Annotated in this window: 104 protein-coding genes, 1 tRNA gene, 1 pseudogene and 1 riboswitch; of the genes and pseudogenes, 70 read left to right on the top strand and 36 right to left on the bottom strand. The window is 65.7% G+C overall.

All coding sequences use genetic code 11. From position 1 onward, the window contains the following. The coding region (locus ACFWB0_RS09235) for an acyl-CoA thioesterase (RefSeq protein WP_378490144.1) at positions 1–824 on the top strand (824 nt) is incomplete at its 5' end. A gap of 6 nt (positions 825–830) precedes the next feature. Here ACFWB0_RS09235 and ACFWB0_RS09240 read toward each other — a convergent pair. After that, the gene (locus ACFWB0_RS09240; protein WP_378490145.1) at positions 831–1,286 is read right to left on the bottom strand and encodes a MarR family winged helix-turn-helix transcriptional regulator; all 456 of its coding nucleotides are present in this window, start codon (positions 1,284–1,286) and stop codon (positions 831–833) included. A 2-nt stretch (positions 1,287–1,288) separates the two neighbouring features. Next, entirely contained in the window at positions 1,289–1,900 is a 612-nt protein-coding gene (locus ACFWB0_RS09245; RefSeq protein WP_378490146.1) for a DJ-1/PfpI family protein, read from the bottom strand. A gap of 339 nt (positions 1,901–2,239) precedes the next feature. On the opposite strand from ACFWB0_RS09245, the gene ACFWB0_RS09250 reads away from it, so the two are divergent. Next, positions 2,240–2,425, top strand: coding sequence for a hypothetical protein (locus tag ACFWB0_RS09250; protein ID WP_378490147.1), 186 nt, complete (start codon positions 2,240–2,242; stop codon positions 2,423–2,425). Between the two features lie 71 nt (positions 2,426–2,496). Here ACFWB0_RS09250 and ACFWB0_RS09255 read toward each other — a convergent pair whose 3' ends face one another. Further along, on the bottom strand, positions 2,497–3,300 hold the full coding sequence (locus tag ACFWB0_RS09255; protein WP_378490148.1) for an SDR family oxidoreductase: 804 nt from the start codon (positions 3,298–3,300) through the stop codon (positions 2,497–2,499). A 95-nt stretch (positions 3,301–3,395) separates the two neighbouring features. Here ACFWB0_RS09255 and ACFWB0_RS09260 point away from each other — a divergent pair, with 95 nt between their 5' ends. From ACFWB0_RS09260 to ACFWB0_RS09275, 4 genes are all read left to right on the top strand, one after another. Continuing rightward, positions 3,396–3,653, top strand: a complete 258-nt coding sequence (locus ACFWB0_RS09260) for a helix-turn-helix domain-containing protein (protein ID WP_378490149.1) — start codon at positions 3,396–3,398, stop codon at positions 3,651–3,653. Positions 3,654–3,994: 341 nt separating this feature from the next. Beyond that, a complete protein-coding gene (locus ACFWB0_RS09265; RefSeq protein WP_378490150.1) occupies positions 3,995–4,507 on the top strand; it encodes a nitroreductase/quinone reductase family protein in 513 nt (170 codons plus the stop codon). A 331-nt stretch (positions 4,508–4,838) separates the two neighbouring features. Then, positions 4,839–5,276, top strand: coding sequence for an antitoxin Xre/MbcA/ParS toxin-binding domain-containing protein (locus ACFWB0_RS09270; RefSeq protein ID WP_378490151.1), 438 nt, complete (start codon positions 4,839–4,841; stop codon positions 5,274–5,276). Beyond that, positions 5,248–5,835, top strand: a complete 588-nt coding sequence (locus ACFWB0_RS09275; RefSeq protein ID WP_378490152.1) for an RES domain-containing protein — start codon at positions 5,248–5,250, stop codon at positions 5,833–5,835. The genes ACFWB0_RS09270 and ACFWB0_RS09275 overlap by 29 nt, the downstream gene beginning before the upstream one ends. Before the next feature lie 62 nt (positions 5,836–5,897). Here ACFWB0_RS09275 and ACFWB0_RS09280 read toward each other — a convergent pair whose 3' ends face one another. Next, positions 5,898–6,539: a class I SAM-dependent methyltransferase gene (locus ACFWB0_RS09280; RefSeq protein ID WP_378490153.1), complete on the bottom strand. Its 642-nt coding sequence runs from the start codon at positions 6,537–6,539 to the stop codon at positions 5,898–5,900. A 129-nt stretch (positions 6,540–6,668) separates the two neighbouring features. Then, entirely contained in the window at positions 6,669–7,421 is a 753-nt protein-coding gene (locus tag ACFWB0_RS09285; protein WP_378490154.1) for a class I SAM-dependent methyltransferase, read from the bottom strand. 165 nt (positions 7,422–7,586) lie between these two features. On the opposite strand from ACFWB0_RS09285, the gene ACFWB0_RS09290 reads away from it, so the two are divergent. From ACFWB0_RS09290 to ACFWB0_RS09315, 6 genes are all read left to right on the top strand, one after another. Beyond that, the gene (locus ACFWB0_RS09290) at positions 7,587–8,093 is read left to right on the top strand and encodes an NUDIX hydrolase (protein WP_378490155.1); all 507 of its coding nucleotides are present in this window, start codon (positions 7,587–7,589) and stop codon (positions 8,091–8,093) included. A 681-nt stretch (positions 8,094–8,774) separates the two neighbouring features. Then, positions 8,775–9,797, top strand: coding sequence for an isopenicillin N synthase family dioxygenase (locus tag ACFWB0_RS09295; protein WP_378490156.1), 1,023 nt, complete (start codon positions 8,775–8,777; stop codon positions 9,795–9,797). Positions 9,798–9,861: 64 nt separating this feature from the next. Next, entirely contained in the window at positions 9,862–10,698 is an 837-nt protein-coding gene (locus ACFWB0_RS09300) for a MetQ/NlpA family ABC transporter substrate-binding protein (RefSeq protein WP_378490157.1), read from the top strand. Continuing rightward, entirely contained in the window at positions 10,644–11,717 is a 1,074-nt protein-coding gene (locus ACFWB0_RS09305) for a methionine ABC transporter ATP-binding protein (protein WP_378490158.1), read from the top strand. The genes ACFWB0_RS09300 and ACFWB0_RS09305 overlap by 55 nt, the downstream gene beginning before the upstream one ends. After that, positions 11,714–12,382, top strand: coding sequence for a methionine ABC transporter permease (locus ACFWB0_RS09310; protein ID WP_378490159.1), 669 nt, complete (start codon positions 11,714–11,716; stop codon positions 12,380–12,382). The genes ACFWB0_RS09305 and ACFWB0_RS09310 overlap by 4 nt, the downstream gene beginning before the upstream one ends. A 22-nt stretch (positions 12,383–12,404) precedes the next feature. Continuing rightward, the gene (locus ACFWB0_RS09315) at positions 12,405–13,277 is read left to right on the top strand and encodes a 2-phosphosulfolactate phosphatase (protein ID WP_378490237.1); all 873 of its coding nucleotides are present in this window, start codon (positions 12,405–12,407) and stop codon (positions 13,275–13,277) included. Between the two features lie 406 nt (positions 13,278–13,683). On the opposite strand, the gene ACFWB0_RS09320 is transcribed toward ACFWB0_RS09315, so the two are convergent. Beyond that, complete coding sequence (locus ACFWB0_RS09320; RefSeq protein ID WP_378490160.1) at positions 13,684–13,902, bottom strand: hypothetical protein; 219 nt, start codon at positions 13,900–13,902, stop codon at positions 13,684–13,686. Between the two features lie 180 nt (positions 13,903–14,082). Further along, positions 14,083–14,928, bottom strand: coding sequence for a bifunctional 5,10-methylenetetrahydrofolate dehydrogenase/5,10-methenyltetrahydrofolate cyclohydrolase (locus tag ACFWB0_RS09325; protein WP_378490161.1), 846 nt, complete (start codon positions 14,926–14,928; stop codon positions 14,083–14,085). A gap of 22 nt (positions 14,929–14,950) precedes the next feature. Continuing rightward, positions 14,951–15,030: riboswitch (ZMP/ZTP riboswitch) on the bottom strand. A gap of 167 nt (positions 15,031–15,197) precedes the next feature. Here ACFWB0_RS09325 and ACFWB0_RS09330 point away from each other — a divergent pair. Continuing rightward, the gene (locus ACFWB0_RS09330; RefSeq protein WP_378490162.1) at positions 15,198–15,608 is read left to right on the top strand and encodes a GNAT family N-acetyltransferase; all 411 of its coding nucleotides are present in this window, start codon (positions 15,198–15,200) and stop codon (positions 15,606–15,608) included. A gap of 39 nt (positions 15,609–15,647) precedes the next feature. Here the strand turns inward: ACFWB0_RS09330 and ACFWB0_RS09335 are convergent, their stop codons facing one another. Beyond that, on the bottom strand, positions 15,648–16,499 hold the full coding sequence (locus tag ACFWB0_RS09335) for a PHP domain-containing protein (RefSeq protein ID WP_378490163.1): 852 nt from the start codon (positions 16,497–16,499) through the stop codon (positions 15,648–15,650). Positions 16,500–16,650: 151 nt separating this feature from the next. On the opposite strand from ACFWB0_RS09335, the gene ACFWB0_RS09340 reads away from it, so the two are divergent. Further along, complete coding sequence (locus tag ACFWB0_RS09340) at positions 16,651–17,145, top strand: GbsR/MarR family transcriptional regulator (RefSeq protein WP_378490164.1); 495 nt, start codon at positions 16,651–16,653, stop codon at positions 17,143–17,145. 44 nt (positions 17,146–17,189) lie between these two features. On the opposite strand, the gene ACFWB0_RS09345 is transcribed toward ACFWB0_RS09340, so the two are convergent. Further along, a complete protein-coding gene (locus tag ACFWB0_RS09345; protein WP_378490165.1) occupies positions 17,190–18,224 on the bottom strand; it encodes an iron-siderophore ABC transporter substrate-binding protein in 1,035 nt (344 codons plus the stop codon). Between the two features lie 202 nt (positions 18,225–18,426). On the opposite strand from ACFWB0_RS09345, the gene ACFWB0_RS09350 reads away from it, so the two are divergent. From ACFWB0_RS09350 to nuoN, 18 genes are all read left to right on the top strand, one after another. Next, the gene (locus tag ACFWB0_RS09350; protein WP_378490238.1) at positions 18,427–20,145 is read left to right on the top strand and encodes an ABC transporter ATP-binding protein; all 1,719 of its coding nucleotides are present in this window, start codon (positions 18,427–18,429) and stop codon (positions 20,143–20,145) included. Next, complete coding sequence (locus ACFWB0_RS09355) at positions 20,142–21,947, top strand: ABC transporter ATP-binding protein (protein ID WP_378490166.1); 1,806 nt, start codon at positions 20,142–20,144, stop codon at positions 21,945–21,947. The genes ACFWB0_RS09350 and ACFWB0_RS09355 overlap by 4 nt, the downstream gene beginning before the upstream one ends. A 667-nt stretch (positions 21,948–22,614) precedes the next feature. After that, entirely contained in the window at positions 22,615–24,978 is a 2,364-nt protein-coding gene (locus tag ACFWB0_RS09360) for an Hsp70 family protein (protein WP_378490167.1), read from the top strand. 165 nt (positions 24,979–25,143) lie between these two features. Then, on the top strand, positions 25,144–26,919 hold the full coding sequence (locus ACFWB0_RS09365) for an Hsp70 family protein (RefSeq protein WP_378490168.1): 1,776 nt from the start codon (positions 25,144–25,146) through the stop codon (positions 26,917–26,919). An 85-nt stretch (positions 26,920–27,004) separates the two neighbouring features. After that, entirely contained in the window at positions 27,005–27,430 is a 426-nt protein-coding gene (locus ACFWB0_RS09370) for a hypothetical protein (RefSeq protein WP_378490169.1), read from the top strand. A 198-nt stretch (positions 27,431–27,628) separates the two neighbouring features. Then, a complete protein-coding gene (locus ACFWB0_RS09375; protein WP_378490170.1) occupies positions 27,629–27,988 on the top strand; it encodes an NADH-quinone oxidoreductase subunit A in 360 nt (119 codons plus the stop codon). 85 nt (positions 27,989–28,073) lie between these two features. After that, positions 28,074–28,628 (top strand): NuoB/complex I 20 kDa subunit family protein, encoded by a 555-nt coding sequence (locus tag ACFWB0_RS09380; RefSeq protein WP_378490171.1) that lies wholly within the window; start codon positions 28,074–28,076, stop codon positions 28,626–28,628. Next, complete coding sequence (locus ACFWB0_RS09385; RefSeq protein ID WP_378490172.1) at positions 28,625–29,323, top strand: NADH-quinone oxidoreductase subunit C; 699 nt, start codon at positions 28,625–28,627, stop codon at positions 29,321–29,323. Before ACFWB0_RS09380 ends, ACFWB0_RS09385 begins: the two co-directional genes overlap by 4 nt. Continuing rightward, positions 29,320–30,639 (top strand): NADH dehydrogenase (quinone) subunit D, encoded by a 1,320-nt coding sequence (nuoD, locus tag ACFWB0_RS09390; RefSeq protein WP_378490173.1) that lies wholly within the window; start codon positions 29,320–29,322, stop codon positions 30,637–30,639. Before ACFWB0_RS09385 ends, nuoD begins: the two co-directional genes overlap by 4 nt. Continuing rightward, positions 30,636–32,762, top strand: a complete 2,127-nt coding sequence (nuoF, locus tag ACFWB0_RS09395) for an NADH-quinone oxidoreductase subunit NuoF (RefSeq protein WP_378490174.1) — start codon at positions 30,636–30,638, stop codon at positions 32,760–32,762. The genes nuoD and nuoF overlap by 4 nt, the downstream gene beginning before the upstream one ends. Next, entirely contained in the window at positions 32,759–35,218 is a 2,460-nt protein-coding gene (locus ACFWB0_RS09400) for an NADH-quinone oxidoreductase subunit G (protein ID WP_378490175.1), read from the top strand. Before nuoF ends, ACFWB0_RS09400 begins: the two co-directional genes overlap by 4 nt. A gap of 26 nt (positions 35,219–35,244) precedes the next feature. Continuing rightward, positions 35,245–36,489, top strand: coding sequence for an NADH-quinone oxidoreductase subunit NuoH (gene nuoH, locus ACFWB0_RS09405; RefSeq protein WP_378490239.1), 1,245 nt, complete (start codon positions 35,245–35,247; stop codon positions 36,487–36,489). Beyond that, a complete protein-coding gene (gene nuoI / locus ACFWB0_RS09410; protein WP_378490176.1) occupies positions 36,482–37,036 on the top strand; it encodes an NADH-quinone oxidoreductase subunit NuoI in 555 nt (184 codons plus the stop codon). The genes nuoH and nuoI overlap by 8 nt, the downstream gene beginning before the upstream one ends. Then, positions 37,033–37,857: an NADH-quinone oxidoreductase subunit J gene (locus tag ACFWB0_RS09415; protein WP_378490177.1), complete on the top strand. Its 825-nt coding sequence runs from the start codon at positions 37,033–37,035 to the stop codon at positions 37,855–37,857. The genes nuoI and ACFWB0_RS09415 overlap by 4 nt, the downstream gene beginning before the upstream one ends. Beyond that, entirely contained in the window at positions 37,854–38,153 is a 300-nt protein-coding gene (gene nuoK, locus ACFWB0_RS09420) for an NADH-quinone oxidoreductase subunit NuoK (protein ID WP_054719375.1), read from the top strand. The genes ACFWB0_RS09415 and nuoK overlap by 4 nt, the downstream gene beginning before the upstream one ends. A 52-nt stretch (positions 38,154–38,205) precedes the next feature. Next, complete coding sequence (gene nuoL / locus ACFWB0_RS09425; RefSeq protein WP_378490178.1) at positions 38,206–40,098, top strand: NADH-quinone oxidoreductase subunit L; 1,893 nt, start codon at positions 38,206–38,208, stop codon at positions 40,096–40,098. A 15-nt stretch (positions 40,099–40,113) separates the two neighbouring features. Beyond that, positions 40,114–41,793, top strand: coding sequence for an NADH-quinone oxidoreductase subunit M (locus ACFWB0_RS09430; RefSeq protein ID WP_378490179.1), 1,680 nt, complete (start codon positions 40,114–40,116; stop codon positions 41,791–41,793). After that, the gene (gene nuoN, locus ACFWB0_RS09435) at positions 41,790–43,421 is read left to right on the top strand and encodes an NADH-quinone oxidoreductase subunit NuoN (protein WP_378490180.1); all 1,632 of its coding nucleotides are present in this window, start codon (positions 41,790–41,792) and stop codon (positions 43,419–43,421) included. Before ACFWB0_RS09430 ends, nuoN begins: the two co-directional genes overlap by 4 nt. Positions 43,422–43,439: 18 nt before the next feature. On the opposite strand, the gene ACFWB0_RS09440 is transcribed toward nuoN, so the two are convergent. Genes ACFWB0_RS09440 through ACFWB0_RS09455 form a run of 4 tightly spaced genes read right to left on the bottom strand, consistent with a single transcriptional unit; the run spans position 43,440 to position 47,529 of the window. Beyond that, the gene (locus tag ACFWB0_RS09440) at positions 43,440–44,231 is read right to left on the bottom strand and encodes a glycerophosphodiester phosphodiesterase (RefSeq protein ID WP_378490181.1); all 792 of its coding nucleotides are present in this window, start codon (positions 44,229–44,231) and stop codon (positions 43,440–43,442) included. Next, entirely contained in the window at positions 44,228–45,616 is a 1,389-nt protein-coding gene (locus tag ACFWB0_RS09445) for an ABC transporter substrate-binding protein (protein WP_378490182.1), read from the bottom strand. Before ACFWB0_RS09445 ends, ACFWB0_RS09440 begins: the two co-directional genes overlap by 4 nt. Before the next feature lie 54 nt (positions 45,617–45,670). Continuing rightward, positions 45,671–46,570 (bottom strand): carbohydrate ABC transporter permease, encoded by a 900-nt coding sequence (locus ACFWB0_RS09450; RefSeq protein ID WP_378490183.1) that lies wholly within the window; start codon positions 46,568–46,570, stop codon positions 45,671–45,673. Further along, positions 46,567–47,529: a carbohydrate ABC transporter permease gene (locus tag ACFWB0_RS09455; protein ID WP_378490240.1), complete on the bottom strand. Its 963-nt coding sequence runs from the start codon at positions 47,527–47,529 to the stop codon at positions 46,567–46,569. Before ACFWB0_RS09455 ends, ACFWB0_RS09450 begins: the two co-directional genes overlap by 4 nt. 315 nt (positions 47,530–47,844) lie before the next feature. Here ACFWB0_RS09455 and ACFWB0_RS09460 point away from each other — a divergent pair, with 315 nt between their 5' ends. Both ACFWB0_RS09460 and ACFWB0_RS09465 read left to right on the top strand, forming a co-directional pair. Beyond that, positions 47,845–48,693, top strand: a complete 849-nt coding sequence (locus ACFWB0_RS09460; RefSeq protein WP_378490184.1) for a DeoR/GlpR family DNA-binding transcription regulator — start codon at positions 47,845–47,847, stop codon at positions 48,691–48,693. Then, a complete protein-coding gene (locus tag ACFWB0_RS09465) occupies positions 48,693–49,373 on the top strand; it encodes an HAD family hydrolase (protein WP_378490185.1) in 681 nt (226 codons plus the stop codon). The genes ACFWB0_RS09460 and ACFWB0_RS09465 overlap by 1 nt, the downstream gene beginning before the upstream one ends. A gap of 78 nt (positions 49,374–49,451) precedes the next feature. Here the strand turns inward: ACFWB0_RS09465 and ACFWB0_RS09470 are convergent, their stop codons facing one another. The 3 genes from ACFWB0_RS09470 to ACFWB0_RS09480 form a co-directional block, all read right to left on the bottom strand. Continuing rightward, on the bottom strand, positions 49,452–50,534 hold the full coding sequence (locus ACFWB0_RS09470) for an ABC transporter ATP-binding protein (RefSeq protein WP_378490186.1): 1,083 nt from the start codon (positions 50,532–50,534) through the stop codon (positions 49,452–49,454). A gap of 511 nt (positions 50,535–51,045) precedes the next feature. Continuing rightward, complete coding sequence (gene tnpB, locus ACFWB0_RS09475; RefSeq protein WP_378490187.1) at positions 51,046–52,527, bottom strand: IS607 family element RNA-guided endonuclease TnpB; 1,482 nt, start codon at positions 52,525–52,527, stop codon at positions 51,046–51,048. Next, positions 52,527–52,775, bottom strand: coding sequence for a hypothetical protein (locus ACFWB0_RS09480; protein WP_378490188.1), 249 nt, complete (start codon positions 52,773–52,775; stop codon positions 52,527–52,529). The genes tnpB and ACFWB0_RS09480 overlap by 1 nt, the downstream gene beginning before the upstream one ends. Positions 52,776–53,047: 272 nt before the next feature. Between ACFWB0_RS09480 and ACFWB0_RS09485 the strand changes: the two genes are divergently transcribed. After that, complete coding sequence (locus ACFWB0_RS09485; RefSeq protein WP_378490189.1) at positions 53,048–53,215, top strand: hypothetical protein; 168 nt, start codon at positions 53,048–53,050, stop codon at positions 53,213–53,215. A 36-nt stretch (positions 53,216–53,251) separates the two neighbouring features. On the opposite strand, the gene ACFWB0_RS09490 is transcribed toward ACFWB0_RS09485, so the two are convergent. Next, positions 53,252–53,464, bottom strand: coding sequence for a transposase (locus ACFWB0_RS09490; RefSeq protein WP_378490190.1), 213 nt, complete (start codon positions 53,462–53,464; stop codon positions 53,252–53,254). Positions 53,465–53,475: 11 nt separating this feature from the next. Here ACFWB0_RS09490 and ACFWB0_RS09495 point away from each other — a divergent pair, with 11 nt between their 5' ends. Continuing rightward, on the top strand, positions 53,476–54,780 hold the full coding sequence (locus ACFWB0_RS09495; RefSeq protein ID WP_378490191.1) for an RNA-guided endonuclease InsQ/TnpB family protein: 1,305 nt from the start codon (positions 53,476–53,478) through the stop codon (positions 54,778–54,780). Positions 54,781–54,826: 46 nt separating this feature from the next. Here ACFWB0_RS09495 and ACFWB0_RS09500 read toward each other — a convergent pair. From ACFWB0_RS09500 to ACFWB0_RS09515, 4 genes and pseudogenes are all read right to left on the bottom strand, one after another. Beyond that, positions 54,827–54,991: pseudogene (locus ACFWB0_RS09500) on the bottom strand (SDR family NAD(P)-dependent oxidoreductase); the annotation flags it as partial. Beyond that, positions 54,988–55,212: an Atu4866 domain-containing protein gene (locus ACFWB0_RS09505; RefSeq protein WP_378490192.1), complete on the bottom strand. Its 225-nt coding sequence runs from the start codon at positions 55,210–55,212 to the stop codon at positions 54,988–54,990. The pseudogene ACFWB0_RS09500 and the gene ACFWB0_RS09505, both read right to left, overlap by 4 nt. A gap of 144 nt (positions 55,213–55,356) precedes the next feature. Beyond that, positions 55,357–55,860 carry a hypothetical protein gene (locus tag ACFWB0_RS09510; protein ID WP_378490193.1) on the bottom strand — a complete coding sequence of 168 codons (504 nt, stop codon included), beginning with the start codon at positions 55,858–55,860 and terminating at the stop codon, positions 55,357–55,359. A 414-nt stretch (positions 55,861–56,274) separates the two neighbouring features. Continuing rightward, positions 56,275–56,351, bottom strand: a tRNA-Leu gene (locus ACFWB0_RS09515). Between the two features lie 111 nt (positions 56,352–56,462). Between ACFWB0_RS09515 and ACFWB0_RS09520 the strand changes: the two genes are divergently transcribed. Both ACFWB0_RS09520 and polA read left to right on the top strand, forming a co-directional pair. Then, entirely contained in the window at positions 56,463–57,074 is a 612-nt protein-coding gene (locus tag ACFWB0_RS09520; protein ID WP_378490194.1) for an ANTAR domain-containing response regulator, read from the top strand. A gap of 75 nt (positions 57,075–57,149) precedes the next feature. Next, a complete protein-coding gene (gene polA, locus ACFWB0_RS09525) occupies positions 57,150–59,873 on the top strand; it encodes a DNA polymerase I (protein WP_378490195.1) in 2,724 nt (907 codons plus the stop codon). A gap of 86 nt (positions 59,874–59,959) precedes the next feature. Here polA and trxA read toward each other — a convergent pair whose 3' ends face one another. The 3 genes from trxA to ACFWB0_RS09540 form a co-directional block, all read right to left on the bottom strand. Continuing rightward, positions 59,960–60,331 (bottom strand): thioredoxin, encoded by a 372-nt coding sequence (gene trxA, locus ACFWB0_RS09530; protein ID WP_378490196.1) that lies wholly within the window; start codon positions 60,329–60,331, stop codon positions 59,960–59,962. Positions 60,332–60,443: 112 nt separating this feature from the next. Further along, entirely contained in the window at positions 60,444–61,457 is a 1,014-nt protein-coding gene (locus ACFWB0_RS09535; protein ID WP_378490197.1) for a GlxA family transcriptional regulator, read from the bottom strand. 75 nt (positions 61,458–61,532) lie between these two features. Beyond that, positions 61,533–62,051, bottom strand: coding sequence for a 2'-5' RNA ligase family protein (locus ACFWB0_RS09540; RefSeq protein ID WP_378490241.1), 519 nt, complete (start codon positions 62,049–62,051; stop codon positions 61,533–61,535). A gap of 217 nt (positions 62,052–62,268) precedes the next feature. On the opposite strand from ACFWB0_RS09540, the gene ACFWB0_RS09545 reads away from it, so the two are divergent. Genes ACFWB0_RS09545 through ACFWB0_RS09555 form a run of 3 tightly spaced genes read left to right on the top strand, consistent with a single transcriptional unit; the run spans position 62,269 to position 64,940 of the window. Further along, a complete protein-coding gene (locus ACFWB0_RS09545) occupies positions 62,269–63,156 on the top strand; it encodes an ABC transporter substrate-binding protein (protein ID WP_378490242.1) in 888 nt (295 codons plus the stop codon). 12 nt (positions 63,157–63,168) lie between these two features. Next, complete coding sequence (locus ACFWB0_RS09550; RefSeq protein ID WP_378490198.1) at positions 63,169–64,146, top strand: amino acid ABC transporter permease; 978 nt, start codon at positions 63,169–63,171, stop codon at positions 64,144–64,146. A gap of 38 nt (positions 64,147–64,184) precedes the next feature. Next, on the top strand, positions 64,185–64,940 hold the full coding sequence (locus tag ACFWB0_RS09555) for an amino acid ABC transporter ATP-binding protein (RefSeq protein WP_378490243.1): 756 nt from the start codon (positions 64,185–64,187) through the stop codon (positions 64,938–64,940). Here the strand turns inward: ACFWB0_RS09555 and ACFWB0_RS09560 are convergent. Further along, positions 64,885–65,796 (bottom strand): class I SAM-dependent methyltransferase, encoded by a 912-nt coding sequence (locus tag ACFWB0_RS09560; RefSeq protein WP_378490199.1) that lies wholly within the window; start codon positions 65,794–65,796, stop codon positions 64,885–64,887. The genes ACFWB0_RS09555 and ACFWB0_RS09560 overlap by 56 nt on opposite strands. A 139-nt stretch (positions 65,797–65,935) precedes the next feature. On the opposite strand from ACFWB0_RS09560, the gene ACFWB0_RS09565 reads away from it, so the two are divergent. The 3 genes from ACFWB0_RS09565 (at position 65,936) to rpsA (ending at position 69,851) form a co-directional block, all read left to right on the top strand. After that, positions 65,936–67,504 (top strand): LVIVD repeat-containing protein, encoded by a 1,569-nt coding sequence (locus ACFWB0_RS09565; protein WP_378490200.1) that lies wholly within the window; start codon positions 65,936–65,938, stop codon positions 67,502–67,504. Next, the gene (locus tag ACFWB0_RS09570) at positions 67,501–68,190 is read left to right on the top strand and encodes a DUF305 domain-containing protein (RefSeq protein WP_378490201.1); all 690 of its coding nucleotides are present in this window, start codon (positions 67,501–67,503) and stop codon (positions 68,188–68,190) included. The genes ACFWB0_RS09565 and ACFWB0_RS09570 overlap by 4 nt, the downstream gene beginning before the upstream one ends. A gap of 182 nt (positions 68,191–68,372) precedes the next feature. Continuing rightward, positions 68,373–69,851, top strand: a complete 1,479-nt coding sequence (gene rpsA / locus ACFWB0_RS09575; RefSeq protein WP_378490202.1) for a 30S ribosomal protein S1 — start codon at positions 68,373–68,375, stop codon at positions 69,849–69,851. A gap of 187 nt (positions 69,852–70,038) precedes the next feature. Here rpsA and ACFWB0_RS09580 read toward each other — a convergent pair whose 3' ends face one another. Continuing rightward, complete coding sequence (locus ACFWB0_RS09580) at positions 70,039–70,251, bottom strand: hypothetical protein (RefSeq protein WP_378490203.1); 213 nt, start codon at positions 70,249–70,251, stop codon at positions 70,039–70,041. A gap of 214 nt (positions 70,252–70,465) precedes the next feature. Between ACFWB0_RS09580 and coaE the strand changes: the two genes are divergently transcribed. The 3 genes from coaE to ACFWB0_RS09595 all read left to right on the top strand — a co-directional run bounded on the left by coaE (position 70,466) and on the right by ACFWB0_RS09595 (position 73,606). Next, positions 70,466–71,683 (top strand): dephospho-CoA kinase, encoded by a 1,218-nt coding sequence (gene coaE / locus ACFWB0_RS09585; protein WP_378490204.1) that lies wholly within the window; start codon positions 70,466–70,468, stop codon positions 71,681–71,683. Positions 71,684–71,789: 106 nt separating this feature from the next. Beyond that, positions 71,790–72,929, top strand: a complete 1,140-nt coding sequence (locus ACFWB0_RS09590; protein WP_378490205.1) for an LLM class flavin-dependent oxidoreductase — start codon at positions 71,790–71,792, stop codon at positions 72,927–72,929. Beyond that, on the top strand, positions 72,926–73,606 hold the full coding sequence (locus ACFWB0_RS09595) for an FMN reductase (protein WP_378490206.1): 681 nt from the start codon (positions 72,926–72,928) through the stop codon (positions 73,604–73,606). The genes ACFWB0_RS09590 and ACFWB0_RS09595 overlap by 4 nt, the downstream gene beginning before the upstream one ends. Positions 73,607–73,691: 85 nt before the next feature. On the opposite strand, the gene ACFWB0_RS09600 is transcribed toward ACFWB0_RS09595, so the two are convergent. The 3 genes from ACFWB0_RS09600 to ACFWB0_RS09610 all read right to left on the bottom strand — a co-directional run bounded on the left by ACFWB0_RS09600 (position 73,692) and on the right by ACFWB0_RS09610 (position 76,504). Beyond that, the gene (locus tag ACFWB0_RS09600; RefSeq protein WP_378490207.1) at positions 73,692–73,823 is read right to left on the bottom strand and encodes a putative transporter small subunit; all 132 of its coding nucleotides are present in this window, start codon (positions 73,821–73,823) and stop codon (positions 73,692–73,694) included. Next, the gene (locus ACFWB0_RS09605) at positions 73,820–75,505 is read right to left on the bottom strand and encodes a sodium:solute symporter family protein (RefSeq protein ID WP_378490208.1); all 1,686 of its coding nucleotides are present in this window, start codon (positions 75,503–75,505) and stop codon (positions 73,820–73,822) included. The genes ACFWB0_RS09600 and ACFWB0_RS09605 overlap by 4 nt, the downstream gene beginning before the upstream one ends. Positions 75,506–75,994: 489 nt before the next feature. After that, on the bottom strand, positions 75,995–76,504 hold the full coding sequence (locus ACFWB0_RS09610) for a DUF402 domain-containing protein (RefSeq protein ID WP_378490209.1): 510 nt from the start codon (positions 76,502–76,504) through the stop codon (positions 75,995–75,997). Positions 76,505–76,577: 73 nt separating this feature from the next. On the opposite strand from ACFWB0_RS09610, the gene uvrB reads away from it, so the two are divergent. From uvrB to ACFWB0_RS09625, 3 genes are all read left to right on the top strand, one after another. Then, positions 76,578–78,737 carry an excinuclease ABC subunit UvrB gene (gene uvrB / locus ACFWB0_RS09615; RefSeq protein ID WP_378490210.1) on the top strand — a complete coding sequence of 720 codons (2,160 nt, stop codon included), beginning with the start codon at positions 76,578–76,580 and terminating at the stop codon, positions 78,735–78,737. 88 nt (positions 78,738–78,825) lie between these two features. Then, on the top strand, positions 78,826–79,698 hold the full coding sequence (locus ACFWB0_RS09620; RefSeq protein WP_378490211.1) for a hypothetical protein: 873 nt from the start codon (positions 78,826–78,828) through the stop codon (positions 79,696–79,698). A 160-nt stretch (positions 79,699–79,858) separates the two neighbouring features. Next, positions 79,859–80,311, top strand: coding sequence for a universal stress protein (locus ACFWB0_RS09625; protein WP_378490212.1), 453 nt, complete (start codon positions 79,859–79,861; stop codon positions 80,309–80,311). A gap of 1 nt (position 80,312) precedes the next feature. On the opposite strand, the gene ACFWB0_RS09630 is transcribed toward ACFWB0_RS09625, so the two are convergent. The 6 genes from ACFWB0_RS09630 to ACFWB0_RS09655 form a co-directional block, all read right to left on the bottom strand. Then, positions 80,313–80,726 carry a DUF732 domain-containing protein gene (locus ACFWB0_RS09630; RefSeq protein WP_378490213.1) on the bottom strand — a complete coding sequence of 138 codons (414 nt, stop codon included), beginning with the start codon at positions 80,724–80,726 and terminating at the stop codon, positions 80,313–80,315. A gap of 11 nt (positions 80,727–80,737) precedes the next feature. Then, entirely contained in the window at positions 80,738–83,086 is a 2,349-nt protein-coding gene (locus ACFWB0_RS09635; RefSeq protein ID WP_378490214.1) for a HelD family protein, read from the bottom strand. Positions 83,087–83,219: 133 nt separating this feature from the next. Further along, on the bottom strand, positions 83,220–84,245 hold the full coding sequence (locus tag ACFWB0_RS09640) for a DoxX family membrane protein (protein ID WP_378490215.1): 1,026 nt from the start codon (positions 84,243–84,245) through the stop codon (positions 83,220–83,222). A 410-nt stretch (positions 84,246–84,655) separates the two neighbouring features. Next, positions 84,656–85,807, bottom strand: coding sequence for a N(5)-(carboxyethyl)ornithine synthase (locus ACFWB0_RS09645; protein ID WP_378490216.1), 1,152 nt, complete (start codon positions 85,805–85,807; stop codon positions 84,656–84,658). 43 nt (positions 85,808–85,850) lie between these two features. Further along, on the bottom strand, positions 85,851–85,985 hold the full coding sequence (locus ACFWB0_RS09650) for a hypothetical protein (protein WP_378490217.1): 135 nt from the start codon (positions 85,983–85,985) through the stop codon (positions 85,851–85,853). 102 nt (positions 85,986–86,087) lie between these two features. Continuing rightward, on the bottom strand, positions 86,088–86,777 hold the full coding sequence (locus ACFWB0_RS09655) for an MBL fold metallo-hydrolase (RefSeq protein ID WP_378490218.1): 690 nt from the start codon (positions 86,775–86,777) through the stop codon (positions 86,088–86,090). Positions 86,778–86,904: 127 nt separating this feature from the next. Between ACFWB0_RS09655 and uvrA the strand changes: the two genes are divergently transcribed. Then, positions 86,905–89,838 (top strand): excinuclease ABC subunit UvrA, encoded by a 2,934-nt coding sequence (gene uvrA / locus ACFWB0_RS09660; RefSeq protein ID WP_378490219.1) that lies wholly within the window; start codon positions 86,905–86,907, stop codon positions 89,836–89,838. Positions 89,839–89,865: 27 nt separating this feature from the next. On the opposite strand, the gene ACFWB0_RS09665 is transcribed toward uvrA, so the two are convergent. Further along, on the bottom strand, positions 89,866–90,228 hold the full coding sequence (locus tag ACFWB0_RS09665; RefSeq protein WP_378490220.1) for a DUF1844 domain-containing protein: 363 nt from the start codon (positions 90,226–90,228) through the stop codon (positions 89,866–89,868). A gap of 393 nt (positions 90,229–90,621) precedes the next feature. Here ACFWB0_RS09665 and infC point away from each other — a divergent pair, with 393 nt between their 5' ends. From infC to tyrS, 19 genes are all read left to right on the top strand, one after another. Next, a complete protein-coding gene (infC, locus tag ACFWB0_RS09670) occupies positions 90,622–91,302 on the top strand; it encodes a translation initiation factor IF-3 (protein WP_378490244.1) in 681 nt (226 codons plus the stop codon). A gap of 68 nt (positions 91,303–91,370) precedes the next feature. After that, positions 91,371–91,565 carry a 50S ribosomal protein L35 gene (gene rpmI, locus ACFWB0_RS09675; protein ID WP_378490221.1) on the top strand — a complete coding sequence of 65 codons (195 nt, stop codon included), beginning with the start codon at positions 91,371–91,373 and terminating at the stop codon, positions 91,563–91,565. 62 nt (positions 91,566–91,627) lie between these two features. After that, on the top strand, positions 91,628–92,008 hold the full coding sequence (gene rplT / locus ACFWB0_RS09680) for a 50S ribosomal protein L20 (RefSeq protein WP_378490222.1): 381 nt from the start codon (positions 91,628–91,630) through the stop codon (positions 92,006–92,008). Positions 92,009–92,046: 38 nt separating this feature from the next. Beyond that, positions 92,047–92,859, top strand: a complete 813-nt coding sequence (locus tag ACFWB0_RS09685) for a TrmH family RNA methyltransferase (protein ID WP_378490223.1) — start codon at positions 92,047–92,049, stop codon at positions 92,857–92,859. 81 nt (positions 92,860–92,940) lie between these two features. Next, positions 92,941–94,011 carry a phenylalanine--tRNA ligase subunit alpha gene (pheS, locus tag ACFWB0_RS09690; RefSeq protein ID WP_378490224.1) on the top strand — a complete coding sequence of 357 codons (1,071 nt, stop codon included), beginning with the start codon at positions 92,941–92,943 and terminating at the stop codon, positions 94,009–94,011. Positions 94,012–94,126: 115 nt separating this feature from the next. Next, positions 94,127–96,613, top strand: a complete 2,487-nt coding sequence (gene pheT, locus ACFWB0_RS09695) for a phenylalanine--tRNA ligase subunit beta (RefSeq protein ID WP_378490225.1) — start codon at positions 94,127–94,129, stop codon at positions 96,611–96,613. Positions 96,614–96,652: 39 nt separating this feature from the next. Next, entirely contained in the window at positions 96,653–97,069 is a 417-nt protein-coding gene (locus tag ACFWB0_RS09700) for a hypothetical protein (RefSeq protein ID WP_378490226.1), read from the top strand. A gap of 54 nt (positions 97,070–97,123) precedes the next feature. Continuing rightward, positions 97,124–98,197 carry an N-acetyl-gamma-glutamyl-phosphate reductase gene (gene argC / locus ACFWB0_RS09705; protein ID WP_378490227.1) on the top strand — a complete coding sequence of 358 codons (1,074 nt, stop codon included), beginning with the start codon at positions 97,124–97,126 and terminating at the stop codon, positions 98,195–98,197. Continuing rightward, on the top strand, positions 98,194–99,450 hold the full coding sequence (argJ, locus tag ACFWB0_RS09710) for a bifunctional glutamate N-acetyltransferase/amino-acid acetyltransferase ArgJ (protein WP_378490228.1): 1,257 nt from the start codon (positions 98,194–98,196) through the stop codon (positions 99,448–99,450). The genes argC and argJ overlap by 4 nt, the downstream gene beginning before the upstream one ends. Before the next feature lie 40 nt (positions 99,451–99,490). Further along, a complete protein-coding gene (gene argB / locus ACFWB0_RS09715; RefSeq protein WP_378490229.1) occupies positions 99,491–100,402 on the top strand; it encodes an acetylglutamate kinase in 912 nt (303 codons plus the stop codon). Beyond that, a complete protein-coding gene (locus ACFWB0_RS09720) occupies positions 100,399–101,589 on the top strand; it encodes an acetylornithine transaminase (RefSeq protein ID WP_378490230.1) in 1,191 nt (396 codons plus the stop codon). The genes argB and ACFWB0_RS09720 overlap by 4 nt, the downstream gene beginning before the upstream one ends. 2 nt (positions 101,590–101,591) lie before the next feature. Further along, complete coding sequence (argF, locus tag ACFWB0_RS09725) at positions 101,592–102,521, top strand: ornithine carbamoyltransferase (RefSeq protein ID WP_378490245.1); 930 nt, start codon at positions 101,592–101,594, stop codon at positions 102,519–102,521. Between the two features lie 2 nt (positions 102,522–102,523). Beyond that, on the top strand, positions 102,524–103,033 hold the full coding sequence (locus ACFWB0_RS09730) for an arginine repressor (RefSeq protein WP_378490231.1): 510 nt from the start codon (positions 102,524–102,526) through the stop codon (positions 103,031–103,033). A 48-nt stretch (positions 103,034–103,081) separates the two neighbouring features. Next, entirely contained in the window at positions 103,082–104,281 is a 1,200-nt protein-coding gene (locus tag ACFWB0_RS09735; protein WP_378490232.1) for an argininosuccinate synthase, read from the top strand. 2 nt (positions 104,282–104,283) lie between these two features. Then, the gene (gene argH / locus ACFWB0_RS09740) at positions 104,284–105,708 is read left to right on the top strand and encodes an argininosuccinate lyase (RefSeq protein ID WP_378490233.1); all 1,425 of its coding nucleotides are present in this window, start codon (positions 104,284–104,286) and stop codon (positions 105,706–105,708) included. A gap of 131 nt (positions 105,709–105,839) precedes the next feature. Further along, positions 105,840–108,827, top strand: coding sequence for an alpha/beta fold hydrolase (locus ACFWB0_RS09745; protein ID WP_378490234.1), 2,988 nt, complete (start codon positions 105,840–105,842; stop codon positions 108,825–108,827). 39 nt (positions 108,828–108,866) lie between these two features. Continuing rightward, on the top strand, positions 108,867–109,088 hold the full coding sequence (locus ACFWB0_RS09750; RefSeq protein WP_378490235.1) for a Trm112 family protein: 222 nt from the start codon (positions 108,867–108,869) through the stop codon (positions 109,086–109,088). After that, a complete protein-coding gene (locus ACFWB0_RS09755; RefSeq protein ID WP_378490246.1) occupies positions 109,085–109,690 on the top strand; it encodes a DNA-3-methyladenine glycosylase in 606 nt (201 codons plus the stop codon). Before ACFWB0_RS09750 ends, ACFWB0_RS09755 begins: the two co-directional genes overlap by 4 nt. 22 nt (positions 109,691–109,712) lie before the next feature. Next, on the top strand, positions 109,713–110,568 hold an 856-nt coding region (gene tyrS / locus ACFWB0_RS09760), incomplete at its 3' end, for a tyrosine--tRNA ligase (protein ID WP_378490236.1).

Below are 110,568 nucleotides of genomic sequence, written 5' to 3' on the forward strand. Positions count from 1 at the left end.
ATCTCGAGCAGACCGAGGAGCACGTCTTCGTGGGGCAGCACCCGGCGCAGACCGGATCCCGGACCTTCGGGGGCCAGCTCGTTTCCCAGGGGTTGATCGCGGCCGGCCGCACAGTGGGGGACCGTCCGGTGCATGCCCTCAACGCCCATTTCATTCGAGGCGGCGACGTCAGCGCGCCGATCGAGTACCACGTCACGTCGCATCGTGACGGCCGTGATTTCGCCAACCGCATGGTCACCGCCGTGCAGGATGGTCGCGAGCTGTGCGTCATGCTCGTGGCATTCCAACGGTGGGGCAAAGGCCTCGAGCATTCGGTCGAGGTTCCCGAAGTGCCGATGCCGGAAGCACTTCCACCGATAGGTGACCGCCTGCGCGGGTTCGAAGAGCAGCTACCGCACTTCGTCGGCGCGCTCAAGCCCATCGACATGCGCTACGCGAACGATCCGGCGTGGGTGCTCAAAGGCACCGGGGAGCGCTTGAACCACAACCGGGTGTGGATGCGCTCCGACGGCGGCCTCCCCGACGAGCCGTTGTTGCATGTCGCGACACTCGCCTACGGCTCCGACACGACGGTGCTCGATTCGATCCTGACGACGCACGGTCTGTCGTGGGGTCTGGACCGCATCGTCGCTGCCACCGTCAACCATTCGATCTGGTTCCACCGTCCACTGCGATTCGACGAATGGCACTTGTATGCCACGGAATCCCCGGTCGCCGCGGGATCGCGGGGAATGGCGACAGGCCGCTACTTCACCCTCGAAGGTGAACTGGTGGCGACGGTTGTGCAGGAAGGGCTCGTGCGGCATTTTCCTCCTCGCCGATGACGAGGATCAGTCCTCGGTGAGTGTGTCGAGGGCGGCCGTGAGTCTGTGCATGGAGTCGAGCGCCGCGTCGAGTTCCGCTCGGCCCATCACTTCGACGAGACGCGCGGCAGCTGCAGCATGTGCGGGAGCCAGCGCGCTCACGGCGTCGTGTCCGGTCTGGGTCGGTGCCACGAGTTTGGCGCGTCGGTGCGCAGGGTTCGGCCGGTATTCGGCCATGCCGCGTTCAACGAGCAGATCCGCGATGCGCTGCACACTCTGTCTGGTGATCCCCATTTCGCGGGCTATCGCGGAGACGGGGAGCGGCTCGCGTAGCACGGCTCCGAGCACCTGCCACCACGCGGCGGTCAGGCCGACGGGTCGTGTCAGGGTTTCGGCCAGTGCGAGGAACTGGCCGTTGAGGCGGAACGAGGTGATCGCGACGCCGCTGAGTAGTTCCTGATCGGTTCGGAGGCGGTCGGCCATGGCTATGACTCCATGAGTCGGAAGAAGCCCGAGGGGTCACGGTCTGCATACAGTGCGAACCACGCGTCGAGGACCTCCGGCTCGTAGACGTCGAGCTGGTCGAAGATAGCGCGCGCGAAGTGGACGGGCGCGATACCTGAGGCGGTGATCAGGCCTCGGTCGGCCACTGCGGGCTCGTCGCAGTACAGGGCGCTGCCTGCGTAGCCGACTTCGTCGAGGAACTCGGCAGCGTTACTCGTGTGGGCGCGATCGTCGAGGAGGCCGGCGGAGGCAAGGGCGCCGGTGGCGCCACAGATTGCCGCGACCGGGACGGCTGCATCGAGGAACTCGCGGGCCTTGTCGGTGAACGGGGTGTACGCGTCGGTGCTCCAGATGTCGTTGCCCGGGAGGATCAACAGGGCGCTGTCGTGTGGCCGGAGTTCGTCGAGGATCAGGTCCGGAACGATCCGCACCCCGCCTCTCGTCGTGATCGGATCGAGGGTCGCGCCGACCGTGGCGACCGCGAAGCTTCCGGGGTTCTTGTGGAATTCGGGATTGTTGATTCCTGCGACGGCGTATCCGTATTCCCAGTCGGCGAGTGTGTCGTACAGGGCAAGGTGAACTGTCCGAGTCATGACAGTAGACTGTCATCAAGACAGCATGTTGTCAATAGTGGTGGTGGCTCGAACGGGGCGTGTGCTCAGCCGTAGTGGCAGCGGTGGGAAGTCCAGTCCTCGCTGTCGGCGAGCCGGATTCGACAGGTGCCGCTGTGCAGTTCCATGATTTCGGGAGTCTGACGCACCGAAACGGCATGATGCTCCGGCACCGCTGGATGTGGCCGCCGCCCGAACCGGTGCACCCGTCGGTGTGCACCGGCTCGAGCAAGCTCGTGTTGCCGATACGGCCGATCGACGAGCCCGATGCGATGCCGTTGCGGCCGTTCGTCGAACCGGAGGGAGCCGACCCGATGTCGGGTGACCTCCCTGGCTGCCGGCGAAGAACTGTGGATCGTCTCGCGGGATCTGATCCGCTACGCCAGTGCCGTCGAGGTCGTCAAAGACCTGGGAGCGATCCGTTTCGACGACAACGGACTCGCAGTAGCGCGCTGCTCCGTCGCGATCCACAGCTGCGATCGTCCGGTGCCCCGTACGCTCGCCTGATGCCGCCCGCTACGACACGGCCGTGACGACATCGAGGAGGGCATCGAACCCGGCTCCACCGTGAGTGGGAACTAGATGGCCTGTTCGGTGGGGAGAATGTGGATTTCGGTGAGGTTCACATGCTTGGGTACGGAGGCGATGAATGCAACGGCTTCGGCGATGTCCTCGGACTGCAGCACGTCGATCTGTTCGATGAGGTCAGCCATGAGCTTGCTCGCGGAGGGATCGGTCACGTGGTCGGGGAGCTCAGTGTCGACCATGCCCGGTTCGATGGCGCACACGCGAATCTTCTTTCGGCCGAGTTCCATACGGAGCAGTCGGGTGAGCTGGGTCAGGTACGCCTTGGTAGCCGAGTACACCTGGAACCCTTCGAGATACCGGACGGCGGCGGTTGAGGATGTGACGATGAGGTCTGCCGGTGCTCCGGACGCGGCGGCTGCTTCCAATGGGCCGACGAACGCCGCAATGGTGTTCATCGTGCCTTTGATGTTGAGATCGATTTGAGCGTCCCAGTCTGCCACGGCGAGGTCGCCTATCCCGGAGATGAGCTGCACGCCTGCGTTGGCGAAGAGCAGATCGACTGTGCCGAGTTCGTTGGCGATCCGTTTCGCGGTCGCAAGGACGGCGTGGCGGTCGGTGATGTCGGTCGGTAATGCGAGTGCAGTACCGCCGTTGGCACGGATGAGATCTTCGAGTGCGTCGATACGGTCGCCGCGTCGGGCGATGAGAGCGACCGAAGCGCCGAGTTCGGCAAAGCGCTGCGCAGTGGCGGCACCGATCCCGCTGGAGGCTCCGGTGACGACGGCGATTCTGCCGGCGAGGGGGGTTCCGGCGATGATCTGGGCAGTAGCGGTGGTCTTCTGTGTTGTGTCCACATCACCAGCCTGCGTGGCCGACGGTCGGGGAGGGAGGCCGTCACAGGGCCACCCTCACAGGGGGTCGAATCGTCGTCCGGCCGTAGGATTCGACCATGCCGCATGCAGAGTTGGGACAATTCCTCCAGACCCGACGCGCAAGGGTTCGGCCCGAATCGCTCGGCCTTCCCGTTGTCAGGCGTCGACGTGTTCCCGGTCTTCGGCGCGACGAGGTGGCGATCGACGCCGACATCAGCGTGGACTATTACCGACGCATGGAGCAGGGGCGGGAGCGACACCCTTCCGAACAGGTCCTCGCGGCCCTGGCACGCACCTTGCGACTCACGCTCGATGAACAACGGCACCTCGACTGACAATCGACTTCCATGCCTTCGGTGTCTCGAGCGCTCCCGGGCACCAACTTCTCGTGTATCGGGAACGGCTGGAGGTCGGATCGTGACAGCATAGGGACGCATCTGGGCGGTGTCGCGAGCAGGGGGAGAATGCTCGGATCCGGTTCGGGCTCTCCGGTTCTCGGCGCAGCACCGCATTGTGTTGGATGCCGGCCGTCGACGACTCGACCCCGGACTGCGAGACGATCATCCCGCTATGCGCAAGCACGTGAACGAACTCGTCGACGCAAACTTGCATTCCGCGTCGGTCAGGCACCGCGTTTAGGACGGTAACTGTCCTATATCCACGACACACTCGGATCATGAGCGAAACCTACTCGACTGCGGGACAGCCGGATAAGACCGACATCACCGATTACAACGATCCTGATGCGCCGTGGAACCAGGCATGGGACGAACAGGGCAGCATCGCCAACTGGAACGATGATGTGATCAAAGAGTTCCGGGAGAACTCGGGCAAGGTGGGCGGTGCCTACGCGGACGGGGACCTCATCCTGCTCACCACCACGGGAGCCAAGAGCGGCAAGCGGCACACGACTCCGCTGGGGCCTCTGTACCGGGACGACACCATGTATGTGAGCTCGTTCATCGAGGACAAGTACCCGGCCTGGTGGTACAACATCAAAGCGAACCAACAGGTCACTATCGAGCTCCGGGACAAGACCTATCGGGCGACCGGCAAGGTGCTCGAGGGTGCGGACTACGACGAGTTCGCGAGGTGGGTCCTGGCCAACAATCCTCTGCTGGCGGATTTCCAGTCCAAGATAGATCGGCCTATGCCGTTGGTCGTGCTGACCCTCAACGGCGAGGTCTGAGCGCTCCCGAGGCCCTCCCGGCTGCGAGGCCGTCGAATGGTGTGCACCGGGCTGCGCAGCAGAATCAGGATCCCGCGGGCGGTCGAACTCTGGGGTGCGTCGCCGCTCGCCCGTTCGTCGCACGATCACCGATGTTGTCCTTCTTCGGTACTGTGCGACGGACCCAGCAGAGAGCGGGTGAAAAGCGGTGGTGAGGTTGGAGCGCACGCAGTCGTTCGGGGACGCGACGGCTGCCTGCATGTAGGGCTTTCCCGTGAACGTTTTCTTCTGTTGGCGCTCGGATGGACATGCCCCTATTCTGCCCAACGTGGGAGTTGGGTAGGATCGGAGCATGTCCACTACGAAGAAGAAGTCGTCTGCCACTGGACGAGGTCATGTGCCTCTTTCTTCTGGGGGCCGCGCGGTTCGTCGTGCGGGGTCGGGGCGTGTGGCGGCGGATGATCCGTTGTCTGCCGAGCGGGTGCGGTATCTCGCCGAGGAGTTCGGTGGGGCTGGTTTGGCGGCGATCGTGGGGGTCAACCGTTCGCAGACCTCTCGCTGGGTCAAAGGGGAGGAGCGACCCGGTCCAGGTGCGGCGCCGTTGCTGATCGACCTCGAGCATGTGCTGGCGCGGGCGCGTCTGGTGTGGGGGGAGGAGGCGGCGCGGATCTGGCTCGAGAGCGCGAACGTCTATCTCGATGGTGGTCGCCCGATCGACGTGCTGCAGTTGTCGGGGCCGGCGCCGGTGTTGGAGGTGTTGGATGCGGAGACGTGGGGCGGGGCCGCTTGACGTGCTGGTCTACCGTGTCTTCCCGTATCTTCCTTCTGCCGCGGCCGGTCAGCCCGGACACCCGTTGTACGAGCATCGCCCGCAACGCGGCGGCCGTATCGATCACCCCGATTATCACGTCTGGTACGTTTCCCGCTTCGCTGAGGCAGCGTGCGGGGAGACCTTCGGCAATCTGGTTCGCTGGGATGTGTCGATGTTCGAGTTTCCCCAGGTGCCGGGTGCACGCCGCGCGTTGGGGGTCTTCGAGTTACCGGACGATCTGAGGGTTCTCGACCTCGATGATCCGGCGCAGTTGGTGCGACTGGGATTGCGCCCGACGCAGGTGGTGACCCGGAACCTTTCGGTCACTCAGGGGTGGGGGCATCGGATCTGGTCGGAGACGGATCAGCATACGCATGATCGTGCGTGGCAGGCGGTGTCGTGGTGGTCTTATCATCGTCCGGTGTGGACGGTGCTGGCGTCGTGGCAGCGTCCGGATGTGGTTCGTGTGGAGGAGTTGGATCTCGATCATCCGGGGATTGTCGATGCTGCGAAAGCGCTTCACCGAGTAAGGGTGTGATCGCTTTCGCGATTCTCGGTGGTCCTCCCCATAAGTTCGTCGGGGGGCATGCAGCCAACCGATCAACCATGGCTCCCGAGATCGGTAGAGGTGAAGTGCACCTGTTCTTCGTGTATCTCGACGATGCGGAGGCCGGCACGTTCGATATGTTCGCGGCACGCACCGGGTGTGCCGAGTGGTGCGCTGGGATCGTCGATCATGATGTCGTTATCGGCGGTGAGGCGGCGGAAGAGTTCGGCAGCGGGTGGGTTTCCGGTCGCCATCGACGAGAACGCAATCCGGCCACCTGCGTTCAGGACCGAGGACCAGTTCGACAGTGCTTCTGTGATCGGTAAATACAGCAGGCCTGCCGAACACACGATCAGGTCCACATCGTCTTCTGTGATGACATCGGAGAGAGATGTGGCGTCGCCATGGACGAATCGAATATTCGTCAGGGATTGTTCGGCGGTCTCGTGGCGTGCACGGTCGAGCATCTTCTGGGAGATATCGATTCCGACTACGCGGATCGTCGGGTCGAGGCGGGCGATCGCGCGGGCGGCCATGCCTGTACCGGTGCAGGCATCGATCACCGTCGTATACGCGGTGACGTCGGCGATCTGCACGAGCCGTTCTGCGTAGGTCTGATGCCAGTTGCTGTGGTGATAGGCGTCTGCGCGGTCGTTGAATGCCTGTTCGACGGGCCCCGGTTGGTGGGCTGACACGGTGGGACTCCAGTTCCTTTGGTCGTAGCGGTTCGGCTCAGTCCGACCACGACATCTGCCGGGCTGTGCATCTATGCAGGACGCGAATACCTTTCCGGCGCAAACGGTGTCGGCAACGAGGTTGGGCCGTCAGATGGGGTGTGTCCCTGCAACGGTGGTTTTCCGGGTACGGCTGCATCGGGTGATGTAAGGCAAGGCGATCTCGTCGCGGCCGGCGAGGGCCGGATGCCTGTCGACGAGCGCCTCGATACGGGCGAGCACCTTCGCGCGTGACACCGAGCCCATCGTGATGATGTAGCTGCGCGAGGCGACCAGATCGAGCAATCCCGAGCGGGTGAGGCGGAACGTCCATTCGAATTCCGCGCGTTCGAGTTCGGCGAACGGCGGGCCAACGATCGGGTTATCGGTGCGCATGTCGATCTCGTCGCCGGTGCGCATGATCTCGCCCAGCTCGGCGACCCAGTCCACGCGCTCATCACGGATATTCCAGACCAGGCCGAGTTGCCCACCGCTACGCAGGACCCGGGCCACTTCCGGTACCGCGAGAACGGGGTCGACCCAATGCCATGCTTGGCCGACCAGCACGGCATCGAAGGACTCGTCGTCGAGTGGGATGTGTTCTGCAGATCCGGCATGCATCGGAGTATCTGGAAGGGCGAGTGTGAACTCCTCGCGCATGCCGGCGGATGGCTCTACGGCGACGACGTCCGGGATGTGCTCGATGAGGCTTCGGGTGAGCTGACCGGATCCGGCACCGAGATCGAGCACCCGGTCCGCCCTCGTCGGCAGTATCCATTGCACCGCGTCCGACGGATACGACGGTCGCCCGGTTCGGTACGCGGATGCCGCCCCACCGAAGGAGTGTGCCTGCGTCGAGTCCACTCGGTCTCCATTCACTCCATGTCGACTACCGGCCATCTACTGGCGGCCCAGATTAAACGCTCCTGCGCCGCAGCGCTTCTGGATGCCCCGAGTCGGTGGCGTCCGACGTGAGTCGAAGGACAGTCCCTGTGACGATGCTGGCCGCACTGAATATGGTTGGCCACCGTGGCACCGCAGAAGCGTTCGACCTCCCGTGTTCTTCTCGTCGACGACTGCGATCGACTGCTGTTGTTGTGCGGCCGCGACCCACGTACACCGGGCGCGCGATGGTGGTTCACGGTCGGTGGCGGCGTCGAAGCAGGTGAAGATCATGTACAGGCCGCCATTCGGGAGGTCCGGGAGGAAACCCGGCTGACAATTCCGGAATCGCGTTTGGGGCCGGTCGTATGGACTCGGCAGAGTCTCTATAGCGTCGATGGTCACCACTTCGACCAGTACGAGGAGTACCGCCTCGGTCGCGTCACGGGCACAGAGGTAGCACGGATGCAGATCGACAGCGTGGAAGCGCGTTACGGTCACCGTTGGTGGACGGTGGACGAACTGGCTGGCACCGGTGAGACAGTGCGGCCGAAGGGGATGGCGGACTTGCTGCCCGGCGTTCTCGCCGACGACGGCGGACACGGTGTGGCCGTGCATCTGGGTGACTTCGACGAGGACGCTGACCCCGACTAGCAGCGCGCCGGTAGGTTCTCGCCGACCTCGGAGCCCGGCCCCCTGGGCAGGGGTGTGGTGTCGCCGTCGCCCGCTACCGTGTGCGGTGAACGATCGCTTTCAGCTGGTACCGGCTGTCTATGCGCTGTTCCGTCGTGAGTGTGGCGGTCGTGAACACGTCCTGCTCCAGTTGGGGGAGGGGACCGGCTACTTGGACGGGCATTGGGCTCACGCTGCTGCGGGCCACGTCGAGCGGGGGTGAGTCGGTCTTCGATGCTGCTGTTCGCGAGTGCGCTGAGGAGCTCGGAATCGCTCTTGTCGCGGCGGTGGCCACGATCCGTCTCGGATTCGCATGGATCCGCGACGGAGTCCGACGGGCAGCGTTCCTATTCTCGATAGTGCAGTGCCGTCCCGACGAATGGGGCAATTTGCCCTCCGGAGGCTCTCGCGGCTAGCGTTGAGCACCATGTCCGGGAAAGATCGCGCGCAGGTCGAGAGCACACGCATGGTGGGCGTCGTCGCTCCCGCGTGTTGTTGTCGTCGCTGTCTCTGACAGGCCCTGCACTTCCGACAGGCCCTGCACGAGCAATTTTCCGTAAGTTCTGCCTGTTCCGGCTCCGGGTTCGATATGAGTGTCGGAATAAACCCGTGGTCGCACCCGTTCTGTTCGCGACGGTGCGACTCGGTTCGAAAGGATCCACCATGTCCGATACGGCAACACTGCCCATCATCGACCTCGCCGACCTCGACCGGGACAAGGACACGCGCGCGGCGCTCCTCGATCGGCTGCGCGTCGTCACCCACGAGATCGGGTTCTTCCACCTCGCCGGACACGGCATCGACGAGACGCTGGCGCAGCGCCTCATCGCTGCATCACGCCGGTTCTTCGCACTCCCCGATGCCGACAAACTCGAGATCGAGAACTCGCACTCACCCCACTTCCGGGGATACACCCGCGTCGGCGGCGAGCGCACCCAGGGCTATATCGACTGGCGCGAGCAACTCGACATCGGGCCCGAGCGCGCTGCGGTAGCGAACATCGACCCGGAACGATCCTGGGAGGTGCTGCACGGGCCGAACCTGTGGCCGTCGCACGTGCCGCAGCTCCGCGACCTGGCGCTGGAATGGATCGCACGCTCCAGCGACGTCGGTCTGACCCTGCTTCGTGCATGGGCCGAATCACTCGGCGCCCCAGCCGAATTCTTCGACGACGCGTTCGCCGATCCCGACCCGCTCCTCAAGATCGCCCGGTACCCGGGTCACGACAGGACTGTCACAGGGCAGGGCGTCGGCAGCCACAAGGACGTCGGTGCGCTCACCCTGCTGTACCCCGAACCCGGCAGCGGCGGATTCCAGGTCGAACGTGACGGCGAGTGGCTCGACATCGACCCGCTTCCGGGACACTTCATCGTCAACATCGGCGAGCTCCTCGAAGTGGCGACCGGCGGCTACCTCAAGGCCACTGTGCACCGCGTGCTGCCGCCGCCCGCAGGCTCGGACCGCGTGTCGTTGCCGTTCTTCCTCAACCCCGGACTCGACAAGGCCTTGCCCACCGTCCCGCTGTCCGCAAACCTGGCCGCTGCAGCAAAAGGCGTGGGCACCGACGTCCACGGCGGTACCTTGCATTCTGTGTACGGACTCAACGCCTTGAAGTCGCGACTGCGGGCACATCCCAACGTCACCGAGCGCTACCACGCAGAGTTGGCTCGTTCTTTCGACAGATGATTCATTTCCGGCTCGACCCGGTACCGCGCCGCGGACCGGTCTCCACCCATGGAAGGTAGAAACGATGTTCCTGCGCCGCACCGCCGCCGCATCGGCAGCTGTTGTCCTCGGTCTGGGCCTGGCGGCCTGTGGCTCATCGGGTGGTGACGAGAACACCCTGGTCGTCTCCGCATCCTCCACGCCGCACGTCGAAATCCTCGAGCAGGTCGTGAGCACCGGTGCGCTGGGCGACTACACGCTCGACATCCGTGAGGTCACCGGCGAGATCGACCCCAACGAGCTGCTCTCCGCCGGCGACGTCGACGCGAACTTCTTCCAGCACGAGCCGTATCTCGTGGACTGGCAGAAACAGAACGGAGTCGACAACCTCGTTGCCGTCGCCGACGTGCACCTCGAGCCGATCAGCCTCTACTCGAACAAGGTCGCCTCGCTCGACGAGCTCGCCGACGGCGACTCGGTGGCAATCCCGCGCGACACCACGAACTACGCCCGTGCGCTGTACCTTCTCGAATCCGCAGGGCTGATCACGATGGATGTGCCGTTCGCCGAGGCCGACCTCTCGGTGGTCACCGAGGCGAACATCACCCAGAACCCTAAGAACCTGACGTTCATCCCGATCGAACGCCCGCAGCTCGCGCGTCAGCTCGACGACCCGCAGGTCACCGCGGCCGTGATCAACTCCAACTACGCGCTCGAAGCCGGCCTCACCCCGGCCGACGATTCGATCTACACCGAAGAGGTCGCGGACAATCCGTTCTCCAACCTCTTCGTGGTCCGCGCGGAGAACGAGAACGACCCGATCGTGGTCGCGCTTGCCGAGGCACTCGAATCTCCTGAGACCGCGGCTTGGATCGAGGAGACCTACGCGGGCTCCGTGGTTCCGGTGCACCCGGCCGGCTGATGATCGTCGTCGACAGTCTCGTCAAGACCTTCCCCGGTGCAGGCGGCGCCGGGGAGGTCGCGGCGCTGCGCGGCATCGACCTCGAGATCGGCGACGGTGAGATCTTCGGGATCGTCGGGCCGTCCGGCTCGGGCAAGTCCACGTTGCTGCGCTGCCTCAACCTGCTCGAAGAACCCACCTCGGGACGGATCCTGCTCGGCGGTGACGACCTGTCGAAGCTGTCGGGCGCGGAACTCCGGTCGGCGCGACGGCGCATCGGGACCGTCTTCCAGCAGTTCAACCTGCTGCATTCGCGCACCGTGGTCGGCAACATCGAGTTTCCCCTCGAAGTCGCCGGAGTCGGCAAGGCCGAACGGCGGACACGCGCGAAGGCGCTGATCGACCTCGTCGGACTCGCGGGCAAGGAGAAATCCTATCCGTCACAATTGTCCGGCGGACAGCAGCAACGCGTCGGCATCGCCCGCGCCCTAGCCGCGGAACCTGATGTCTTGCTGTGCGACGAAGCGACCAGCGCGCTCGATCCCGACACGACCGACCAGATCCTCGACCTCGTCGTGGAGGTCAACCGGCGTCTCGGTGTCACCGTCGTGATCATCACCCACGAACTCGGGGTACTGCGGCGGGTCTGCACGTCCGCGGCCCGGCTCGAGGCCGGCCGCATCGTCGAAACCGGTCGCATCGCAGATCTTGTGGCAGATCCACAGTCGGGTCTCGGTGCCGCGATCGTCCCGGTGGGCGACGACCCGTCGGCGGGTGCGATCAGCGACACCGCGCTCGTCACCGCGATCGGTGATGACGCGCACGGGACATGGCTCTCGGAGATGATCCGCGAGCTCGACACCGATATCGCGGTGGTCGGTGGCCGTGTCGAGAAGGTCGGCGACATGACCGTCGGCCGGCTGCGTCTGCGCTTCGACGCCGGAGCCGATCGTGCACGGATCGCCCGATTCGTCGACGAGCGTGAGCATCTGACCTTGTCGTGGGGGACCGACACCGAGCTCGAGGGGCTATCTGCATGAACAAGACCGCCTGGTACGAGGTGCTTCCCGAGGTTTGGGTCGCGACACTCGAGACCCTCTACATGGTCGGGGTGTCGTTCGTGCTCACGTTGATCGGCGGAATTCTCGTCGGGATCATTCTGCAGATCACCGGTCCGACGGGGCTGTGGCCTCAGCCTCTGATCAACAGCGTGCTCGGCGTGATCGTCAATCTGTTCCGTTCGCTGCCGTTCCTCATTTTGCTCATCGCCCTGATCGGCGTGACTCGCTTCATCGTCGGCACTGCGATCGGGCCTACCGCCGCGATCGTGCCACTCACCATCGGTGCGATCCCGTTCTTCGCCCGCATCGTCGAATCTGCGTTGCGGGAAGTACCACGCGGACGGGTGGAAGCCGCGGAGGCGATGGGAGCGACGAACACTCAGATCGTGCGCAAGGTATTGCTGCCCGAAGCGACGACCGCGCTCGTGGCCGGTGCGACGCTGACACTGGTGCTTCTCGTCGGCTACTCCGCGATGGCCGGTGTGATCGGGGCGGGGGGCCTCGGCGACTTCGCGCTCGTCTACGGCTACCAGCGTTTCAATACTCCGGTGCTGCTCGTCGCCGTGGTCGTGCTGATCGTGATGGTGCAGATCATGCAGTCGATCGGCGACACGATCATCAAGCGGATGGCGCACCGGCGTTGAGGCTCGGATGACCGGCACTCGGATGAACGCTGCGCACCGGCAACTCGATTTCCGGATCCGATTCGACTGGGGGCTGTCGGGTGCCGCGGCCATCGCCGAGGGCGCGGATGTTGCGGTCGTGGTGGACGTCCTGTCGTTCACCACGACGCTGTCCGTCGCGCTGGACGCCGGCATCGAAATCCTGCCGTACCGATGGCGGGACAAGACCGCAGCGACCTATGCCGCTGCACACGACGCCGTGCTCGCGGTGGGGCGCAACGACGCCGCCGCCGGTGCGGTGAGCCTGTCTCCAGGCACGATTCGATCGGCTCGCGATATTCGGCAGCTGGTGTTGCCGTCACCGAACGGGTCGTCGATCTCGTATGCGCTGCAGTCGGCGACGTCGACGTGCGTCGGTGCGTCGCTGCGAAACTTCCACGCCGTCGCGGCATGGCTCGCCCGGCATCATCCGGCCGCCGTGGTCGCCGTCGTCGCGGCGGGGGAGAAGTGGCCGGACGGGTCGCTGCGTCCGGCCGTCGAAGATCTGTGGGGTGCGGGTGCGGTCATCGCGGAGCTGGTTGATACCCACGGTTTCGGGGCGTTGTCGCCCGAGGCCGAGCAGGCGCGCTGCGCCTGGGATGCGGTCGCCGGCCGGATTTCCGAGGCGCTGCACGATTGTGCGTCTGGACGTGAACTCGTCGAGATCGGTTTCGCCGACGACGTCGCCGTCGCGTCCGAGATACGTTGCAGTGGTTGCGTTCCCATTCTTGTCGACCACCGGTTCACGGATGCCGCCCGTCACCTGGCCGCTCGTTCGTACTTCGCTCGCTGTCCACCACCGGCCGCCACGAAATTCAGAGGGATCGAGGATGAACCGCGTGTCGCGGTGGGCCGCGATCACGTACCAAAAGGCTGACATCGACATGACTGTTGTCGGCCCCTACGGTTTCGGTGACAGTGACGAATACCGGCTCAGTTCCAGTGATGGTGAAGTCGGCTTCTACCCCGAACTCTTCCCTCGTCTCCCGTCTCGCCACAACCAGAGGATGCTCGCCGGGTTCACGACCACGTAGGACACAAGGTGATGTGAAGGAAGCGCCGGCTTGATCCGGCGGAAGATGCCGTTGGTGCCCTCGATCCAGGCCAGGGAATCTGAGATATGTTCCCGCTCAAAGTCGTCAAGCGGATCGATGTTTGGATACGAGGTCATGCACGGAACGAACGTCAGGACGCATCGGGCGATCGTTCCAGACAACACCGGAATTTACCGATCGTCATCGGTTGTGACCTGGCGAGGACGATCGAACAATCTTGCTTGTGCTTCAACGCATACGGCGAGCCAATGCCCACCCGGACCACCGAGCAATAAGACCGGCCGACACCCCGAGCAATGCGGGAACTACGACGAGGGCGACATACAGCCACGGTCCGGTCTCGGGTGTCTCAAGGGGCAACGGGATGTACCCGGAGGACATCGGCACATCCCGCAAAGGTTCGTACACACCGTCGTAGACGATGTCGATCTTGGATCGGGGGGCCACCACAGGTGGATTCCAGCGGCAGCCAACCCGCACACCAGGCCCACCACACCGAGAATCACACTGGTCCGGAGCGCGGACGTCGTGCCTTCGCTGTCAGTCACGCGCTCCAGTCAATCAGTTCTCGGAGGATTCGTGTGTGACGATGCTCGAGCAAAACGAGGTTTGCGTCAGAACGTGTTGTCAGCCGAAGTGGACTGAATTAGCCGCTGCGAGAGTCTGTTCGAGAAGAACTGCGATCGTCATCGGGCCGACCCCGCCGGGCACAGGGGTGATGAGCCTGGCTCGCTCGGCCGCGCCGGTGTAGTCGACGTCGCCGACGTTGCCCGGGTTGTAGCCAGCGTCGATGACGACTGCACCATCCTTGATCCACTCGCCGTGGATCAGCTCGGGGCGACCGACGGCAGCGATGACGATGTCGGCGCCTCGGACGTGATCAGCCAGGTCCCGGGTGTGAGAGTGGCAGTAGGTGACGGTTGAGTCTCGGGCGAGCAGCAGCATGCCGACTGGCTTTCCGAGGATCGGGCTGCGGCCGACGACGACCGCGCGTTGCCCGGCGAGTGGTACGTCGTAGGCGTCGAGGAGGCGAAGGATCCCGCCGGGGGTGCAGGAGTGGAATCCTTTTTTGCTGAAGGCCATTGCGGCGAAGCTGTGCATCGTGACGCCATCGACATCCTTACCAGGAGTGATTGCCTCGAATGCGGCGCGTTCGTCGATATGGGCAGGGACCGGATGTTGCAGCAGAATCCCGTCCACAGCCGCGTCCGCTGACAAGGATTGGATCTCTGCGACGAGGTCAGCTGTGGTGGTGTCAGCCGGGAGTTCGACGTATCGCGACTCTATGCCCACCTCGGCGCACCGGTTGCGCTTCATACGAACATAGGTATGGGAGGAGGGATCGTCGCCGACCAGCACGGTAGCCAGACAGGGCCGACGCCCGTGTGTGCGGGCGAACCGCTCAGTATCACGGGCAACGTCTTCCAGAAGCTTTGCCGCTACAGCGCGGCCATCGACGATCTGTGCAGTCACGGTCGGTCCTCTCGATGAAATCGAGGGACACCCAGGCGGTCGATGTCTGCTCTGCTCACACTCCCCGGTGGTTGCCCACCTGCGCCAGTCGTGCGGTAACCAGCGTAGCGGCGTGGCCCACCGATGGCGACGACCAGGAGGCAACTATCCCGATCGGAGCCTTGAGGTGGTCCTGTTCGACGATCACAGGGAAGGACCCTTTCGCTGTTAGCGTCGCTGCCATGCCGGCATTCGTAGTTGTACCAGTGACCGTCGAAATCGAAGGAGTCGTGGATCTTCTGGCTCTTGCCGTTGGAGGGACCGATCCGGAGCGTCTCGACCGCACCTGTGCGCGCTACCGTGCTGGAACAGCAAGCGTGGCGGCAATTTTCACGGGGGATTCTCCGATCGGCGTCGTCGGGTATCTCTGTCACGCGGGTACGCCTCGCACAGTCGAGCTGCTTCATATCGCCACCGATCGCCACTGGCAGCGCCGAGGTATCGGTGCTGCCATGGTCCGCTGGGTTGAAGCCCAGTATCCCGGCGACGTGATCGAAGCCCAGACAGATTGCGATGCGGTGGGCTTCTATCGGTCGATCGGATTCGGTATCGAATCGCTCGGCGAGTTGTATCCCGGTGTCGAACGGTTCCGTGCGGTCTCGACGTCCCACTCCTCGTCGGAGGACCATCCGGTCCGCTGAGGGAGTCCTGATTGTGGATCGTGGAGACAGCGGGACAGCTCAACGGGTCCAGAAGTCTTCTGGGCGCCGGCCGGGCCGGAACCCGAAGTGTTCCACCATCGCCACAGCTTCGGGAAAGCTGTCAGCCAATGCCTCCGGCACGTGTGCATCGCTACCGAAGGTGATGGCCCGGCCGCCTTCCTCGGTCCACCATTGCGGAATCCACGGCCACAACCTGCGAGTATTCATCTCCAAGACGCGCCCACTGCCGGCAAGTGACCGCATCGCTGCGCGAAACCCCTCTTCGAAGCGTCGGGGATCGAACGGGCCTTCTGGGGCACTCGGCCACGCACGGACGGCGTAGTCGATGTGACAGAACACCTCGAACTCATCGGATCCGGAGACCATCCGGGGAATCTCCTCGAGGTATGCCCAGATCACCTCGTCGGCAGGCCACATGCGGAACAGGGTGTTGGGTTCGTAGCGATCGTCACCGACTTTCAGGGTGTGAAGAGACCCGTTGACCCGATCGAGCGTGGACACGTCGACCAGCATCGATGCCTGACGCCCGAACACGTGGGGTTGGCCGAACTCGACTCCGGCAAGGATCGTCAGGTCGGGAAACCGATGACGGCATCGGTCGATGCTCTCGTGGTAGCCGGCCACCTCCAGCGGCGGTGGCCGCAGATAGCCGTCGGGGTCGAGCATTTCTTGTTGGTGGGACATCAGGTCTTCGGGTGTGGTGCGCCATGCATCGTCGAAGTCGAAGTGTTCGGTGAAGACCACTGCCGGAAGGCCGATCGCGACGGCGCGCTCACACATCAGTTCCATACGGCCGGCAGCGAATGAATTCGGACCGCCGGTATCCCAGGACCATTCGCTGTGGACGTGACTGTCGGCAGGCAGGGGCATCGCTCGATGCTCACATGTCTGAACTCGTGCTCCGATCCTCGGGGGTTCGGGTGTGCTGTTTGACGATCGTCGAACCGGTTCCGGTTCCGGTGAGATGACCGTCAAGAATCGGCGTAACCGCTCGCATTCGAGGATTGCGACAATGTCTGCCATGAGTAGTTCCCGCGGGGTGGAGGACGCCGACGTCCGGTCGTGGTTCGTCGAACGATTCGCCGACTACTGGCAGACAGGTGGTGCATCGAGGATCGAAGGGCGCATCGCCGGCTATCTGCTCGTCGACGAATCCGGCGGGGTCAGCGCCGACGAACTTGCCCGCGCGCTGGGCGCGAGCCGCGGTTCGGTATCGACCTACACTCGCCGGCTCGTCGCACGCGGTTTCGTGCAGCGGGTCCGGCGCGTGGGGGAGCGGGCCCACTATTTCGTGATGGCCGACGATGTCTGGGGCGGCTTCCTCGACATCGAGGAGGAGTATCTGCGCAGTCAGCGCGCCCTGGCCGAGGAGGTGCTCGCGCGGGTGGGCCCGGCGTCGGCGGCGCATGTCCGTGTCGAGAACATGCGCGACTACATGGGATGGCTGCTCGACAACCGGAAACTGAGCGCCGAATGGAAGCGATACAAGGCCGAACGCGACAACGAGAAAAGGTGAAGGCGGTGCGTGTCCGCCTTCACCCTTTCTGCAGTATCCGCCTGTTACCTGTCCAGTTTCGAGATCGCTTCGTCGATCATCGGGACATAGCGGTCGAGCGCCCACGGCACCGTGAGCGGGTTGATGATCGACGACCCGGTGACGAAGGGTTGTTCTTCGGGCGCCACGATCGAATTCCGTGAGATCGCGGGGATCTGCTGGTAGACCGGCTGCGCCTCGATCTCGGCGCGGTTTGCCGGATCGCTGTAGAACGTGAAGATCAGGTCGGAGTCGGCGAGCAGATGAGCATTCTCGAGACCGATGACGGACGAGTCGGTGCCCTCGGTCTCCTCGAGTGTGTCGACGACCGGGTCGACGGTGAGCCCGAGTCCGCGGACCATCGCGACACGCTGTTCGTTCGCGAGAAACACGCCGAGCGTGGCGGGGCCGGTGTTGTAGATGTAGGAGAAGCTCACGTTCTGGTATTCGGGATGCTCGGCGGTGGTATTCGCGAACGTGTCGTCGATCTCGGTGATGAGATCGAGGGCCTCGTCGTGTTTGCCCATCGCGGTGCCGATCGTCTCGATCTGGTCTTGCCACGTGATGGTCCACGGCAGTTCCGGGTACGCGACGGTCGGTGCGATGCCGTCGAGCAGGTCGTATTGCTCTTGGGTGACACCGGACCACGGCGCGAGGATCAGATCAGGCTTCAGGGCCGCGATCGCCTCGATGTCGACCTCGGCCCCGCCGGTGAACTGGGGCGGCAGTTCCTCGCCGCGCTCGGTGAGCTCTTCATGGATCCACGGCAGGTAGCCGGTCTCGTCGCTGCCCCACGGGTACTCTTCGATGCCCACCGGGGTGGTGCCGAGTGCGATCGCGGTCTCGGCAGATCCCATGCCGAGGGTGACGATGCGTTCGGGTTCCTCGGTGATCTCGGCGGTGCCGAGGGCATGCTCGATGGTCACCGGTTCGAAGTCGCCGGATGCGACGGTGTCGGATCCGCTGTCACTGCTGGAGCATGCCCCGAGTAGGAGTGCGCCGGCCGCGACCACTGCGATGAGCTGGGGCCGGCGGAGGGCGCGGCCGAGTCTGTTGTGCATGGATACCTTTCGACGAGGCGGGGCGAGGGGATGTCCCTACCGAACTGTCGGGTCAGCCTAGCCTTACCTCTCTCGCACTTTCAAAAATTCTGAAACTTCAGGTGGTGGAGAATCCTCGGCGACGCCGTCGCCTAGGGTGAACCGGGCAGATTCGGGAGGTGCGGTGGACACGCAGAACCAGGCGTCGCGCGGCAACGCGTTGATGTGGCGCACGCTGCGGCGACACCGCGGACGAATGACCATCGCAGTGGTGCTGTGCGGTCTGCACCAGTTGTTCGAGGCCCTCGTCCCGGTCGCGATCGGAGCGATCGTCGCGAACGCCATCGCTCCGGGCGACCGAACCGTGCTCGTGGCCTGGCTGATCGGACTCGCGCTGCTGTTCACGGCCCTCACTTACTCCTGGCGCCTCGGTGCACGCCTCGTCGTTGCAGCGATGGAAGGGGAAGGTCACCGGCTTCGCGTCGAGGTCACCGACACACTCCTCCGCCCTCGCGGCGTCCGCACGGACATGCGCGCGGGGGAACTGCTCTCTGTCGCCACCTCGGACGCCGATCGCACCACCTGGATCCTCGATCTCGTCGCACGAGCCGTCGCCGGTGCCGTCGCGGTGATCGCGACGGCGGTGATCCTGTTCGTCATCGATGTTCCACTCGGCCTCGGCGTTCTCTTCGGAACTGTCGCACTGCTCGCAGCGCTGCACTTCGCCGCTCCCGTCATCGCACACCGCACCGCCGAGCAGCAGGCCCGCATCGGGACCGCTTCGGCCGTCGCGACAGACCTCGTCACCGGGCTGCGGCCGCTGCGTGGATTCGGGGGAGAAACCGAAGCCGGGCAACGTTTTCGCGCCGTCAGCGCCGACGCCCTGACCGCCACGCTCGGCGCGGCGAAGGTCCGATCGGTATTCGCGGGCGTCTCGACCAGCGCGAGCGCATTACTTGCGGTGGCAGTCGCCGCCGGGGCGGGCTGGCTGGCACTCAGTGGCCGGATCGGCCTCGCCGAGGTCATCACGGTGGTCGGTCTGGCCCAATTCCTGATCGAGCCACTCACCACGCTCGCCCAGGTCCCCGCCGCCGTCGCGGCATCGCGAGGATCGGCCGACCGCGTGGCGCGGGTCCTCGACAGCGCACCGCTACTGCACCCCGGAAGCGACGACGTGAACCACCACGCGCAAGGGCCGGTCCTCGAGCTGGCCGACCTCAGGTATCGGACGCTCGACGGGCTCGACCTCACCGTCGCGCGCGGAGAGTTCGTCGGAATCGTCGCGTACCGACCGGAAGACGCCGATGCATTGTTCGCGCTGCTGTCGTCGCAGGTCCCCGCGGACGACTACACCGGATCATTCAGCGTCGGGACGGTGTCCGCCCGCGACCTTCCGATCGAGCTGGCTCGCACACTGGTCCTCGCCGAACCACACGACACCTTCCTGTTCTCCGGCACACTGCGCTCCAATATCACTGCGGGCTCCAATATCACTGCGGGCTCCAACAGCATTGCGGGGCGTGGCCCCGCCCCTTCGGTCGACCTCGAGCGCGCACTCGACGCGTCCGCCGCCCGCGAAGTCGTGGACCTGCATCCGTCCGGTCTCGACCATCCGGTCGGCGACGACGGCACCACACTGTCCGGCGGCCAGCGGCAACGCGTCGCGTTGGCGCGGGCGCTCGTAGCGGATCCGCCGGTGCTCGTCCTGCACGATCCCACGACCGCGGTCGACTCGGTCACCGAGTTGAACATCGCGGAAGGGCTGGTCGCGCTCCGGCACGGAACCGACCCGCGCACCACGATCGTCCTCACCTCGAGCCCCGCGCTTCTCGCCGCCGCCGACCGTGTCGTGGTGATCGATCAAGGCCGCGTGGTCGCCGCCGCGACCCACCACCGGCTCGCCGAGATCGACACGATGTACCAGGAGGCGGTCGTTCGATGACAGAGACGATTCCGGATGCCGAACGTCCGCTGCTGCCGATCGCCACCGCCCGCGAGTCGTGGGCGTGGCTCGGGCGGGCGGTCCGGACGAAGTCGGCCATCACGGCAGCGGGGGTCGTCACGGCAGCGCTGGGCGCCGCGGCGACCGTGCTCCCCGTCTACATGTTCGGGGTCCTCGTCGACCGCGTGCGTGAATCGGCTCCGATCGCCTCCCTCGGTGGGATCGTCGCGATCATTGCTGTCGCGGCGATTGCCGCGGGCGTGTTCACCGGCCTTTCCCGGTACTTCGTCGCGGTGCTGGGATCCACGGTGCTGGCCCGGCTCCGCGAAGCAGTAGTCGTGCGCACCCTGCGGTTGCCGATGCGCACGGTCGAGCAGGCAGGCAAAGGCGACGTGCTCGCCCGCGTCGGCGACGATGTCGCCGTGATCGACAAGGCTGTCTCCGACGCCGTCCCACCGGTGATCTCCGCGTTGTTCCTCGTTGCGGTGAGCCTGACCACGATGGTCGGAATCGACTGGCGACTGGGGCTGGCCGGCATGATCGCCGTCCCCATGTACACCTTGGCTCTGCGGTGGTACCTGCCGCGATCGGCGCCTCGCTACGCCGCGCAGCGCGTCGCGATGGGAGCGCGATCCCAGGCCTTGATCAGCAGCATCCAGGGGCAGCGCACCGTGCGTGCCTACGGAACCGAAGCCGTCCACCGAAACCTCGTGGACGAGGCATCCGATCGTGCCCGGGTGCTGGGCATCGACGTGTTCGGGGTCTTCGCACGGTTCGCAAGTCGCGGGAACCGCGCCGAGTACGTGAGTCTGGCCTGCATCCTCGCCGTGGGATTCATCCTGGTCGACGACGGGTCGGTCACTGTCGGCCAGGTCACCGCCGCTGCACTCCTGTTCCACCAGTTGTTCAACCCCCTTGCCGCGATCCTGTTCACCTTCGACGAGGTGCAATCGGCCGGGGCGAGCCTGGCCAGGCTGGTCGGCATCGTCTCGCTCCCCGACACTGCACCGCCGGTCGACCCACGCCTGCCCACCGATTCCGGTCTGCGGCTGAGCGGCATCCGCCACGGCTACGACGGACATGAGGTATTGCACGGCATCGACCTGACGATCGCCCCCGGCGAGCGGATCGCGCTCGTCGGCCCGACCGGGTCGGGCAAGAGCACCCTGGCGTCGATCGCGGCAGGCAGCATCACCCCGGATTCCGGCGACGTGGTACTGGGCGGTGTGCCGCTGGCCGAACTGACGGGCACGATCCGCGACCACATCGCGATCGTCACCCAGGAGGTACACACCTTCGCGGGCCCACTCCGCGACGATCTGCAGCTTGCCGCCCCGCACGCCGACGACCAGGCGCTCGAGGCCGCACTCACGTCGGCGGGCGCGATCGGCTGGGTCCGTGCGTTGCCTGCCGCCGTCGACACCGTGGTGGGCGAGGGAGGCCATCGGCTCACCGCCGCACAGGCACAGCAACTCGCGCTCGCCCGCGTGCTGCTCGCCGACCCTGCGGTAGTGGTCCTCGACGAGGCGACCGCGGAAGCCGGGAGTTCCGGCGCCCGGGATCTCGAGGGTTCAGCGGCCGCCACCGTGACCGGCCGCACCGCGTTGGTGGTGGCGCACCGCCTCACTCAGGCGGCCAGCGCAGACAGGATCGTCGTGCTCGAACACGGTGTCGTCTGCGAGTCGGGGACTCACGAGGAACTGGTTGCTGCGGGTGGGCAGTACGCACGGCTGTGGGCGACATGGTCGGGGGACGCCTCAGTGGGGGACAGTGCGGTGGGGTTCAGCGCACCCGAGGGGTGAGCCAGTACGACCAGTAGCCACGCGATGCAACAGCTTGGTGACGCACCACAGGTCGGTTGCGAGATATTCATCACATTTGGTAGTGTTTCGTTATCCACTACGCTGCCAGCCCGGGCGTAACGGGTGGAGGGCGGAACTTTCGGTCCATTCGGATACCGCGACCGTGCTATCGAGATCTTCGATGTGCAGACGACACGCACGGTCGAGTCCGCTCCGGGGAGGAAAAGGGGAGGGGAGCATGGGCGAACATCGCACCGAGTCGGGGGACCGGTCACAGAGCAGAGCGTTGGCGATCCTCGTTCTGTCGGCAGCGCTCATCATCGGGACCGCGGTGGTCATGATTACCGGATCGGTCGTGTCAGGTCTTCTATACGGTGCGCTCACAGGTGTCTGCGTCGTCGTAGCGCACCTGATGATCACGCCGGGTCCGGCCGCAGGCCGAGTGCACAGCGCCGGAGAACGGCTCCGGAGCCTGCGCCGATCACATCCGCGGAGAACATCGACAGTCCGGAACGGTGGCAAGCACTCCGTCGCGTGAGGGAACACGGCCCAGGGAGCCACGGTAGACCGGGGAAGCCACCGTGACGCAGCCGTACTCCGACAGTCATCCACGTCAGGTTCCTACCGGGTCGGTATGCGCGCGTATCCTCGCTTACTCTCAGGAGCCATGAGCACTGGTGACCGGTCGCTGGCGATCGATTTCGGCACGTCGAACACCGCTGCGGCGGTGACCGATCCCCGAGCGGGAATCCACACTCTCTCGTTGACGCACCACGGCAACCTCATGTCGTCGTCGGTCTTCGTCCGGTCGGTGCCGGTCCGGTCCCTCGACGACATCCTTGTCGGCGATGCCGCGCTCAATGCCGCCGATTCGGACCCGGGCGCCTACGTTCCGTCCCCCAAGCGGCTCGTGAGTCTGCCCGCCGTGTCGGTGCACGGCACACCGGTACCCCGCGCGACCCTCGTCGCGGCAGTGATCGGCAACGTGTACCACCGCGCGCTCCGCCACAGCGACGCGGTCCCGCCGTCCCGTGTCGTACTCACCCACCCCGAAGCCTGGTCGGCAGATCTGGTCGCGGTGCTGACCGACGCGGCCGTTCAGGTCGGTATCGATCCGTCCACCGTCGTGACGGTGTCCGAACCACGGGCCGCTGCACACTTCTACTCCCGAAGTACCCCAGTGCCCGCCGGATCGGCGATCGCAGTGTTCGATTTCGGTGGCGGCACCGTCGACGTGGCGATCCTGCGCGGTACTCCCGACAACGAATTCGAAGTCGTTGCCGCTGTCGGAGACAACGGACTCGGCGGCAAGAACTTCGACGCACTCGTGCGCGGCTGGGCCGAATCCCAGCTGGCCGACCTCAACCCCGAACTCGCCGAGTACCTGCGCGGATCCGGCCCCGAGCAGTTGCAGGCGCGGCGGGCGCTCGAGGAGTCCGCACGTCGCGCCAAGGAAGTGCTGTCCGATGCGCCGTCCGCGACCATCTCGGCCGCAGGCGGCCCGTGGCGCGAGAACCTGCTCCTGACCCGCGACGAGTTCGAAGACCTCATTGCCCCCCAGGTCGAGCAGGCGGCCTCGCTCGTCCGCACCGCGCTCACCCAGGGAGGTGTTCCGCGCGATCGGCTGCAGGCGATCTACCTCACCGGAGGATCCTCACGGATCCCGCTGGTGCACAGTGTGCTCGGACAGGTCGGCCCCGTTGCGACCCTCGACGACCCGAAGACCGTCGTGGCGCGCGGTGCGCTCATCGCCACCGGCCGCTCCGGTCGCCCCGCAGCCGCGCCTACGGTACCGGTGCGTGCCTCTCGGCCGCCGGATGCGTCGAAGCCACTCCGCAGATCCACCCGAACTCTCGCGACACTCGGAGCGGTGGTTGCGGTGATCGCCGCCGCAGTAGGTGTCGCGGTGTACTGGCCTGATTCCGGTGGCGAGGGCGCCGCCGCGGCCGGCGTCCCGGCAGCCTCACCGACGGGAAACGATGTGTTCACCGTCTCTGCCGGCGGATGGTTCACGTGCGCAGATTCTTTCGGTGATGTCAGCTGTTGGGGACTCAACGCCTCCGGTCAGCTCGGCGACGGGACCGCAGATTCTCGATACTCACCCGTCTCGGTCGAGCTCTCCGCGCCCGCGTCCGCACTCGGAACCGGCCGTGAGCACACCTGCGCTGCCCTCGACGACGGCGAGACCTACTGCTGGGGCTACAACACTTTCGGTCAGCTCGGCACGGGCACCACCGACCCGAGCACGGAACCGGTGCGGATCGACATACCCGCCCCCGTCTCGGCGCTGAGTGCAGGCGAGGACCACACGTGCGCACTGACCGAGGGTGGCGAAGGCTACTGCTGGGGCCGCAACACCAACGGCCAGATCGGAGAGGAGGGGACCGACCTGATCGAATCGCCCCGCCGCATCGACCTGCCCACCATGACGTCGCTGGCAGCGGGAGGCAACCACACCTGCGCGTCCACCGTCGTCGGAGATGTCTTCTGCTGGGGCGCGAACACCTCCGGCCAACTGGGGCGCGGATACACCAACGACTCCGACGCCGCGATCGCCGATCCGCTGCAAGTGGAGCTGCCAGGCCCCGCTGCGTTCGTCGCGGCGGGGCGCGGACACACCTGCGCCGCACTCGAGGACGCCCGAACATACTGCTGGGGCGAGAACGGCTGGGGGCAGCTCGGCGAGGGCACCAACGACTCGCACTCCGAACCGGTGCTGTCCTCGCTGTCCGGCCGAGCCATTGCGCTCTCGGCCTCGCTGCGGCATACCTGTGCGCTCACGGAGGACGGCGTCGTCTCCTGCTGGGGTACGACCGACTGGGGGCAGCACACGAGTTCTCCCGGCGGCAGCTCGACCGAACCGACACCGATCGCACTTCCTGCTGCAGCGACGGCCATCACGACCGGTGCCGTCCACACCTGCGCGACCACCGTCGACGACCAGGTGTTCTGCTGGGGAGAGAACGGAAACGGTGAACTGGGCAACGAATCGACGACGGCGAGCGCGGTACCGGTGCGGGTCCCGGTCTGACCATGCCGCCACCGCGTAACTTTCCCCCAGTCGTACGGGTTTCCGTTGCCTCACGACCCACGGCAACCCGGGCAACGGGAGGAAAGTGCCGTGCGGGCTTCGAGACCATCTGCGAGCACACGCCGCCAAGATCAACTTACTGTTCGAGTACTAGTCTCCTGATACATGAGTGATGACCTGTGGTGGCTCGCGATCGACTTCGGGACATCGAACACAGCGGCCGCACACACCCGGGCAGGCGACGGCACGATCCATCCGGTCTCGCTCACCCACCGGTCGAACCTGCTGCCGTCGGCGGTGTTCGTGCGCGCCGACGGTGAAATTCTCACCGGGGACGCAGCCCAGAATGCCGCGGCCCATCATCCGGACGGATTCGTGCCCGCGCCCAAACGCCTGATCTCCCAGCCGTTCATCCGGACCGGCGGCGTGGATATGACGCCGTCGCAGATGATCGCCGCGGTGCTGCGCAGCGTGCTCCGCCGGGCAGCGGCGCTGCACAACGACGTGCCACCCGCGCGCGTCGTGCTCACCCACCCCGAGGCGTGGTCGCACGCCACCGTCGCGGTGCTGGTGGACGCGGCTTCGCGTGCGGGAATGGACCCGGCTGCGATCACTACCGTGTCGGAACCGCGGGCGGCGGCGTACCACTACTCCCGCACCGCTTCGCTGCAGGTCGGCACTGCGCTCGCGGTGTTCGACTTCGGCGGCGGCACCGCCGACGTCGCGGTGCTGCGGGTCTCCGACTCCGGAGCGTTCGACGTCGTGGCCGCGCGTGGCGACAACGCGCTCGGAGGCAAGAACTTCGACGCACTGGTCCGGCGCTGGGCACTCGACCACGTGGCCGACCGCGATCCTGCGCTACGCGCCGAATTCACGGACGGAGCCACTGGCAGCATCGAAGCGGTCCGGGCGCTCGACGACACGGCTCGCGCTGCCAAGGAAGTGCTCTCGGAGACACCGTCGGCGACGATCGCTGTCACGGGAGGAACATCCCGGACGACCTTGTCGATGACCCGGCCGGAATTCGACTCGCTGATCACCCCGCAGGTCGAGTCGGCGGTGAACCTGGTTCGCGCCGCGCTCACCGATGCACGGGTGGCGCCGGGGTCTCTGCACGCCCTCTACCTGACCGGTGGATCCTCTCGGATTCCGCTTGTGCACGAGCAACTGTCGCGGGTGGCGCAGGTCGCGACCCTCGACGACCCCAAGACCGTGGTGGCGCAGGGCGCGTTGATTGCTGCGCGGCAGATGTCGAGCCCGCACCGGAATCGCATGGCTTCTTCGGACCCTGCTGCGTTTCCGGACCGTGAGTCGGGCCCGAACGTGCCGACGCCCCCGACTCCCAAAACCTCGGGGGGCGCCCGCCTGGGTGCCATCGCGGGGGCAGTGACCGCGCTCGTCGCCGTCGGTGCGGTCGTCGCCTGGAGCAGCATGAGGAACGATTCGGTCGATCCCGGGACGCTCGCCGGTGCATCGACGGATATCACGACGGTCACCACCATGACTGTCACCGAGGAGGCCACGACCACACCTGCGCCCACGACCGCCGGGACCACGACGAGCACCAGGCCCACGACCACACGAACCAGTGCGACACCCCCGCGGAGTGTCGTCACCGTCGCAAACGCGGACACGCAGGGATTCGTCGGCGGCGCAGGTCCGCGATGCAACGCGGACAACGAGGCTGTCGGTATCGCGCGCACCGCGGACTCGCTGATAGTGGTGTGCCGGACCGGCGTCGACCGCCTCTACTACAAGGGCATCCGCGTCGATGATGGCTCCGGCATCGAGATCGACGATCCGGTCGCGACCGCGGACGGCTTCAGGGCCACCAACGCAGGCGTGACCTACCGTTTCGACGACAGGGCTCTGCTCATCACAGAGGGCGGCTCCGAACTCGCGCGAGAACCCATGGTCGAATTCTGGTGGGCGTACGGCTAGGGTTACCGGCCCGGCCGGGCGCGACACGCCGCGCGAGCGCGACCGAACCGTCCGGTGAGGTCCGCGACGCTCTAGCATCGGGCGCGTGAGCGATGCTGTGAGCCGTCCCGCAACTCTGAAGGTCCTCGTCTACAGCGATGACGCCACTGTGCGCGACCGAGTGCAGGCTGCGCTGGGTACGACACTGCACCCGGACCTCCCACCGATCGAGTACGTCGAGGTGGCCACGGCACCCGTCGTCCTCGAGCACCTCGATGCCGGGGGGATCGATCTGGTGATCCTGGACGGGGAGACCGCGCCGGCCGGAGGCCTGGGAATCGCGAAGCAACTCAAGGACGAGATCGATCCGTGCCCGCCCGTCGTCGTGATCATCGGCCGTCCCGACGACACGTGGCTCGCATCGTGGTCGCGGGCCGAGGCCGTCGTGTCGCATCCGATCGACCCGATGAAACTCGGTCGCGAGGTCGTCCGGCTCCTGCTTCCCGGCACCGATTCGGCACCCGGACACTGACTCGAACGGCCCGGCGAGGGCGCGAACCCTACTCCTTGCGTTGAGCCCGAACAGGCGGACACGCCGCTCCGAAGAATGCGTGTCGAATCCTGGACAAGTCCGGCATCATCAGCACTAGTGTGTGTGCCGTGGCTCACAGGACATCGAGTGTCCGTCAGCTGCACGACCGGGGATCGACATTCGGAACCGGAGGTGCCGATGAACGTCTACGTGCCGATTCTGGTGCTCGGCGCAGTCGCGCTCGCGTTCGCCCTGTTCTCCGTGGTCGTCGCGAGTATCGCCGGTCCGAGCCGCTACAACAGGGCGAAACTCGACGCCTACGAGTGCGGCATCGATCCGACACCGCAGCCGACCGGAGGCGGCCGATTTCCGGTCAAGTACTACCTGACGGCCATGCTGTTCATCATCTTCGACATCGAAATCGTCTTCCTGTACCCGTGGGCGGTGCACTTCGATGCACTCGGGGTGTTCGGTCTGCTCGCCATGGGTCTGTTCATGTTCAACGTGTTCGTCGCATACGCCTACGAGTGGAGACGGGGCGGCCTGGCATGGGACTGACCGGATGAACCCGAAAGTTGTGCTCCGTAAATCGATTGTGCCCGAATAAGATCCACAATCCTGTCGAAGGTGGTAGAAGTCGGACATGGGTCTCGAAGAGAAGGTCCCGAGCGGATTTCTGCTCAGCACGGTCGAAGTGCTCGCCGGGTTCGCCCGGAAAGGTTCACTGTGGCCGGCCTCGTTCGGTCTCGCGTGCTGCGCCATCGAGATGATGTCGACTGCGGGGGGACGTTTCGATATAGCTCGATTCGGTATGGAGGCGTTCCGTGCGTCGCCGCGTCAGGCCGACGTGATGATCGTCGCCGGCCGCGTCAGTCAGAAGATGGCACCGGCTCTCCGTCAGGTGTACGACCAGATGGTCGAACCGAAATGGGTTCTCTCGATGGGGGTGTGCGCGTCGTCCGGGGGAATGTTCAACAACTACGCGATCGTGCAGGGCGTCGACCACGTGGTGCCCGTCGACATCTACCTGCCCGGATGTCCACCGCGCCCCGAGATGCTGATCAATGCGATCCTCGCGCTGCACGACAAGATCCAGCACATGCCGCTCGGAAGCAACCGTGACGAGGCGGTGCGCGCGGCCGAGCAGGCTGCCCTCGCACAGCGCCCGCTCATCGAGCTGAAGGTGCCGCGCCGATGACCGACGATGCGGCTCGCGAATCGCCCGCCCCACCCGACGTCATCGCCGAGCGCCGCGGAATGTTCGGTGTTCGCGACACCGGCGACACCAGCGGCTACGGCCGGCTCGTCCGCCGAATCTCGCTACCCGGCAGCAGCCCGAGACCGTTCGGTGGGTACCTCGATGACGTCGCCGACACGCTCGAGGATGTCTTGAACGACGCGGGCTCCGTCGGGTTCGGCAGCGCGGTGGACAAAATCGTCGTGTTCCGAGGAGAAATGACCGTGCACGTGCGCCGCGAGCACCTCCCACTGGTCGCACGCACCCTGCGCGACCATCCCGCACTGCGATTCGAATTGTGCCTCGGCGTCAGCGGCGTGCACTACCCCGAGGATGCCGATCGAGAACTGCACGCGGTGTATCCGCTGATGTCGATCACCCACAACCGCCGCATCCTCGTCGAGGTCACCGCACCCGACGCCGATCCTCACATTCCGTCCCTGCACGCCGTCTACCCGACAACGGACTGGCACGAACGCGAAACCTACGACTTCTTCGGTCTCGTCTTCGACGGTCATCCGGCCCTGACCCGGATCCAGATGCCCGACGACTGGAACGGGCACCCGCAACGCAAGGACTACCCGCTCGGCGGAATTCCCGTCGAGTACAAGGGCGCACAGATCCCGCCACCGGACGAGCGGAGGGCCTACAGTTGACGAACGACGCTGCAACGGAATCGGATACCGGCACGACCGTCTACGACGCCGCTGGGCAGGACTGGGACGAGATCAGCGCTGCGGCACGTGCCGCGGGTGAAGACCACATCGTGGTCAACATGGGCCCGCAGCATCCGTCGACCCACGGCGTATTGCGCCTGATCCTCGAGATCGACGGCGAGACGGTCACCGAAGCCCGGTGCGGAATCGGCTACCTGCACACAGGAATCGAGAAGAACCTCGAATACCGCAACTGGACGCAGGGCGTCACCTTCGTGACCAGGATGGACTACCTGTCACCGTTTTTCAACGAGACCGCCTACTGCCTGGGCGTCGAGAAACTCCTCGGCATCACCGACCTGATCCCCGAACGCGCATCGATCATCCGCGTGATGCTCATGGAACTGAACCGCATCTCGTCGCACCTGGTGGCCCTCGCGACCGGAGGCATGGAACTCGGCGCCACCACACCGATGCTGTTCGGATTCCGCGAACGCGAACTCGTCCTCGAGGTGTTCGAGATCGTCACCGGCCTGCGAATGAACCACGCCTACATCCGGCCCGGTGGCCTCGTGCAGGACCTCCCACCCGAGGCCGTACCCAAGATCCGCGACCTGCTGAAGCTCATGCCCAGCAGGCTGCGCGACATGGAGTTGCTGCTCAACGACAACCCGATCTGGAAGGCACGCACCGAGGGGATCGGATACCTCGACCTCACCGGATGCATGGCCCTCGGTGTCACCGGCCCGATCCTGCGCGCCACCGGCCTGCCACACGATCTGCGCCGGACACAACCGTACTGCGGATACGAGAACTACGAATTCGACGTCGTCACCCACACCGGAAACGACTGCTACGGCCGTTACCTGATCCGGGTGGGGGAGATGTGGGAGTCGCTGAAGATCGTCGAACAATGCCTCGACCGACTGCAGCCCGGCCCGGTGATGGTGCAGGACAGGAAGATCGCGTGGCCGGCGCAGCTGGCACTCGGCCCCGACGGTCTCGGCAACTCGCTCGAGCATATCCGCACCATCATGGGCACCTCGATGGAAGATCTCATCCACCATTTCAAACTCGTCACCGAGGGCATCCGGGTGCCTGCGGGGCAGGTGTACGTGGCAGTCGAGTCGCCCCGCGGCGAAATCGGCGTGCACATGGTCAGCGACGGCGGAACCCGCCCCTATCGCGTGCACTACCGCGACCCGTCGTTCACGAATCTGCAGGCAGTCGCCGCGATGTGCGAGGGCGGCATGATCTCGGACGTGATCGCCGCCCTCGCGAGCATCGACCCGGTGATGGGGGGAGTGGACCGATGAGCACCGAACACATCGTGCCGGTGGTACCCGGACCGACACCGGCAGAACCGGTCTTCGTGCCGCTCGGCCCGCGGCCCGAGGAAGACACCCTGCTGGTGCGACCCGGCGACCGCCGCAGCTACCCCGGTGACGTCCGCGCCCGCCTCGACGCCGACGCCGTGCAGATCATCGCCCGGTATCCGCACAGCAGATCGGCGCTGTTGCCGCTGCTGCATCTCGTACAGTCCGAGGACACCTACATCACCCCCGCCGGCATCGAATTCTGCGCAGGCCACCTCGGATTGACCGGCGCGGAGGTCGCCGCCGTCGCGACGTTCTACACGATGTACCGCCGATCCCCCACGGGCACCTACCACGTCGGGGTGTGCACCAACGCGTTGTGCGCGACCATGGGCGGCGACGACATCTACGCCACGCTCTGCGACCGGCTCGGTGTGGACAGCGGCGGCACCACACCCGACGGCGCGATCACGCTCGAACACATCGAATGCAACGCCGCCTGCGACTACGCGCCGGTGATGACCGTCAACTGGGAACTCTTCGACAACCGCACCGTCAGCTCCGCGACGGCCCTCGTCGACGATCTACGGGCCGGAACACCACCGGAACCCACGCGCGGGGCTCCATTGCGCACCTTCCGCGACACCTCACGCCTCCTCGCCGGATTCCCCGACAACCGGCCCGGAGCGCTCGACGCAGGAGGCAGCGCCGGTCCGGCCTCGCTCGTCGGCCTGCACCTCGCTCGCGACAAGCACATGCAGGCACCCCCGGTATCGGACGAATCCGTGGTGCACGACGAGCCGCTCGACTCCACTTTGACGCCTGTCCTCACCGAGTACTGGGACGACGACAGGTCATGGACCCTCGACACATACCGACGCCACCGCGGATACGACGCCCTGCAGATCGCCCTGGGCAAGGATCCAGACGAGATCATCGACGACGTCAAACAATCCGGCCTGCGAGGGCGTGGCGGGGCCGGGTTCTCCACGGGCACCAAATGGTCGTTCATTCCGCAGGGCGACGAGAAGCCGCACTACCTCGTCGTCAACGCCGACGAATCCGAACCGGGTACCTGCAAGGACATGCCGCTGATGCTCGCGACGCCCCATGCGCTCGTCGAGGGCGTCGTCATCTCGGCGTACGCGATCCGCGCGCGACACGCATTCATCTATCTGCGCGGAGAAGCAGTGCCGGTGCTTCGCCGGTTGCAGGCCGCGGTCGCCGAGGCCTACGACGCGGGATACCTCGGCCGCGACATTCTCGGGTCCGGATACGACCTCGAACTCGTCGTCCACGCCGGTGCGGGTGCGTACATCTGCGGCGAGGAGACAGCCCTTCTCGACTCCCTCGAAGGCCGCCGCGGCCAGCCGCGTCTGCGACCCCCGTTCCCCGCCGTCGCCGGCCTCTACGCCTGCCCCACCGTGGTCAACAACGTCGAATCGATCGCAAACGTGCCGCCGATCATCCGCAACGGTGTCGAGTGGTACCGCTCGATGGGCACTGAGAAATCCCCGGGATTCGCACTGTTCTCGCTCTCGGGACACGTGAACAACCCCGGCCAGTACGAAGCGCCGCTCGGTATCACATTGCGCGAACTACTCGACCTTGCCGGAGGTGTGCGCCCGGGGCACCGACTCAAGTTCTGGACACCCGGAGGCTCGTCCACCCCGATCTTCACCGACGAGCACCTCGATGTCCCACTCGACTACGAGCATGTCGGCGAAGCCGGATCGATGCTCGGCACCCGCGCCCTGCAGATCTTCGACGACACCACCTGCGTGGTCCGCACCGTGCTGCGGTGGACGGAGTTCTACGCACACGAATCGTGCGGCAAGTGCACCCCGTGTCGCGAGGGTACGTTCTGGCTCGAACAGATCCTGCACCGCCTCGAACACGGGCGCGGCACCGAAGCCGACCTCGAGAAGCTGCTCGACATCGCCGACAACATCCTCGGACGTGCCTTCTGCGCGCTCGGGGATGGAGCCACGAGCCCGATCACGTCGTCGCTCGCCTACTTCCGCGACGAATACGTCGCGCATTTCGAGCGCGGGGGATGCCCGTTCGATCCGCACCTGGCAGCCCTGTCGTCTGTGCACGCGACCGGAGAGGAGCACTCATGACCGCCGCAGCGGAAACCGGAGCCGGCGACACGACCCCCGTCGATCTCGTCACCGTCACCATCGACGACACCGAACTCTCCGTCCCCAAAGGAACCCTCGTGATCCGGGCTGCCGAACTCATCGGCATCCAGATCCCCCGATTCTGCGACCACCCACTCCTCGATCCTGTCGGCGCCTGCCGCCAGTGCCTCGTCGAAGTCGAAGGCCAACGCAAGCCGCTCGCGTCGTGCACCACGGTGGCCACCGAAGGCATGATCGTGCGCACGCAGGCCACGTCACCCGTCGCCGACAAGGCGCAGCAGGGCGTGATGGAACTCCTCCTGATCAACCACCCCCTCGACTGCCCCGTGTGCGACAAGGGCGGCGAATGTCCGCTACAGAACCAGGCGATGTCCAACGGCCGGCCCCAGACTCGCTTCGACGACGTCAAACGCACCTATCCCAAACCGATCGCCATTTCGTCGCAGGTACTCCTCGACCGGGAACGATGCGTGCTGTGTGCCCGCTGCACCCGCTTCTCCGACCAGATCGCGGGCGACCGCTTCATCGACATGCTCGACCGTGGCGCCCTCCAACAGGTCGGTATCTACACCGAGGAACCGTTCGAATCGTATTTCTCCGGAAACACCGTGCAGGTGTGCCCCGTCGGAGCGCTGACCGGAAGCGCGTACCGCTTCCGGGCCCGCCCTTTCGATCTCGTCTCGACCCCGAGCGTGTGCGAACACTGCGCCGGTGGGTGCGCGCAACGCACCGACCACCGTCGTGGAACCGTGATGCGCCGTCTCGCGGGCGACGACCCCGAGGTCAACGAGGAGTGGAACTGCGACAAGGGCAGGTGGGCGTTCACCTACGCCACCGAACCCGACCGGCTCACCGGGCCGCTCGTCCGAGACTCCACGGGAGCGCTCGTCGCGGCGTCGTGGCCCGCGGCGCTCACCGTCGCTGCCCGGGGGCTCGCTGCCGCTCGCGGCAACACGGGTGTGCTGACCGGCGGACGTCTCACCTGGGAAGAGTCCTACGCGTACGCGAAATTCGCTCGAATCACGCTCGGCACCAACGACATCGACTTCAGGACTCGTCTGCACACCTCGGAGGAGACCGGCTTCCTCGGTACCCGGATCGCAGGTACACGCATGTCGGTGACCTACGCCGACCTCGAAAAGGCCCCGGTCGTGCTTCTCGTCGGTATCGAACCCGAAGAGGAATCACCGCTGATCTTCCTGCGGCTGCGCAAGGCCGTCCGGAAGGGTGGCACGGCGGTGTTCTCGGTCGCGTCGCACGCGAGCCGAGGACTGCGGAAGATGTCCGGAACCCTCCTCGACTGCGTTCCTGGCGGCGAAGCTCGGACGCTCGACGACCTGCGCACCGGTACGCACCCGGAACTCGACGGGCAACTGCGACGCGAAGGCGCGATCATCCTGGTGGGCGAGCGGCTCGCCGCAGCACCCGGTGCGCTGACCGCGGCTGCGCGCCTCGTCGACGACACCGGTGCGCGGCTCGCGTGGGTGCCGCGACGCGCGGGAGATCGAGGGGCACTCGAAGCCGGAGCCTTTCCTACATTGCTCCCCGGAGGACGGGCGGTGGCCGATCCCGAGGCGCGGCGCGAGATCGAATCCGTTTGGGGCACTGAATATCCGATACCCGAGGCGCCGGGTCGCGACACCGCGGGCATCCTCGGCGCCGCGGCAGCGGGGGAACTGCCCGCGCTGGTGGTCGCGGGTGTCGACGTCGCCGATCTACCCGATCCGCCGGCAGCTCGCGCGGCGATCGACGCCGCGGGGTTCGTGGTGAGTCTCGAAATCCGCCGCAGCGAGATCACCGACCGGGCCGACGTCGTCTTCCCGGTCGCTCCCGTCGCCGAGAAGGCCGGCACCTTCATCGACTGGGAGGGCCGTGAGCGGCCGTTCCCCACCGCGCTGCCCGATACCGGGGCGCTGTCCGACCTCCGAATCCTCGATGCGATCGCCGAGGCCATGAGCGTTCCGCTCGGACTACCCGACGTGGCAGCGGCCCGAACCGAACTCGTCGCGTTGGGGCAGCGGCGCAGCACCGTCTCCGAGTTCCCCGAGGCATTGCGGGGCGAGGTTCCGAAACCTGTTCTGGGTGAGGCTGTTCTGTCGACATGGCGGTTACTCCTCGATGCCGGGCGCATGCAGGACGGCGAGCCGAACCTCGCCGGGACCGCACGGGCATCTGTCGCACGTCTGTCTGCCGCGACCGCCGACGAGATCGGCGCGCGCGAAGGCGACCCGCTGACGGTGGCGACGGAGCGCGGCGAGATCACCCTTCCACTCGTGATCGATGCACTCCCGCATCGCGTGGTCTGGATCCCCCTCGCGTCCGAAGGTTCCGAGGTGCACGAACGCCTTGCCGTCGACGCGGGCGCGATCGTGCGGATCCGCGCCACAGTGCCCGTCAGTGGGGAAGCGTCCGTCGGTGAGGAGGCGCAACGATGACCGGGTCAGGATCGGTCGACCTGTCGATGTTCGGTACCGACCCGTGGTGGCTGGTGATCGCCAAGGCGCTTGTGATCTTCGCGTTCCTCGTCCTGACGACCCTCGTTCTGATCCTCGCCGAACGCAAGGTCATGGCGTGGATGCAGATGCGCGTCGGTCCCGATCGGGTCGGCCCCAAAGGCCTGCTCCAAACCGTGGCGGACGGCATCAAACTGGGCCTCAAGGAAGGCATCATCCCCACCGGGGCCGACAAGCCGATCTACCTGCTTGCACCGGTGATCGCGACCGCACCCGCTTTCATGGCCTTCGCGGTGATCCCGTTCGGACCCGTCGTCTCGGTGTTCGGGCAGTCCACGCCGCTGCAACTGACCGATCTTCCGGTGGCCGTCCTCTACATCCTCGCGGTCACCTCGGTCGGGGTCTACGGCATCGTCCTCGCGGGCTGGGCCTCCGGATCCACCTACCCGCTCCTCGGCGGCCTGCGCTCGACGGCGCAGGTGATCAGCTACGAGATCGCGATGGGCCTGACCTTCGCTGCGGTGTTCCTGCTTGCGGGCACGATGTCGACCTCGGGCATCGTCGCCGCGCAGGAGGGCCTGTGGTACGTCGTGCTGCTGTTCCCGTCGTTCCTGATCTATTCGGTGTCGATGGTCGGCGAAACCAACCGCGCACCGTTCGACCTCCCCGAGGCAGAAGGTGAACTCGTGGGCGGTTTCCACACCGAGTACTCCTCGCTGCGCTTCGCGATGTTCATGCTTGCGGAGTACGTGAACATGATCACCGTCTCGGCGCTGGCGACCACGATGTTCCTGGGCGGCTGGCACGCACCGTGGCCGTTCAACATGGGCGGCTGGGCGAATTCCGGCTGGTGGCCCGTGCTGTGGTTCGTCCTCAAGGTGTGGGGTGTGCTGTTCGTCTTCGTGTGGCTGCGCAGTACCCTCCCACGCCTGCGATACGACCAATTCATGGCTCTCGGATGGAAACTGCTCATTCCCGTCGCCGTGATCTGGGTGATGGTCGTCGCCGTCGTGCGGCAACTCGCCGCCGACGACGTCGTACCGGAATCGGCAACCCTCGTCGTCGCAGGTGTGCTTCTCACCGCAGTGCTGTTCGCCTGCGTGACGGTCAGTTCCCGCCGCCGCGACAGAAGCCGGTCCATGACCGTCCCGCCGGCCGGGTCCGGATTCGACCCGATGGCCGGAGGGTTCCCGGTGCCGCCGATCCCCGTCCCCGCTGCACCATCCACACCCAAGGAGTCGAGCGATGTCTGAATTTCTGGGCCCGCTGGCGGGTTTCGGTGTGACCCTGTCGACGATGTTCAAAAAGCCCAACACCGAGTTCTATCCCGAGGTCAAGACACCCACCGCGCCCCGCTTCCACGGGAGGCACCAACTGAACCGCTACGCCGACGGGCTGGAGAAGTGCATCGGCTGTGAGTTGTGCGCATGGGCGTGTCCAGCCGACGCGATTTTCGTCGAGGGCGCCGACAACACCGAGACCGAACGCTACTCGCCGGGCGAACGATACGGGCTCGACTACCAGATCAACTACCTCCGCTGTATCGGTTGCGGATTGTGCATCGAAGCGTGTCCCACCCGTGCACTGACCATGACCAACGACTACGAGATGGTCGACGACAACCGCACCGACCTCATCTACACCAAGGACCGGTTGCTGGCGCCCCTCGAACCCGGAATGCAGGCACCACCGCACCCGATGGCGCCGGGAGCCACCGATGACGATTACTACCGCGGCACCGTACCGGACCCCGGTGCGTCCGGAGGCGAAACCGACGATGACGAGGAGCAGTCGTCGTGAGCGCCGCCGTCCTCGCGGCCGAGGCCACCTCGACCGGTGAAGCGGTCCAGTTCTGGATTCTCGGCACGGTCGCGGTGATCGGGGCGCTCGGCGTCGTCGGCGCCGCAAGAGCCGTCTACTCTGCGATCTTCCTCGCCATGACGATGATCGTGCTCGCCCTCTTCTACATCGCGCAGGGCGCGTTGTTCCTCGGCGTCGTCCAGGTGGTCGTCTACACCGGCGCGGTCATGATGCTCTTCCTGTTCGTGCTCATGCTGGTGGGTATCGACTCGTCCGACTCGCTCGTCGAAACCCTTCGGGCGCAACGTGTACTCGCCATCGTGGTGGGGGTCGGATTCGGGCTCCTGCTCATCGGCGGCCTCGGCAACGCCGCGACCACGACGTTCGTCGGTCTCGACGACGCCAACGCGGCGGGCAACGTCGAAGCACTCGCCGAACTGCTCTTCCTCGACTACGTGTGGGCCTTCGAACTCACCGGCGCGCTACTGATCACCGCGACGGTCGGTGCGATGGTGCTCGCGCACCGCGAACGTGTACGGCCTCGGGAAACGCAACGGGAACGCGCGGAACGCCGGTTCCGAGAGGGCGGTCGCGTCACACCGTTGCCGTCGCCTGGCGTGTACGCCCGGCACAATGCGGCCGATGCCCCCGCGCTGTTGCCCGACGGGTCCTTCTCCGACGAGTCCGTCGGCCCACTGCTGCAGCGGATCGGCCGCAACTGGCAGCCATCCGATCTAGGTGTTCCCGGTCCGGTGGAGACGGAGAGCCGGAAGGCGGACGACCCAGCGCAGAAGACCGCAGAGGAGGGGGATGGGGCGTGAACCCGGAGAACTACCTGTATCTGTCGGCGCTGCTCTTCACGATCGGTGCGTCCGGAGTATTGCTGCGGCGCAACGCGATCGTCGTGTTCATGAGTATCGAACTGATGCTCAACGCGGCCAACCTGGCGTTCGTCACCTTCGCTCGGATGCACGGCAACCTGCACGGCCAGGTGTTCGCGTTCTTCACGATGGTCGTTGCCGCCGCGGAAGTGGTGGTAGGACTCGCGATCATCGTCACGATCTTCCGGTCCCGCCGTTCGGCGTCCGTCGACAACGCCAATCTACTCAAATACTGACCGTCAGGACGGTGAGTGTGACTGCCCACGAAGCGACGAGAGGACGTGCGTCATGAGCTCGTCGATCGCCACGATCATCTGGCTGATTCCGGCGCTGCCGCTCGCCGGAGCCGTCGTGCTGCTGCTGGCCGGGCGCCGCAGCGACACGTGGGGACATCTGCTCGGATGCGCCACGGCGATCACCTCCTTCGTACTCGGACTGGTTGCATTCGCCGACATGCTCGGTGCCGCCGCCGCCGAACGAACAGTGCAGAATTCCCTGTTCGTCTGGGTGCCCGTCGACAGTCTGCGGGTCGACTTCGGACTGCAACTCGACCAGCTGTCCATGTGCTTCGTCCTGCTGATCACGGGTGTCGGGTCGCTGATCCACCTCTACTCGATCGGCTACATGGCGCACGACGATGCTCGACGCCGCTTCTTCGCCTATCTGAACCTGTTCCTCGCAGCGATGTTGCTTCTCGTGCTCGCCGACAACTTCCTCGGCCTGTATCTCGGCTGGGAGGGCGTCGGCTTGGCGTCGTACCTGCTCATCGGGTTCTGGCAGCACAAACCCACTGCCGCGACCGCCGCGAAGAAGGCGTTCGTCGTCAACCGGGTCGGCGACATGGGCCTGCTCGTCGCCCTCATGGTCATGTTCGCGACCTTCGGCACCCTCTCGTACGACGGGGTGTTCGCCGCAGTACCCGCCGCGAGCGAAGGAACACTCACCGCACTGGGTCTGGCGTTGCTCCTCGCCGCATGCGCGAAATCCGCGCAGCTGCCACTGCAGTCGTGGCTCGGCGACGCGATGGAGGGCCCCACTCCGGTCTCCGCGCTCATCCACGCCGCGACGATGGTCACCGCGGGGGTATACCTCATCACCCGCGCCCACGCGATCTTCGACGCGGCGCCCGTTGCGCAGCTCGCGGTCGTCATCGTCGGCACCGCGACCCTGCTGTTCGGTGCGATCATCGGCTGCGCGAAGGACGACATCAAGAAGGCGCTCGCCGCGTCGACGATGAGCCAGATCGGCTACATGGTGCTTGCGGCGGGACTCGGCCCGGCCGGATACGCCTTCGCCATTTTGCACCTGCTCACCCACGGATTCTTCAAGGCCGGGCTGTTCCTCGGTGCCGGGTCGGTGATGCACGGAATGAACGACGAGACCGACATGCGACGCTACGGCGGGCTGCGCACACTCATGCCCCTCACCTTCATCACGTTCGGTCTCGGATACCTGGCGATCATCGGAATCCCACCGTTCGCCGGCTTCTTCTCGAAGGACAAGATCATCGAGGTGGCGTTCGCCGAGCCCGGTGCCAAGGGTGTGATCCTCGGTGTCGCCACACTGGTCGGCGCGGGCCTGACCGCGTTCTACATGAGCCGCGTGATGATCATGACGTTCTTCGGGGAGCGTCGGTGGCGCGGCGATGCCGATCCGCACGAATCCCCGGGCATCATGGTGTGGCCGATGATCCTGCTCGCCATGGGTTCCGTCGCTGCCGGTGGGCTCCTCGTTCTCGGTGGGTCGCTGCAGAATTGGCTCGAACCGGTTGTCGGGTCCGAGCATCACGAAGGTGGCCTTCCGGTGTGGCTGGTCACGCTCATGACCCTCGCGGTGGTCCTCGTCGGTGTCGCGCTCGCCTACCGCGAGTACGCGAGGCGCCAGATCCCCGAGACCGCGCCCGATGACGTGTCGGCGCTGACCGTCGCCGCACGCAAGGACCTCTACGGCGACGCATTCGACGAAGCGGCCTTCATGCGCCCCGGCCAGGCAATGGTGCGCACTCTGGTGGCAGTCGAGAACACCGGTGTGAACGGCGTCGTCTCCGGTACCTCGGGCGCGATCGCTGGGCTGTCGAGTTCGCTCCGTCGCCTGCAGACCGGCTTCGTCCGGTCGTATGCGCTGTACATGTTCGCCGGTGCGGCCGTCGTGGTCGCAGCGCTGATGCTGGTGCGGTTGTGAGGGGGTGAACCGAGCATGAACGAATTTCCGTGGTTGACGATCCTGTGGGTGCTCCCGGTCGTCGGTGCCGTCCTCGTCCTCGCGTTGCCCGCGCGGATGCGGACCCTCGCCAAGAGCGTTGCCGTCGTCGCCGGGGTGCTGACCCTCGCGGTCGCCGTGGTGCTCGCGGCGATCTTCGAACCCGGTGGCGAGCAGTTCCAGTTCGTCGAATCGCACACGTGGATTCCCGCGTTCGGCGCCGGCTACACGCTCGGCATCGACGGCATCGCGCTGGTGCTCGTGCTGCTGACCACGGGGCTCGTGCCGCTGCTTCTCATCGCCGGATGGCACGACGACCGGCACGCTATCGCGGAGGCCGCGCCCGCATCCAGGCCCCGCGCCGCCCACACCTACACGGCGCTGATTCTGCTCGTCGAGGCGATGGTGCTCATCTCCTTCGTCTCGCTCGACATCCTGCTGTTCTACGTTTTCTTCGAAGCGATGCTCATTCCGATGTACTTCCTCATCGGCGGGTTCGGTGGTCGCGGAAGCGAGCGGACCCAGCGTTCCCGAGCCGCGGTGAAGTTCTTGATCTACAACCTGTTCGGTGGCCTGATCATGCTGGCGGCCGTCATCGGCCTGTATGTGGTCACCGCGCAGGCCGGGCTGGGGGAGTCGGGCACGGTCGGCACCTTCGACTTCCGGCGCATCGTCGAAGCCGCGTCAACGGGTGAACTCGGCGCGACTCCTGCGGTACTGAACGCGCTGTTCCTCGGATTCATGTTCGCGTTCGCCGTCAAGGCCCCACTGTGGCCGCTGCACGGCTGGCTTCCCGACGCGGCGGTGCAGACCACACCGGTGTCCGCGGTGCTCATGATGGCGGTGGTCGACAAGGTCGGTACGTTCGGCATGCTGCGGTACTGCCTGCAGCTGTTTCCCGATGCCTCGACGTTTTTCGCGCCGTTCATCGTGACCCTCTCGGTGATCGGCATCGTCTACGGCGCGATGCTCGCGATCGGGCAGACCGACGTCATGCGACTGATCGCGTACACCTCCATCTCGCACTTCGGGTTCATCATTCTCGGTATCTTCGCGATGACCAGTCAGGGCCAGGCGGGGTCGACGCTGTACATGGTCAACCACGGCATCTCCACCGCGGCGTTGTTCCTGATCGCAGGGTTCCTGGTGTCGCGGCGCGGTTCCCGCGCAATCGCGGCGTACGGCGGTGTCCAGAAGATCGCACCGATCCTCGCGGGCACGTTCCTCGTGGCGGGGCTTGCCACCCTGTCATTGCCGGGTCTCGCGCCGTTCGTCAGCGAATTCCTCGTCTTCGTCGGCACCTATCCGCGATATCAGGTCGCGGCGATCATCGCGACCATCGCGCTGGTCCTGTCTGCGATGTACGTGCTCTGGCTGTACCAGCGCATGATGGGTGGGCCGGTGCACGGCGGCTCATCGGCCGACGACCCGGGCGACGGGCACGGAACGTCGATCACCGATCTGGTGCCCCGCGAAATCCTCGTGGTCGCGCCGCTCATCGCATTGTTGATCGTCCTCGGTGTCTACCCGAGACCGGTGCTCGACGTGATCACCCCCGCGGTCGACCACACCCTCGTCATCGTCGGCGAACAGGATCCCGAACCGCTCGTGCCACCCGAGCGGCCCGTGGCAGAAAGGGAAGCCGGTATCGGCTCCGGAGGAGGTGCACACCGGTGAGGTCTTTCGACAGCGTCGACAGCACAGTGGTTCTCGCCCAATCGTTGCCGGCTCCCGCCATCGATTACGGCGTGCTCAGTCCGATGCTCATCGTGTTCGGTGTGGCTGTTGCGGGGGTGATCGTCGAAGCATTCGCACCGACCCGCGGACGCTACGCGAGCCACCTGGTGCTGGCTTTCGGTGGCCTGATCGCGGCACTCGTCGCGGTGGTGCTGCTCGCCGGAACCGAGACCACCACGGTTGCCGGTGCAGTCGTTGTCGACGGCCCGGCCCTGTTCCTGCAGGGTGCGATCCTGATCGTGTCGATTCTCGCGGTTGCGCTCGTCGCCGAACGGGGTGTCGAGGGCGCGCGGGCGACGGTGGATGCCGCAATAGCTTCCGTCGGCGCTCGATCGACACGGACTCGAACGGACGCGTTCACTCCGCAGGCCGCGTCGGTACCCGGCAGCGCCGCCGAACGGGAAGCTGCCCAGGCGGGGATCGCCCGCACCGAGGTGTTTCCGCTGATGCTGTTCGCGGTCGGCGGCATGATGCTCTTCCCCGCGTCGGACGACCTCCTCACGATGTTCATCTCGCTCGAAGTGCTGTCGCTGCCGCTGTATCTGCTCTGTGGGTTGTCGCGTCGGCGGCGGCTGCTGTCGCAGGAGGCGGCGCTCAAGTACTTCCTGCTCGGCGCATTCTCTTCGGCATTCTTCCTCTACGGTGTTGCGTTGTTGTACGGGTACTCGGGAACCATCACCCTCGCGGGTATCGCCGACACAGTGGCATCGGGTACCGGCAGCGACACCACGGCTCTCATCGGCGTCGGTCTGCTGTCGGTAGGCCTGCTGTTCAAAATCGGTGCGGTGCCGTTCCATTCGTGGACACCCGACGTCTATCAAGGCGCACCCACCGCGGTGACCGCGTTCATGGCGGCCGCCACGAAGATCGCGGCGTTCGGAGCGCTGCTCCGCGTGCTCTACGTCGCGGTACCGGGCCTGAGTGCCGAGTGGCGCCCGATCCTGTGGGCCGTCGCCATCGCCACCATGCTGGTCGGGGCCGTGCTCGCGGTGACGCAGACCGACGTCAAACGGATGCTGGCGTATTCGGCGATCAGCCACACCGGATTCGTGCTCACCGGTGTCGTTGCCGCCAACGAGCAGGGAATCTCGTCGACGCTGTTCTATCTGTTCGTCTACGGGATCGGCACGGTCGGAGTGTTCGCCGTGGTCACCCTGGTCCGCGACCCGGACGGTGAAGCGTGGGATCTGTCCCGCTGGGAGGGGGCCGGCCGTCGTTCACCGATGCTCGGCGGCGTGTTCGCCCTGTTCCTGTTGTCGATGGCAGGGATCCCACTCACTGGCGGTTTCATCGCAAAGCTGAGCGTGTTCAGCGCTGCGATCTCGGGCGGTGCGGTGCCGCTGGTGATCGTCGGTGTGGTCGCGAGCGCGATCGCCGCCTACTTCTACGTGCGGGTGATCGTGCTCATGTTCTTCCACGACCCTCCGGCCGATGCGCCCGCGATCGTGATGCCGAGCGTGCTCACCACAGTCACCATCGCGGTGACCGCCGTGATCACGCTGGCGCTCGGCATTCTGCCGCAGCCGTTGCTCGATCTGGCCGGGCAGGCCGCTCCTTTCCTGTCTTGAGCGGCCTGCCCGTGTGCGTCAGCTCGACGACTGCTCTCGGGCCTGCGCGAGCCACTCGACACCCGCGCGGGGATCGTCGACAGTACCGCCGTTGAAGCCGAGTTCGAGTCCGCGGCGCACCTCGTCGAGGCTGCGGACCGGCCAGGCCGCCATCTCGTAGCCGGCGATGTGGATCCGCGCGACGAGTTCGTCGGTCAGACCCTCCCAACCGCAGTAGAACGCCGTGGCCTCGACCTCGGCGAGCACCGTCTCGATCGCGTCCGGGTGACGCTCTGCGTCCGGGTAGCCGTGCGTGATCAGTCCTCGGCTGATCTCCGGTGCGAGTGCGTGCATGCGTCGCAGTGCCTCAGGCTGGAAGCTCGTGAACCGGATGCGCTCGGCGTCGGCAGGGTGCAACTCGGCCACGACCCGGGCGATCTCGTCACACGCTTCCACGGCCTTGATCTCGACCTGCAGTGGCACGGTGGTCGTGGCGATCACTTCCGCGAGGGTCGGCACGTAGCGGCCTTCGCCGACGTCGACCGCCTTGATCTGCTCGTATGTCAGCTCTGCAATCGGGCCGAGCCCACGACCGTCCTCGTCAGCGGCGGTGCGGTCGAGGGTCGCGTCGTGCAACACGATCGCGACACCGTCGGCGGACAGACGGATGTCGAATTCGAGTTCGTGGACGCCGATCTCCTCGGCGAGCCGGAACGATTCGAGCGTGTTCTCCGGCGAGATATCCCGTGCGCCGCGGTGTCCAACGACGGCATACGTGTCGCGGCGGCCGTTCCTCTTTGTCGTATCGTGTGTCGTATCGGTGGTCATCATGCAACGAGCTCCTCGTACTGCGGACGGATGTCTTCGATGTCGCGGCGCATGACCGCGGCGGCGGCGCCGAGTGCGGCCGCGGGGTCGGCGTTCTCGGTGTAGAGCTTCTGGATGACGGTGCGCATCTCGAGGATGGTCGAGCCCACATACAGGCGGGCAGGATCGGGCTGGCGGGCCCGGTCGAGCTGCTCCACCGCGAGTCCGTAGTTGGGATCCTCGGCGATGCGCGAGGTGACGATCGGCGACTGGGTGGCGCCCTTCGTCGCGGGCAGGTAGCCGGTACCGACAGCCCACTCGGCGGCTTGCTCGTCACCGGAAAGGAACTCGATGACCTTCGCTGCCGCGGCCTTGCGCTCGGGGTCCGCGTTCTTGAGAATGCCCAGTCCGGCGCCACCGGTAGGGACCCCGGTGTCGGCTCCGACCGGGAGGAAGCCGGCGCCCAGTTCGAAGCCCGCGGCCTCTGCGCCCTTGGTCAGACCGGTGAGCGATCCCGTGGAGTTGGTGATCGTCGCGACGAGTCCGTTGGTGAAGTCGGTGTTCATCTCCTGGGCCAGGTAGCCGATCTTGTCGTCGTTGACGCAGGCGCGGTCGAATTCGGCCGCCGCGATCGCCTCGGCGGAGTCGACCGTCACGTCCAAGCCCTCGGACAGCGCTCCGCCGTAGTTCCACAGCAGACCCTGGAAATACCAGTCGTCGGATCCGGTGTAGGCGCGCATCATCAGCTTGTTGCCGCGGTAGTCGCGGCCGGTGATCCGGTTGCCCCAGTCCCGGAACTCGTCCCACGTCTCGGGGGCGCGGTCGGGCAGACCGGCCTGCGCGAAGACCTCCTTGTTGTAGTAGAACAACGGTGTCGACCGGCCGAACGGCAGCCAATACGGTTCGTCGCGCACGACGCCTTCGGCATAGAGCCGGTCGTGGTAGGTGTCGGCGTTCCACGTGTCGCTGAAATAGCTGCTGAGCGGTTCCATATGACCCGACAGGAAGAACTTGTTCCACGACACATCGGAGAAGATGGCGAGCTCGGGAACCTGCCGGGCCTGTAGACCGGCGGACAACTTCTCGGTCAGGCCGTCGTAGCCCTGGAACACCTGGACCTCGACGTAGATGTCCTGCTGCGACTCGTTGAACTTGTTGATGAGATTCGCGAGAACTTCACCGTTGGTGCCCGACCATCCACTCCAGAACACGACATTCTGTCGTCCCGCGAACTGGGACGGGGGAGCGACGTCGGGCTGGGCGAAGCCTCCCGACGCCGAGCCGCCCCCGGGCGCACCACAGGCGGAGAGTATCGGGATCGACGCGGCTGCGCCGCCGGCAATGGTCAGGAAGCGGCGACGGCTGAGCTGCGATGCACTCAGCGCACGTCCTCGGGTGAACAGCGACATGGGATTTCTCCTGGGTTTCGAAATGTGATGGAAGCGTGGGAAATCGAAAGGACGTCAGCGGCGGACTGCCGCACCGGCGAGACCGTCGACGATGTAGCGCTGGGCGAGCAAAAAGAGCAGCAACATCGGCAGAATCACCAGGCTCGTGCCCGCCATGATCGGGCCCCACTGGTCGACGCCCTCGGTCTCCTTGAGGAACATGAGACCGATCGGGAGGGTGCGGGCCTGAAGGGTGTTGGTCACCAGCAGTGGCCAGATGAAGTCGTTCCATTCGTCGATCACCGCAATCAATGCGACCGTCACCACCGCAGGTTTCGACATCGGCAGCACGAAATGAATGAGCCGGCGCAGGTGACCGCAGCCGTCGAGTTCGGCGGCCTCGAGGACTTCCTTGGGGAGCGACAGGAAGTGCTGCCGGAGAAGAAAGGTCCCGAATGCACTGGCCAGGCCGGGCAGGAAGATGCCGGCATAGGTGTTGAGCAGCCCGAGGTTGCCGATCGTGATGTAGTTGATCAGTAGCGTCACGTGACCGGGCACCATGAGCGCGCCGAGCACCGCGAAGAACACGAACTTCTTGCCCGGAAACCGTAGGAACGCGAAGGCGTAGGCACTGAAGACGGCAAGCAGGACCTTGAGTGTCGACCCGGCAGCCGTGACGATCACGGAGTTGACGAAGAACTGCCCGAACGGCACTGCCTCCCATGCACGTGCGAAGTGATCGAACGTGATCGTCGAGGGAATCCACTGCAGCGGCCACTGGTAGATCTCGGCCTCGGGTTTGAACGCCGAGGACAGCATCCAGTAGAAGGGAACGAGGAATACCAGGCCGACAGCAATCAGGCCGAGGGTGCCACCGAGACTGCGAATCCGGAACCTGCGGGGGCGTCCTGCAGCGGCGTCGACCGGGGTGATGGGCGGTGACTGTTCCGACTGGCGTGCGATCGTGGTGGTCACCGGTAATGAACCTTCTTCTCGACGAACCGCATCTGGACGACCGTGACGACCATCAGCAGAACGAACATGATCATCGCGCCTGCCGCGGCGGATCCGGCCTTGAACTGGCGGAACCCTTCGTTGTAGATGAACCAACTCAACGTGGTGGTCGCGCCGGCGGGGCCGCCGCCGGTCATCATCGCAATGAGGTCGAACGATTGGAACGCCCCGATCACCTGGGTGACCAGCAAAAACAGAGTGGTCGGCGACAACAGCGGCAATTTGACGTACCGGAAGATCTGCCACCGGTTCGCGCCGTCGAGTCGTGCGGCTTCCAGCACGTCACCGGGAAGGGACTGCAGTGCAGAGAGATACACGATCGCGACGAAGCCCACACCCTTCCAGATCGCGACGATGAGCAGTGCCGGCAGCGCCCACTGGCTGGAGGTCGTCCAGTGCGGTGAGTCGAGCCCGAACAGGGAGAACAGGGCGCGGGAGAGACCGTAGTTGGGATCGAAGAGGAACAGCCACACCGCGGCGACCGCGGCACCCGAGAGGATGTGCGGCGAGAAGGCAAGTGCTGAGGCCGCGGATCGCCCGCGCGCCTTGGTGGTGAAGAGCAGTGCCAGAGCGAGCCCACCGATCAGGCTCACACCCACTATTACGACGACCCAGATGACCGTGATGCGCAGGACCCGCAGGAACGACGGGTCGGTGAGCAGGTGAATGTAGTTCTCGAGCCCCACGAAGGTGGGACTCGGCGCGATCATGTCCCACCGAGTCAGGCTCAAGTAGGCGTTTCCGATGACGGGCCAGTAGGCGAACACGGCAATCAGTGCCAGGTTCGGAAACGCGAACAGGGCGAACAGGAAATACTCCCGTCTGCGGCGACGGGATCGATTGCGGTGTGGCGCCCGCTCCGCAACAGGAAGTTCACGAGGCTCTGTCGATGTCGTCCGCGCCGGGCGCTGGGCTGTCATGGACACGTCCACCCTCCTTTCGAAATATCAATCGAGTGTTATCAAGTCTGGGGCCGCGATCATGGTGGCACTCGGTGACGAAACCGTCAACGCGTCTTCGGTGCCCTCGTCGGGTTGGATGCCGTCTTGTTAGGACGATTGAAAGTGATTGTGGAACAATGAAATCAGAGTTTCGAAGCATTCCTGATCGAACTCTGTACGGGTAGGGTTCGAGTGAAATCCGGTGATTCTTCGGCATCTGTTCATGACCCGTTAATCACAACAAGGTGATATAAAGCTCTCGACGTCACGAGTGCAGAGGAAGGTCGACCGAACATGTCGCAACGGATCATCAGTCACTCCCGACGGGAACGCCTCGACGCGATCCTCGAATGCCTGCTCGCCGATGAGACAGAATCGGCGCAGTCGCTCGCCACACGGTTCGGAGTCTCGCTCATGACCGTGCACCGCGACCTCGACGAACTGCAACGGCGCGGTGTCGTCCGTAAGTTCCGAGGTGGTGTGAGCGTTGCGCGTACCAGCACATACGAGATCAGCGCACCCCTGCGGCGTCTCGTGGCCGTACCGCAGAAGAAGGCGATCGCCGCGGCCGCCGCGCGGATGGTCGGACCGGGGCAGTCCATACTCCTCGACGATTCAACCACTGCCGCAATGATGCTCGACCACCTGCTCGGGGTCGAAGAGCTGTACATCGTGACCAACTACCTACCGACGCTGACCCGCATCGCGCACGAGGGCGGTCCCACTGTTGCTGCGATCGGTGGGACTTTCGACGTCGGGCACGAGTCTTTTCTCGGAGTGGGTGCAGTCGGCGCGATTCGGGCAGTACGTGTCGATATCGCGTTCTTCTCGACCACCACTGCGGACGTCGACGGCATCTACCACCAGGAGGAGTCCATCGTCGCGGTGAAGTCCGAGATGATGCGTTCGTCGCGGCGGCGGGTGCTGCTCGTCGATTCCGGCAAGCTCGGCGACACGTCGCTGCATCAGGTCGCGGATTGGGGCGCGGTGGACCACCTTGTCACCGATGCAGGTGCAGACGCGGACCTCCTCGGCACGTTGCGGTCACACGGAGTAGCTGTCACCGTCGTCGACCCAGCCCTTCACAGCACAGATTCAGGATCCGGCACCGATGCCGCAGATCAGGACAACGAGGAGAAATAGTGACCAAGGTAGATTCCGGCGTACACGCCGTCTTGTGGGATATGGATGGCACACTTGTCGACACCGAACCGTACTGGTTTCGCGCCGAGACGGAACTCTGTGCAGCGTATGGTGTCGCGTGGAGCGATGAGCAGGCGTCGGCCCTCGTCGGTAATGCGCTTCCGGCGTCGGCCGCAGTGTTGCGTGATGCCGGTGTGGGCCTCGAGATCCGCGAGATCATCGACACCCTCCTCGATTCCGTGATCGGACAGATCCGGCAGGCGGTGCCGTGGCGGCCGGGAGCGCGAGAACTTCTCGCCGAGGTGCATGCCGTCGGCATCCCCTGTGTGATGGTGACGATGAGTGAGAAGCGGCTCGCGATGGAGATCGTGGACCTTCTGCCGGTGGGAACGTTCGAGTTCTTGGTCACCGGCGACATGGTCGTCCGAGGCAAACCCGATCCCGAGCCGTACCGGATCGCAGTCGAGAAACTCCGTGCCACCTGGGGGGATCTATCTCTCGACCGGATCGTGGCGATCGAAGATTCGCTGCCGGGGCTGGCATCGGCCACCGCCGCCGGTGTCGTCACCATCGGTGTACCCAATATGGTGGCGCTGCCCGACGGTCCCGGGCATACCGTGTGGTCGAGCCTCGAAGGGCGCGGTGTCGCGCACCTGAAGGAACTCGTCGGCGGTCTCTGACGAACGTGTCGTGTCCTGCCCGGAGCGGGTGGAACCGGTCGCTACCGGTCCCACCCGCTCTATGTAAGACCTGGGGCATCACGCGCTGAGGCGCAGTCCGGTCTTGTGGTCGAACACGTGCAGACCCGACGCATCCGGGCGCACACGTACGACCGAATCAGCACGCGGAGGGGCCGCGCCATCAGTGCGCACGGTGACCGGATGGCGCGATTCTCCGATGCTCATGTGCCCGTACAGGTATGCATCGGCACCGAGCTCCTCGACCATGTCCACCACCATGTCGATGCCGTCCCCGTCGCCGGTCAGTCGCAGCGACTCGGGTCGGACACCGATCGTCACGGAATCAGCTTGCACGGCACCGAGTATCGATCGCTCCACGGGAACAGTGATGCCGGCAAAGTCGACTCCGCCGTCGATGACCGGGACATCGAGCAGGCTCATCGCCGGTGATCCGATGAACCCGGCGACGAATCGGTTCGCGGGACGTGCGTAGAGGTTTCGCGGGGTGTCGATCTGCTGGAGGACACCTCCGTCGAGAACTGCGACGCGATCTCCCATCGTCATCGCCTCGACCTGATCGTGGGTGACATACATCGTGGTCACCCCGAGAGTGCGGGTGAGCCGCGCGATCTCGTTACGCGTCTGCACACGCAACTTCGCGTCGAGGTTGGACAGCGGCTCGTCCATCAGGAACACCTGCGGGCTGCGCACGATGGCCCGGCCCATGGCAACGCGCTGGCGTTGCCCACCCGATAGGGCCTTCGGCTTGCGATCGAGATACGGTTCGAGGTCGAGCATCCTGGCCGCCTCGACGATGCGCCGAGTGCGCTCCTCTTTGGACACTCCACCGATCTTCAACGCGAAGCCCATGTTCTCGGCAACCGTCATATGCGGGTACAACGCGTAGTTCTGGAAGACCATCGCGATGTCGCGGTCCTTCGAATCGACATCTGTGACATCGCTGTCGCCGATGAACAACCTGCCGTCGTCGATCTCTTCGAGACCGGCGAGCATGCGCAGCGTGGTGGTCTTTCCACAGCCCGATGGTCCGACGAGCACGAGGAACTCGCCGTCGGCGATCTCGAGGTCGAGCCGGTCTACCGCTGCCCGGTCGGAATCAGGGTAGCGGCGGGTCACTCCTGTGAATGTGACTGTGGCCATGAGGACTTCCTTTCACGGGCAGGAACGTGCCCGACGATCCGTGGTGAAGGGACGTGCGTCCGATCCCTTGCATTTCACTCCGTGTGAGTGAACGAACTCCGGGGCTGTGGTGAACGGCTGGTGTCGTACGCGACGACACTCGAGACGCCGTCCTTCCGGAACCGTGATGCGGCGGTACCGCAGCGGCCGGCGGTGTTCGACTTGCCGGCGCCTCGGTTCGTCGCTCGGTAGGTGCAGTGCACCCACCCACGGCCGTCCGATTCGGAACTACCATCGGAGAATGCCTTCCAGCGAACTCGGAGATTTCCTTCGGTCACGTCGTGCACGGGTATCTCCCGCGGAGGTAGGACTTCGCAGCTATGGCACTCGGCGGGTCCAGGGGCTTCGGCGTGAGGAAGTTGCGATCACCGAGGGGCTCAGTTCCGACTACTACACCCGATTGGAGCGGGGGCGAGAACGAAACCGTTGCCTTCTGGTGAGCAAACGTGAGCACGCTTTGTTTGCTTTCCCATCAGGCAGCCTCACCTTCCGATGAGACAGTCCCGGTCTCACCCAGCGACTGCTGGCGCCGGGTTGACGCTTCATCGCCTGCTGCGTTGACCACTTCCGTAGTCGCGGACTCCCGCGTGGCTCCACGTCCGTCTCCACCCGAATCGGTGGCGGCCGGGCTACTCCCGGTACCGGTCCCCGTGTCACCCGTGCGCTGGGTCTCGCCGAGGCGGGCGAGGTTGATCGCGGCATTACGATCACGATCGATCGTCAATCCGCAGTGCTCACACACATACGTTCGGTCCGCGAGGGTCAGGTTTGGTTTTCGCCTGCCACATCCCGAACACGTCTTCGATGATGGGTAGTACCGGTCGGCCTCCACCAGCGTGGAGCCGTACCAACAGCTCTTGTAGGACAGCATCCGCCGAATTTTGGCCAACGCCGCGTCCGCGAGCGCCAGGTTCAGGCCCTTCTTCCGACTACCCCCCGCCGAACGCATCCCACTCGCGTTCAACGTCTCCACCGTGATCACCTGATGCCGCTGCGCCAATGCGGTGGTGGCCTTGTGCAGCACATCGCGGCGCACCGCAGCCGCATGCGCGTGGGTGCGGCCGATCCGGCGTTGCTGCCTGATCCACCGCTTCGACGGCCGTCGTTTCGTCTTGGTCGACGGATCGTAGGGGCCGTGCTGCCGCGCGGCTCTGCGCTGCAAGGCCCGCAGTCGGTCCTGGGCTGCGGTCAGGGACTTCGGTGCCGGGACCCGGTCGAGTTCGCGTCCGTCCGGTGTGGCGACGACCATCAGAGAGTCGGCTTTGACGCCGACGTCGACACCGACCACCGGTTCACCGAGTCCCACATGAGCGGGTTCCTCGACCGCGCGGTGCACGAGGACCTGAAAGGCGACGTGCCACCGACCGGCCGAATCCTCGGACAGGGTGGCAGACAGAATCCGGGCGGTGCCCGCCGCGATCCGGCGGGCGAGTTTGCGGGTGGATTCGCAGGTGTGGAGCCGCCCCAGCCTCGGGAGGGTGAGATGATGCCGGTCGGTCTCGACTCGGATGGTGCCGGTGGTGAATCGCACCGATCGGCGGGACCGGGCGGTCTTGAAGCGAGGGAACCCGATGGTTTTCCCCGCCCGCTTGCCTTTGCGGGATTTCGACCAGGAGTCCAATCCCCGAGCGAGCGCATCCAACCCGGAGTTGTAGGCCTCCTTCGAGTTCTCGGCCCACCACGGCGCCACCACGTCCTTGCGGGCGTTCCACTGCTTGCGCAATGCGGGCAGTGACCATCCCAATGCGGGTGTCAACTCGTCGTCGGCGATGCCGTAGGTGCGTTCGGCCTGCCGCTGGTTCATCACCGCTTTCACGGCAGCGAGCATCGTGTTGTGCGCCTTACGAGCCCCACCCGCGTGAGAGCGGAACGCCCGCACCTGCGCCGGGGTCGGGTCGAGCGTGAACGTGTAGGCCTGCGCGGTCCATCCGTCCGGGATCTCGAACCGAGCCATCACCCGACCTCCAGCTCGGGTATGTCCTGCGTGGTGGTGACCGGCCGCATCGCACAAGTGCGCGCATGGTTGTGGCGGTAGAACCGGCGACACCTCGAGGTCGGATCCTCGAGGAGGTCCCGCACCGGATCGTGTTGCTGGCCATGGTCGCCCGCCACGATCCGGCGGTCCTGCGCAGATAGGGCGGCCACCGTCGGATGCAGGGCTCCGAGCCGGGCGAGGCGGCCGTGGTACGTCACGATGATCATGCTCGCAGAGGGGTCCGACATTTAGCCTGTGGGAGCGCCCACTCGGCCGGCTTCAGACGCCTTGTGAAACACATTCGATCATGTTTGTTCACATTTGCTCACAGAATGTCGAGCAGTTCGTAGCCCCTCCGTGCAGGTTCTCGACGCCCTCTCTCGCGCGTTGCGGCTCGACGCAGATCAAGGAGATGCACCTGCACCGGTTGGCTGGGCTGGTGCCGAGCATCCACGGGTCAGGTGCACCCGAATCCGTCGGTTCCGCACTCCTCCAGTTGATGGATACATTCGATTCCACCCCGGCATTCGTACTGAATCGGACGCTCGACATCGTTGCACGCAACCCGCTCGCCGTGGCGCTCTTCTCGCCGTTCACCAGTGCCGACAATCTCGTGCGGATGGTGTTCACCGATCCGGTGGGCAGGTCCTTCTACCGATCTCGGTGAGAGTGCTCCATCGTTCACGGTGGAGGTGAATCACCTTCACTCAGGGCGACGTTGAGACGTCACGTACTCGGCAATCACCGACAACGGCGCGCCGCCCGCAGTCCCGCAGTAATACGAGCGGGACCATAAATGCCCACCCCACAGGTACCGGGAAAGGTGCTCCGCATGATCTTCTCGCAGTCCACCAAGATCGGTCCGGTGAACGCACCCCGGCGGAATTTTGTGACAAACACCAAATGCACATGACAATCCCAGAGAGCATGTCTACCACGTCGGACAAGGTCAACATCAGTCATGACACCAAATGCTATCGTGCTGGTGTGTTGAAGCGATACCGCTACCGCGCCTATCCCACAGGGGAACAGCACAGGGCGCTGTCGCGACTGTTCGGGTGCTGCCGGGTGGTGTTCAACGACGCGCTTGCCGCCCGCGAGTCCGCCCGCAAAGCCGGAAACCCTGTGCCCGGCAAAAGCGAGTTGTCGGCGGCGCTGACCGCCGCGAAAACGACTCCCGAACGGGCGTGGTTGGCCGTGGTGTCGTCGGTGCCGTTGCAGCAGTCGTTGGCGGATCTGCATCGCGCGTATGCCAACTTCTTCGATTCCCGCACCGGGAAACGTAAAGGCCGCAAGGTCGGTGCGCCGCGGTTCAAGAGGCGGACACATCGCCAGTCTGCTCGTTTCACCCGTAACGCCGGGTTCTCGGTTCTCGAGCCGGGCGGTGGTATCGGCCTGGTGCGGTTGCCGAAGATCGGGCGTGTGCGGTACGAGTCGTCGCGGCCGTTGCCGGCGGACCCGTCGAGTGTGACGGTGATCCGGGAGGCGGACGGCCGGCACTATGTGTCGTTCGTGGTCGACGAGCCGGAGCCGGTGGTGGTGTCGACCCTGCCGGCTCGGGCTGCCGGTGTGGATGTGGGGTTGACGGATCTGGCGGTGATCGTCTATGACGACGGTACTCGCGAGAAGATCGACAATCCTCGCTGGTTGCGGTCGAAGGAACGAGGAGTGGCCCGTGCGCAGCGGGCGTATTCACGCACCATGAAGGGGTCGAAGAATCGGGACAAGGCGCGTCGGAGGGTGGCGGCGGCGCACCGGAAGGTGCGCGAGACGCGCCTGGATCACCATCACAAGCTGGCATTGAGGTTGGTCCGCGAGAACCAAGCGGTTGCCCTCGAGGGGTTGTCGGTGGTGGGTTTGGCGCGCACGAGGGTGGCGAAGTCGGTGCACGATGCCGGCTGGTCGACGCTGACCCGGTTGATCGAGGAGAAGGCCGCCCGGTATGGCGCGGTGGTGCACACGATCAGTCGGTGGGAACCGACGTCGCAGGTATGCGCGGGTTGCGGGGTGCGGGACGGGAAGAAGCCGTTGGATGTGCGGGTGTGGGTGTGCCCGTCGTGCGGGCTGGTGCTGGATCGGGATTACAACGCCGCTGTGAATGTGTTGCTCGCCGCCGGGCTGGTGGAGAGGGTAAACGCTTGTGGAGGGAGCGTAAGACGTGTGCTTGCATGCGCGGACCCGGTGAAGCAGGAACCCGCTGAACAGACCGCACCATCTGGTGAGGCTGCGTAGGAATCCTCCGTGTTCACGCGGGGGAGGAAGTCAATCTGCGAAACGCTGCGACGCCGCCGGCCGCGATGATCTCTTGCACCAGGTGCTCGAGGTGTTCGGTACGCCGCGCACCGAGAAACACCTGGTGGCCCTCGTCTGCGAGGGTACGTGCCGTCGCGGCGCCGATCCCGCTGCTCGCTCCCGTGATCAGGACTGTTTTGGGTTCGATCACGACAGTGCGTCCTCTCGGTACAGGACGAGATGCTCATGAAAGAGCACGCCGTCGCGAAGATCTCCGGTTGCGGTGAAACCGCTGTCGTCGACGTACTCGAGATGGCTCCCTGTCACCGTGTAACTTCCGGTGTACGCACTCCGCCGTGCTCCACGGGCCTCGTCGTAGCGCCCATCGGACCGCAACTCCTGGCGAATGAAGCCATCCGCTGTCACCCACATGCCGACGACCTCGGCCCGGTTCTCGGTTTCGTTCTTCCCATGACAACCCTTTCTCGACTCGGTGATCCGAGTCTTGCGAGATTCAGGGCGCGTGGGCAGGACGTGGTGAGACCGGGTGCCGCGCACCCTGGCGGGCTACGGGCGTCAACCTCCGTGGCCGAGTGGGTTCCGATGCACCGTGGAGTGGCCGTTGTCGCGTACGAGAACATCGTCGAACGCGGCGATGAGGCCGTCCGGGAACCACCGCGCCCCATGGTCGCTGCTGGTTGCGACGACGGTGAGGTTGCGGTCTCGTGCGGTGGTCACCAGATCGGTCAGGCGCTCGCGGTCGGGGAGATCCAACTTTGCGATCGTCGTCGAGAGTCCCGCGAGCAGCAACAGCCGCTTGGGTCCGGCGGCTGCTGAGTCCAACTCTGTGAGCATGCGACCGATCCCCTCCGGGGTGTCCGCCCAGGATGCGCCCCAGTCGGTTGCGTTCCGGGACCCGGCGAGCCAGTGATGGCGATGATGGGGATCGGCGACGAACAACTCGTGGGTGCGCCTGGACAGCACGCCCGTCGCCATGAGCGTGAGGGGCAGATTGGGGAAATTCTCGGTGTCGCGTTGATGCACGAGCAGGTTGCGTCCGGCAGTCACTTCCCAGGACACGATTGCGCCCGCGCTGTCGCGCCCGAACGGGATGACGAGACTGTCCGCACGATTCTGAGAGCGGCATACAGCGCGGACCCGGGCGTTGTCGCCGCGGGACCGGCCGGAATGCGACCGAACCGCGTTTGAACAGCTTCGATGCGTGGGCGGGATGACGGGATGCGCCATGGCGTGGTCCGTTCCGTGTCGGCGATGTCCGAATCTGTGTTCGATACCGCAGTCAGGTTAGCGGCAGGCACCGACAGGAGTTCGCGCGTTCGAGTCGGTCACCATTCCCGACCGGCGTGTCGTGCCTCTATGTGTGACCTGTCCGGCGAAGGTGGGATGTGATGGAGTGGCTGCAGTATCGCCGGCCGAACCGTGCACCGGGCGCGACGGCGTGTCCCAGACCTGCTTCGACTCAGAAGAGTCCCGTGGTGCCCCCGGTGAGACTCGAACTCACACTGGACGGGTTTTGAATCCGTTTCCTCTGCCAATTGGGATACGGGGGCGTGGTGCGGAGATCACTGTAAGGGATGGATGGACGGGGCGTGAACACCGGTACCCTTCTAACGTTCGATTCCCTCACGGGGGCATCCGCAGCGAGAGGGGAAGGGCCCGTCATGACAGCCGTGCCGCAGGACGACAACGCCGCGACGAAGAGAGTCGTCGTCGCCGAAGACGAGGCGTTGATCAGGCTCGATCTGGTCGAAATGCTGCGGGAAGAGGGATACGACGTGGTCGGCGAAGCGGGCGACGGGCAACGCGCCGTGGAGCTCGCGGAGGAACTGAAACCCGACCTCGTGATCATGGATGTGAAGATGCCGCGCCGCGACGGAATCGACGCTGCATCCGAAATCGCACAGAAGCGCATCGCTCCTGTGGTCATTCTCACAGCATTCAGTCAGCGTGAACTCGTCGAACGGGCGCGTGACGCGGGAGCCATGGCGTACCTGGTCAAGCCGTTTTCGAAGAGCGACCTGGTCCCGACCATCGAGGTGGCGGTGAGTCGGTTCGCCGAAGTCCGCGAACTCGAACGCGAAGTCCAGGGGTTGTCCGAGCGGTTCGAGACCCGCAAGCTCGTCGACCGGGCCAAGGGGGCGCTGATGGACAAGCATGCGATGACCGAACCGGAGGCCTTCCGCTGGATCCAGCGCGCGGCGATGGACCGGCGCACCACGATGAAGCAGGTCGCCGAGGTGATCATCGAGAGCCTGGGGGAGACCGCCGGCTGAGTGTCGGCGCGGGTTGCACCGCCCAGTTCGTCCGGGTGGTCGTGGACGTCGTACCCGGTCCCTAGACTGGCACGCGTGACCCGTGCATCTGCTTCGCCCTCGACCACCCCGGCCGCCGACGACCGCCCGACCCTTCTGCTGCTCGACGGACATTCGCTGGCGTTCCGCGCGTTCTATGCGCTACCGGCCGAGAACTTCAGAACCACCAGCGGGCAGACCACCAACGCGGTGTACGGGTTCACCTCGATGCTCATCAACCTTCTGCGCGACGAGAAGCCGTCTCACGTCGCGGCCGCATTCGACGTGAGCCGCAAGACATTCCGCGCCGAGATGTATGCCCCCTACAAGGCTCAGCGCAGCGCTGCTCCCGACGAATTCAAGGGCCAGATCGATGTCACCAAAGAGGTGCTCGGTGCCATGGGTATCCCCGTCATGGCGGAGGAAGGGTACGAGGCCGACGACATCATCGCGACCCTCACCACCCAGGCCACGGCGCTCGGCTACAAGGTGCTCGTCGTCACCGGCGATCGCGACGCACTGCAGTTGGTCACGGACGACGTCACCGTGCTCTACCCGAAACGGGGTGTCTCCGAACTGACGCGCTTCACACCCGAGGCCGTGGAAGAGAAGTACGGGCTCACCCCGGCGCAGTACCCGGACTTCGCGGCACTCCGCGGAGATCCGAGCGACAACCTCCCCGGCATCCCCGGTGTCGGGGAGAAGACCGCCACCAAGTGGATCCGCGAATTCGGCAGCCTCACGGATCTGATCGATCGCGTCGACGAGGTTCGGGGCAAGGTCGGTGACGCACTGCGCGAGAATCTGTCGAACGTGCTGATGAATCGTCAGCTCACCGAGATGGTGCGCGAAGTACCGCTGCCGTACGCGCCGGAGGCCCTCACCCTCGCACCGTGGGACCGCGACCGGATCCACCTCTTGTTCGACGACCTCGAATTCAGGGTTCTGCGCGATCGTCTCTTCGAGACACTCACGTCGGCCGAACCCGAGGCCGACGAGGGATTCGAGGTGCGCGGCGGCGTCGTCGAACCGGGTGAACTCGCCGCCTGGTTGGCCGAACATGCGCCTGCCGGGCAGCGGCACGGACTGTCGGTCGCCGGCTCCGGCACCCCCTACGGGGGCGACACGTCGGCCGTCGCGATCGCGGCAGCCGACGGCGAGGGCGCGTATGTGACGACAGTGTCGCTGACCCCGGAGGACGACACGGCCCTTGCCGCGTGGCTCGCCGATCCCGCCGTGGAAAAGGCTCTGCACGAAGCGAAGTCGGCCGTGCACGCGCTACGAGGTCGCGGCTGGAGTCTCGCCGGCGTCACCAGCGACACCGCGTTGGCGGCCTATCTCGTACGCCCCGGACAACGCAGCTTCAAACTCGACGACCTCTCACTGCGTTACCTCAAGCGCGAACTGCGCGTCGAAGATACCGGCGCCCAGCAACTGTCGTTGCTCGACGACGAGGACGCCACCGACAAGCAGGCCGCCGAAGGCGAGATCCTGCGGGCCCGCGCCGTCGTCGACCTCGCTGCGGCGCTCGATTCCGAACTCGCCGACATCGAGTCTGCGCGGTTGCTCACCGAGATGGAACTGCCGTTGCTCGAGGTGCTCTCCGACCTCGAGGCCACCGGTATCGCGGTCGATTCCACGCACTTGCACGACCTGCAGGCGGGCTTTGCCGCCGATGTCACCGTCGCGGCGAACGCCGCGTACGAGGTGATCGGTAAGCAGATCAACCTCGGCTCACCCAAGCAGCTGCAGGTCGTGCTGTTCGACGAACTGGAGATGCCGAAGACCAAGAAGACCAAGACCGGCTACACCACCGACGCCGACGCCCTGCAGAACTTGTTCGAGAAGACCGGACATCCGTTCCTCGAGCATCTGCTCGCGCACCGCGAGTCCACCAGGATGAAGACCACCGTCGACGGCCTCATCAAGTCCGTGGCCGACGACGGTCGCATCCACACCACTTTCAACCAGACGGTCGCGGCAACGGGGCGTCTGTCCTCCACCGAACCGAACCTGCAGAACATCCCGGTACGCACCGACGCCGGACGGCAGATCCGCAACGGCTTTGTGGTGGGTAACGGATACGACCTGCTCCTGACCGTCGACTACAGCCAGATCGAGATGCGCATCATGGCGCACCTGTCCGGAGACGAAGGCCTGATCGAGGCGTTCAACACGGGCGAGGACCTGCACAGTTTCGTGGGTTCCCGGGCGTTCGGTGTGCCGATCGAAGAGGTCACCGCAGAGCTGCGTCGACGGGTCAAGGCGATGTCCTACGGCCTGGCCTACGGGCTGAGTGCTTACGGTCTCGCGCAACAGCTGAAGATCTCGACCGACGATGCTCGCGAGCAGATGGAGGCGTATTTCACCCGTTTCGGTGGCGTGCGCGACTACCTGCACAATGTCGTCGAGGAAGCCCGCAAGGTGGGCTACACCTCGACTCTCTACGGGCGCCGCCGCTACCTGCCGGACCTCACGAGCGACAACCGGCAGCGCCGAGAGGTCGCCGAACGGGCTGCGCTCAATGCGCCGATTCAGGGCACCGCCGCCGACATCATCAAGGTCGCGATGATCGACGTGCAGAAAGCACTCGGCGACGCCGGCCTGCAGTCGCGGATGCTGCTGCAGGTCCACGACGAACTCGTACTCGAGGTCACCACCGACGAACGTGAGCGTGTCGAGGAGATCGTCCGCAGCAAGATGGATTCGGTGATCGAACTGTCGGTGCCGCTCGAGGTGTCGGTCGGCTACGGCCGCAGCTGGGACGCCGCGGCCCACTGACCGCAGCACTGTCTGCCGGCAGGTCCTATCGACAGCAGCGCGGCCCGATCCCGAGAGGGAATCGAGCCGCGCTGTGGTGGATCGGGTCAGCCCTGGGCGTTCGACGCTTCGTCGATCTGCTTGCGCACATCGTCCATGTCGAGAGCCTTGATCTGGGAGACGAGGTCTTCGAGTGCGGCCGGCGGCAGTGCGCCCGCCTGGTTGTAGACCAGGATGCCTTCGCGGAACGCCATGATCGTGGGGATCGAGCGGATGTTCGCGGCTGCCGCGATCGACTGCTCGGCTTCGGTGTCGACCTTCGCGTGTACCACGTCGGGATGCTTATCCGACGACGATTCGAACGTCGGTGCGAACTGCTTGCAGGGGCCGCACCAATCGGCCCAGAAGTCCACGAGCACGATGTCGTTGTTGGTGACGACCTCGTCGAAGGTCTGCTGGGTGAGAGCTTGGGTTGCCACGGTGGTCCTTTCGGTTCGGTCGTGTCGACGGGTGCAACAGCGAGCCGCCCCCTTTTCTTCCGCCACGCTACGCGAGGCCGGTCACCCGGGGGCGGCGCTTGCGCGGTTCACATCACTCGACCGGGGCCAACTCTGCGGACCGGAAGGCCCGGCGGTACGCCTGGGGTGTGGTGCGCCGTAGACGCAGGAAATGCTGTCTGAGCACCGACGCGGTGCCGAAGCCGACACGGTCCGCGACCACGTCGATCGGCAGATCGCTGTTCTCGAGAAGCTGCTGTGCTGCGAACACCCGCTGATCGCGGATCCACCGAGCAGGCGTTGTACCGGTTTCCTGCGTGAACCGTCGCGCGAAGGTCCGTAAAGACATGTGTGCGTGTTCCGCGAGGACATTCACCGACAGTTCGTGGTGGAGATGCTCGGTGATCCAGTCGAGCAGCGGGGCGATCGAGTCGTCGGTGCACTCGGGAAGCGGTGTGGCCACATACTGGGCCTGCCCGCCGTCGCGGTGCGGCGGGACGACCATGCCCCGCGCGATCGTGTTGGCCACGTGTGAACCTTGCGCGTTGCGCACGATGTGCAGGCACAGATCGACGCTGGCGGCGGTACCGGCGCTCGTCAGCACCGGATCGTCGTCGACGTACAACACATCGCGATCGACTCGCGCCGACGGGTACATCGCGGCGAGACGGTCTGCGTATCGCCAATGGGTGGTGCAGCGGTGGCCGTCGAGGATGCCGGCGGCGGCGAGGACGAACGCTCCTGTGCACAGGCTCGCGACCGGCACCTCTCGGTCGACCGCGGTCCGCAATTTCTCGAACAATGGCTCGAGGACGGCAAGACTCGCACTGCCGCTGTGTACGAACTCGGGGTCGGTGAGCGACCCGGCCGCGGTGCCACCCGGCGGCACGATGATCAAGTCGGCGTCATCGAGTCGGTCGAGGTCGTACGGTACATCGATGGAGTAGCCGTATCTCGTGGCGACGGGTTCGGTACTGCCCGCGACGAGCGTGAAATCGTATGCAGGCAGGCCGTCGGCCGAGAGGTCGCTTCCGAAGACCTCGCAGGCGACGCCGAGTTCGAACATTTCGATGTTCGGAAGGAGTGGGACGACCACGTTGCGGAGCATGAAATCGAGTGTCCTCGCAGCGTGGCAGAAAATCGACAAATCATCGTGATCCTGCCACCGAGCATGTCCTTGGCGTTACACGAGTAGCCACTCCTGTTTCGCGGTGCCGTCCCACCGGCGGATGCGATCCGCGGTACCCGCCGGATCACCGGGCGTGACGTGGGCGGCGATCGCCGCGGCGCCGATCCGGTCCGCGGGCACCCGCCGCGCAAGCGTCACGTGCGGAGTCCATTCACCCGGGCGGATATGCGCCGGAATCCCGGGGCACTGTGCGAGCGCAGAGAACACCTGGGCGTGCAGTTCCAGTAGTGCTGCCGAGGGCACGACGAGACGCCCCACCGTCGCGTGACGGCCTCCGAAGAGGACTACGCCCCCGAGCTGCACAGGCACCTCGACCCCCGAGACGGCTGCACGCGCAGCCTCTTCCGCTTCCCGCGGGATCGATTCCGCCACGAACAGCGTGATATGCGGCCGATTGGATTCGGTGCGGACCCGAGCCTGGCTGTCGATGCCGGCCACGCGCAAGCTCTCCCACTGCTCGCGGACATGACCGTCGAGCCGATCATCGAGTAGTAACTCCACCGACTGCACCATGATGCGCAATGATGGCGCGGCGACCCACGAGACTGCAACGGCGACCCACCAGACGCAGCCATGCTCCTCGAGCGCCTCACCATCCCGAAGTTGCAGCTGCGTCGTCCGCGACATGGTCTCGGGTCGACTCGAACGCAGCGACCGGTGCAGATTTGCAGACACGCAGATCCCTCCGGTCTACTGTTCGACTGTGGATGGACCAGCTCACCCCCGTGTACTGCAGACCCGGCTCGGGGGTGCTGTCGCCGCAGCGCTGTTCGTCCTCGCAACCCTGACCGGCTGCGTCGTCAACTCCGAATCCACGGTCCCTCCCGGCGAACGGGTGCGCGCCGAGCGCGTCGACGCACTCGCCGAGCAACTCCCACCCGCAACCGCCGCGGCAGGCCAGTTGAAGGTGGGGTCGAACGTGCCGTATGCCCCCAACGAGTTCAAGGACGACGACGGCACCATCGTCGGATTTGCTGTCGAACTCGTGCAGGCGCTCGGCGACGTGCTCGGCGTCGAGGCGGTGTTCCACGAGGCGGACTTCGACCGGATCATCCCGGCGGTGCAGTCCGGAACCTTCGATCTCGGTTCGTCGTCATTCACCGACACTCTCGAACGTGAACAGTCCGTCGACTTCGTCACCTACTTCAGCGCAGGCATCCAATGGGCCCAGCGCGTCGGCGAACCGGTCGACCCCGACAACGCCTGCGGATTGAGAGTGGCCGTGCAGACGACCACCATCGAAGACATCGAAGAGGTCCCGGCCAAGAGCCAGGCCTGCACGGACGCAGGACTTCCGCCCATCGAGAAGATCAAGTACGACAGCCAGGACGAAGCCGCCAACGCCTTGATCCTCGGCCGTGTCGACGCGCTGTCTGCCGATTCCCCGGTGACCGCTTACGTGATCGAACGCAGTGAGGGCCGCCTCGAATCCGCCGGCCCCTTGTTCGACGCCGCGCCCTACGGATTCGTCGTCGGGAAGGGTGCTCCGATGGGCCCTGTCCTGCAGCAGGCGATGCAGCACCTGATCGACTCGGGGGCATACCAGCAGATCGCCGACCGCTGGGGCGTGACCGAGGGGACGATCACCATGTCGCAGATCAATGCGGCGACGAGCTGAGGAAGGGTTCCGATGAGTCAGCACACGCAATCCGGCGCGGCCGAAACCGAACCGGAACCGATCCGGGCGGTCCCGCTCCGTCGCCCCGGCAGGTGGATCGCGGGCGCCCTCGTGGTGATCGCGGTGGTGTTGCTCGCCTGGGGGGCAGCCACCAACGAGGCCTACCGCTGGGACATCTACGGTCAGTACCTGTTCGACCGCCGGATCACCGAGGCAGCATGGAAGACGGTGCAGCTGACCGTGCTCGCCATGCTCATTGCCGTCGTGCTCGGCGTGATCCTCGCCGTGATGCGCCTGTCGTCGAATCCGGTGCTCACATCCGTGGCGTGGGTGTACCTGTGGGTCTTCCGCGGTACCCCGGTGTACGTCCAGCTCGTGCTGTGGGGTCTGTTCCCGTCGATCTACAAGCAGCTCGACATCGGAATCCCCTTCGTGCACCAGTTCTTCCACATCGATCTGCAGTCGCTCAATGCGGCATTCCTGTTCGCCATGATCGGCCTTGCGCTCAACGAGGCGGCGTACATGGCCGAAATCGTCCGCGCCGGAATCGGTTCGGTACCCGAAGGTCAGCTGGAAGCCTCCACCGCGCTGGGAATGTCGTGGTCGCAGACGATCCGGCGGACGGTGCTCCCACAGGCCATGCGTGTGATCATCCCGCCCACAGGCAACGAACTCATCAGCATGCTCAAGACCACCTCGCTGGTCGCTGCCGTGCCGTACACCGCCGAGTTGTACGCCCGGGCCCGAGACATCGCGGGCGCGAACTTCCAGCCGATTCCGTTGTTCCTCGTGGCGGCGACCTGGTACCTGGCGATCACGAGCATTCTCATGGTCGGTCAGTACTTCGTCGAGAAGCACTATTCGAAGGGCATGACCCGGCACCTGACCGCACGTCAGCTCCAGGCCCTCGCGGACGCCGAGGGCAAGGCCGTCGTCATCCAACCGGAGCCGCCGACAGACCCGACCATCCCCGGAGGGGAGCGCAAGTGACCGCGCAAGGCCAGATGACCGAGCCGGACGACGCTCCCATGGTGCGGGCCGATCGGGTGTGCAAGAACTACGGTGCCGTCAAAGTGCTCAAAGGCATCTCGCTCGAGGTGCAGCGCGGGGAGGTTACGTGCCTGATCGGCCCGTCGGGCTCGGGTAAGTCGACGTTCCTGCGGTGCATCAACCATCTCGAACGGGTGAACGCGGGACGGCTCTATGTCGACGGCACACTCGTCGGCTATGCCGAACGCGGCGGCAAACTCCACGAACTGCATCCGCGCACGGCCGCGAAACAGCGCCGCGACATCGGGATGGTCTTCCAGCACTTCAACCTGTTCCCGCATCGGACGGTGCTCGCCAACGTCATCGAAGCGCCGATCCTGGTGAAGAAGATGCGTCGCAACGAAGCCACCGAGAGGGCACATGACCTGCTGTCGAAGGTCGGGTTGGGCAACAAGGCCGACGCATATCCGGCCCAGCTGTCGGGTGGTCAGCAGCAGCGTGTCGCGATAGCCCGAGCACTGGCGATGGAACCGAAGCTCATGCTGTTCGACGAACCCACCTCGGCGCTGGACCCGGAACTGGTGGGGGAGGTGCTCTCCGTGATGCGCGACCTCGCCGATGGCGGCATGACCATGGTGGTGGTCACCCACGAGATGGGGTTCGCTCGGGAGGTCGCCGATCAGCTGGTGTTCATGGACGGCGGAGTCGTCGTCGAGGCGGGGTCGCCCCGGGATGTGCTCAGCAATCCGCAGCAGGAGCGGACCCGCGAATTTCTCGCCCGTGTGCGGGGCTGATGCGGGCACAGAAGATCGCGGTGCCAGGGAAGATCTCGCCTCGCAACGGGCTCCACTGACCCCACTCCCTGTCGAGATGTTCGGGCCAGTCGGGTTCGACGATGTCGTAGACCTCGAAGCCGGCTGCGACCAGTTCCCGGACCCGATCGCCGATGGTGCGGTGATGCTCGACGTAGGTGGCGACTCCGGTGTCGTCGACCTCGACATACGGGGTGCGGTCGAAATAGGGGAACATCGCGACCAGTCCGCGCTCGCCCGGATCGTCGGGGAATATCCACCGCATCGGGTGGTTGACAGAGAACACCCACCGTCCACCGGGACGCAGCACCCGCGCGACCTCACGCATCACCTGTGCCGAATCGGCGACGAACGGGACGGCACCGAATGCCGAGCACGCGATATCGAAACTGTTGTCGGCGAACGGCAGATTCTCCGCGCCGGCCTGCACGAGAGGCACGCGCAGTCCACCCCGGTCCATCGCCTCGACGCCCCGCGAGAGCATGCCCATCGACAGATCGAGCCCGACCGCTCGGGCACCCTGCCCGGCGAGCCAGCGTGCGCACGGCGCAGACCCGCACCCCAGTTCGAGGATGTCCTTACCGCGGACGTCACCGAGGAGGCGGACGTCGCCTTCGTGCAGGCCCTCCGGGCACCATACGAATTCGCCCGCGACCGAATCCACTCCGAGGAACTCGCCGTGGGTGAGGTGGTAGTCGCCGGCATCGGCGTCCCACCAGGTGCGGCTGGCGTGTTCACTATCGCGACTGCCCACGCCTGCGCGACCGGCCTTCGACGTGCCGAGCAGGGCATTGGCGGTCGCGTGACGAGGATCGGGCGGCAGGGGCGCATCGGACATGGGAAACAGCGTAGGACGTGCGGTGTAGGGGGTTCGCAGCCGGGACGAGCAACGGAAGACGTTGACGTGCGAGTGTGAGCTCGAACATACTCACCGCGGGGCGGGGGCATCGACGCCCGACGGCCGAGGGGGGAACGTCATGTGGGGGATTGTGTCGATTCGTGGCCGCTGCGCGGCCGTCATCGCTTCCGCGGTGGTGCTGATGCCGGTGGGAATCGCGACAGCGGGTCCGCCTCCGCAGGATTCGTCCGGCGTAGTCCACGAGATCGGTGAGGTCGCGGCGCACGCCGCGGCTCGTGCCGACTGTGGGCCGGGTTCACGACCCGAGTCCGGGCTGCCAGGCGATGTGCCTGCCGCCGACCGCGGCAGCGGGCGCAGCACCGAGGGCTACGACTGCAACATCACCCGGATCGGCGGGTTCGCCGGTGACGGCGCGGGGATCGTGTCGGCGAGCTACGGGCACTGTGCCTACATGGGGAGCATGTTCCCCGGCAGTCTCGTCGGACCGGAAACCGGTGTCCAGGTGGTCGACGCCTCCGATCCTGCCGATCCGCGACCGACCGTGACGCTCACCGAGCCTGCGATGCTCGCGGGCACCTGGGAGAGTCTCAAAGTGCACGCGGAACGAGAACTGCTGGTGGGCACGGGTGTACCTGCGCTGCTCGGAGCGGGATTGTTGTCGGTGTACGACATCTCCGACTGCGCTCATCCGCGGCTGCTCAATCCCGGCGCCGGCACCGACCTGCGGATGCCGCTCCCGATCACCGCGCACGAAGGTGGGTTCTCGCCGGACGGTCTCACCTACTGGTCGACCGGCGCGGAAGGGGTGCTCAGCGCCGTCGATCTCACCGATCCGACAGACCCGACGGTCATCTGGCAGGGCTGGATGGGCATGTCCGGGCACGGATTCGGGATCTCGTCCGACGGCAACCGGCTGTACCTGTCGAACAATTTCGGCGGCGTGGCGATTCTCGATACCAGTGCCGTGCAACGCCGTGACGCAGGTGCCCAGGTGCGGCAGGTCGCCTCGATGTCGTGGACGGACGGCTGGGCGACCCAGCACAGCATCCCCGTGACCTACGACGGGCATCCCTACCTGTTCACGGTCGATGAAGGAGGGTCGGGTGGCGTCAAGCTCGTCGACATCGCAGACGAGACGAACCCGACGATCGTCAATTCGATCAAGCTCGAGATCAACCTGCCGGAGAACATCGACAGTCAGGTCGCGTCGGGGATGGGAGGATCGGCGTTCGCCTACGAGTCGCACTACTGTTCGGCGGACCGGCCGGTGAATCCGACTGCCCTTGCCTGCGGATGGGTGTCCTCCGGCATCCGGGTGTTCGATATCGGCAACCCGTTCGACGTGACGGAGATCGCCTACTACAACCCGCCGGCGATGACCTCCCGAAACCTCGAGCGCACGAACTCGCCGCATGCTCTCGCTTCGGTGATCGGTGTCCCCCTGCTCAGTGCGCCCGCGGTGCTGCAGGCCGCGATCGGCGGGCAGTTCGATCTCGCGGAGGCGGAGTCGCCCCGCAGCGGCATGGTGGTGGCCGGCGACCTGTCCACGGACTGGTGCTTCTCGCCGCCGGAATGGCGCGGCAACGACCTGTGGGTCAGCTGTTCGGACAACGGATTCATGACGCTGCGTCTGAGCGAGGACATCTACACCCCGCCGGCCGACCAGCGGTCGACGATCGGATCATGACGGGAAGGTCCGGTACCGAGGTGCCGAACATCACCATCCGAGTGCTGGCGCTGGCGGCGCTGTCGCTCCTCCTGCTGGGGGCCGGTGCGACGTTGCGGCCGCTGGTGGATCCGCGAGACGACGATCCCGGGCCCGCTGCCTCGGTCGCCGTGTTGAGTGACGTCGAGGTCGGATTCGTTCAGGATATGGCCGCTCATCACCAACAGGCACTGCAGATGACGGTGAGATTGCCGCCGGATGTCGACCCGGCCGTCGCTGCACTTGCAGATCGGATCGATGCCGCGCAGCGACTCGAACTCGGGACGCTGCTCGGCTGGCTGACGCTGACGGGGTCTCCGCCGATCAACCCGGACCCGATGTGGTGGCACAGCCCCACACACGCCCATGGCGCACATCTTCAGGGGGGCGCAGATCATCAGGTGGATGGCGCGAGAATGCCTGGGATGGCGACGCTCGCGGAACTCGACGCGCTGTCGGCGGCACACGGACGCGACGCGGAGATCCTGTTCCTGCAGTTGATGACGCGACATCACGACGGTGGTGTCGCCATGGCGCGGGCGGCCGATCTTCTGCTCGACGACGGTCCTGTGAAGCGGATTGCCCGCGCGATGATGCAGGAACAGAGCAAAGAATCCGGGCTGATGACGCTGATGCTCGCCGAACGCGACGCCGTTCCTGCCGGGTGAGTTTGCCGGGGCCACATCGGACCGCGTAGCCTAGGGCACGCGAGTGTCCCGAGTTCTGCCCTTCACCGGTCTGTGCGAGGGTCCTCGTGGTGGAACGCGCGCGATGTGCACGTCAGCGCCGGTCCGCCTGCCCGAAAGCGTTAATCAACCGACTATCAACCCGTCCGGAGCAACTCAAACACATGGCCTCCACTACCGTCACCTCGCCGCAGGTAGCCGTCAACGACATCGGCTCCGCCGAGGATTTCCTCGCCGCCATCGACGCCACGATCAAGTACTTCAACGATGGCGACATCGTCGAAGGCACCATCGTCAAGGTCGATCGCGATGAGGTGCTGCTCGACATCGGTTACAAGACCGAAGGCGTCATCCCGTCCCGCGAGCTCTCGATCAAGCACGATGTCGACCCCAATGAGGTCGTGTCGGTGGGCGACGAGGTCGAGGCCCTGGTCCTCACCAAGGAGGACAAGGAAGGCCGGCTGATCCTGTCCAAGAAGCGTGCGCAGTACGAGCGCGCGTGGGGCACGATCGAGGAGCTCAAGGAGAAGGACGAGGCCGTCAAGGGCACCGTCATCGAGGTCGTCAAGGGCGGCCTGATCCTCGACATCGGCCTGCGTGGCTTCCTGCCCGCGTCGCTCGTCGAGATGCGTCGCGTCCGCGACCTCCAGCCGTACGTCGGCAAGGAGATCGAGGCCAAGATCATCGAGCTCGACAAGAACCGCAACAACGTGGTCCTGTCGCGCCGCGCATGGCTCGAGCAGACCCAGTCCGAGGTCCGCAGCGAGTTCCTGCACCAGCTCCAGAAGGGCCAGGTCCGCAAGGGCGTCGTGTCCTCCATCGTTAACTTCGGCGCCTTCGTCGATCTCGGCGGTGTCGACGGTCTCGTGCACGTTTCCGAGCTGTCCTGGAAGCACATCGACCACCCGTCCGAGGTTGTCGAGGTCGGTACCGAGGTCACCGTCGAGGTTCTCGACGTCGATCTCGACCGCGAGCGTGTCTCCCTGTCGCTCAAGGCGACGCAGGAAGACCCGTGGCGTCAGTTCGCCCGCACCCACGCGATCGGCCAGATCGTCCCGGGCAAGGTCACCAAGCTGGTTCCGTTCGGTGCGTTCGTGCGCGTCGAAGAGGGAATCGAAGGCCTCGTGCACATCTCCGAGCTGGCCGAGCGCCACGTGGAGGTCCCGGACCAGGTTGTCGCAGTCGGCGACGACGCGATGGTCAAGGTCATCGACATCGACCTCGAGCGTCGTCGTATCTCGCTGTCGCTGAAGCAGGCGAACGAGGACTACACCGCAGAGTTCGATCCGTCGAAGTACGGCATGGCCGACAGCTACGACGAGCAGGGCAACTACATCTTCCCCGAGGGCTTCGATTCCGAGACCAACGAATGGCTCGAGGGCTTCGAGAAGCAGCGTGAGGAGTGGGAGTCCCGCTACGCGGAGGCCGAGCGTCGTCACAAGATGCACACCGCTCAGATCGAGAAGATGGCTGCCGACGAGGCCGCCGAGGCTGCTGCCGGCGTGTCCAGCAGCAACTACTCCTCGGATTCGGCTCCGGAGACGGGCGATACCGAGACCGCCACCACCACCGGTGGTGGGGGCTCGCTCGCCAGCGACGCCCAGCTCGCTGCACTGCGCGAGAAGCTGTCGGGCAACGCCTGATAGCGTGTTTTTCACGGAAGACCCCGCACCATTCGGTGCGGGGTCTTCCGCATTCCAGGGGGATCCCTCGGCGGTGGCGGTGGGGAGTGACCCAGTGGATATGCCGACGCCCCCTCCCTGGGCGGGAGGGGGCGTCGGTCGGGTCGTGTTTCGGAATCCGCGGTGGTATGGACGCTTTCCGGGGTGGTCAGCCCGTAGCGGGAGTTGCCCACTGTGTCGGCAGTGCAGCTGCGCGGTTACGCATGGCGGCCTGGCTGTGCCGTGCGTTGCTCAGGAGCATCGTGAACCAAGTGCGCCGGTGCTCCGCGAGCGCGGAGGCCACCTCGGGGATGAGGATGCAGTGAACACCGTTTTCCATACCGAGGCGATGCCGACCGGGTGATGATTGGGAGGATCGCATTCTTGCCTTCTCGAGTGGACTGGATTCCGTGGTCGGACGCTTCTCAACGACGGTAACCGACGGAAAGGCTCGAGTGCCGCATTTGGCGCAGGTGAGAGGCGTGTTTCGCTCATAGTCGGGATCTCGCGATCGGCTTGTGACCCTCTCGTGACCGCGACGTGACTGCTGCAGCCCGGGTTTCGACCCCGGTTTCGGTGATGCAAGACTGGGCGGCGTGTTGCGAATGGGGTTGACCGGAGGAATCGGCGCGGGGAAGTCGACCGTGGCGAAAGAGCTCGTCGAACTCGGAGCGGTTCTCGTCGACGCCGACGTGATAGCCCGGGAGATCGTGGCGCCGGGATCGGAGGGCCTCGCGGAACTCGTCGACGCATTCGGTGACGGGATCCTGCTTCCCGACGGCTCGTTGAATCGGCCGACGCTCGCTGAGAAGGCATTCGCGAACGATGACGCGCGTGCTGTGCTCAACGCGATCACCCATCCCCGGGTCGGCCGTCGTACGGCCGAGCTCGTCGAAGCGGCCGCCGACGATGCGATCCTTGTGCAGGACATTCCGCTGCTCGTCGAAGGCTCGATGGCCCCGGCGTTCCATCTCGTGGCGGTCGTGCACGCCGGCGAGCAGGAGCGCCTGCGTCGGCTGGTGGACCTGCGAGGAATGCCCGAGTCCGACGCCAAGGCCAGGATCCGTGCGCAGGCCACCGAAGAGCAACGCCGTGAAGTTGCCGACGTGTGGCTCGACAACACCGGCGAGCCCGCGGCCGTCGTCGAGGTGGTTCGCCGACTGTGGGAAGAGCGGCTGGTGCCGTTCGAGCAGAACCTGCGCACCCGTACGGTCGTGCACGCCGAGCCGGTTCTTGTCGCGGCGCAGTCGCAGTGGGATCAGCAGGCCCAACGTCTCGTGGCACGGCTCGCGCTCGCCTGCGGCGGGCATGCGGTGCGCATCGATCATGTCGGGTCGACGGCGGTCCCGGGACTCGACGCGGTCGACATGCTGGATCTGCAGGTTACGGTCGCAGATCTGGCGGCTGCCGATGCGCTCGCCGAGCCGCTCGCAGCAGCGGGGTTCCCGCGGATCGAGCAGATCGACCACGACACTCCGAAGCCGTCCTACGGTGCGGGCGGCGAGACCGATCCCGCTGTGTGGTCGATGAGGTTGCACGGCAGTGCCGATCCCGGCAGGCCCGCGCGCGTGGCTCTGCGGGTCGACGGCTGGCCCGGGCAGCAGTTCTCCCTGGTACTGCGCGACTGGTTGCGCGACGACGCGGAGGCGTTGCAGGAATACGCGGAGGTCAAGCGCGCCGCAGTTCGATCTGCTGCAGACGAGACCGATCCGCTTCGTGCTGCGTCGTCGTACCGCGACGTCAAGGAACCGTGGTTCGATCGGGCCTACCACCGTGCGTGGGACTGGGCGGGTTCCACCGGGTGGTCGATCTGACCGAGCATCGGTCCTGGTGAACGCAGCTGCGAGATCGTAGGGAATAGCCAGGCGCGGCAACCCGTTAATATAGTTGACTGTTCAACGACTTGACGGAGGTTCGGACGTGCAATTCGGCATTTTCACCATCGGCGATGTGACCCGCGATCCCACGACGGGGCAGATCCCGACGGAACACGACCGTATCGTCGCCATGACGAAGATCGCTCTCAAAGCAGAAGAGGTCGGCCTCGACGTCTTCGCCACCGGCGAGCACCACAATCCGCCGTTCGTGCCGTCCTCGCCGACGACGATGCTCGGCTGGATCGCCGCGAAGACCGAGAACCTGATTTTCTCGACCGCGACCACGCTGATCACGACCAACGACCCGGTCAAGATCGCCGAAGACTTCGCGATGCTGCAACACCTCTCCGGCGGGCGCGTCGACCTGATGATGGGACGCGGTAACACCGGACCGGTGTACCCGTGGTTCGGTAAGGACATCCGCCAGGGCATCCCGCTGGCAATCGAGAACTATCACCTGCTGCGTCGACTGTGGCGAGAGAAGGTCGTCGACTGGGAAGGCGAGTTCCGCACACCGCTGCACGGCTACACCTCCACCCCGATGCCCCTCGACGAGACCCCGCCGTTCGTCTGGCACGGATCGATCCGCTCACCGGAGATCGCCGAACAGGCAGCCTTCTACGGCGACGGGTTCTTCCACAACAACATCTTCTGGAACAAGGAACACATCCAGCAGATGATCACGCTCTACCGCACCCGGTTCGAGCAGTACGGGCACGGCGCCGCCGATCAGGCCATCGTCGGCCTCGGTGGGCAGGTCTTCATGGCCGACACCGAAGTCGAAGCGAAACGCAGGTTCCGGCCCTACTTCGACAACGCTCCTGTGTACGGGCACGGACCGTCGCTCGAGGAGTTCTCGTCGATGACTCCGCTGACGGTCGGCACTCCCGAGCAGGTCATCGAGCGGACTCTCGGGTTTGCCGACTACGCCGGGGATTATCAGCGCCAGCTCTTCCTCATGGACCATGCGGGCCTGCCTCTCGACGTCGTCCTCGAGCAGATCGAGATCCTCGGCCGCGAGGTCGTTCCCGTGTTGCGCACCGAGTTCGAACGTCGCCGTCCCGCACATGTGCCGTCGGATCCGCCGACCCACAGCTCGCTGGTGGCAGCGGGGCCGGACTCGCCGCATCGTCTGGTCGCGCCGGCCTCGATCGACACGGAAACCGTGGGGGCCTCGACATGAGCCGCCGCCTGATCGTCGTGACCGGCGGACTGTCGCAACCGTCGTCGACGCGACTGCTGTCCGATCGAATCTCCGACGCGGTGATCGCTGCGATCGAGGCGCGCGGTGAGGCAGTCGACGTCGATGTCGTCGAACTCCGCGATCTCGCAGGCGATCTCGCGACCATGATGACCACGCATGTGCCGACCCCCGAGCTCAGGGAGGCACGTGAGCGGGTGTCGCAAGCGGACGGGCTGATCGCGGTGACTCCCGTGTTCACGGCGAGTTACAGCGGCCTGTTCAAGATGTTTTTCGACGCACTCGACACCGACTCCCTCCGCGGCATGCCGACGATCATCGCCGCCACGGCGGGCACGGCACGGCACTCGCTGGTACTCGACCACGCGATGCGCCCACTGTTCGCGTTCCTCAACGCGGTCGTGGTGCCCACGGGGATTTTCGCAGCCACCGAAGACTTCGGGGGCGGTGTGGGTTCGGACGGGGAGGGACTGTCCGGGCGTATCCGTCGCGCCGCCGACGAACTCGCGGCGCTGATGGTGGCCGACCGAGCCGGCGTCGAGGGGTTCGTGCCGACGCACTCGACCAGGCCACGATCCTCCGGCAACATCGTGCCAGGCGTGTCGGCGGGACCCGGCGGGTCAGCATTCGAGGCGTTGCTCCAGTCGCACCTGCAGTGACGACCTGCAGACCGCGACGCGAATCGGCCCGCAGGGCGACGAATGTGTCGTTGCTGCGGGCCGATGCGGATGCAGAGTGTGCGGTCTAGACCAGGTCTTCACCGTTTCGGCGGGCTTCGAGCCACTCCTTGATGAAGCCGCGACCCAGGACGAACAGGACGACGGCCACGAGTACCGGCCAGATCAACACGTAGATGGTCAGGGCGAGGGTGCTCATGCGCGGTCCTTCGTCAGAGTCGGATTGTTGTCGGGATCGCCGTCGGTCGGGTCGAAGTCGCCGACACGCTCGGCGATCACATCGAAGTCGAATTCCTCGGTCTTGCTCACCGACATCGCCCAGCACACCACCGTACTGACCGCGTACGCCACCAGAGACGCGCTCAGCACCGCGTAGTCGTGCAGGAAACCTATCGCGAACGGTGCGGCTATCAGGGCGGCCAGAACGCCGACGATTCGCGCGACACGCAGTCCGAAGAACCCGAACGCCATCAGCCCGGCGATCACACCGACACCGACCACCGAGACGACATCCGTGATGTAGCCGACGACACCGTCCATCGAAATCCATCCGAAGCGCACCGGAAGGAACAGGGCAAGCGCGAGCAGCACCGAGGTGGTGAAGGCCTTGTTGGTGACCTTGCCCCAGTAGAAGCTGGCGATCACGGGGAAGACGAGCGCGCCCCACAGTGCGCCGACGAACACCAACAGGTCGAGGATGTTCAAGCGCATGCTCGCGAATCCGACCGCTGTCGCGGTGGCGAGCACCATGGTGGCTCGTCCCACGAACAGCATGCGTTTGGGATCGGCGTGCTCCTTGCCGCCTGCGATGTTCTGTCCGTAGATGTCGGCCATGGCGATCGACGACAGGGCAGCGAGATCGGAGTCGGCCGTCGACGACAGCGCCCCGATGATCATGACGAAGAACAGGATCACCAGAGCCGTAGGCAGATACGACGCCACCATCTGCGGAACGATGTTGTTGACGTCCCCGCCCATCGGTTCGATTCCGAGGTAGAGCGCGAGCACACCGAACATCCCGACGCCGATGACCGTCGCGCCGTACCCGACGGTAGCGGTGATGAATGTGGGCTTGATCAGATCCTTACGCACCGCAAACAGGCGCTGAGCGATGGTCTGGTTGCCGATCGCATAGGCGAGCACCGCCGCAATGTACGGTGCACCCTGGTTGAGGAACGCGTCGCTCGAGAAGAAGTTGCTCTGCTGCTCGGTGAGATTATTCGCGCCGGAGTCGAAAGCACCGGGGAATCCGGTGATGAAGAAGACCGCGGGGATGATCACCACGACCGCTCCGAGCATGGCGACCACCTGGACGAAATCGGTGAGAACCGACGCCCGGAATCCCGACCACAGTGTGTACAGGAGCACGCCCGCGGCGATGAACACCACGCCTTGCACGAACGAGAACGGTGAGAGCATCGAGATGAGTACGCCGCCTGCGATGAAATTGGACATCAGACTGATGACGCTGCCGACCACGTTCGAGCCGGCGAGCATCAACTGGCTCGACGCGCCGTGCCGTGCGTACATCACCTCGGCGAGTGTGTGCGCTTTGGGGGCGACCGCACGGATCCTCTTGCCGAACGGGTAGATGAACAGAATCATCAACGCGCCCCAGAGTCCGTAGTGGATGGGGCCGGAGATTCCGTAGGTGTAGCCCGAGGTTGCGGACGCATAAAGCGAGGACGCCCAGATCCACGTCGCGGTCATACTTGCTGCCGAAACGCCGAATCCGATTTTGTTGCCTGCGGTCATATACCCGTCGGCATTTTCTTTCTTTTTGCCGATCCGGGCGGAAATGAGAAATGTTCCACCATAGAATAAAGCGAGCAACAGAACAACTGTCACTGCGCCGAGTTGAACGAGCTCGGTGCTGTCCAATGCAACCTCCTTCGTATTCGTGTGGTGCCCGGCGACGGGCACAGCGCGACTCGAATTCGGTTTCGGCTGTATCCACCGGTGGGCGGGGTATGCCCGGGCGACCCGGTACTGCGGTGAGGCAGTGGGTCGTTCAGGACACGTAGGACTACGGATCCTGCTGGTGAACGCCCAGTTCTGGGTGGACGTCGACAGGTCGCAGCGGCGTTGCTGCGCGCTCACGAGAATATTCGGGCGCGCCGGGTCTGTCGGCAGCGAGGGATTTCCTCGTCCTGCCGATTCGCACTATCCCGGCCCCTCGTCCGGAGCTTTTTGCATGTGTAATACAAATTCTGATCGACCGCGAAACACTAACATACCGGTCGTACGAGTACTTTCTCGGGTATCGCATATGGGCGCGAAATCCGCGATATCCAGCGGTTATTCGATGTGGTTCATGTCGATATCGTAGAGTGGAATGCCGGTGAATCGTGTCGGCCTATCGGGGTGTTCTCAGCGCCATTCGACGGGACAACCCACGGATGTGAGCCACACGTCGAGGTCGTGACCGTGGGCGGCGATTCCGTCGACCGCCGTGATCGCGGTGGCCACGGCTCGCTCGGCATCGTCGGTGTCGAGCACGCCTGCCGCCACGGCAGCGAACAGCTCGTCGATGTCCTCGACCCGGGTACCGACACCGGTGGAGACCACCAGATCGAGATAGTGGTCCCGCGAATGCCACACGTCGCCGTCTCGCCAGAAAGTTCCGACGTCGACGTACCGGTCCTGATCGCGCTCGTGCCCCGGCCGGAAGTGGAAGATCGACGCACGCAGATGCAGCGCCGGCAGCAGCCACGATTCGAGGTAGTCGAACTGGGGGTGATCCGCGGGCCGCCCCATGTACAAGCCCCACGGGAGTACCCGGAAGGTCTCGACCGTCCGCACGACGCCCTTCGGGTCGGTGTTGGTTCCGGCGGTCACGTCGAATCGTTCTACCTTGATCGGATGAAGACGGTGCGGCATGGGTGGCACGCTACCGCGACCGGTCGCCGCAGGAGTGGAAGAGATGTCGGTGGCACCGCCTACCCTGGATCTCATGGCGTTCGCAAGCGAGCATCCGGTTGTTGCCCATTCCGAGTTCCGGCCGGTCGGTGAGATAGAGCGTACCGATTCGCGCTTCGAAGTCGTCAGTGAGTACGAACCCGCGGGCGACCAGCCGGCCGCCATCGATGCACTCCAACGTCGATTGGAGGCGGGGGAGCGCGACGTCGTGCTGCTCGGCGCCACCGGCACCGGTAAGTCCGCGACCACTGCGTGGCTGATCGAGCGGGTGCAGCGACCCACCTTGGTGATGGCACCGAACAAGACCCTGGCCGCGCAGCTCGCCAACGAGCTACGCGAGATGCTTCCGCACAACGCTGTCGAGTACTTCGTCTCCTACTACGACTACTACCAACCCGAGGCGTACATCGCGCAGACCGACACCTACATCGAGAAGGACTCGTCCATCAACGACGATGTCGAACGGCTGCGGCACTCCGCCACGTCGGCGTTGCTCTCGCGGCGCGATGTCGTGGTCGTCGCATCGGTCTCGTGCATCTACGGTCTCGGCACGCCGCAGTCCTATCTCGACCGTTCGGTGCAGCTCGAGGTCGGCGTCGAAGTGCCGCGCGACGCTCTTCTGCGCCTGCTGGTCGACGTGCAGTACACCCGCAACGACATGGCGTTCACGCGTGGGTCCTTCCGTGTGAAGGGCGATACCGTCGACATCATTCCCGCGTACGAGGAACTCGCCGTGCGCATCGAGTTCTTCGGCGATGAGATCGACGCCCTCTACTATCTGCATCCCCTCACCGGCGACGTGATTCGCAAGGTCGACTCGTTGCGGATCTTCCCGGCGACCCACTACGTGGCCGGCCCCGAACGCATGGAACGCGCTGTGCACTCGATCGAATCGGAACTCGAGGAGCGCCTGGCCGATCTCGAGAACCGTGGCAAGCTGCTCGAAGCGCAGCGGCTTCGTATGCGGACTCAATACGACCTCGAGATGATCCGTCAGGTCGGCTTCTGCTCGGGCATCGAGAACTACTCGCGGCACATCGACGGGCGCGCGGCCGGGTCGGCGCCCGCCACCCTCATCGACTACTTCCCGGAGGACTTCCTGCTCGTCATCGACGAGTCCCACGTGACGGTGCCGCAGATCGGCGCGATGTACGAAGGCGACATGTCGCGCAAGCGAAATCTCGTCGAGTTCGGTTTCCGTCTCCCATCCGCGGTCGACAACCGGCCTCTGACCTGGGAGGAATTCTCCAACCGGATCGGCCAGACCGTCTACCTGTCGGCGACCCCCGGCGACTACGAACTCGGGCAGGCCGGTGGTGAGTTCGTCGAACAGGTCATCCGGCCCACCGGACTCGTCGACCCGAAGGTTGTCGTCAAACCCACCAAGGGGCAGATCGACGATCTCCTGCACGAGATCCGCGGGCGGGTCGAGCGCGACGAACGTGTCCTGGTGACCACCCTGACGAAGAAGATGTCGGAGGACCTCACCGACTACCTTCTCGAACTCGGGGTGCGTGTGAGGTATCTGCACTCGGACATCGACACTCTGCGCCGCGTCGAACTTCTGCGTCAGCTCCGTCTCGGGGAATACGACGTCCTCGTGGGTATCAATCTCCTTCGTGAGGGTCTCGACCTTCCCGAGGTGTCGCTCGTGGCGATTCTCGACGCAGACAAGGAAGGATTTCTGCGCTCGACCAGGTCTCTGATCCAGACGATCGGCCGCGCGGCCCGCAACGTCTCCGGTGAAGTCCACATGTACGCCGACAGGATCACCGACTCGATGGCGCGCGCCATCGAGGAAACCGAGCGGCGCCGCGAGAAGCAGGTCGCGTACAACGTCGAGCGTGGCCTCGACCCACAGCCGTTGCGCAAGAAGATCGCCGACATCCTCGACCAGGTCTACGAGGAAGCCGAGGACACGGAGAAGATCGAGGTCGGTGGTTCGGGCCGCAATGCGAGCCGCGGTCGCCGAGCCCAGGGCGAATCGGGTCGAATCGGCAGTTCCGGTGTCGTCGAGGGACGCGACACGAAGTCGATGCCCCGCGCCGAACTGGCCGACCTCGTACAACAACTCACCGACCAGATGATGCAGGCGGCCCGCGACCTCCAGTTCGAACTCGCCGGGCGTCTACGCGACGAGATTTCGGACCTCAAGAAGGAACTGCGCGGAATGGACGCGGCCGGACTCCAATAGCAGGTTTTCGCCCGGGGGAGGGGCCGGTACCGTCACGCCGTAGGCGGGTGCCGTGAGGTCGCCGTCACGTGCCGTAATGTCCCAGGACATGGATTCCGCTGCCGCCGGTCGGGCCGCCCGCGCTCTCGAGCTCCTTCATTCCTTCACGTATTTCGCTCCCGAAGTGCATTCCGAACTGGGAGCGGTCGGTCTGGAAGGCGCCGCGATGAAATACGTCGCGTCGCGGGTCGCGCCGATGGGTGCGGTGGGGCCGGGCGTGGCTACCGCAACGTTCTACAACTTTGCACCACGCCTGATCGAGTCGGCGTTACCCGCCGCATGGCAGATCGCCACGCCGTCGCAGGTGTACGCGGCTCGTCTGCGCGGAGTGGACGCGGCGATGACACGGTGGCTCGGAGCGGAGATCACGACCTCACCGGACATGGTCGAGGCCGCGGAAATCGTCGCGTCGATCGCACGGTCGGTGCCCGGCGTCGACGGCAGGGCCCTCTACGCGGGATACACTGATCAGCCCTGGCCGGAGGCGCCGCACCTCATCTTCTGGCACTCGCTGACTCTGCTCCGCGAATACCGTGGTGACGGGCACGTCGCAGCGTTGCAGGGTGCCGGGCTCACAGGGCTCGACGCGCTCATCACGCACACCGCCGGTGGGATCGGGTTCAGTGCAGAATTCGCCAAGGCGAGCAGGGGCTGGGCCGATGGCGAATGGGACGAGGCCGAGGCTTCCTTGCGCGCGCGGGGGCTGATCGACCGCGCCGGTGAACTGACGGGCGAAGGATTCGAAGTGCGCGAACTTGTGGAGGATCTCACCGACGACCTCGCGGCGGAGCCGTGGGCGGCGGCGGGGGAGGAGACGACCGAGCGGTTGCTCGACCTCGCGGTGCCGTGGCGCGACACGATAGCCGATGGCGGACCCATCCCCGATGGGGTGTTCGGACCACGTTTCGGTGACGCGAGGTAACACACACATTGGTGGTCGATGAGGTCTCTGCCCCAAACATCCCACCTGTACCGCCGTGACCGCTAGTGTCTTTGCCAGCATCAGGTGTGGGGGGATCGCCTGCTTCGATCCGTCGCCACCGATCGGCCACCGCGCCGACACATCATCGATGGAGGACTGAATGACCGCTTACCGGACCATTGTCGTCGGCACCGACGGCTCGGAGTCGTCGTACCGTGCCGTGGAGAAGGCTGCCGCCCTCGCTGCGGACGCCAACGCCAAATTGGTGATCGCGTGCGCGTACTACCCGGCCGACGCCCGCGACACCGCCCAGGCGGCCGACGTCCTCCGCGACGAGGCGTACCAGATCACAGGGTCCGCACCGACCTACGACATCCTCCGCACCGCCCGGGAGAAGGCGACCGTGGCCGGCGCGAAGGACATCGTCGAACGGCCCATCGTGGGTGCGCCCGTCGAGTCCCTGCTGACCCTCATCGCCGAGGTCGACGCAGACCTCGTCGTGATCGGCAATCGCGGACTCAACACCTTGACCGGTCGGCTCCTCGGCTCGGTCCCGTCGGATGTAGCCCGCAAATCGACCTCCGACGTGCTGATCGTGCACACGGTGCGCTGATTCAACAGAACTTCTCGCGCGCGATCACGATGTAATGCCGGGCGGCCTCGTCGCCCGGCATTGCCGTGTCCGAGACCGTCGCGGCGTACGCCGCGATCGGCCGGACCACTTCGGCGATCTGCTCCTCCGGATCACCGGCCGCGAGCCGGCTGCACACACCCCGTGCGACCGCGAGCAGTGTTGCGTCCGGCACCCCGGCCGCCAGCCCCGAGTCGGCCAACGCGTCCTTGAACCGCAGCGCGTGAGCATCGAGCACCGGCGCCTTCTGCTCCGACTGCGGAGCGGTAGTCGCGGTCGTGGCAGCGACCATCGTCTGCTCCACGGCGGTGCCGGTAGCGCACGACACCGCCGTGGAGACGGCCCCGAGCAGCACCACTGTGCGTGCGGCCCGACGGCCGCCACGTCGGTGCAGCATCCATCCGAGGGTCAACACGGTGCCGGGGTCGCAAGTCCCTCGAGCACGTGCGGAAGCGGTGCGGTGTGGACAACACCGAGGCGCTGCGTCGCGCGCGTCAACGCCACATACAGGTCGTTGAGTCCGCGCGGCGACGCCGCCAGGATCTCCTCCGGTTCGACGAGCATCACCGAATCGAACTCGAGTCCCTTCACGTCCTTGACCGTCGCCACTCGCACCGACGCCGAGGCCAGGTGAGCCCACTCCTGCACCAGGCGCGGCGGAACGATCACCACGGTCAGCCCGGGGCCGTCCTCGGCGTCGACGATCGCGCGGACCGTGTCGACGAGCTGGTCCTGGCGCACGTGTCGTGCCCACGGCACGAAACCGGAGTCGCGTACAGAGCGGGGCGGCACCTGTTCGGGATCGATCTCGGCGAGCACGTCGTGTGCTGTTCGCATGATCTCGGCCGGCGTCCGATAGTTGACCGTCAGCTCGGCCCTGCGCCACCGATTCTTCACATACGGTTCGAGAACCCGTTGCCACGATGATGTTCCGGCAGGGTCGCCCGTCTGCGCGGTGTCTCCGACGAGAGTCATCCAGCGGTTCGGGATCCGGCGCATCAACATGCGCCACGCCATATCGGAGAGCTCCTGCGCTTCATCGACGATCATGTGTCCGTACGTCCAGGTGCGGTCACCTGCCGCGCGCTCGGCGGTGGTCCGGTGCTGCTTCAGATCCTGGCGCTCGGCGAGTTGGGAGGCATCGATCAGGTCGTATGCCATCAGCAACTCCGGATCGAGCTCGTCCTCGAGGTCCTGCGGCGCCGAACCGGTGAGGATGTCCAGCGCGCCCTGTGCGTCGGCGATCTGCCTGCGCCACCGCTTTGCGGCACCCTCGCGTTCTGCCGCATCGTCGATGCCCAGCAGTTCGGCGAGTTCGTCGAGCAGCGGTGCGTCCGCAGCACTGAACCCGACGGTCGGGCCGGGCCGATGCAGTGCGTCGATCCGGCTGTCGGAGAGGTGTGGTGCAGCCGTGGACAGTCGCGTCTTCGAGGCCAGTAGATCCGACAGAACTCGCTGCGGTGACAGCTGGGGCCACAGGGCATCGATCGCGGCAATGATGTCGGAGTCCGCCCGCATCTCCGAGCGGATGTCGTCGATGTCGTCGTGGCTCAGGAGATTTCCGCCATTGACAAGATCCGCTCCGATGAGCTCCGCCATCTGATCCGCGAGAGCTTCGATGACGCCGGACACGAAGATCGGCCGTGCCAGATTGTGCGGACGACGTGAGGAGCGCGCGCGGCCACGGGCGCGGGTGACCACCTTGCGGTCGAGGGTGAGTCGGTACGTGTCGAACGTGACCGGCACCGGCTTCGACGGCACTTCCTGCCGGTCGCGGACGGCCCGCTTCAGGATGTCCACCATGTCGAGGGACCCCTTGATCTCGCCGGCCTCGACATTGTCGTCGAGAGTGGCCTTCACTCCGGGGTAGAGGTCGCCGACCGTGGACAACAGCACACCCGTTTCGCCCAGCGACGGCAATACTTGGCCGATGTAGTCGAGAAATGTCGAATTGGGTCCGACAATGAGTACGCCGCTCTTCGCCAGCTGTTTGCGATAGGTGTAGAGCAGGTACGCGGCGCGGTGCAGAGCGACCGCGGTCTTACCGGTGCCGGGTCCGCCCTGCACCACGAGCACGCTCTTGTGGTCGGAGCGGATGATGGCGTCCTGCTCCGACTGGATCGTCGCGACGATGTCGTGCATCTGGCCGGTGCGGGCTGCATTGAGCGCATCCAGGAGCGCGGACTCGCCGGCGACGCCCCCTGCGGAGCCGACGCTTGCGTGCTCGCGTGCCGCGTCGAGGTCGAGGTACTCGTCGTTGAGGGCCGTCACGGTGCGGTTCCTGCTGCGGATGTGTCGGCGCAGAATCACCCCCTCGGGTGTTGCGGGGGTGGCCAGATAGAACGGCCGGGCGAGGGGCGCGCGCCAGTCGAGCAGCAGCGATTCGTAGTCGTTGTCCTCGTCGAGAATGCCGATGCGTCCGATGTACCGGGCCTCGGTGCTCCTGTCGTCGGTGTCCCTGCTGTCGGCGTGCTTGTCGTCGGTGTCCGGGTTGCTGCTGTGTTCGGATTCACGGACATCGACGCGGCCGAAGCACAATCCGTGTTCGGCCGCGTCGTACTTGGCGAGGTCTTCGGTGTACATCTGGGTGAACGATTCGCGTTCGCTGCGTGCCTGGGGTGTACCGCCGGTTTCCAGCAGTACCCGCTTCAAACGCGTCTGGGTGTACTCGCGCAGTTCGTCGAGATGCGTATACAGCGTCGACAGGTACCGCTGCTCGTGCTCGAGGTCGGGATGGGGCGCGCCATCATCCGGCACATGAACTCCTCGGGTTGGAACGATTCGAACGCGCAGGCACGTCGAGGAAAGTGTCCAAGGAGTCTAGTTCGGCCGAGGCCGCTGTGCAGAAATCACGGCGCGCCCGCTGACCTCCCCGAGGGGACGCGGGTCGCTACCCGAGCTTCTTCTCGAGTGCCTTTTCGGCTTTCGCCCGTGCCTTCTCCGCCTTCGCCCGTGCCTTCTCGGCGTGCTTCCGTGCGTGCTGCGCGTTCTCGAGCGCCTTCGCATTCAGTTCCGAGGAGCGTTCCTCGGCGAGATGCGCGAGCTCGGTACCTCGATCGCGGGTCGTTTCCCACCACTTCGAGCCGCGCCGACGGGCGACCTCGGCGTATTCGGGTGCGCGGTTGCGCGCACGCTCGAGGAGTTCGTTGCTGCGCTCCTTCGCGGTGTCGGTGAGTTCAGGAGCGTGTTCCTTGGCTGCGTCGAAGAGTTCGGTACCGCGATCGCGTGCGCGTTCGGCGAGCTCCGGTCCGCGCTCACGGGCGACCCCGAGAATTTCCGTGCCGCGATCGCGGGCAACCTCGGCAAGTTCAGGTCCGCGTTCCTTGGCCTTGTCGAGAAGAGTGCTTCCATGGTGGCTCGCCTCTTCGGTGAGCGACTTCACTCGTTCGGAGACGGTGTGCAGAGCGTCGCCTGCCGCGTGATCCGACGAGGAACCGGGCAGGGCTGCAGCGACGGCTTCCTGTGCCTGGCGTGCCGCGCGGCGGCCTCGCCATCCGAGCGACGGCTTGCCCTCGGTATCGACGGACGCGAGGATCAATCCACCGAGCAGGCCGACATTCTTGAGAAACTGGGTGCGGTGCTGCGCCCGTGCGTCGGGGTCGTCGTAGTTCCAGAAGTCGTGGCCGGCCACAGTGGTCGGTACCACCGTGCCGGCGAGTGCGAGCGCCGAGAACCGTGGCCATTTGCCGATGGCGAACAGCGCGCCCGCGCCGATCTGCACCGCGGCGTTGATCTGCACGAGGGTTTCGGGGTTGCTGGGCAGACGGTCGGTGACGGAATTCGGCGCGACACCGATCATCTGATCCAGCCCGGGCTGGGCCGCAGCGGCCTTGGGGGAGGGGTTGCGCAGGGCATCGATGCCTCCTGCAATGAAAATGGACGCGAGCATCGGGCGCGCAAGCCTTCGGACGATCATGTTCAGCCTCTTTCTCCGCAGTCACTGTGAATTCGGACCCTGTCACGTGTACCCGGCTGTGTCCGGAAGTATGCCGAAATCGCTCATTCGGATGAATCCGCTGGCCGAATTCGGATGAGACGGAAAAAATTTATATGCAGAACAATGACGGCGTGCTCTGCCCGGAACCGCTGACGACCGGCAGGTGTGAAACAGCAGGTGCGAAACGTTCGGGGAGTCACGGAGAGACTCGATGCAACGATGTGCGCAGCTCGGCTGTTTCAGGGCCGACAACACGGACGGCTCGTGGCGCGGTTTCGGTGGGTCCGCTTCCTGCCCGCACCCGTGCTGCTGCCGGGTGCGGGCGTGGGAGCGGAATGTGGCGCCTCTACCGAGAACGTGAGGAGTCTCCGAACCCGCCGTGTCTGTGGCTATTTCGTTGTGTCTGTGGCCATCTCGTGGGGGTGGTCGGCGGAGCGGTGCTGGAAAGCGATGATGCTCGGATTGCGGATCACTCCCTCACGGATCTCTATGGCTCGGTCGATGACCGGGTCCTCGGCCCAGGCGTCCGGACCGGAAAGGACCGTCCGTAAATGGGGGAGCAACGCCTCGCTGATCTCCCAGGTAGCGGCGTCCCACAGATATGAGGGACTGTGGTCGACTGCGTAATAGTGCACGTTGTCGCCGACGATGAAGCTCGGTTCGCTGAACGATGTGGGCCGAGCCCAACTGAATCCCATGCCGACGTCGCACGACACATCGACGATCAGGCTGCCCGACGTGAAGGACTGCAGGTCCTCCTCGACGAGGAAGGTCAACGGGTCTGCGGTGTCCTGCAATACGCAATTCACGACGATGTCGTTCTCCGCCAGGTAGGGCGCCAAGGGCACCCGGCCTTCGTCGGTGAGCGCGTAACTCCGATGCGGATCGGTCGCGTCGTGCTCGAATCGGACGATCCGCGCCGAATGGATAGGCGATCCGACCGCGGCCACATCGCGGTTGGTGAGTACTCGAACGTCGTCGATGCCGTACGCGTTCAGCGCTGTGACCGCACCTCGGGCTGTCGCGCCGAACCCGATCACCACTGCGCGCAGCCGGCGACCGTAGTCACCGGTGGCGCCGATGGTCTGCAGACCGTGCACGACCGAGCAGTAACCGGCGAGCTCGTTGTTCTTGTGGAACACGTGCAGCCCGAAACTTCCGTCGCTTCGCCAATGGTTCATCGCTTCGAAAGCGATGAGCGTCAGGCTCCGGTCGATGGCCAGTTGCGTCACTTCTGTGTCTTGGACACAGTGCGGCCAGCCCCATACCGTGCGTCCCTCAGGAAGTTCCGCGAGATCACTCGCTTGCATCTTGGGGAGAGCGATCACGTCGCATTCGGCGATCAGTCGATCTCGGGAACGGAAGCCTGCGATCAGCGGTTCCAGGTCGGTGTCGGACACCCCGAAGGGCTCACCGTACCCGGTCTCGAGATAGATGTGTGCGCGTAGATCGTCGTCGATCCGGTGGAAGTGACGGGGGTGGATCGGCAAACGGCGCTCGTTCTTCTTCCGGGAATGCGCCATGACACCGAGATCAAGCATATGTAGTTGTGCTCCTGCAGGATTGAGGGGAAGGGGAAACGTGTCAGCGCTTCTTGACGTGGGCGATGATCTCCGGCTCCGCCTTGCCGTCCGACCGGGTCTTCTTGTCGACGCGCTTTTCCTTCAGCGACTTGCCGGACTTCTTCGACATGGAACTGCGAGGCGATTTGTCGGCCATGCTGCCACCCTCAATTGAGGACCTGAACGGTCCTGATTCCCCGACAGTACGGCATTCTCCGTGTGATCCACGTTTCACCTCGGCAGGTGGAGCGTTTCTTCGTTACCAACCGCGCTCGCGCCACTCCTGAAGATGCGGACGCTCGGCCCCGAGCGTGGTGTCCTTGCCGTGTCCGGGGTAGATCACCGTGTCGTCACCGAACCGGCCGAAGAGTTTCGTCTCGACGTCGTCGAGCAACGAGGCGAACTTCTCGTTGTCCGCCGTCTTTCCGATTCCGCCAGGGAACAGGCAATCACCGGTGAAGACGTGGTGACGTCCGGTGCCGGCTTCCTCGAGCACAAGCGCGATCGACCCGGGGGTGTGCCCGGCCAGGTGAAGCACCTCGAGACTCAGGTCGCCGATTCGGACCGTGTCGCCTTCCTCGAGGAGACGTTCCGGAGTCACGGGCAACGGTTCGGCGTCGAGTGGATGTGCGGCGGTCGGCACCCCGGTCGCGGCAGCGACCTGCTCGAGCCCCTGCCAGTGGTCCCAGTGCTGATGCGTAGTGAGGATGAGTTCGAGATTCGGTGCATGTTCGGCGAGGTAGGACACGAGCAGATCCGGCTCGTTGGCAGCGTCGATGAACAGCGACTTGCCGGTTTCCGAGTCGGTGATGAGATAGGTGTTGTTGTCCATCTGCCCCACCGAGAGCTTGACGATGGTCGCGCCGGGGATCGAGCGGCGCTGCGCGGGGCCACCGGGGGAGACCTCGCCGGTGTAATGGTCGTCGATGATGAGTGGCTGCTTCGTCATAGTGATGGAGGCTACCTCCGGGACGCATCGTTCGAGGTGGAGCGGTCGTGGACCGGAACCTGTCGGAGTGCGCGCCTACGATGGGCCAGGGCCCGGATGCGGCCTTGTCGACGAGGAAGGAACTGGTGTGGCGGATCGCCTGATCGTACGAGGGGCGCGCGAGCACAATCTGCGTGGTGTCGACCTGGATTTGCCGCGCGACAGTCTGATCGTGTTCACCGGCCTCTCCGGGTCCGGCAAGTCGAGTCTCGCGTTCGACACCATCTTCGCCGAGGGGCAGCGCCGCTACGTCGAGTCTCTCTCGGCGTATGCGCGGCAGTTCCTCGGTCAGATGGACAAGCCCGACGTCGACTTCATCGAAGGTCTCTCGCCTGCGGTGTCCATCGACCAGAAGTCGACCAACCGCAACCCGCGCTCGACCGTCGGCACCATCACCGAGGTCTACGACTACCTCCGACTGCTCTATGCGCGCGCTGGTGCGCCGCACTGCCCGGTGTGCGGCGAGAAGATCGCGCGCCAGTCACCGCAGCAGATCGTCGATCAGGTCCTCGAGATGGAAGAGGGACTCCGCTTCCAAATCCTCGCGCCCGTGGTGCGCACCAGAAAAGGCGAGTTCGTCGACCTCTTCGAACACCTCACGGTGCAGGGATACTCCCGCATCCGGGTCGACGGGGTGGTCTACCCGCTGTCCGAGCCCCCGAAGCTCAAGAAGCAGGAGAAGCACGACATCGAGGTCGTCATCGACCGCCTCGCCGTGAAACCTACCGCGAAACAGCGCCTCACCGATTCCGTCGAGACAGCGTTGCGCCTCGCCGAAGGCATCGTCGTTCTGGATTTCGTCGACCGCGACGAGGACGCCCCCGATCGTGAACGCCGTTTCTCCGAAACCTTGGCTTGCCCGAACGGCCATCCCCTCGCGATCGACGACCTCGAGCCGCGCTCGTTCTCGTTCAACTCCCCGTACGGCGCGTGCCCCGATTGCGCCGGCCTCGGTGTGCGCAAAGAGGTCGACACCGAACTGGTGGTACCCGACCCCGACCGCAGCCTCGCCGACGGCGCGATCGCGCCGTGGTCGATGGGGCAGAGCGCCGAATACTTCACCCGGCTGCTCACCGGGCTGGCCGACGTCATGGGCTTCGACATCGACACCCCGTGGAAGAAGCTGCCCGCCAAGGTCCGTAAGGCCGTGCTCGAAGGCAGCACCGAGCAGGTGCACGTCCGCTACAAGAACCGCTACGGCCGTGTCCGCTCGTACTACGCGGAGTTCGAGGGCGTCATGCCGTTCCTGCATCGCCGCATGGAACAGACCGAGTCGGAGCAGATGAAGGAACGCTACGACGGGTACATGCGCGACATCGCGTGCCCGACGTGCAACGGCACACGACTGCGCCCGGAGATCCTGGCGGTCACGATCACCGCGGGAGACCGCGGTGCCAAGTCGATCGCCGAGGTCTGCGAGCTGTCCATCGCCGAGTGCGCCGACTTCCTGAACAGTCTCACCCTCGGTCCGCGGGAAGCGGCAATCGCCGGTCAGGTCCTCAAGGAAGTACAGGCGCGGCTCGGCTTCCTCCTCGACGTGGGTCTCGACTACCTGTCCCTCGCTCGCGCCGCCGCCACGCTGTCCGGTGGTGAAGCCCAACGTATCCGGCTCGCCACCCAGATCGGCTCCGGTCTCGTCGGTGTCCTCTACGTGCTCGACGAGCCGTCGATCGGTCTGCATCAGCGCGACAACCGGCGGCTGATCGACACCCTCACCCGGCTGCGCGACCTCGGGAACACCCTGATCGTCGTCGAACACGATGAAGACACCATCCGGGCCTCGGACTGGGTGGTCGATATCGGCCCCCGCGCCGGCGAGCACGGCGGACACGTCGTCCACAGCGGCACATACAAGGGGCTCCTCGACAATCCCCGATCGATCACCGGCGCGTTCCTGTCGGGCCGCGAATCGATCCCGATTCCTCTGGTGCGTCGGCCGGTCGACCCGAAACGTCAGATCACGGTGATCGGTGCACGCGAGAACAATCTCCGCGAGATCGACGTCGCGTTTCCGCTCGGAGTGCTCACCTGCGTGACCGGTGTGTCGGGGTCCGGAAAGTCGACGCTCGTCAACGAGATCCTCGCGACCGTGATGGCCAACAAGCTCAATCGCGCGCGGCAGGTTCCCGGTCGGCACACCCGCATCAACGGTCTCGATCAGCTCGACAAACTCGTGCAGGTCGACCAATCGCCGATCGGACGGACACCGCGGTCGAACCCCGCGACCTACACGGGCGTGTTCGACAAGATCCGCACCCTCTTCGCCGCCACCACCGAGGCGAAGGTGCGCGGCTACCAACCGGGACGATTCTCCTTCAATGTCAAGGGCGGCCGCTGTGAGGCGTGCTCGGGTGACGGCACCCTCAAGATCGAGATGAACTTCCTGCCCGACGTGTATGTGCCGTGCGAGGTGTGCCACGGGGCGCGGTACAACCGGGAGACACTCGAGGTGCATTACAAGGGCAAGACGATCGCCGAAGTGCTCGACATGTCGATCGAGGAGGCCGCCGACTTCTTCCAGCCGATCACCTCGATCCACCGGTACCTCGCGACCCTCGTCGAGGTGGGTCTCGGTTACGTCCGTCTGGGCCAGCCCGCGACGACGCTGTCCGGTGGTGAGGCGCAGCGCGTCAAGCTCGCCGCCGAACTGCAGAAACGCTCCAACGGACGTACCGCCTACATCCTCGACGAACCGACCACCGGGTTGCACTTCGACGACATCCGGAAACTACTCGGCGTCATCAACGGGCTCGTCGACAAGGGCAATACCGTCATCGTCATCGAACACAATCTCGATGTGATCAAGACGTCGGACTGGGTCATCGACATGGGACCGGAAGGTGGATCGGGTGGCGGCACCGTCGTCGCGGAAGGTGCGCCCGAGAGCATCGCGACGGTCGAGGCCAGCTACACCGGCCGTTTCCTGGCGGAATCTCTCGCCGTCTCCACCTCGGTCCTCGAGAAGAAGGCCGCTCGTCCCGCCCGCAAGCGTGCGCCTCGGAAGAAGGCCGCCACCGGCTGAGCGGACGGGACGAACGTTCGCCGAACGTCAGTAGACGGGACCGGTGTACTTCTCGCCGGGGCCCTGGCCGGGCGCATCGGGCACCGAGGATGCTTCGCGGAACGCCTTCTGCAGTGCCTGCAGGCCCTCACGGATCGGGCCGGCGTGCGGGCCGAGGTACTCGACCGAGGCGGTGACGAGCCCGGCGAGGGCGGTGATCACGCGGCGCGCCTCGTCGAGGTCGAGGCGGTTGCTCGCCTCGGGGTCGTCGGCGAGGCCCAGTTTCTCCGCAGCGGAACTCATCAGCATCACCGCAGCGCGGCTGATCACCTCGACCGCAGGGATGTCGGCGAGGTCGCGCACGTCCGCGGGCTGGTCGGCGTGGTCGGTGGGATCGGGGGTGTCGGTCATGCCTCGAGGATCCCACCAACGGCACAGTGCTCACTTCCCGGGTACGCGCTCCGGCGTCCGATTCTGCGCCGAGATGCATCTTTTGCTAGACTGATCGTCACGACCGCCTGCGCGTACTCGCGTGGGCAGCAAGTGGAGTCCGACTCCCACCTCTGGCCGCGCAATTCTACGGTGCAGTGGTCCGGTCCTTCGAACGCTCCGGCGCTCGGAGAGTCCACGTCCTCGAGGGCGTGGAACGTGGTCGCGGTGATACCGCGGCGCGTCGACCGGTCGGTACGGACCCCGCGAGGTGCATAGGCGCCGCAGCGGGGTTTTTTCGTCGAGGAATCGCCGGGCCCCGCTTGCTGCGGTGCGGTCAGAGAGACCACACCGCATTTCTACCTAGGAGGCCCCATCAGCGCTGAGACCCGCATCAACGAACGCATCCGTGTTCCCGAGGTCCGGCTCGTCGGACCGGGTGGTGAACAGGTCGGAATCGTGCGTGTCGAAGATGCACTCCGCCTGGCCATCGAAGCCGACCTCGACCTGGTCGAGGTGGCCCCCGACGCCCGCCCGCCGGTCTGCAAGATCATGGACTACGGCAAGTTCAAGTACGAAGCCGCGCAGAAGGCGCGCGAATCGCGCAAGAACCAGCAGCTGACCGTGATCAAGGAGCAGAAGCTCCGTCCCAAGATCGACGCCCACGACTACGAGACCAAGAAGAAGAACGTCGTTCGCTTCCTCGAAGCCGGCTCGAAGGTCAAAGTGACCATCATGTTCCGCGGTCGTGAGCAGTCGCGACCCGAACTCGGATTCCGTCTGCTGCAGCGTCTCGGCGCCGATGTCGCCGACCTGGGTTTCATCGAGACGTCCGCGAAGCAGGACGGCCGCAACATGACGATGGTCCTGGCCCCGCACAAGGGTGCGAAGACCCGCGCCAAGGCTCAGGAAGCTGCCCACGCCGCTCCGGCGAAATCTTCTCGGCCTGCCTCCGCAGCACCCGCCGACTCCGCAGCACCTGCAGCTCCTGCTGCGCCCGCAGCTCCTGCTGCGCCGGAGCAGCAGGAGCAGTCGGGAGAGGTACAGACCAGCTAGCCGCTCCGGCAGCACATCCGGTGCTGCGCGCGAGCACCGATGTATCCACGACAAGAACTGAGGACTCCATGCCCAAGTCGAAGACCCATAGCGGCACCGCGAAGCGATTCAAGGTGTCCGGTAGCGGAAAGATCCTGCGCCAGAAGGCCGGTCGCCGCCACCTGCTCGAGCACAAGTCCTCGCGCGTGACGCGTCGCCTCGACGGCGTCGCCGTCGTCGCCGCCGCCGACGTGCCGCGCATCAAGCGCCTGCTCGACATCTGAGCCTTCCCGACCGATCATCCCGGGGGCGAGTACCAGCCCCCCGAAACTGACAGGACATATCAGTGGCACGCGTGAAGAGGGCCGTCAACGCCCAGAAGAAGCGCCGTTCGATTCTCGAGGCCTCCAAGGGCTACCGCGGGCAGCGTTCGCGCCTGTACCGCAAGGCCAAGGAGCAGCAGCTTCACTCGCTGACCTATGCCTACCGCGACCGCCGCGCACGCAAGGGCGACTTCCGCAGGCTCTGGATCACCCGCATCAACGCTGCGGCTCGCGCGAACGACATCACCTACAACCGGTTCATCCAGGGCCTCAAGGCCGCGGGTGTCGAGGTCGACCGTAAGAACCTTGCGGAGATCGCCGTTGTCGACGCCGAGGCATTCGCCGGCCTGGTGGCCGTCGCGAAGGCTGCTCTTCCGGCCGACGTCAACGCTCCGGCTGCCTGAGCGCGACGCTGAACGAGAATCCAGCACAGGAACGGCCCGTGGACCCGCTCACCGAGCGCACCCCACGGGTCGTTTCTGCTGTCAAACTGCTTCGCGCCGCCGAGCGGCGCAAGACCGGACGTTTCCTCGCCGAAGGTGAGAACTCGGTCACCGAGGCACTCGCGACCGGGGTCGTTCACGACGTGTTCGTCACCGCGGACGCCGCCGAGCGCTACCGGGACCTCGTCACCACCGCGCAGGGCTGCGGCATCCGCGTCGGTATCGTCACCGACCGCGCCGCGGAGCGGTTGTCCGACACCGTCACCCCGCCCGGTCTGGTCGCCGTGTGCGACACCGTCGACGTGTCCCTCGACTCTGCACTCCGATCCGGGTCGCGGTTGCTCGCGGTCCCGGTCGAGATGGGGGAACCAGGCAACGCAGGCACCCTCATCCGCGTCGCCGACGCCGTCGGCGCCGACGCGGTGATCCTCGCGGGCGACAGCGTCGACCCGCACAACGGCAAGTGCGTGCGCTCCTCTGCCGGAAGCGTGTTCCACCTTCCGCTCGTGCGTGAACGCGACACCACCCGCGTGCTCGATGCCGTGACCGCCGCCGGCGTCACCATCCTCGCGACCGCCGCCGACGGCGAGGTCGACCTCGACGACGCAGACGAACTGCTTGCCGCACCCACCGCCTGGCTGTTCGGCAGCGAGGCCCACGGACTGCCCGCCGAGGTAGCCGCCCGTGCCGATCATCGGGTGCGTATCCCCATCCGCGGTCGTGCCGAATCCCTCAACCTGGCGACCGCCGCCGCCATCTGCATGTACGCGAGTGCCCGGGTGCAGCATCAGTCGGCTACGCGCTTAGCCTAGGATTTCCATGGTGCGGCTTCGCTGCATCGGCTTCACCCACCGACGAAGAACCGTTCGCCCGAAGAAGGAGTTGCACCGGTCGTGGCCAAGAAAGAGGACGGCACCCCGCCGGCAGTCGATCCCCGAGCGCTGACCGAGGACGCCCTCGCTGCGGCAGAGAAAGCAGCTGTCGAAGGGTTCGGCACGGCCGCCGACCTCGACGAACTCGCCCAGGCGAAGATTGCTCATCTCGGGGACAAGGCGCCGATCTCGCTCGCGAAACGTGCCCTGGGCTCCCTGCCCGGACCCGAACGCGCCGACGCGGGCAAGCGTGTCAACGCGCACCGCACCGCCGTGCAGGCCGCGTTCGATGCTCGCCGTGAAGAACTGCTGGCGGAGCGCGACGCCGCGGTCCTCGTCGCAGAATCGATCGACGTGACCCTCCCCGCGACCCGCCGCGCGCTCGGCGCGCGCCACCCCATCACCATCATCTCCGAGCAGGTCTCCGACGTGTTCGTCGCGATGGGCTGGGAGATCGCGGAGGGACCCGAGGTCGAGACCGAGCACTACAACTTCGACGCATTGAATTTCCTGCCCGATCACCCGGCCCGCACGATGCAGGACACCTTCCACATCGCGCCCGAGGGCTCCCGGCAGGTGCTGCGTACCCACACCTCCCCGGTACAGGTCCGCACGATGCTCAGCCGCGACATTCCGATCTACGTGGTGTGCCCGGGCCGTACCTTCCGCACCGACGAACTCGACGCCACGCACACCCCGGTGTTCTCACAGATCGAGGGCCTCGCGGTCGACAAGGGCCTGACCATGGCGCACTTGAAGGGCACGCTCGACGCGTTCGCCCGCGCACTGTTCGGCCCCGAGACCACCACCCGGATGCGGCCGAACTACTTCCCGTTCACCGAGCCTTCCGCCGAGGTCGACGTGTGGTTCCCGAACAAGAAGGGTGGTGCAGGCTGGGTCGAGTGGGGCGGCTGCGGCATGGTCAACCCCGACGTGCTTCGCGCGAGCGGCATCGACCCCGACGTGTACGGCGGGTTCGCGTTCGGCATGGGCCTCGAGCGCACGCTCCAGTTCCGCAACGGTATCTCCGACATGCGCGACATTGTCGAAGGCGACATCCGCTTCACTCTGCCCTTCGGGGTACAGGGCTGACGCCCTGATCCGTGCCCTTCGGGGTACAGGGCTGACGTCCTCATCCGTTGACCGACGGGATCCGGGGCCGACGCTCCGACCCGAGACCGACATCGAACGAGAAAGCTGAGCTCAAGTGCGAGTAGCGCAATCCTGGCTGGCGGAGATCCTGCAGCGCGCCACACCCGAGTGGAACGTCACCCCGGAGGAACTCGACGCGGGCTTCGTCAGGGTCGGTCTCGAGGTCGAGGACATCGAGACTCTCGACCGCGTCGACAACCTCGTCGTCGGCCGCGTCGCGGAGATCACTGAACTCGAGGACTTCAAGAAGCCCATCCGCTTCTGCCAGGTGGACGTCGGCGAGGAGGCCCCCCGCGGCATCGTGTGCGGCGCTCGCAACTTCGACGAAGGCGACCTCATCGTGGCGGCGCTACCCGGCGCAGTGCTGCCCGGCGGCTTCGCCATTGCGTCACGTAAGACGTACGGGCAGGTCTCCGACGGCATGATCTGCTCGGTCTCCGAACTCGGTATCGGCAAGGACCATTCCGGCATCCTCGTCCTCGAACCCGGTTCCGCTGAACCCGGCGACGACGCGAACGATCTGCTCGGACTCGGCGACACCGTCATCGAACTCAACATCACCCCCGACCGCGGCTACTGCTTCTCGCTACGCGGCCTGACCCGTGAACTCGCGTGCGGTTTCGACCTCGAGTTCATCGACCCGGCACAGGTCCCGTCGCTGCCGTCCGACGGTGGGGAGAGCTACCCGATCCGTCTCGAGCCGGAAGCCGGTGCCACCCGGTTCGCGGCGCGCAAGGTCACGGGCATCGATCCGGCGGCGGTCACTCCATGGTGGATGCAGCGTCGCCTGCACACCGCCGGAGTCCGCCCGATCTCGCCGGCCGTCGACGTGACCAACTTCGTGATGCTCGAACTGGGCCAGCCCCTGCACGCGTTCGACGCTGCCACCCTGCAGGGCGAGCTCGTCATTCGTCGCGCCGCAGCTGGGGAGAAGCTCACCACGCTCGACGGCGTGGAGCGCGACCTCGATCCCGAGGACGTCGTCATAACCGACGACAGCGGTGTCATCTCTCTCGCCGGAATCATGGGCGGCGCCACCACCGAGGTCGGCGACGGCACCACCGACATCCTCCTCGAGGCCGCCACCTGGGATCCGCTCGCGGTATTCCGCGGGAACCGGCGGCACAAGCTCAGCAGCGAGGCCGGTAAGCGCTTCGAGCGCACCGTCGATCCCGAAGTTGCGCGCGCGGCGCTCGACCGTGCAGCGTCGCTGCTCGTGGAGATCGCCGGCGGTCGCGTCGAGCCGACCCTGACCGACCTTGCGGTGCACACCGAGACCGCCTCTATCCACATGGACATCGACCTGCCCGACCGCATCGCAGGCGTGAGCTATGCGAACGGCACGGCCGCGCGACGCCTGACGCAGATCGGATGTGCTGTCGAGGTCGGTGTGGGCGACGACGGGCACGGTCAACTGGTCGTCACGCCGCCGTCGTGGCGTCCGGATCTGCGTCAGCCCGCGGATCTCGTCGAAGAGGTGCTGCGCCTCGAGGGGCTCGAGCAGATCCCGTCGATCGTCCCGGCCGCGCCTGCCGGACGCGGACTGACCCCGGGACAGCGTCGTCGTCGCTCGGTGGGTCGTGCGCTTGCCTCCGACGGCTACGTCGAGGTTCTCGCCCCGGTATTTCTTCCTGCCGGCGTGTTCGATACGTGGGCGCTCGACGCCGACGACCCGCGCCGCACCACCACCAAGGTCCTCAACCCGCTCGAGTCCGAGCGGCCGGAGCTGGCCACGACACTGCTGCCGGGACTGCTCGAAGTACTCTCCCGCAACGTGTCGCGCGGCCATCGAGACATCGCGCTCTTCTCGATGGCGCAGGTCGTCCATCCCGGACCCGACACCACCGCGGTCGCGGCACTACCTGTCGACCGACGTCCCACCGAGGACGAGATCGCGTTGCTCGAACGGTCGCTGCCTGCGCAACCCGTGCACATCGGCGGCGTGCTGTCGGGCCTGCGGGAACCCGCCGGTCCCTGGGGGACGGGTCGTGCAGCCGAAGCAGCGGACGCATTCGCCGCGGCCGACACCGTCGCCCGAGCTGCAGGTGTGCAACTCGAGCGACGCGCGGCACGGTACCTACCGTGGCACCCGGGACGTTGCGCCGAGCTGCTCGTCGACGGTGTCGTCGTCGGACATGCCGGTGAGCTCCACCCCGCTGTCCTCGAACGCGCCGGACTGCCCGCGCGGACCTGCGCCTTCGAGGTGAACCTCGATGCGTTGCCGATCGTGGAGGCGTTGCCCGCACCGGTGGTGTCGCCATTCCCGGCGGTACTGCAGGATGTCGCGGTGGTGGTGTCCGACGAAGTTCCTGCCGCACGGGTGGAAGCGGCCCTGCGCAGCGGTGGCGGCGAGTTGCTCGAGGACATCCGTCTGTTCGATGTGTTCACGGGTTCCCAGGTGGGCGACGGCCGCAAGTCGCTCGCGTTCGCGCTGCGGTTCCGTGCATACGACCGCACCCTGACCGAGGACGACGCGAGCGCTGTGCGAGACGCGGCCGTCGCCGCCGCATCCGCTGCAGTGGGTGCGGAACTGAGGCACTGACCGGCGGCGGCAGACCGGCGTGCGACGTAACCTGGACCAATGAGCACGGATGAGACTTCCCCCGAACGCATACCGGATCCTGACAACCCCGAGGAGCCCGTGCCGGACGTGACCCCGGCCGGACCGGATACGCCGTCGGTCCCCGACGTGCCGCCCGGCCCCTCGATACCCGACGTCCCTCCGATCGAACCGGAGCCGTCGCCTGACCCCGACATCACACCGGCCGGGACGCGGGCACCCACCATCGAGGAGATCACCGGGTACACCGAAGGCGGTGTGCCTACCTTCGACTCGGTGCGGGACAAGATCGAGCGGCGATCAGGGGTGGCGATCGGTATGGAGGAACTGGCACACGAGAGCGCTGCCGGTAGAACACTCGACGAACAGTACGAGGATCGCAAGAAGGCTGCTGTCGACAAACTCGACGAGATCCGGCGGTCGATGAAGAGCTCCTGATACCGGGAGCACCCGGTGATGAAATAATTTGCACGACGGTGCATAATCAATCGCATGGGTAATTCACCGGCATTCACAGCGACACCGCAGTCGCCACTCCGGGTCGCGGTCGCGGGCGCCAGCGGCTACGCGGGCGGCGAGGTCCTGCGCCTGCTCCTCACGCACCCCGCCTACCTGGACGGCTCCCTCGTCATCGGTGCACTCACCGCGGGAGGCAACGCCGGCGCCGCTCTGCGCGAGTTCCATCCACACCTGCACCCCCTGGCAGAGCGAGTGCTCGCACCCACCGACCTCGACTCCCTCTCCGGTCATGATGTCGTGTTCCTCGGCCTGCCGCACGGCCACTCCGCCGCGCTCGCCGAGAAACTCCCCGACACCACCGTCGTGATCGACTGCGGCGCAGACTTCCGGCTCGAGAACGCCGACGACTGGAAACGCTGGTACGGCACCGACCACGCAGGCACGTGGCCCTACGGACTCCCGGAACTCGCCGGAAAGCGGGAGCAACTCACCGGTGCCACCCGTATCGCGGTGCCCGGCTGCTACCCGACGTCCGCGACACTCGCGCTGGCCCCGGCCATCGCGGCAGGCATCGTCGAGCCGACGGTCCAGATCGTCGCGGTCTCCGGCACCTCCGGAGCGGGCAAGTCCCCGCGAGTCGACCTACTCGGTTCCGAAGTGATGGGCTCGGCCCGCGCATACGGCATCGCCGGCGCACACCGGCACACCCCGGAGATCAAACAGAACCTGTCCGCACTCGCCGGCGTACCCGTGACCGTCTCGTTCACACCCGTCCTGGCACCGATGCCGCGCGGCATCCTCGCGACGTGCACTGCACCGACCACCGCCTCGGCTGCGGACGTGCGCGCCGTCTACGAGAAGGCCTACGCCGACGAACCGTTCGTCCACCTGCTTCCAGAAGGCGTACTACCCGCCACCGGCGCAGTCGTCGGATCCAACGCGGTGCAGATCTCCGTCACCGTCGACACCGACGCCGGACTCCTGGTCGCGATCGCAGCGATCGACAACCTCACCAAGGGCACCGCCGGCGGCGCCGTGCAATCCATGAACCTTGCCGTCGGTCTGCCCGAGACGGCCGGCCTGCCCACTGTGGGAGTCGCACCGTGACCGAGAACACCGACAAGCACGCCGACCACGTCTACGGCGAGGCGGTCGACATCGCCGGGGGACGGCTCATTCGCACCCAGGGCGTCACCGGCCCAGCCGGATTCCGTGCTGCCGGCATCCCCGCCGGTATCAAGGCCTCCGGCAGGACCGATCTCGCGCTCGTGTTCAACGAAGGCCCCGACCTCACCGCCGCAGGCGTGTTCACCACCAACAAGGTCAAGGCCGCGCCCGTCCTGTGGTCGCAGCAGGTGCTGGCCTCGCACGCCCTGCGCGCCGTGGTCCTCAACTCCGGCGGCGCGAACGCGTGCACCGGTCCCGGCGGATTCCAGGACACCCACGCCACCGCCGAAGCCGTCGCCGAAGCGCTGAGCAACTGGGGCACCGACACCGGTGCCGGCGAGATCGCCGTGTGCTCGACCGGCCTCATCGGCGACCGGTTGCCCATGGACAAGGTGCTCTCCGGCGTCCAGGAGATCGTGCACGAACTCGCCGGCGGAATCTCCGGCGGAACCGACGCCGCCTACGCCATCATGACCACCGACACCGTGCCCAAACAGGCGGCACTGCACCACGCCGACAAGTGGAATGTCGGCGGCATGGCCAAGGGCGCCGGCATGCTCGCCCCTGCGCTCGCCACCATGCTGTGCGTCGTCACCACCGACGCCGTCGCAACCGCCGAACAACTCGACGAAGCACTGCGCGGCGCGACCCGCATGACGTTCGATCGACTCGACATCGACGGCGCCACCAGCACCAACGACACGGTTCTGCTCCTTGCATCCGGCGCCAGCGGCGTCGCCCCGTCCCAGGACGCACTCAACGCCGCCGTCCTCGCCGTGTGCGACGACCTCGCGGACCAGATGATGGCCGACGCAGAGGGCGTCACCAAGCGCGTCACCGTCACGGTGCGTGGTGCCGCCTCCGAATCCCACGCGCTGATCGGTGCCCGCACCGTCGCCCGCGACAGCCTCGTCAAGACCGCACTGTTCGGCTCCGACCCCAATTGGGGCCGCGTCCTCGCTGCGATCGGCATCGCCCCCATCGAACTCGATCCCGACAAGATCTCGGTGACGTTCAACGGAAGCCCCGTGTGCATCGACGGGGTCGGCGCACCTGGCGCCCGCGAGGTGGATCTGTCCGGCATCGACATCGCCCTCGACATCGACCTCGGTGTCGGCGACGCCGAAGTATCCATCCGTACCACCGACCTCTCGCACGCCTACGTCGAAGAGAACTCGGCGTACTCGTCCTGACCGGGCGGACCCCAGCCCACCCGGCGACACAGGAGACCCCATGACCGACGACCTCATCGCGAGCCTGACCTCGCACCAGAAGGCGTTCGTACTCGCAGAAGCCCTGCCGTGGCTGCAGAAGTTCCGCGACAAGATCGTCGTCGTCAAATACGGCGGCAACGCCATGACCGACGACATCCTCAAGGCCGCCTTCGCCGCCGACATGGCGTTCCTGCGCACCGTCGGCATCCACCCCGTGGTGGTGCACGGCGGTGGCCCCCAGATCAACGCGATGCTGAAGCGCCTCGGCATGGAAGGCGAGTTCCGCGGCGGCTTCCGCGTGACCACCCCCGACGTCATGGACGTCGTGCGCATGGTGCTGTTCGGGCAGGTCGGCCGCGAACTCGTCGGTCTGATCAACAGCCACGGACCTTACGCCGTGGGGATCTCCGGTGAGGACGCGCAACTGTTCACCGCGACCCGACGCACCGTCGTCGTCGAAGGAACCGACACCGACATCGGACTCGTCGGCGACGTCACCACCGTCGACCCCGCCGCCGTGCTCGACCTCATCGCGGCCGGCCGCATCCCCGTCGTGTCGACGATCGCGCCCGACTCGGACGGTGTCGTGCACAACATCAACGCAGACACCGCCGCCGCAGCCCTCGCCGAGGCGCTCGGCGCGGAGAAACTCGTCGTCCTCACCGATGTCGAAGGCCTCTATACCAACTGGCCCGACCGCACTTCGCTCACCTCGCAGATCGACACGGTCGCGCTCGAGGCGCTCCTGCCGTCACTCGACTCCGGCATGGTTCCCAAGATGGAGGCGTGCCTGCGCGCCGTGCAGGGCGGAGTTCCCAGCGCGCACGTCATCGACGGACGCCGGCCACATTCCGTACTCCTCGAGCTGTTCACCGAAGAAGGCATCGGCACCATGGTGGTACCGGCCCCCGACCAGGAAGGCGCCGCATGACCGGCACGTCCGAGATCCAGCAGCGCTGGGCCGGCTCACTCATGAACAACTACGGGGTGCCCAAGGTCGCGCTCGTCGCCGGTGACGGAGCCGTCCTCACCGACGCCGACGGCAAGCAGTACCTCGACATGCTCGGCGGCATCGCCGTCAACAGCCTCGGCCACCGCCACCCCGCCGTCATCCAGGCAGTCACCGCCCAGCTCAACCAGCTCGGGCACGTGTCGAACCTGTACGCCTCCCAGCCGGTTCTCGACCTCGCCGATCAACTCCTCGGTCATCTGGGGCACCCCGGTCGCGCATTCTTCTGCAACTCCGGAACCGAAGCCAACGAGGCCGCGTTCAAGATCGCGCGGCTTACCGGCCGCCCCAAGATCATTGCCGCCGAGAAGTCCTTCCACGGCCGCACCATGGGTGCACTCGCGCTCACCGGCCAACCGGACAAGCGTGCTCCCTTCGAACCGATGCCCGCCGGCGTCGAATTCGTCCCCTACGGCGATCTCGACGCACTCGCCGCCGCGATCGACGACACCACCGCCGCCGTGTTCCTCGAACCGATCATGGGTGAATCCGGCGTCGTCGTGCCCCCCGAGGGCTACCTCGCGGGTGCGCGGCGCCTCACCACTGAACACGGTGCGCTGCTCGTGCTCGACGAGGTCCAGACCGGCATCGCCCGCACCGGCACCTTCTTCGCGCACCAGGCGGCAGGCATCGTCCCCGACGTGATGACCCTTGCGAAGGGACTCGGTGGCGGCCTGCCGATCGGCGCGGTCCTCGCCACCGGGCCGGCTGCCGATCTGCTCACCCCCGGCAAACACGGCACCACTTTCGGCGGCAACCCGGTGTGTGCAGCGGCCGCGCTTGCCGTGCTGCGCACCATCGACGAGCAGAACCTGCTCGACCACGTCGATTCGGTGGGCAAGACCCTCGCCGCCGGGATCGAGGAACTTGCTCACCCACTCGTCTCCCAGGTGCGCGGTTCGGGCCTGCTCCTCGGTGTCGTGCTCACCGAGACAAAGGCCGGTGCCGTCGAAACAGCCGCGCGCGACGCAGGATTCCTGGTCAACGCAGCCGCACCCGACGTGATCCGCCTCGCGCCGCCGCTCATCCTCACCGAGGAGCAGGCGAACGGTTTCGTCACCGCGCTTCCGGACATCCTCGACACCGCATCCCAGGAAGGACATCGGTGACCATGGTCAGGCATTTCCTCCGCGACGACGACCTCACCCCGGCGGAGCAGAACGAAGTCCTCGAGCTCGCCGCAGAGCTGAAGAAGAATCCGCTCTCGCGTCGCCCTCTCGAAGGCCCGTACAGCGTCGCCGTCCTGTTCGACAAGACATCCACACGGACCCGCTTCTCGTTCGACGCGGGCATCGCACAACTCGGCGGACACGCGATCGTCGTCGATGCGGGCGCCACCCAGATCGGTAAGGGCGAAACCCTCGACGACACTGCGCGCATGTTCTCTCGCTTCACGAAGGCGGTGGTCTGGCGCACGTACGGCCAGGACCGCATCGAGACGCTCGCGGCCCACTCCGACGTGCCCGTGGTCAATGCGCTCACCGACACCTTCCATCCCTGCCAGGTCCTCGCCGACCTGCAGACCATCCGCGAGAACAAGGGCACCACCGCAGGCCTGACGATGACGTACTTCGGGGACGGCGCCAACAACATGGCGCACTCGCTGATGCTCGGCGGCGTCACCGCGGGCATGCACGTCACCGTCGCCACCCCGGAGGGGTTCGCGCCCGATCCGCAGGTAGTCGAGGCCACCCGCACCCGCGCCGAGCAGACCGGTGGAAGCGTCACGATCACCGGCGATCCCCGAGCCGCGGCGGAGGGCGCCGACGTCCTCGTCACCGACACCTGGGTATCCATGGGGCAGGAGAACGACGGCCTCGACCGCGAGGCAGTGTTCCGGCCGTTCCAGCTGAACGACGACCTCGTCGCACTGTCGAAGTCCGACTCGATCGTGCTGCATTGCCTGCCCGCGTACCGCGGTAAAGAGATCACAGCCGAGGTCATCGACGGCCCCCGTGCGGTCGTGTGGGACGAAGCAGAGAACCGCCTGCACGCGCAGAAGGCACTACTCGTGTGGCTGCTCGAACAGAGCCGGAGCTGACGATGAGCACCGCGCCCGGCCGAGAAGAGGTTGCGGTGAACGCTCCGACTCGGGCGGCCCGGCAGGCGCGCATCATTACGCTGCTGGCAACCCGCGCGGTGCGTAGCCACACCGAACTCGCGACTCTGCTCGCCGACGACGGCATCGACGTCTCGACCGCCACGCTCTCCCGCGACCTCGAAGAACTCGGAGCCGTCAAGCTTCGTGCGGCCGACGGGGGAGCAGGCGTGTATGTCGTCCCGGAGGACGGAAGCCCGGTCCGCGGGGTGACCGGCGGCACCGACCGCCTGTCGAAACTCCTCGGCGAACTGCTCGTCTCGACCGACTCGAGCGGCAACATCGCGGTGCTCCGAACTCCACCGGGGGCAGCGCACTATCTGGCCAGTGCACTCGATCGTGCATCATTACCGGAAGTGGTCGGCACGATTGCGGGTGACGACACCATCGCGGTGATCGCCCGGGAACCGAACACGGGAGCCGACCTGGCTGCGAAAATCGAATCACTCGCCTGACCTACCACTGATCGACGTACGTCAAAAATAAGAAGGAGCACAATCACCATGGCCGATCGCGTCGTACTCGCCTACTCGGGCGGGCTGGACACCTCCGTTGCCATCAGCTGGATCGGCAGGGAGACCGGCAAGGAGGTCGTCGCCGTCGCCATCGACCTCGGCCAGGGCGGCGAGGACATGGAGGTCGTGCGACAGCGCGCCCTCGACTGCGGTGCTGTCGAATCCGTGGTCGTCGACGCCAAGGACGAATTCGCGACCGAGTACTGCCTGCCGACCGTGCAGGCCAATGCCCTGTACATGGACCGTTACCCGCTGGTGTCCGCGATCAGCCGTCCGCTGATCGTCAAGCACATCGTGCAGGCTGCGCGTGAGCACGGCGGCACCATCGTCTCGCACGGCTGCACCGGCAAGGGCAACGACCAGGTCCGTTTCGAGGTGGGCTTCGGCGCCCTCGCCCCCGACCTCCAGGTCATCGCGCCCGTCCGCGACTACGCCTGGACCCGCGAGAAGGCCATCGCGTTCGCCGGTGAGCACGGTCTGCCGATCAACGTGTCCAAGAAGTCGCCGTTCTCCATCGACCAGAACGTGTGGGGTCGTGCCGTCGAGACCGGCTTCCTCGAGGACCTGTGGAACGCTCCGACGAAGGACGTCTACGACTACACCGAGGATCCGACCCTCAACTGGCAGGCCCCGGACGAGCTCATCGTCAGCTTCGAGGCCGGCCGTCCCGTCGCCATCGACGGCAAGCACGTCACCGTGCTCGAAGCGATCCAGGAGCTCAACAAGCGTGCCGGCGCCCAGGGCGTGGGCCGCCTCGACATGGTCGAGGACCGTCTCGTCGGCATCAAGAGCCGCGAGATCTACGAAGCTCCCGGTGCGATCGCATTGATCACCGCCCACCAGGAACTCGAGCACGTCACCCTCGAACGGGAGCTCGGACGCTACAAGCGTCGCGTCGAAGAGCGCTGGAGCGAGCTGGTCTACGACGGCCTGTGGTTCTCCCCGCTCAAGTACGCGCTCGACGCATTCATCGAGAAGACCCAGGAGCGTGTCACCGGCGATATCCGCATGGTCTTGCACGGCGGCCACATCTCGGTCAACGGACGTCGCAGCCCCGAGTCGCTGTACGACTTCAATCTCGCCACCTACGACGAGGGCGACAGCTTCGACCAGTCGAACGCCAAGGGCTTCGTGCAGATCCACGGCCTGTCCTCGAAGGTCGCCGCCAAGCGCGATCTGGGCCTGTAACAATGACTCAGGCTCACGGCACCAACGAAGGTGCCCTGTGGGGCGGCCGGTTCGAATCGGGACCGGCCGCCGCCATGGCGGCTCTGAGCAAGTCCACGCATTTCGACTGGGTGCTCGCCCCGTACGACGTGCGCGCGTCGCAAGCCCACGCGAAGATCCTGCACCGGGCGGGGTTGCTCACCGAGGCCGATCTCGCGACGATGCTCGACGGTCTCGAACGGCTCGCCACGGATGTCACATCCGGGGCGTTCACCCCCGCTGAATCCGACGAGGACGTCCACGGTGCGCTCGAACGAGGGCTCATCGAGCGGGTCGGTCCCGAGGTCGGTGGACGGTTGCGTGCGGGTCGGTCGCGCAACGACCAGGTTGCCACGTTGTTTCGCATGTGGCTTCGCGACGCTGCCCGGCGCATCGGTGACGGGGTGCTCGACGTCGTCGAGGCCATTGCCGGTCAGGCAGCGGCGCATCCGGACGCCATCATGCCCGGGAAGACGCACCTGCAGGCGGCCCAGCCCGTGCTTCTCGCACACCACCTGCTCGCGCACGCGCATCCACTGCTGCGCGATGTCGATCGTCTGCGTGATTTCGACAAGCGTGCTGCCGTGTCGCCGTACGGGTCGGGTGCGCTTGCAGGTTCGTCCCTCGGACTCGACCCGGACGCGATCGCGACGGATCTCGGATTCGACTCCGCTGCGAGCAATTCGATCGACGCGACCAGCTCGCGCGACTTCGCGGCCGAGGCCGCGTTCGTGCTGGCGCAGATCGGGGTGGATCTGTCGCGGATGGCGGAGGAGGTGATCCTCTGGAGCACGCCCGAATTCGGTTACGTCACACTCGCCGATGCGTGGTCCACCGGATCGTCGATCATGCCGCAGAAGAAGAACCCCGACGTCTCGGAACTGACCCGCGGCAAGGCCGGGCGTCTGATCGGCAACCTCACCGGGCTGCTGGCCACGCTCAAGGCGCAGCCGCTCGCATACAACCGGGATCTCCAGGAAGACAAGGAACCGGTCTTCGATTCGGTTGCACAGCTCGAGCTGTTGCTGCCCGCGATCACCGGGCTCATCGCGACGCTGACGTTCCACACCGACCGGATGGCGGAACTCGCACCGGCCGGATTCACTCTCGCGACCGACATCGCCGAGTGGATGGTCCGTCAGGGCGTGCCGTTCCGCGTCGCGCACGAAGCGGCCGGGGCATGCGTGCGTGTCGCAGAAGGGCGCGGTGTCGGGCTCGCCGAGCTGACCGACGACGAGCTCGCCGCGGTCGATCCCGCACTCACCCCCCAGGTTCGTGAGGTACTCACGGTCGCAGGATCGGTCGCGTCCCGCAACGCGCGCGGCGGTACGGCCGGTGTTCGTGTCGCCGAGCAGCTCGACGGGGTGCGCGCAGAGGCACAGGGCCTGCGTTCGTGGGTGCGCGCCTGATCGACCAGAGCTCGGACACGCCTCCGCTGTTGAAAGACACTCTGCACAACGCGGCACCGGCAGGTGCCGGTGGTGTGGCAGGCTGAGAGCCGTCAACCGGGGTGCCGGACGCCAGGTGGAGGGGGCGGTACGTGGAACTGAGTGGTGACGCGGTGATCGGGTCCCTACGGCGCATCATCGCCACGGCGCAGAACGGTCTCGAGGTTGCACGATTCGGCGGTCTGGAATCGGGGGCGGCGCCGTCCCCGTTCCAGGTCGTCGTGCGCACACCCATGTACCGGTTACGTCGGTACTTCCCTGAATCCGACACTGCCACCTCGGGAATTCCGATCGTGTTGGTGCCACCGATGATGATGTCGGCCGACGTGTACGACGTCACCCCCGACACAGGAGCTGTCGGGTTGCTGCATTCGTCGGGGCTCGACCCGTGGGTCGTCGATTTCGGGTCTCCGGACAAGGAGGAGGGCGGATGGGGGCGCACGCTCACCGATCACATCGTGGCCCTCGACGAGATCATCGATCGGGTCCACGAGTACACGGGCCGCGACATCCACCTGTCGGGGTACTCGCAGGGCGGAATGTTCTGCTATCAGGTGGCCGCATATCGGCGGAGCCGCCACATCGCGAGCCTCGTGACATACGGCAGCCCCGTCGACACCCTGGCAGCACTTCCGTTCGGTATCCCTGATGCGCTCGCGGTCAGATCAGCGGACTTCCTGGCCGACCACGTGTTCAACCGGCTCGCGATCTCGAGTTGGATGGCGCGCGCCGGTTTCCAATTCCTCGATCCCGTCAAGACCGTGCGATCACGCATCGACTTCCTTCTGCAGTTGCACGATCGAGAAGCGCTGCTGCCACGCGAGCCGCAGCGCAGGTTTCTCGATACCGAAGGCTGGGTCGCGTGGTCGGGGCCCGCGGTCGCCGAACTGCTACGCCAGTTCATCGCGCACAACCGGATGATGAGCGGCGGCTTCGTGATCAACGACCGCGCTGTGAGTCTCGCGGAGATCACCTGTCCGATCCTCGCGTTCGTCGGCGAGGTCGACGATATCGGCCAGCCACTTGCGGTCCGCGGTATCCGCAAGGCTGCACCGCGTGCCGAGGTATACGAGTATTCGCTGCGTGCGGGCCATTTCGGCCTGGTCGTGGGATCCGTTGCAGCACAACAGACATGGCCTGCCGTAAGTGAATGGGTGCAGTGGCGTGACGGGCACGGTGACCGGCCGGTCGGTGTGGTCCCGATGCAAGCGCCGGATCCGCACGGTGAAGACGAGACCGGTGTGACGTTCGGCAACCGCATCACCCACACCGCCACGACGATCGCCGAGGTCGGTACCGAATTCGTTGCAGGGGTTGCCGACATCGCCGTCGGCGCAGTGCGGGGTGCCCGCGAACTGTCGAGCGAGGCGGTGCGTGCTCTGCCTCGGCTCGTTCGATTGGACCAACTTCAATCCCACACTCGTATCTCCGTCGGGGCCTTGCTCGCCGAACAGGGCAACAAGGCGGCGCAGCGCGAGTGCTTCATCTACGACGACCGGGTGTACACGTTCGAGGTCGTCAACGCCCGAATCGACACCGTCGTCCTCGGCCTCGTCAGTTGCGGGATCCGTCCGGCCACACACGTCGGCGTACTGATGGGTACCCGGCCCAGCGCGATGGCGGCCGTTGCAGCGGTGTCTCGGCTCGGGGGCGTATCGGTGATGCTGTCCGAGGGGCCCGACCTCGCCGAGGCGATCAGGCTCGGTGCCGTCGAGACGATCATCACCGACCCGGAGCACCTCGACCGCGCCGCCGCGACCGGTCTTCACGTGCTGGTCCTCGGCGGCGGCAATCTCCGCGACCTGGATGTTCCACCGGGCGCCGAGGTCGTCGACCTCGAACGTCTCGACGTGTCGACCGTAGAGTTGCCGGGCTGGTATGTCCCGAATCCCGGGCTCGCCCGCGAACTGGCTTTCGTGCTGTTCACAGGTAGCGGCGACACGCTCGAGATGAAGCGGATCACGAATCACAGGTGGGCGCTGTCGGCGTTCGGCACCGCGACCGCAGCATCACTCGATCGTGGCGACACCATGTATTGTCTTGCACCTCTGCATCATTCGTCGGGGCTCCTGGTGGGGCTCGGGGGAGCGCTTGCGGGTGGCGCGCGGATCGCGCTGTCGCGCGAATTGGACCCGGCACGGTTCCGCGAGGAGATCCACCGATACGGGGTGACGGTGGTGACCTACACCTGGTCGATGCTGCATACCGTTCTCGACAACTCGTCCTGGCACTCCGACGACATCCATCCCATCCGACTGTTTCTCGGATCCGGTATGACGCCCGGTCTGTGGCGGCGCACGATGGAGCGATTCGCACCGGCCCGTATTCTCGAGTTCTACGCCTCGACCGAGGGCGATATCGTGCTGGCGAACGTGTCCGGAGCCAAGATCGGCTCGAAGGGGCGACCGTTGCCTGGCAGCGCCGAAGTCCGCCTCGCTGCCTACGAACCGGTATCCGGACGACTCGCCGAAGACGACCGCGGATTCGTGCGTGAATGCGATCCCGACGAAGTCGGGCTGCTGCTCGGTCGACGGAGTCACTCGGCGGAGGGCTTCCCCGAAGTGATGCGCGGCGTCTTCGAACCCCGTGACACCTGGGTGCCCACCGAGAATCTGTTCCGCCGCGATGCCGACGGGGACTTCTGGCTCCTCGACAACAAGCGCTCGGTCATCGTGACCCCGCACGGTCCCGTCTATGCGCAACCGGTCGTCGACGTCCTCGGCAGTCTTCCGCGCGTCGACCTTGCCGTGTCGTACGGCGTCACCGTCCGCCATCAGGACATCGCGGTGGCGGCGATCACCCTCCGTGAGAATCGGGCGCCGACCGCCTCCGAGATCACCGTGGCACTCGACGCTCTGCCGGTCGGCGAGCGTCCGGATGTGGTTCACGTGGTCGCCGAGATACCACTCGGACCGTCGTACCGCCCGATCACCGATGTCCTGCGTGCGCGAGGATTGCCGACGCCCAGCGTCCGGTCCTGGTACGCAGACCCGACGACGGGCACCTACCGCCGGTTCACCAAGGCGGTAGCGACGAAGTGGTCCTCGGGCACAAATCGGCCAGGCCCGGTCGCGCGGTAACCTGAGCGCGTTCACAATCAGCTCGTCGAGAGGACATCCGTGGCCGTCGATCCCACACTGTTGAGCATCCTGGCCTGTCCGCAGGACAAGGGACCACTTCTACTCGTCGACGACACAGTGCTCTACAACCCGAGACTCCGACGTGCGTATCCCCTGGAGAACGGGATCCCGGTTCTGCTCGTCGACGACGCGCGTGATGTCGCGGACGCCGAGCACCAGGATTTCGTCGCACGTGGTGTCGCCGGGTGGGTCGCGGACTGACCTCGGACCGCCTGTCGGCACTCGATCCGGTTTCTGCAGCGCGCGCACTGCTGGCGGCTCACATCCGAGTCGGTGACGTGACTCTGCGCGTCACCGAGGTCGAGGCGTACGGCGGTCCCGAAGGTGGTCCCTGGCCGGACCCTGCGGCGCATTCCTACCGAGGACCGACGGGCCGCAACCGTGTCATGTTCGGACCGGCCGGTCACCTGTACGTCTATCGCAGCTACGGGATTCACCACTGCGCGAACATCTCGGTCGGCCCCGACGGAACGGCCGCCGCCGTGTTGCTACGCGGTGCCGAAGTGATCACGGGTGAAAACGGGGTACGCACGCGGCGGACACCGCACACCCCCTTGGAGAATCTCGCACGCGGCCCCGGAAACTTCGCGCAAGCCCTCGGTTTGACCCTCGACGACAACGGTCTCGACGTCTTCGCTTCGGATGCGCGGGTATCGGTCACGCTCGCCGACACGAAAACACAGGTGGAGGCCGGTCCGAGAGTGGGGATCAGTGTCGCGGCCGACCGGCCGTGGCGGTTGTGGATCCCCGGTGGAATCGGTGTCTCCGCATATCGAAGAAGCCCACGCGCTCCGATGCCCTGAACGGTAATGGGATGATCGAAGTGTGACTGAGCAAATTCTGGACGAACTGACCTGGCGCGGGCTCATTGCCCAATCGACCGATCTCGACGCACTTCGACGGGACCTCGATGCGGGTCCGATCACGCTCTATGCCGGATTCGATCCCACCGGACCGAGCCTGCACGCCGGTCACCTCGTACCGCTGCTCGCACTCAAGCGTTTCCAGCGCGCAGGCCATCGGCCGATCGTGCTCGCCGGCGGTGCAACCGGCATGATCGGCGATCCGCGCGACGTGGGGGAGCGGACCATGCAGTCCGCAGACACCGTTGCCGACTGGTCGGATCGCATCCGCGGGCAGCTCGAACGATTCGTGGACTTCGGAGACCCGGACACCGGCGCTGTGGTGGTGAACAACCTCGAGTGGACCGGCCGGCTCAGCGTGGTCGACTTCCTACGCGACATCGGTAAGCACTTCTCTGTCAACGTCATGCTTGCGCGTGACACCGTCAAGCGTCGCCTCGAAGGCGACGGTATCTCGTACACCGAGTTCAGCTACATGCTGCTGCAGGCCAACGACTACGTGGAACTCCGTCGCAAGTACGGCTGCGCGCTCCAGGTCGGTGGCTCCGATCAGTGGGGCAACATCATTGCCGGCGTCGAACTGAACCGGCGCACCGATGGCGCCTCGGTTCATGCCCTGACCGTCCCCCTGGTGACCTCGTCGGACGGCAAGAAGTTCGGGAAGTCCACCGGCGGTGGAAGCCTGTGGCTGGATCCGGAGATGACGAGTCCCTACGCGTGGTACCAGTACTTCGTCAACGCAGCAGACGCCGACGTCATGACGTACCTGCGGTGGTTCACCTTCCTGTCGCGTGAGGAACTGGTGGAGCTCGAGACGG

The organism is Rhodococcus sp. NPDC060086 (assembly GCF_042730275.1).
Lineage (GTDB): Bacteria > Actinomycetota > Actinomycetes > Mycobacteriales > Mycobacteriaceae > Rhodococcus.

Excerpts from the sequence above, each read along its gene's own strand:
- ACFWB0_RS09240 (WP_378490145.1), bottom strand. The coding sequence starts at position 1,286 with ATGGCCGACCGCCTCCGAACCGATCAGGAACTACTCAGCGGCGTCGCG.
- ACFWB0_RS09245 (WP_378490146.1), bottom strand. The coding sequence starts at position 1,900 with ATGACTCGGACAGTTCACCTTGCCCTGTACGACACACTCGCCGACTGG.
- ACFWB0_RS09260 (WP_378490149.1), top strand. The coding sequence starts at position 3,396 with ATGCCGCATGCAGAGTTGGGACAATTCCTCCAGACCCGACGCGCAAGG.
- ACFWB0_RS09265 (WP_378490150.1), top strand. The coding sequence starts at position 3,995 with ATGAGCGAAACCTACTCGACTGCGGGACAGCCGGATAAGACCGACATC.
- ACFWB0_RS09270 (WP_378490151.1), top strand. The coding sequence starts at position 4,839 with ATGTCCACTACGAAGAAGAAGTCGTCTGCCACTGGACGAGGTCATGTG.
- ACFWB0_RS09275 (WP_378490152.1), top strand. The coding sequence starts at position 5,248 with ATGCGGAGACGTGGGGCGGGGCCGCTTGACGTGCTGGTCTACCGTGTC.
- ACFWB0_RS09295 (WP_378490156.1), top strand. The coding sequence starts at position 8,775 with ATGTCCGATACGGCAACACTGCCCATCATCGACCTCGCCGACCTCGAC.
- ACFWB0_RS09300 (WP_378490157.1), top strand. The coding sequence starts at position 9,862 with ATGTTCCTGCGCCGCACCGCCGCCGCATCGGCAGCTGTTGTCCTCGGT.
- ACFWB0_RS09310 (WP_378490159.1), top strand. The coding sequence starts at position 11,714 with ATGAACAAGACCGCCTGGTACGAGGTGCTTCCCGAGGTTTGGGTCGCG.
- ACFWB0_RS09315 (WP_378490237.1), top strand. The coding sequence starts at position 12,405 with ATGAACGCTGCGCACCGGCAACTCGATTTCCGGATCCGATTCGACTGG.
- ACFWB0_RS09335 (WP_378490163.1), bottom strand. The coding sequence starts at position 16,499 with ATGCCCCTGCCTGCCGACAGTCACGTCCACAGCGAATGGTCCTGGGAT.
- ACFWB0_RS09340 (WP_378490164.1), top strand. The coding sequence starts at position 16,651 with ATGAGTAGTTCCCGCGGGGTGGAGGACGCCGACGTCCGGTCGTGGTTC.
- ACFWB0_RS09345 (WP_378490165.1), bottom strand. The coding sequence starts at position 18,224 with ATGCACAACAGACTCGGCCGCGCCCTCCGCCGGCCCCAGCTCATCGCA.
- ACFWB0_RS09350 (WP_378490238.1), top strand. The coding sequence starts at position 18,427 with ATGTGGCGCACGCTGCGGCGACACCGCGGACGAATGACCATCGCAGTG.
- ACFWB0_RS09355 (WP_378490166.1), top strand. The coding sequence starts at position 20,142 with ATGACAGAGACGATTCCGGATGCCGAACGTCCGCTGCTGCCGATCGCC.
- ACFWB0_RS09360 (WP_378490167.1), top strand. The coding sequence starts at position 22,615 with ATGAGCACTGGTGACCGGTCGCTGGCGATCGATTTCGGCACGTCGAAC.
- ACFWB0_RS09365 (WP_378490168.1), top strand. The coding sequence starts at position 25,144 with ATGAGTGATGACCTGTGGTGGCTCGCGATCGACTTCGGGACATCGAAC.
- ACFWB0_RS09375 (WP_378490170.1), top strand. The coding sequence starts at position 27,629 with ATGAACGTCTACGTGCCGATTCTGGTGCTCGGCGCAGTCGCGCTCGCG.
- ACFWB0_RS09380 (WP_378490171.1), top strand. The coding sequence starts at position 28,074 with ATGGGTCTCGAAGAGAAGGTCCCGAGCGGATTTCTGCTCAGCACGGTC.
- ACFWB0_RS09385 (WP_378490172.1), top strand. The coding sequence starts at position 28,625 with ATGACCGACGATGCGGCTCGCGAATCGCCCGCCCCACCCGACGTCATC.
- nuoF (WP_378490174.1), top strand. The coding sequence starts at position 30,636 with ATGAGCACCGAACACATCGTGCCGGTGGTACCCGGACCGACACCGGCA.
- ACFWB0_RS09400 (WP_378490175.1), top strand. The coding sequence starts at position 32,759 with ATGACCGCCGCAGCGGAAACCGGAGCCGGCGACACGACCCCCGTCGAT.
- nuoH (WP_378490239.1), top strand. The coding sequence starts at position 35,245 with ATGTTCGGTACCGACCCGTGGTGGCTGGTGATCGCCAAGGCGCTTGTG.
- nuoI (WP_378490176.1), top strand. The coding sequence starts at position 36,482 with ATGTCTGAATTTCTGGGCCCGCTGGCGGGTTTCGGTGTGACCCTGTCG.
- nuoL (WP_378490178.1), top strand. The coding sequence starts at position 38,206 with ATGAGCTCGTCGATCGCCACGATCATCTGGCTGATTCCGGCGCTGCCG.
- ACFWB0_RS09430 (WP_378490179.1), top strand. The coding sequence starts at position 40,114 with ATGAACGAATTTCCGTGGTTGACGATCCTGTGGGTGCTCCCGGTCGTC.
- ACFWB0_RS09440 (WP_378490181.1), bottom strand. The coding sequence starts at position 44,231 with ATGATGACCACCGATACGACACACGATACGACAAAGAGGAACGGCCGC.
- ACFWB0_RS09445 (WP_378490182.1), bottom strand. The coding sequence starts at position 45,616 with ATGTCGCTGTTCACCCGAGGACGTGCGCTGAGTGCATCGCAGCTCAGC.
- ACFWB0_RS09455 (WP_378490240.1), bottom strand. The coding sequence starts at position 47,529 with ATGACAGCCCAGCGCCCGGCGCGGACGACATCGACAGAGCCTCGTGAA.
- ACFWB0_RS09460 (WP_378490184.1), top strand. The coding sequence starts at position 47,845 with ATGTCGCAACGGATCATCAGTCACTCCCGACGGGAACGCCTCGACGCG.
- ACFWB0_RS09470 (WP_378490186.1), bottom strand. The coding sequence starts at position 50,534 with ATGGCCACAGTCACATTCACAGGAGTGACCCGCCGCTACCCTGATTCC.
- tnpB (WP_378490187.1), bottom strand. The coding sequence starts at position 52,527 with ATGGCTCGGTTCGAGATCCCGGACGGATGGACCGCGCAGGCCTACACG.
- ACFWB0_RS09480 (WP_378490188.1), bottom strand. The coding sequence starts at position 52,775 with ATGATCATCGTGACGTACCACGGCCGCCTCGCCCGGCTCGGAGCCCTG.
- ACFWB0_RS09485 (WP_378490189.1), top strand. The coding sequence starts at position 53,048 with ATGGATACATTCGATTCCACCCCGGCATTCGTACTGAATCGGACGCTC.
- ACFWB0_RS09495 (WP_378490191.1), top strand. The coding sequence starts at position 53,476 with ATGTCTACCACGTCGGACAAGGTCAACATCAGTCATGACACCAAATGC.
- ACFWB0_RS09505 (WP_378490192.1), bottom strand. The coding sequence starts at position 55,212 with ATGTGGGTGACAGCGGATGGCTTCATTCGCCAGGAGTTGCGGTCCGAT.
- ACFWB0_RS09520 (WP_378490194.1), top strand. The coding sequence starts at position 56,463 with ATGACAGCCGTGCCGCAGGACGACAACGCCGCGACGAAGAGAGTCGTC.
- ACFWB0_RS09535 (WP_378490197.1), bottom strand. The coding sequence starts at position 61,457 with ATGCTCCGCAACGTGGTCGTCCCACTCCTTCCGAACATCGAAATGTTC.
- ACFWB0_RS09540 (WP_378490241.1), bottom strand. The coding sequence starts at position 62,051 with ATGGTGCAGTCGGTGGAGTTACTACTCGATGATCGGCTCGACGGTCAT.
- ACFWB0_RS09550 (WP_378490198.1), top strand. The coding sequence starts at position 63,169 with ATGAGTCAGCACACGCAATCCGGCGCGGCCGAAACCGAACCGGAACCG.
- ACFWB0_RS09555 (WP_378490243.1), top strand. The coding sequence starts at position 64,185 with ATGGTGCGGGCCGATCGGGTGTGCAAGAACTACGGTGCCGTCAAAGTG.
- ACFWB0_RS09560 (WP_378490199.1), bottom strand. The coding sequence starts at position 65,796 with ATGTCCGATGCGCCCCTGCCGCCCGATCCTCGTCACGCGACCGCCAAT.
- ACFWB0_RS09565 (WP_378490200.1), top strand. The coding sequence starts at position 65,936 with ATGTGGGGGATTGTGTCGATTCGTGGCCGCTGCGCGGCCGTCATCGCT.
- ACFWB0_RS09570 (WP_378490201.1), top strand. The coding sequence starts at position 67,501 with ATGACGGGAAGGTCCGGTACCGAGGTGCCGAACATCACCATCCGAGTG.
- rpsA (WP_378490202.1), top strand. The coding sequence starts at position 68,373 with ATGGCCTCCACTACCGTCACCTCGCCGCAGGTAGCCGTCAACGACATC.
- ACFWB0_RS09580 (WP_378490203.1), bottom strand. The coding sequence starts at position 70,251 with ATGCGATCCTCCCAATCATCACCCGGTCGGCATCGCCTCGGTATGGAA.
- ACFWB0_RS09595 (WP_378490206.1), top strand. The coding sequence starts at position 72,926 with ATGAGCCGCCGCCTGATCGTCGTGACCGGCGGACTGTCGCAACCGTCG.
- ACFWB0_RS09600 (WP_378490207.1), bottom strand. The coding sequence starts at position 73,823 with ATGAGCACCCTCGCCCTGACCATCTACGTGTTGATCTGGCCGGTACTC.
- ACFWB0_RS09610 (WP_378490209.1), bottom strand. The coding sequence starts at position 76,504 with ATGCCGCACCGTCTTCATCCGATCAAGGTAGAACGATTCGACGTGACC.
- uvrB (WP_378490210.1), top strand. The coding sequence starts at position 76,578 with ATGGCGTTCGCAAGCGAGCATCCGGTTGTTGCCCATTCCGAGTTCCGG.
- ACFWB0_RS09620 (WP_378490211.1), top strand. The coding sequence starts at position 78,826 with ATGGATTCCGCTGCCGCCGGTCGGGCCGCCCGCGCTCTCGAGCTCCTT.
- ACFWB0_RS09625 (WP_378490212.1), top strand. The coding sequence starts at position 79,859 with ATGACCGCTTACCGGACCATTGTCGTCGGCACCGACGGCTCGGAGTCG.
- ACFWB0_RS09630 (WP_378490213.1), bottom strand. The coding sequence starts at position 80,726 with ATGCTGCACCGACGTGGCGGCCGTCGGGCCGCACGCACAGTGGTGCTG.
- ACFWB0_RS09640 (WP_378490215.1), bottom strand. The coding sequence starts at position 84,245 with ATGATCGTCCGAAGGCTTGCGCGCCCGATGCTCGCGTCCATTTTCATT.
- ACFWB0_RS09645 (WP_378490216.1), bottom strand. The coding sequence starts at position 85,807 with ATGCTTGATCTCGGTGTCATGGCGCATTCCCGGAAGAAGAACGAGCGC.
- ACFWB0_RS09650 (WP_378490217.1), bottom strand. The coding sequence starts at position 85,985 with ATGGCCGACAAATCGCCTCGCAGTTCCATGTCGAAGAAGTCCGGCAAG.
- ACFWB0_RS09655 (WP_378490218.1), bottom strand. The coding sequence starts at position 86,777 with ATGACGAAGCAGCCACTCATCATCGACGACCATTACACCGGCGAGGTC.
- ACFWB0_RS09665 (WP_378490220.1), bottom strand. The coding sequence starts at position 90,228 with ATGACCGACACCCCCGATCCCACCGACCACGCCGACCAGCCCGCGGAC.
- rpmI (WP_378490221.1), top strand. The coding sequence starts at position 91,371 with ATGCCCAAGTCGAAGACCCATAGCGGCACCGCGAAGCGATTCAAGGTG.
- ACFWB0_RS09700 (WP_378490226.1), top strand. The coding sequence starts at position 96,653 with ATGAGCACGGATGAGACTTCCCCCGAACGCATACCGGATCCTGACAAC.
- argC (WP_378490227.1), top strand. The coding sequence starts at position 97,124 with ATGGGTAATTCACCGGCATTCACAGCGACACCGCAGTCGCCACTCCGG.
- argB (WP_378490229.1), top strand. The coding sequence starts at position 99,491 with ATGACCGACGACCTCATCGCGAGCCTGACCTCGCACCAGAAGGCGTTC.
- ACFWB0_RS09720 (WP_378490230.1), top strand. The coding sequence starts at position 100,399 with ATGACCGGCACGTCCGAGATCCAGCAGCGCTGGGCCGGCTCACTCATG.
- argF (WP_378490245.1), top strand. The coding sequence starts at position 101,592 with ATGGTCAGGCATTTCCTCCGCGACGACGACCTCACCCCGGCGGAGCAG.
- ACFWB0_RS09730 (WP_378490231.1), top strand. The coding sequence starts at position 102,524 with ATGAGCACCGCGCCCGGCCGAGAAGAGGTTGCGGTGAACGCTCCGACT.
- ACFWB0_RS09735 (WP_378490232.1), top strand. The coding sequence starts at position 103,082 with ATGGCCGATCGCGTCGTACTCGCCTACTCGGGCGGGCTGGACACCTCC.
- argH (WP_378490233.1), top strand. The coding sequence starts at position 104,284 with ATGACTCAGGCTCACGGCACCAACGAAGGTGCCCTGTGGGGCGGCCGG.